Raw genomic sequence first — 115,343 nt, forward strand, 5'->3', positions numbered from 1 at the left:
AAGGGGTATGAATCTAGATACCTGAACCATCCTTCATAAGCTCTATTACAACTCTCATGGTTTCCACGAACAAAAAGGAAAGGGGATTGTAATGAAATATCCTTTGCAGGCTCAAACCAATCAGCGTACCAAGCTTTTTTATTATATCCATAAATATCGCCACACTTTTTTGTATTTCTACATTTTGTTTGTCTATAATGATAATCACCAACATGGATAATTAAATCTGTTTTATGAAGGGCGATTGAATCTAAATTTTTTTTTAAAGGCCAGCTATCTACCGAATTACATTCCTGCTGAAATAACATATTTATTCTACAACCCGTGTCACCAATAAAAGCAATTTTATTAACCTTTTCTGGTAGTATAGGAACTCGTAGATCCTCAATACTAATGTTTTTGGCACTTGTTTGTACTGTCAGTTCACAAACTGTTTCGTTATGATCACCATTGTTAATTGAGCTGCGATTCAGCATTTCTATTTCCTCGCCATCGACATAAACAATGGGACACATGTCATTGTCTGTAATTGCACGTATGCTTAATTTATTTTCTGGAATAACTTGAGACCATGTGTATAATATTTGTGCATGGACAGAATGAAAGCTGGTTATAAGAGATAGAGCTAAAAAAATAAAGATATTAGCTACATTCATTTGTATAAAAACCTAAGTTAAAAATTAGTAGTAAGGTTGTCTTAAATGATTAAAATTTATAATCACAAAATTCATAATCAAATTATACAAGTAATTTCTAAATTATTCTAGTATCAGATTGACACTCTAGATGAAAAATTCTAAAGTGATTAAATAATTTAAAATAATTATATAAGAACTAGAATATAGTGCGGTCGTGGTGGAATTGGTAGACACGCAGCGTTGAGGTCGCTGTGGCTCATAAGGCCTTGGAAGTTCAAGTCTTCTCGGCCGCACCAGTTTTTTCATAGCTGCTTAATATGGGTAAAAATGTTTATAGGAAATCAGAGTAGCAATAAGGTAGAAAGAGCTATCAGCGAAATCAGGCGCGGCCGGCCAATTGTAATATATGATAAAAGTAATTACCTATTGTTCGCTGCTGCTGAGGCTTTAGAAAGAGATTTATTTAATCAATACAAGCTTATATCAAGTAATGTATATGTTACTTTAACTTCAAGTAAGGTAAAATACATATCTCAGAATAAAGAACATAACAGCAAACGTCTGTTGGTGAATAATTTTGATGAACTGCTCCATTTAATAAACTGTTCAAAGGAAGATTGCATAAGAGAGTTGCAATGCTCAAAGACAATAGATGAATGTGCTATTGCCTTGCTTAAGTTCTCAGAATTATTGCCATACGCGTTAGTGGCTGATATGACTTTTGAGAATAACCATGAAATGCGAAATTGGTGCGAGAAAAATGACGTTATTGCACTGGACACGTCATTCATAAATAATTTTCAAGAAAATCAGGATGTATATGAAGTGTGCAAAACATCATTATTTTTAAAACAGACTCAAGAAGTAAATATCATATCTTATAGAACAGAAAGTGGTGGAAGAGAACATCATGCAATTATCATTGGCAATCCAGATAAAGATGGCGAACCATTAGTAAGAATTCATTCTTCGTGCTATACGGGTGACTTGTTAGATAGCTTATCATGCGATTGCAGAAGTCAGTTACATCAAGCAATTCAAATGATAGCTGACTCTGGAAGTGGTATTATATTGTATTTGATGCAAGATGGAAGAGGCATTGGTTTAACTAATAAGTTAAGAGCGTACAGTGTGCAAAGAGGACATAATCTTGATACTGTTGATGCAAACAGAATATTAGGTTTTGAAGATGATGAAAGGAGTTTTGCTGTTGCAGCTAAAATGCTTAATAAATTGAACATTAACAAAATCCAATTACTTACAAACAATGATAGGAAATTGTCAGAATTGGAAAGTAGTGGTATAGGAGTTACAAAGTGTCTACCACTTATTGTGGAACGTAATAAATATAACGATTCATATATGGAGACAAAGTTTGGTAAGCTAGGCCATAGATTAAGAGTTTTTTAGCTTTTTTATTGTAACTACTTTGTTAATTTGCTATGTTTATTAACATAAGTTAAGATTTTTAGGAATACTAAAATGCTAAGATTTTTTAAGCGAGAAAAAAATACTGAATCCTTAGATAAGGATATAGATTGGAATTCAAACCGCTACAGCACAATTATTGCTCAAAGGAATATTCTACTTTTATTTGCATTAATATTATTAGCAACGATCTCTATCAGCATATTAGTCATATTTAAAATTAGCACAAGTAGCACTATTGAGCCATTTGTTATAGAAATTGACAAGAAATCAGGAATAGTGCAATTGGTTGATCCTGTCACAGTAAAACAATATTCTGCAAATGAAGCGCTAAACGATTATTTTATTTCAGACTATATAAAAGCAAGGGAGGTTTTTGATCCATATCATTATAATTATAACTATTATACAAAGGTGAGGTTGTTTTCCTCACCTAATGTGTATAATGAATTTAGAAATTATGTAGGATCACAGAATATGGATGATCTTTTTAATTTGTACTCAGATACCAAAAGTGAATTTAAAATTCGCTCAATTCAAAAATTGGGTAACGATGCTCTTCAGGTGAGGTTTTTTGTGGAATTTATACGGAAAGATGGAAGTTCCACAAGAAAAAATAAGATAGTTATTATGTCATATAGATATGCATCGCTTGAAATGGATGATCAGCAAAGATATATTAACCCATTAGGATTTCAAGTTATTTCATATAGAGTAGATGATGAATATGTATAGGATATTATTAGTTTTAGCTTTACTTGTAAGTGGCAATTTAAACGCATCCATTAATTATAATGAGCCTATTTCTGTAGATAGTAGAATAAAGACTTTTGTGTATAGCCCTAATGAAGTATTTACGGTGGTTTTTAGTCAGGGTTACTATTCTTATATTGAATTTGCGGAAGGAGAAAAAGTTAAAAATATCGCTGTTGGTGATGCATCAAGTTGGAAAATTAATCCTTATGACAATAAATTGCTTATCATGCCATTTGAAGTTAGTAGTCGCACTAACATGATTATTACAACAACTAAAAAAAGAAATTACATTTTTGATTTAATCTCAAGGCCAAACTACGATAAATACCCAGATACTGATGCTAAGAAAGTGGGTCACGATTATTCTGCTGAAAAGGATATATCTTACGTAGTACGTTTTTATTATCCTCAAGAAGAAGGTGAATTTGATGTTGATTTAGATGAGGTTTCTTTACCTACTCAAATGCAATATACTACAGACAAGCCAGAAAAAATAATACAAGAAAATGATACGAAGTACAATTATACATATATTGATGAAGGTGGTAATGCGGATATAGTTCCGATTGAGCTATTTGATGATGGTTATTTAACCTATTTAAAATTTAGAAATAATAATAAAATACCTCAGATTTTTGTAGAAGAGAAGGATAAACCTTGTAAAAGGCTGTTATTTGATGATTATGTTATAATAAAAGGAGTACATAAAAAGCTATTTATGCGTTATGAAGATGGTGAAGTTGAAATTATAAATAGGTCACTTTAGCTGTGGTATATGCAATATGAATAAAGAAAGGCGTAACAATTCAGAAGATGAATCAGAAATAGAGAACAAGGTAGTAACAGTTGGCTCTAATCAAGGTCATAGGGCATTGATGGTCATTATTTTAGTGCTTCTGGTTGGTGGAGTGTATTATCTCTATTTTAGTCCTTCTCATAAAGAGGGTTCAGAAGTTATTAAAAAAGAGGAAACAAAGCAAAATGTTCAAGAATTGAAGGGAAAGTTGGAACAAGTTCCAGATAATGTAATGGTTCCTGAAAGAATAATAACTGATCCCTTACCACCCTTACCCCCTCTTCCTACACCACCAATCATACCAGAAATAAAACAAATTAGAAAAGAAGAAGAGAAACCAAAAGAAACTCCTGTGTCAAATATACCTATTTTGCCAAAGCAAAATTTTCCTTCTAGTAATGTTATGGGCAATTTACCTACCTCGTTTCCTACAATAGGGGGTGGCGGTTATCCTAGAGACAGACGTAGTGCACAAATGTTAACAATTTCAGGTGATGGTGGAGAGAATAAGGCTGCTGATGCTATTTTATCTGACACTTCAGCACAATCGAGCAAAGCTACCAGAGTAGGAAAGCTTGGTTTAATGGTTACTCAAGGTAAAATTATTGATGCTGTTCTTGAAACTGCAATAAACTCTGCTCTGCAAGGAATGCTGCGTGCTATTGTGAGTAGAGATGTTTATGCAGAAACTGGTGATACAGTTTTAATACCTAAAGGCTCAAGATTGATAGGCAATTATTCATTTGACTCGAATGTTGCTAAATCTCGTGTAAATATAAACTGGAACAGAGTGATTATGCCACATGGAATAGATATTGCCATCTCATCACTTAGTACTGACGAGCTTGGTAGAGCAGGGATAGCAGGAATAGTTGATAATAAAATAGTAAGTGCATTATTCTCTTCAGTGGCACTTGCTGGTGTTTCAATTGGTTCAGCTGTTGTAGGACAAAAGGCCTCTAATCTTATCGATGCGCTAACTGCCATGGATGCAGTGAAGTCTATTACTGCAACTGAAATAGATATTTCTTCTCTCAAAGGGGCTATTGTTGAGAGATTGGAGGATGCTATAAAAACTGAAGTTGGGAAGGTAAGAGACGAAAAATGGAAATTGGGTCTTAGGGCTATTGAAAAAATTCGGAATGCTAAAAGTGATCAGGATTTACTGAGAATAATAAAGGAAGAAATAGTAAGTGTGATAAAAAGTTCTGGAGCTAGTGGAGTTGATGCAATTACTAGTGACAATATCGGTATAACTTTAGACGATGTACGTCAACTGTTGAGGCAAACTCAGAAAAGAAGCAAATCTGTTTATGATGAAGCAATCGGGAAGTCAATCAATGATTTTTCTAAAGACATGCGAGATATAGTGGGCAGATATACAGATAAAAAACCAACTATTTATGTCGATCAAGGCACCGCATTGAAAGTATTTGTTAACCAAGATATAGTATTTCCTTCACAGGCAATATTAAATCAATGAAATGAATTATGCTGCACTTGATACATATTTGGAGCCATTACAAGGCATATTTCAAGAAGAAGGCGTAAATGAAATATCAATAAATAAGCCAAAGGAAGTATGGATTGAAAATCGCGGTGAAATAAGGTGTGAAAAATTAGAAGTATTCGATCTTAACCATTTGAAATCTCTTGGCAGACTGATTGCTCAAGCTACAGAACAAAAACTTAGCGAAGAAGCACCTTTACTTTCGGCAACATTACCAAATGGTTATCGTATACAGATAGTATTTCCACCAGCATGTGAACCTGATAAAGTAGTCATGTCGATTCGTAAGCCTTCTAGCATGCAATTAGCACTCGATGATTACGAAAAAATGGGGGCTTTTTCTGAAACTGTTACAGAAGCAACTGATAATCCAGTTGACCGTCATTTGGATTTACTGTTAAGGCAAAAAAAAATAAAAGAGTTTTTAGAATACGCTGTAATAAGTAAGAAAAATATTATAATTAGCGGTGGAACTTCCACTGGTAAAACTACTTTTACTAATGCTACTTTGCGTGCTATTCCAGATGAGGAAAGAATTATTACTGTTGAGGATGCAAGGGAAATCGTTTTGAACGATCATCCAAATAGAGTGCATCTGATTTCCTCAAAAGGAGGGCAGGGCAGAGCAAAAGTAACCACTCAAGATTTGATAGAGGCGTGCTTACGTTTAAGGCCAGACAGAATAATAGTTGGTGAGCTCCGTGGAGTGGAAGCTTTTAGTTTTCTTAGGGCGATAAATACTGGTCACCCTGGATCAATATCAACCCTTCATGCGGATAGTCCAACAATGGCCCTTGAGCAAATAAAATTGATGGTTATGCAGGCAAATCTTGGCATTCCTCCAGACCAAATTATACCATACATTAGAAATGTGATTGATATTGTTATTCAGCTAAAAAGAACCGGTAGGGGCAAAAGAAGCATTTCTGAGATATTATTTACTAGATCTGCAAGCGAAAATGCTTAAATTTATACATAAGTTAAAAAAGAGTAGTTTATGAGTAATGGAAATCACCTACGTAATATTCTTATAGGAGGTGTAGTAGCTTTTAGCGTACTTGAGTTTTGCTTCTATCTATCTGGTATATTGTTTGTTCTGTTTGCTGATGGTCCGGATGCTGTGAATTTTAAGGGAACTAATCCTAGTTTGACGCCTTTCCCTCAAGCTCTTTGGCCAACGATTTTTGAGCATATACAATATTGTTGGCACCACCCAGAGTTATATAGACTTGAGATCAAAATCACATTAATTATATCTTCTGCACTGCCTATTGTTGTTTTAATGATTATCTTATGGAATTTAAGAGAAAGGATAATTGAGTGGCGACCATTTAAAAAGAAAGAATCACTTCATGGAGACTCGCAGTGGGCATCAGAGAAAGACATACGAAAAGCAGGATTAAGAAGCAAAAAGGGATTATTGCTTGGTAAAGATAAAAGAGGATACTTTATTGCTGATGGGTTTCAGCATGCATTGTTATTTGCACCTACAGGTTCTGGTAAGGGTGTTGGCTTTGTAATTCCTAATTTATTATTTTGGACTGACTCGGTAATTGTACACGACATAAAATTAGAAAACTATGAAATAACAAGTGGTTGGCGAGAACGACAAGGACAAAAAGTATACGTATGGAATCCAGCGCAGCCAGATGGAATAAGTCACTGTTACAATCCATTACAATGGATTAGTAAAAAACCTGGGCAGATGGTTGACGATGTGCAGAAAATAGCTAACCTAATCATGCCTGAACAAGACTTTTGGCAAAATGAAGCAAGAAGCTTATTTGTTGGAGTGGTATTATACTTACTTGCTGCACCAGAGAAAGTTAAATCTTTTGGTGAAGTTGTGCGTACGATGCGTAGTGATGACGTAGTTTATAATCTTGCTGTTGCTCTTGATACAATGGGTAAAATACTACACCCTGTAGCATATATGAATATTGCAGCTTTTTTACAAAAAGCTGATAAAGAAAGGTCGGGTGTTGTATCAACTATGAACTCATCGCTTGAATTGTGGGCAAACCCATTGATTGATACTGCAACTGCGTCAAGTGATTTTAATATTTTAGATTTTAAAAAGAAGAAAACTACAGTTTATGTTGGTTTAACTCCTGACAACTTGACTAGGCTCAGGCCTTTAATGCAGGTTTTTTACCAACAGGCAACTGAGTTTTTATGTAGAAAATTGCCATCGGATGACGAGCCTTATGGCGTATTGTTTTTAATGGATGAGTTTCCTACACTTGGAAAAATGGAGCAATTTCAAACAGGTATTGCATATTTTCGTGGTTATCGAGTTAGGTTATTCTTAATTGTTCAAGATACTGAGCAGCTCAAAGGAATATACGAAGAAGCAGGAATGAACTCCTTTTTGTCAAACTCGACTTACAGAATAACTTTTGCAGCCAATAATATTGAAACAGCTAATTTAATATCGCAACTTATAGGAAACAAAACTGTACAACAAGAATCGTTGAATAAGCCTAAATTTTTAGATTTAAATCCTGCTTCAAGGTCGTTGCATATCTCTGAAACACAGAGGGCATTGCTATTGCCTCAAGAAGTTATTATGTTGCCACGCGACGATCAGATAATTTTAATAGAGTCAACTTACCCAATTAAATCAAAGAAAATTTTGTACTATAGTGATAGCACCTTCACAAAAAGACTGCTCAAGCAAACTCGTGTGCCTACACAAGAACCATATGACCCAAACAAAGTTCTTTCTGCTGCTGCGAGCAAAGATAAGGTTAATAACGAGGGGAATAATGCTCTTGAGGGGCCTAATTCAGTTGATTATCCTGCTGAAACTAAAACAGAGGATGCAGTGTATGATGAATCAGATGAATTTGCAGACGAAGATATTGATGATGAAGATATTGACGATAAGTTTGAAGATGATGATGATGGGTTTGATGACGAAGACGAGGAGGATGAATTTGAAGATGAGGATATTGACGATAAATTAAAAAATGATCAAAAATAAAGGTTAACTTTGCCTATTTTTAGCTCAGAAAAGTGCAAGTTATGCAAATAATTAGGTTTTTCATATTAAGCCATTTTTAATTAATTAGTATTAGATTAGCTATTTTAACTAGGGGAGTAGTAATGATTAGTAAAAAAACATTAGCGGTTACAGCACTTGCTTTGCTGTTGTCACAACAATCTTTTGCAAGTGAAACAGAAGGGTTTTACTTTGGCAGTGGGTATTACGGTCAATATTTAAATTACATGGGTGAGTTGAAAGCAAAAATTGGAGATACTGCTGCTACAGCTGCCGGTAATGTATCTGTAAATGACAGGAATGCTCAGAATACAGAAGGTCAATTACTAAGTAAGTATAAAGGAGATTATAACCCGCCTTTTGCTGCAAATGTAGCATTTGGTTACACAGGAGAATTGGGTAATAACAGCTACAGAGTTGAATTAGAAGGAATGTATTCTTCCGTAAAAGTGGATAATATTGGTTTAACAAGCAGCCAGATGACAATATCCTACATAAAGGATAAAGCTAAACCAGAAGAGAGATATGGAGCAATAGTCAATCATGACCAGATAGAAAACGCGTCTTTAATGGCAAATGTTTATCATCATTGGAAAAGTGACCGTTTCTCTTTTTCTCCTTACGTTGGTATTGGAGTCGGTGCAACAAGAATGACGATGTTTGAAAAATCGTCAATAAGACCTGCAGGTCAATTAAAAGCTGGCCTTGATTATCGCATAAACGAAGATGTAAATATGCATATCGGATATAGAGGTTTTGGTGCTATTGGTAGCAGTGAGCTCAAACTAGAAACCTTAAAGTTGGATACCGTAACAAAAAAAATGGCTAAACAAATAGGTAGTAATCCAGTATTTACTACCATACAGAATGGCTTTTTTCATACACACGGCATAGAGGCTGGTCTTACTTTCCACTTTGCCAGCAAAGCTTAAACATGTTGCCCTTTTAAAAAATGCATGGCTAACCAAAACCGTTCCTGTCATCCTATGGCTTGACCATAGGATCTAGTTAAATATAGATCCCAGTTTCACGCACTGGGATGACATAGGATAATATGGGATGAAGGAGATAATACAAGAAAACATTAGTTATGTTTTTTGCACAACAATGCACCTCTTCATTCCTGCCAAATCATGTACATATTCCTGAAAAGCTAATTTGTATGAGGGTATTATTTTGTCAATATCATTTTGATCTTCACCTATCTCCAATATTGCAAACCCATTTTTTTTAAGGCACTTTTTCAATATTGGAAAAATACTCAAGTAACAGTTTAAACCATCAATTCCACCATCAAGAGCAATTCTTGGTTCCTTTTGCACTTCGGCTTGCAGGTTTTTCAATTTGCTTCTTTTAATATATGGAGGATTACTGATTATAAGATCGAATGAACCTCTGCACTCTGTCCATGAGCTTGGAAATATTTTGGCTCTGCTGAGGAGATTATGTTTCTTTGTGTTCTGATAGGCAACTTTGTATGCTTCCAAGCTTTTTTCAAAACCGATCCCAACGGCATTTTCATACTCACTAAGTACGGATATCAATAAACAACCTGTGCCTGTACCAAAATCTGCAATTTTTAGTCTCTGCTCTTTATTTGGGTAATATTTTAACACCGTTGAGATTAGTGTTTCACTATCTGGTCTTGGATCCAAAACATGCTGGTTAACTATAAAATTTTTACTCCAGAATTCACGATTACCTATTATTTGCGATATTGGATATCTTTCCGCTCTTTTTTTTGTTAATTTCCAAAATAAAAGTTCTTTCTCCATCGGCACTTGATCAGCATGGTTCATAATTATGAATGATCTTTCCACTCCAAGTACGTGCTGCATGATGATTTCACAATCTAAATGTGGTGATTCAACTTTATGTGACGATAATAACTCCGATCCTTCTTGAATTAAAGTGCTGATTGTTTTCATTATTCTAAAAATGTGTTCCTTTCAGCCAAGAATAGCAATTCCAATTTAGGGTAGCTGCACTAAATCCAAGTGTCAAGCATGGGTTCTTGCATAACCTAAACAGAAAAAAGATATTATTTTAGATATAAGCTATAAATATTTAAGAAATTTACCAAATAAAAAAGAGGCAAAAGAAGCCCCATGATTGGCTAATTACCTATATTAACTTTATAAATTGGCGTTTTTTACTCTCAACACTCCAATTTAGCTACTTTTATAACAAAATTGTAAACATTAAGAAATTTACTAAGCAGAAAAAAAAGCAAAAGAAACCCCGTGGCAATTAGTGTTCACTCTCTAATCCTGCAAATTGGCGTACTATACTGTCTTAAACGACTTATAAGCGCGTTTCAGCTTATATAGGCTAAAACCTAGAAATGTTGTGAAGACATAAGGTGCACATAGTGCAAAAAATTAAAAATAAGACGCCAACCACGTTGTTTTCTTGCTGTTTAATCTGCACAGATGAAGATAACTAAATACTTTCAATTTTATGATAAGGGAGCTGGCGGAGTTTGTCAAGTAAGTTTTTTCGTTTCTATTCCCAATAAAAGTTTGTATGCAATAACACAGAAACATATGCTGCTATTCCTTCATTTCTTCCAATAGAACCTAATTTTTCTGCAGTGGTTGCTTTGATATTTACAAATTCATCATCAATTTCTAATGCTTTTGATATGAATTTCTTCATTTCTACTTTGTAAGGCGATATTTTAGGCTCCTCACAAACTATAGTAATATCTAAATTAGACACGCTGTACCCTTTTTCCTTTGCTTTTTTAGCAGCAAAGTCAAGAAAGTGAGATGAATTGCAATCTTTCCATTCAGAGGAACTAGGAGGAAAGTGCTCTCCTATGTCGCCACATCCCAGTGCTCCGAGTATTGCATCAACGATTGCATGTATTGCAACATCACCATCAGAGTGCGCTTCTATTGCCATGTTGTGTTCAATTTTCACACCGCAAATTTTTATAAAGCTCTCATCACCATTTTGAACTTTAATGAACTTATGTATATCATAACCAGTTCCGACACGAAATTTTGGCTCTTCAAAGAGAAGCTTTGCCATATTGATATCCTCTTTTGTGGTTAACTTAAAATTGCTTTTCTCACCTTTAATAATCGCAACATGTTTTTTGTGCTCTACCATTAGTGATGAATCGTCAGTAAATTCTTTGTCTGATTGATGGCACGATAATAATTCTTTGAAATTAAAAATTTGAGGAGTTTGTATGGCTCTGAGTTTTCCTCTTGAAATCGTAGATTCAACGAAATTATTACCCACCAATGACATAGTGTCTTCGACTTCTATTGCTGGTACTACTCCTGTATATTGATCATTAATCATGGACTGAGCCAAGTTATCTATCAGAACATCTGACACAAAAGGCCTACAAGCATCGTGTATAACTACAAAATCTGGGTTAACTTTTTGTAAGCTTTTAAGCCCTAGTTTAACTGAATTTTGCCTGTTTTCTCCTCCATATACAGGGCTTAGTAATTTAGTGTCTGTAATTAGTGATATAGCTTTCTCATAGAAATTTTCATGGTCTCTATTAATTGCTATTCTTATGTAATCTATATATTGGTTAGCCAGAAATCTTTTAATTGCATGAAATAAAACAGATTTACCTGCAAGTTTTGTATACTGCTTAGGAATTGTGTTACTGCATCTACTGCCTACTCCTGCTGCAACTATTAATGCTGCTATTTTGTATTTCTTAAGTCTGTTAGTGTGCATATTTATCATTTTCAGCGTAAGTGTATAGTAACAAGTTATTTACAGTTTTAAAAAAAGAGTGTATTATCTTATAAGATATAATACGATGCTAGAATGCACATTACTAAGTGTAATAAAGAAAATGAGATACACCTTATATTCTTTCATGGAATAGGGGATAATCATAAAAATGCTCAACAATGCTTACAGCATTTATGTGGCAGAAATAGGCTAAAAGCTATTGCTCATACACATAAATATCCGGCTATATTCCAAAACTACATAACTTATGCTGCAGTTAGCTTTTTGTTCCTCATGGCATCTGTATCAGTGCCCATTGCAATATTACTACTTATAAGCCCCATAACAGCTGGAGTAGTTGGTTTAGCAAGCTTAGCTGCTCTAACTTGCATTTTTTTATCCGTAATGCTTATTATTCCCTTTATAAATAGAGATCAAAGTTTGCTTAAGCCCTCGATAGAAGAAATCAATGAATTAATGGACAAGGGTGTGAGGCCTGAAAACATTATACTTTTTGTCCGTTCCTTTGGAGGAGCAGTTGCATCGGCAGTTTTGAAGCACTTTGCAGACAAAAACGTTAAACTTGGAAGTGTTATTTTTACTAGCACTTTCAGCTCTTTTCATACAGCAATAGGGCATTTTCCGATCCCTCAAGCAAAAATTTTAAGTATGTTGCCCTCATCCATTTTTAAAAAATTGCTAAAGGCTTTAGATCTAGATTTTGATTTAGTGAACGATATATGAAAGTTGCGAGATGAGGGAAAATTGAATATGCCAATAATAGTTATTAATAGCAAAAGAGATTACTTAATACCACAACCTGCACAATTGGCGCACGCAATAGAAAATGATGTATTGCTACGTGGAAAATTGATCAAGACTGTTAATTCGAAAAGGTATGAAGATGATCCACATAACGGAGTTTTATCTAGTTGGGAATTGGGTGAAAATTTGATTGACCTAATACTTAATAAAATTGATAAAACAATGAATAGATAGTATTTACAATAAACTGTATATTTTTCAGTAAATTGACTATGCTAAACGCATGCAAAAACGTCATATAACTATTTGTTTTATACAGCTTTTTATAATAGGGATGTTATTCCTGATGCGTCCTATGATTTTTCCATGTTTAATGTCGATTGTTATTGCATATTTGTTTAATCCGCTAGTAGTCAAGTTTGAAAAGTATAGAATACCGCGTTCATGTTCTGTAATTTTTATAATACTTGTTTTATTAATAGCTTTTATACTAGTTATAACATTTGTTTTACCTATTATATATGTTCAAATTACTTCAATATTAAATTTCTTAGTGAGTAAAGTGCCTTCATTAAAACTTAAAGTAATCCCCTCTGTATTAGAATTTCTTAATATAAAAATCGAGGATAGCTTATTTGATCACTTATCTAAAAATCTAGCAGAAAATTACAGCGACTATGTATCTTATTTCATAAATGCTCTTGATATTGCTAGTAACTTTATAATCCAAGTGTTAAGTTCAAGCTTTAGCTTAATTCACACGGTATCATTAATGGTGATTACTCCTGTAGTATTTTTCTATATATTACGTGATTGGCCTTTAATTATAGAAAAAGCTAATAAATTAATTCCTGTTTCTTATAGAGAAAAAGTTGCAAATTATTTTTCCAAAGTGGATTTCATCATATCTAATTATCTAAAGGGGCAGGTAAATGTATGTATTGTCATGATGGTCTTTTACTCTGTGAGCCTAAGCATAATCGGATTGAAACACTCTATTGTTATTGGAATTTTATCAGGAATATTAACGTTCATACCTTACGTAGGACCATTATTATATACCATTATTGGGTTTTTGAGCGCTATTACTCAATTTAGTGAATGGTTTGAAAGTGCTGCCGTTTTGCTATTATTTGGTGTTGGACAATTAATAGATTCAAACATATTAGTTCCTTTATTAATAGGAAAAAAAGTTCATATACATCCAGCTGTAATTATTCTGGGAATTACTATATGCGCTTCATATTTTGGATTTACAGGTATATTACTTTTTATTCCAATAATAGCAATGTTCAATGTATCAGTAGAATATGCAATCAATAAATATTTTAAAAGTGAGCTTTATAAAAACGGCTAACAGACCTTTTGCATAATCAATTTATGGTAAGAGGAGAAATGAGCCCAGAATACCTGAGATATTTGAGGAGCGTAAGTAAATTTCTGCGCAAAAATTACTACCAGAAAGAGGTTACGTAAGAGGTTTAATGTGCAATTAAATTTATTTAACAACAATCAAGCTGATTATAGTCGGCAAAATTACATCATCTTAGATGAAAATAAGCACATATATAATTCAGTAATTGAGGATTTATCTTGGAAATCTCTCATTCTTTTTGGACCTAAAAGCTCTGGTAAAACTCATCTTGCTCATATTTGGCAGTCAATAAACGATGCAATTTTTATCAATGTGAATAACTTTATAAGCGAGATTAGGTATAGCGATGCTTTTATTTTAGAAGACGTACAAAACATTAAAGATGAAGAAATGTTATTACATTGTTACAATTACATGAAAGAAAATGATAAGAAGTTGCTAATCACTTCTTCAATTTCACCAAAAAAACTTAACTTCAAACTAAGAGATTTAAGTTCTCGAATATTATCAACTATCAGCGTAAAAATTTTGCCTGCAAGCGAAGAATTATTAAGAATCATGCTAATAAAACGATTTTCAGATAAACAGTTAAAAATTGATTTAAAAGTGATTAATTATATTTTAGCAAGAATAGAACGTTCTTTCTATAGCATTGATAAAATTATAGAGAAGATAGATAATGAATCTATAGGGTCAAATGTGACCGTTCCTTTTATTAGCACTTTATTTAAAAAAGATGCCATTTGATTTCTTCTTTTGTAAAGTACTCATTTTATATATTAAAAATTTATTAACACCCATAGCACTAACGTGATTGAAATCTCTATCTGTCCATGTTAGAATTATAATAAATGTTATGTTATAATAAATATATATAGATACAGCTAAGAAGTATTCTATATTTATAGTAGAGCTCACTTTATAAGGTGTTTTTTATAGATTTGACGTTATAATTTAACTATGATAAGAGTAAGATTAAATTTTAAAAAAAGGTTAAAGCAAAGGTTTGTGATGTTCACTCTATTGATAAATGCCTTATTTGTCTCATATTTTCTCATAAGACACATAGGAAACACTTCCAATCAAATTATAGCCAAAGAAATAAATATAGGAGCTGATAATGAAAAATAAACAGTCGCAAAATAAAAAAGAAAATCTTTACATAACATATTACATAGATGCTTTGGCTTCAGAGAGGTCCGCTACACAAAATACTCTGGAAAGTTATCGTTCGGATTTACACCAGTTTGAAGAATTTTTATTAGAAAGCGGCACTACCTTGGTTGGCGTAAACAAAACCAATATTAAAGATTATGTGAAATATCTATGTACACAAAAAAAATATAAAAGTAGCTCTATATCAAGAAAAATATCCGCTATGAAAAATTTCTATAAGTGTCTATTTAATGACGGAATAATAGATTTTAATCCAGCACCGGCTAATGATGCTGAATTAAAGAATCCAAAAGTTTCTCGTCCTTTGCCTAAGTATTTAAGTGTCGAAGAAATATTTTTGCTAATGGACGCAGTGAGAAAATCAGCAAGCGAATCGAATAAAGAGATAAGCAGTAAAAGGCTATGTGCGATTTTAGATATCCTTTACTCTTCTGGAATGCGTGTTTCTGAATTAATTGATATGAAGTTATGTGAAGTGTCACATTTAATAAACAGTAATAACAAAGAATGCTATATAATAATAAAAGGAAAAAGTGGTAGAGAGAGGCAAATTCTTTTTAATGAACAAGCATTGGAGAGCCTTAGAAATTATTTATCAGTTCGTGACAATCTGATCCCTAACGAAAAGGAATCCGATTGGCTATTCCCAGGTGATAAACCTAATAAACCAATTACAAGACAGAGGGTCGGTCAATTAATGAAGGAGTTAGCAAGAAAATGCAATATTGATGAAAATAAGATCTCTCCACACGTGATTAGGCATTCTTTTGCTACCCATCTACTGGATAGCGGAGCAAATATTGTGTTGATACAGAAAGTTCTTGGCCATACTAACCTTTCTACAACACAAATATATACTCATATTGCTAACGAAAAGTTAAAGGACAAATTAGCTGATTCGCATCCTATTACTCAGATGATCAATAATTAAACTTATTGCTTTTAATTTGTAGTAAAGTTAAATTCAAATAAGTTTATGTGAGTTTGTGATTTCAAGTTTATTGTTTAATTTCTTCCTTATATTATGGGAAGTATTCTATACTTTAATTGTTCTCCCTGTAATTTTCTTTCCTGAGTATGTAATAACCATTTTCCTCGTCTGTTCGGTGAGAGTTGTATTATTCATGCTGCGTTTATTATGTGGCATTAAATATGAAGTGAGGGGAATGGAAAAAATTCCTAAGCAACCTTTTATCATTGCATCTAAACACCAATCTCCATTTGAAACATTTATTTTTATACTACTATTTAGAAAAGCGGTTTTTATTTTAAAACGTGAATTGAAATGGATTCCATTCATTGGTTTACATCTTATAGCGCTGAAAATGATTTTTATTAACCGTTCAGATGGTATCAGTTCTATACGCCATATAATTAAACTAGCAAAAATGCGTATAAAAGAAAATAGGAGCATAATAATATTTCCTGAAGGTACAAGAACGACTATAAACCAAAATATAAAATATCAACCAGGTATTGCTGCTTTATATAGCGTATTATCTGTTCCTGTGTTACCGGTTGCTTTAAACACTGGTTTGTTTTGGCCAAAAAGCATACTTTCTCTGAGAAAGAATCCCGGAAAGGCAGTAATAGAAATATTGCCCCCAATATATCCTGGGTTAAACAAAAATGAATTCTTGCAAAGTTTAGAAAAAATTATTGAAGAGAGAAGCAGTAGATTAACCATAGAAAAAACTGATATTGCAAATTAACAAAAAAACTTTATAATTAAAAAAAAAGTACAGTATTTTAGGTATTAATATATGGCAAATCATAAGAGTGCTAAAAAAATGATAAAGGTAATAGCAAAGCGCACTTTAATAAATAAGATGCGGAAAAGTAAAACTCGCACCGCTATTAGAAAATTGGTTGATATAATCAAGTCTGGCGACAAAGAAAATGTTGTTCTGGCATTTCGGAATGCTGAATCTAATTTACACAAGTGTGTGAATAAAGGTGTTATTCATAGGAATACTGCTGCGCGTAAAATAAGTCGCTTAAATGCAAAAGTAAAAGCATTGATGACCGCTTAATACGGTTAATGTAAAGTTAACTGTATTAATATATACTCTTCAGTTTGTATATTCTGTATAAAATTTAAGTAGCTTAAGTGATGGATAAAAAAGTGCTATTAGAACTAAGTAATGGATTAAAAATTGAGCTACCCATATTAAGTGGAACAATAGGTCCTGACGTGTTAAATATCAAGGATTTATATAAGACGACAGGATTATTCACTTATGATCCGGGGTTTGTTTCCACAGCTTCATGTTCTTCTTCGATTACATTTATTGATGGAGATGAAGGAGTTCTTAAATATAGGGGACATGATATAGCTGATTTGGCAGAGAATAATAGTTTTACTGCTGTGATTTATTTATTACTCTATGGTGAACTACCCAGTTCAGAGCAACACAAAAAATTTCTTCTCAAAATACAGGAATCATCCAAAGTATCAGAGCAAGTTACAAATGTAATCAAAGCATTTCCAAAAACTGCTCACCCTATGTCGATTTTAGTTGCATGTTTTGCAAATTTGTCAGCATCTTACCATGAAACACATGGCAACAATGTCAATGGTGAAGATTTAGATTTTGGAATTTCTGCAATAGCACAAGTTCCTGCAATTGTTGCAATGATTTATAGGCATATCAACAATCAGGAATTCATAAATGCTAACAATGAATTAAGTTACAGTGAAAATTTCTTAAAGATGATATTTGGCGATGCTGTTGATAATGATAAAAGCGCCCTTTTTGCAAAAGCTCTGGATAAAATATTTACTCTCCATGCTGATCATGAACAGAATGCTTCTACGGCGGCTGTCAGATTGGTGGGATCGGCTGGTTCTAATCTGTTTGCAAGCCTCTCTGTAGGAGTTGCTACACTTTGGGGACCAGCACATGGTGGAGCTAATGAAGCAGTTATAAATATGCTAAAAGAGATAGAGCAAAGTGAAGATATAGATAAATTCATCGAAAAAGCTAAAGATGATAAAGATCCATTTAAATTGATGGGATTTGGACATCGTGTTTATAAAAATTATGATCCGCGCGCGCGGATATTGAAAGACGCTTGTCATGAGGTTCTAAGTAAACTAGAACAAAATAATGAATTGCTCAAAATTGCAAAAAAACTTGAAGAAATAGCTTTAAAGGATGAATATTTTATCGTGCGTAAGTTATATCCAAATGTTGATTTTTACTCAGGTATAATAATGAATGCTATCGATATTCCCTCAAATATGTTCACGCCTATTTTTGCACTTGCAAGAACCACTGGTTGGGTTACTCAGTGGTATGAAATGATAAATGATAAAGAAACTAAGATCTGTAGACCAAGGCAACTCTATTTTGGTAAATAAATTTATTTTCACTTCATTCACAATTTTTCTTTGAGCAATTTAACTTCTAAGATCTTCAAATATTTTTTTATTACCAGAGAGCAACTGAAGATCCTACTCCAAAACTGTGCTCTATAGCTGACCCAAGCAACACGTCATACCGCGATTCATTCGCGGTATCTCATCCGCTAACAAGTAGCGGGATGACGATTGTCGGTGAACCTAAGTTACTTTAGCTACAAACGTTAAGAAATTTACCAAGTAAAAAAAAGGCAAAAGAAACCCCGAGTAGCGAGTTTGACTCTCTAATACTTTAAATTGGCGCTGTAATAATGTGCTGACGCTTAGTTTAAGCGCGATTTGGCTGAATGTAGAAAAATTTTAAAAGACATGCAGCCGCTATAATTTTATGTAATCCGCCAAAAAATACCCTAAGTTTTTTACTGAATTTTGTCATTGAGCCTGCAGGTCAAAAACAAGTTTTGAGTCATAAATACCCTTATTGTCATAATAAGGGGGGTGGCGAAGTTTGTCAAGTAAGTTTTTTCGTTTCTGCGGGCTACTTGAATAACGGCTACAATGTTTGTACAATTGTGCTTCATGCGCTGGAACCCGTTTTAGCCCTTATCTATATCTCAGTTCCACCAACAGTTATTGCGTCGACTTTGAGTGTTGGTTGACCAACTCCAACGGGCACATTTTGTCCATCTTTTGAGCATGTGCCAACACCGGGGTCCAACTTTAAGTCGTTGCCAACCATGGATACTTTTTTTAGCACTGTTGGCCCATCACCAATTAGTGTTGCTCCTTTGACTGGCTGTGTAATTTTACCATTTTCTATTAAGTAAGCTTCTGAAGATGAAAAAACAAATTTCCCTGACGTTATATCAACTTGCCCACCACCGAAATTTACTGCATACAGACCTTTCTTTACGCTAGATATTATTTCTTCCGGCGTATGTTTCCCTGGTAACATATAGGTGTTTGTCATGCGCGGCATAGTAACTTCTTTATAACTTTCTCTTCTACCATTACCAGTTGGATTCACACCCATGAGTTTAGCATTCATATGATCCTGCATGTAGCCTTTGAGAATTCCATCCTCTATCAATACATTATAACTGGGTGGAGTACCTTCATCATCTATGCTAATAGAACCACGCAAATTAGGCAGAGTTCCATCATCAACTACTGTGATGCCACTAGCTGCTACTTGTTTACCAATAGAATTTGAAAATGCTGAGACTCCTTTACGATTAAAATCGCCTTCGAGTCCATGACCCACAGCTTCATGCAACAATACTCCCGGCCAGCCCGGACCTAGAATAACTTTCATTTCTCCGGCTGGAGTTGGAATTGCTTCAAGATTTACCAGTGCTTGTTCCAAAGCCTGGTTTGCAACTTCTTTCCACTTTTTCTCAGAAATAAACTTACTATAAGAATCCCTTCCACCGTGTCCTGCGGAGCCTCTCTCGGTTCGACCATCTTTCTCTACGATGACTAACACATTAAAACGTACCAGAGGCCTGATATCGCTCAATCTGTGATCACCCTTTATTATTTGTACGACTTGCCATTCTCCACTTAGAGTTATTTTTACTTGCTTCACGCAGTTATTTTTGGACCTTACATACTCATTAACCTCATTGAGTAGTTTAATCTTTGAATTCAGATCCATTTCATTTGTAGGGTTAATCCTCGAATATAGGCTTTTTGTCTCTTCGTTTAAATTTATTGAATTTGTCTTGTTTAAAGACACTGAGCTTTTTACCATAGAAGCAGCATTACTAATTTCTTTTTCGCTAATCTCAGAAGAACAAACGAAAGATGTACTATCCTCACAAAAAGACCTTAAACCAAATCCCCTTCTGGTATTCAAATCCACGTGTTTTAATATATTGTCATCAAAAACTAGGGACTCCGACTGGCAAAATTCTAGAAACAGCTCACCACCATCGCTATTGCTCAAAGCGTTATTGACTATTTTATATACGTTATTAATATTAACATTGTTTTGAGCGAAAAATATTTGATCTAGATTTGGCATTACCTTTGAACTAAAAATTGTTTAAGTATATTATTTAACTTTAACATAGTAAACTATAAAAAGCCCGGGTGGCGGAATTGGTAGACGCGCTAGCTTCAGGTGCTAGTAACTTTTTAAGTTGTGGAAGTTCAAGTCTTCTCTCGGGCACTCTTAGCTTCCATATTGCTTGTTGAATTAATTAATGCTACAATATAACGTATTAGGTAATATTTATGCTATGTATGGTGAAAAAGATAAGTTAGCCGACAGAAAGAAGGTACGAACTTACTCGAAACGCTTAGTTATTACACTATCTACTGCTTCTTTTATTGGATATATAGCAGCATTAGCCTTTAGTATTCCTGTCTTAAGTCTGTATTTTAGTATTGCCGGCACTATATTAAGTGTACTTTCGTTTGCTTTAAATATATGGTCATTAAAGGATCATTTCCTACAGCAGAAGCAACTTGGCGTAGAAAACACTCCAGGACAAAAAAAACTAACAAAGATCTGTCTTGATATTACATCTAACGTTTCGTTTTTAATAGGAGGAATTGCATCTATATTGCCTCTCGAATCTCCTATCATTCCTTTTGTTTCTACTGCCTTTTTTATTCTAGGCTGTGCCTTTATGGCAGCTAATATCGTTCGGACTATGATTAGTAAGCCACAAATAGATAAAAATGATAATCTCAAAGCTAGTGATCACTTTAACATTCAACCCGCGATAGCTGGGCCTAATTATCATGCATCAATAAATTAACCCATTCGACTTATACAGGAATATTAGCTATATAATTCCATTGAAGGGAGCCATTCAAAAGAGCTCAACGTAATTAGCATTAAAAAAGTATAAGTGAATTTAAAGCTTAGTGGTAAATAGGGGACTGAGTATCCTCACTTCAACATCAATTACTTGAATAGTTGCTCAAGCTATCAAAATAAAAGTTTTTATTCAGTAATTTGTGTATAAAGGATATTATTTTACTGGTAGTGAAATAAATCAGAATGAAGTCTATTTTATTAACGAGGCCTTTATTGGATTCGTTCAATACAAGAAATATATTGAGAAAGTATGGATACAAAGTTTTTATAGAACCAGTATTCACAATAAAGTACTTAAATCCTGATATATCTGCGTACGAATTTGACGTTGTGATATCTACAAGTAAAAACAGTGTAAAGGCTTTTAGTCAAATATGCAAAGAGGATGACTTTCCGATTATTACAGTTGGTAATTCAACCATGCAGGCTGCAAAAAATTTGGGATTTTCTGATATAATCTCAGCAGACAGCAACGTTGATGGTCTGATATCATTCATAAAAGCTCATTATTCAAACGCAATAAAGTTCTTGTATATAAGGGGACAAGAAGTATCATGTGAACTAAAAAAGAGATTATCTGAAGAAGATTTTAATGTAAGAGAAGTTGTACTCTATAAAACAATTATAAAAAGGAGTCTAACTAATAGGTGTAAAAATTTACTGTTGGATGGTAAAATTGATAGTGTTGCTTTTTTTTCCTCACAGACAGCAAGGGTATTTTGTTCATTAGTTCTAAAAAGTGGGCTATCTCATGTGATGAATAATACAGTTGCATATACCATGAGTAAAAACATTGCTGATAGTTTAAGGTTAATCAAATGGAAAAAAATTATAACATCGAGGTTGCCTACTGGGGAGAGTTTAATTGATATAATTAATAAGGATTGTTGATGCTAAAGATTGCAACTTGGAATGTAAACTCCATACGTAAAAGAGTTAACCAACTTTGTAGTTTTATAGTTGACAGTCAGATAGATATAGTTTTGCTGCAAGAGATAAAATGTATGGAAGAGCAATTTCCTTATGTAGAGATAGAAAAGTTAGGATATGAATATGCTATCTATGGACAAGTTGCAAGAAATGGCGTTTGTGTTTTATCTAAATATCCGATACTGGAAAAATTAAAAATTGATGTTGTAGAGAGTCATCAAGAAGCACGTTATATAGAATGTGTGATAAAACACACCTATCATAAGGTAAGGGTAGGAAGTGTATACGTTCCAAATGGTCAAAGCCCAGACTCTCATATGTTTGAGTATAAACTCAAGTTTTTTGATAACCTATGTGAAAGGATGAGCACTTTGTTGAAAAATGAAGAGTTAACTATTATAGCTGGCGATTATAATGTTGCACTGGATGAAATTGATGTTTTTGATTCAAATTTATTGAATGGCCAAGTGTGCTTTCATATAAAAGAACGTGAGAAGTTAAGAGCAATCTTGAATCTTGGGTTTAAAGACACGTTTAGAATATCCCACCCCAATTTGCAACAATTCACTTGGTGGCATTATCAAGGCAATTCACTCAGAAACAATCAAGGAATGCGAATAGATTATATGCTATTATCGCCACAAGCTGTAGATAAATTGGAAACATGCTACGTAGATGATAGATTGCGTAAGCTAGAAAATCCGTCTGATCATACTCCTGTTGTATGCGTTATAGAATAATAGTAGACCTCTTACACAACTCACTTTATTGGCAAACTTAGGTAGTCTTACTTGGTTGCTGCCCTGTGGTTTTTTGCTGATCTAAAGTAACTTGTTCAAGCACAGTAGACTGCTCACTCTTTTGAGTAAGTTGCTCCTCAGTTGTTACAGCAGGTTGATTACCCTGCCCAGTTTTATTAACTTTGGATCCTAAAATTTTACTAATACCATCAAGAATTTTCCCATCCCATCCTTCTTTTTTCTTTTTATCTCGTGAATGAGGGTTATATAAAGTACCTTCTTTGTCATTTGAAAAAAGAACCTCAACTCCCCCTTTTATGGCGAATATTGTACCAATAACGGCAGCAACTATCGCGAGTGTAGTAGGACCAAAAATTAATATTGAAGCAATGGAAAAAGAAATAGGAAGAAAAATCTTACGTAAGAACGTTGTTACCATCTCTTCATCACTGAGTGGTGGTTCATCCTCTTCTTTTTTATCTTTACCTAAGAATGGTATTTTTTCTTTCACCCCATTCATAAAAGAGCTGGAAATATTTTTTTTGTCTATCTTTATTCCAAACGGACACCCAGCAAGCTTTATGAATGAATCTTTAGCTTCTATACCGCGTATATCAGCTACATATTCAGCTACTTCTTGCTTTATTTTATCATTCTTTAAATTCTCTTCACTAGCTAAATTTTTTTCTCTAATTTTTTCAAATACGGAAAGTAAAAGCTGACAAAAGTTTTCTTCACTTAGTAACTTTATATCTTCTTGATTAATATTATTGAATATATCTTCATGATTTTTTGATATAAAAGTAAAAATTTTCTTTTCATTTCCATTTTGTAATCGCTCTAATCGTTCATATAATGACTTCAGATTTTTCTGTAATTCCTGCGTTTCCTGCTCTAAAAGTTTTGCTTGCAGTTTCTCTTGTATCTTACTTATCTCCTGTTTCGTTTGCTTTTCTGGATTTTCTAAAGTATCTAAGAAAGCACGATAGATTAACTGGTGCTCCTCGTTTTTAAATTTAAAAACTTTCTCATCTTTGTTAGTTACCTGATTTGAAGGTTCCAAATTCTTTGTTTGTGGAGTTAATATTTTTGTCATAACTGAGTTACTCACATTTACTATACTTTAATTGTAGCATATTTTTCATATTAATTCAAATAATCTATACTCTTAGAATCCGCCATGTTTAAGTCATAATTAAGAGCCCAGTTGTCGCCAATTTTTATTTCTACTTCAAGTGGTATAGAAATTTCTATTGCATTTTCCATTACGTCTTTCATAAGTTTTGCTGTTTCTTGCACCTTTTCGTCCTCTACTTCAACCAGTAGTTCATCGTGAACCTGGAGGATTATTTTACCTATCTTCAGCTGATCAAAAAGCTGAATCGTCGCACGTTTTATTATATCAGCAGCAGTTCCTTGCAGTGGTGCATTTATCGCTGCCCTTTCTGCAAATTGTCTTACATAAGGAATTGTATTGTTTATGTCTCTTACAAAGCATCTTCTGCCAAATAAAGTTTCTACATAACCATGCAATCTTGCGATAGACACTGCTTTTTCCATATAGGCCTTTATTTCTGGGTAACAGGAAAAATAGTAATTAATGTATTCAGCAGCTTCCGCAATGGTAATTCCAAGCCGTTTTGCAAGGCCAAACGGGCTGATTCCATATATAATTCCAAAATTAATGGATTTTGCTTTGCGTCTTAATTGCTCATCTATTTCTTGCACTCCAAAAACTTGCCTAGCGGTGATATCGTGAATATCTTGTCCGTTTGCAAAAGCTTCTTTAAATGCTGCAACGTTTGCAACGTGTGCCAGGAGCCTCAATTCTATTTGCGAATAGTCAGCAGAGATTATCTTGCACCCTTTTGGCACAATAAATGCTTGTCTGATAAGATTTCCCTCTTCGCTTCTGATAGGAATATTCTGTAAATTAGGATTGCTGGAGCTCAGCCTTCCAGTTGCAGTTGCAGTTATTGAAAAGCTTGTGTGTATTCTATCATCGAGCGGATCAACCTGTTTTATTAATGCATCAGTGTAGGTACTCTTCAATTTACTTAAATGTCGCCAACTTGAAATTTTACCTGCAATTTCTACCCCTTCTTCTTCGAGTGCCTCTAGAACTTCATAATTGGTGCTATACGATCCAGATTTTGACTTTTTCTTTTTATTAAGCCCCATTTTATTAAATAAAACATCACTTAATTGCTTTGGCGAAGCAATATTAAATCTTTCCTCTGCTAAGTTATATATCTCATCTTCAAGCACGGCAATTACCTGCTGAAATTTATCGGACAGCTCCTGTAATTTTTGTATGTTCAGCAATATTCCATTTTTCTCCATATCAAATATTACTTTCATAAGTGGCTTATCGAAGCGCTCGTAAATTGTGAACAATTTTTCCTGAAATAACCTTTGCTTTAGCTTTTCATGAATTGCTATTAAAGTTTTTGCCGAGAAAATTTCTACATTTTCACTCAAATTATGCGCAACTATGTTTGGAATACTGTGATCATGTTTTCCTGTATCCAAGCTATACGACATTATCATCAAATCATCAACTGAATCTAGCATCTTCTCCACTGCAGGGAAGATTTTCCTCATCTCTTTAATGTTATGTATTATTTTAAGCACCCCATTTGAGAGTAAAGTTGAGTTGATTGTAATGAGTGCATTTTGTATGCTATCTTGCTCTATACAAAAAATATTACTTTCGCTATAAGATAGACTTAATACATTGTTTTCAAGGTGGTAATGAATTGCAATTTTGCCTTCATATCTACAATGCTCCAAAAATTTCTCTAACTCTTCACTACTATATTCTATTTTCTCTTTTGTGCTAGATCCATTATAGGAAAAAAGCTTTTCTATTTTACCTATTAAGGAATTGAATTCATACTTCTTTAAAAAGGATAATAGTTTTTCCATATTTGGAGGGCGAACTTCACATTTTGCAATATTATGTTGAAGGTCTACTTTTTCGCATAGTGATAAAAGTTCTCTTGAAATTAGCGCTTTTTCCTTATGTTCAGCAAGAATATTACGAATCCTCGTTTGCTCGATATTATCAATGTTCTCTATAATATTATTCAATGAATCAAATTCATCTAGTAATTTAGCTGCAGTCTTCGGACCTATTCCCGGAACGCCTGGAATGTTGTCAGATGCATCACCAGTTAGAGAAAATAAATCAAGAAGCTTATGTGACTTTACACCAAATTTTTCTATTACTTGTTTTTCATCTATGTATATATTTTTAATGGGGTCGAATATTAAAATATTGTGGTTCAAGAGTTGAAATAAATCTTTATCTGATGAAACGACTACCACTTTAAAGTCTTGGTGGTTGGCGTATTTTGCAGCTAGTGTTGCGATTATGTCATCTGCTTCATAACCTTCAATTTCTTCATAGCTGAGGTTAAAAGCTTCTACCGCTTCCCTCAGTATGGTGAACTGTGGAATTAGATCCTCAGGAGGCGTTACTCTGTTTGCTTTGTATTCAGGATATAAATTGTGCCTAAAATTCTTTTTTCCTGCATCAAGTGCTATAGTTAAGTAGTCCGAATGGGCAATGTACTTAAGAACCATATTCAGAAAGCCATATACACCACCTATTGGCATTCCTGTTGTGGTAATTAAGTGAGGTAGTACATAGTAAGCTCTGAAAAGAAAACCATAGCCATCGATGATTGTGAAAGTTTTTTCTTTCATTGTAGATATTTATGCGTGCTTTTAATGGTCCACTATTTAGCTGCGAAAATCAAGTTTTTGTTTTTCTGCTTTTGAGCATTGTAAGAGATTTTGCCGAAAATAGCATTCATGCATGGTTATACCAATTAGACTTCTTGCACAACCATATGACGAACTTTTATTGGGAATAGAAACGAAAAAACTTACTTGACAAATTTCGTCAGCCCCCTTATCATGGCATTAAGGGTATTTATGAATCAAAACTTGTTTTTGACCTGCAGGCTCAATGACAAAATTCAGTAAAAAACTTAGGGTATTTTTTGGCGGATTACATAAAATTATAGCGGCTGCATGTCTTTTAAATTTTTTCTACATTCAGCCAAATCGCGCTTATTTTAAGCGTTAGCACATTATTACAGAGCCACTTACAGTAATATAGAGTCAAAACTCGCACCACGGGGCTTCTTTTGCCTTTTTTTCCGCTTGGTAAATTTCTTAATGTTTGTAGCTAAAGCAATTTAAGAGACCGAAAATGGTGTCATTCCAGCGCGTGACGCTGGAATCTAGTCTTTATTATGCAGCCACTTATTTAAAGTTAAGTTTTCTGGATCCAAGTAGTCAGGGCACTGGGATGACAGCTACCCTGAAAACCTTCATCCCGCTACGTGTTAGCGGGATCTAGAGATACCGCGGCGGTATGATGTAGGATTGCTGTCATCCCGCTGCTTGTTAGCGGATGAGATACCGCGAATGAATCGCGGTATGACGCAGAGCTCGCGTTAGCTATACTTTTATACTCACCAACTCAGTATCCAATCTGGATCCAAGTAGTCAAGCTACTTGGATGACATCTTTCTTCTTGGTATAAATTACTTTTATATCTCAATGTTCATACAGCTATGCACGTTGCCGCATAGTGGATGAGGTGTATTACCTCTAAGAGTATGGTTTTTACATAATAATATAATATTCTGTCCATAAATCAATGTTTCAACGTACAACAAGAACATTTTCATTGTGATTAAGATTTCTAGTATGTATATTAATAAATCTTGTTCTCAACTAAGTAATGAAAGTAATAATTGTTATAATAATGTTATTGTGTAGCAGTTACACAATGGCAAGCGAGCGAATAAGTCTAGTGGATAAAAAACTATCTCAAGGATATGTAGCTCCAGTGCTTACAGAAGATAGCGTTATTTTATCAGACAAGCACGGCGCTTTATATTCCTTTGATATTGATAACTCAAAGGCTATGAATTGGAAATTACACCTCTCACATAGGAAAAAAATTGGTAACATGAGCCTATCGCATTATGAAAAAAATGTTTTCTTTATAGTGGATAACACTTTACACGCAATAGATGCAAAAACTGGCAAGATTGAGTGGGAAAAAGAATTGAGAGCTCCAGTAAGAGGGAAAGCAGCAGTAATAAATAATAAATTGGTAGTATTGACTATTGATAATTATCTGTACGTGTTTGATATAAAAGATGGCAGCTCCGTTTGGGCTTATCAAAACGGTATCAATGAGGTTCGAGGTTTGTATTCCATATCGCCAACAATTTCTAACGATAAAATAATAGCACCATTTTCAAATGGTGAGTTAATAGCTTTTAATGAAGACGGTAAAAAATTGTGGAGCCAAAAATTGGCTACAAACCTTTTGGATACACAGCTCACAGATGTAACTACTACACCGAGAGTGCTTGGCGATACTTTAATAGCTACAAACAATTCTTATATTTATGGTATTGACGTGAAATCAGGAAATATTTTGTGGTCAAAGTCACTGCAAGTAAAAAGTATATCAGACATTGAGTCATATTATAGTCCTCTTATTCCTGCAGAGAAACAAAAAGAAGGCGGAAGAATTTTTATAGTAACTGAAGATAATAAAATAATCGGCCTGGATATAAAAAATGGAGAAACAGTCTGGGCATCTGATTTAATAGAAAATACGCAATTGTTTGCTCCAATTGTGCATGCCCATACACTGTGGGTGACAAGCAATAAAGGTTCAATGCTTGCTTTTCCTGGATCTGAAAGTGCAGGAAAGGTAATCAAAGTACCTGGTAATGTGTTTCACACTCCAGTGTTTACTCACGATAAAATATATGTAACAACTGAGGGAAATGGTGTTTATTCTTTAGAAAATAGGTTTGTTCTTTATGATAGATTATGACCTGATTGTTATAGGTGGTGGTCCAGGCGGTTATAAGTGTGCTATCGCTGCTGCAAAACTTGGATTGAAAGTTGCCTGCATAGATAAAAATAGCATTTTTGGTGGTACATGCTTGCGAGTTGGGTGCATACCTTCCAAAGCACTACTTCATTCTTCCTATCAGTATGCTCACACGAAAAATGATCTGTCGAAGCTTGGCATAAAAATTAAGGATGCAAGTTTCGATTTAAAAGAAATGCTAGGCTATAAGGACGCCAGAGTTCAGGAACTTGGAAAAGGTATAGAATATCTGTTTAACCTTCACAAAATCACTAAAATCAATGGACTTGGGAAAATTACTTCTTTTGACCAAGGTAATCTTGAAGTTTCAGTTGAAGATAAGGTGCTGAAGACAAAAAATATAGTAATTACAACCGGTTCTGACGTTATTTCTTTGCCAGGAATTAATATCGATGAGAAAAGTATTATTTCATCAACTGGTGCATTGTCTTTAACTGAAGTACCAAAAAAACTTGTCGTAATCGGAGCCGGGGCAATAGGGCTTGAAATGTCTTCTGTATGGAGGAGGCTAGGGTCTGAAGTCACTGTAGTAGAATTTTTTGACAGAATCGCTGCAGCAATGGATGGAGAATTAAGTAAGTCTCTACTTTCTAGTCTACAAAAACAAGGAATAAAATTTTTACTTAGCACTAAAGTTGAGGGAATAAAACAAAGTAGTAACTCTTTGAGTGTGAAAGTTTTCTCTGTAAAAGATAATCAAACAAACACTATAGAGGCGGATAAGGTATTGGTGGCAGCAGGACGCAAACCATGTACTGATGGTCTTGGTATTGATGAAAAAATAGAAAAAGATAATCGCGGTTTCGTTCAAGTTAACAACAGATATGAAACTAATGTGAAAGGAATATTTGCTATTGGTGATGTGATTGGTGGAGCAATGCTTGCTCATAAAGCAGAGGAAGAAGGAGTGGCAGTTGCAGAGATAATAGCAGGACAGTCACCTCACGTTGATTATGAAATTATACCATCTGTCATTTACACTCACCCTGCGGTTTCTTCGATCGGTAAAGCCGAAGAGGAACTCAAAAATGCTGGCTATAAGTACAAAGTTGGTAAATGTCAATTTGCTGCAAACGGCAGAGCAAAAATCACTGATGATGCTGAAGGATTCGTGAAAGTGCTGACTTGTAGCAGAGCAGATACAATACTAGGTGTGCATATCATAGGAGCATACGCTGATACGCTAATCAACGAAGCAGGGGTTGCAATGGCATATGGCGCAGCAGCAGAGGATATATACAGAATTTGTCACTCTCATCCTGATATAAATGAAGCCTTTCGAGATGCGTGCATCGATGCTTTCTTTAAAAAATAATTGTGGACCTCGGTTCAATCATTGAAAAATGGTATGAGTGGCTGAGGTGCAACAGATCTTATTCACCAAACACTTTAGAGTCATACATGAGGGACTTGAAGAATCTTATAAGTTTCCTAAATACTCACATTGGTGGAGAAGTAAATGTCGGCACTTTGGAAAAATTGAGCGTACCTGAGTTAAGAAGTTGGCTTACCTCTCGTTATGCAAGAGGTGTGAATGCAAGATCTAACGCTCGTGCATTGTCAGTAATCAGAAATTTCTTCAAGTACATAAAAAACAACTACAATATAGACAATGAAGCTGTATTTTCCTTATCAAGGCCAATTCAGAGAAGAACTCTGCCCAAAGCATTATCAATACCTGATATAAAAACTTTGGTGAAAGAAATGAAATTATCTGACTTGAGCGAACCTTGGGTGGTCAAAAGAGAAATTGCAATTATCGTCCTGCTATATGGTACAGGCTTAAGAATCAGTGAAGCGTTGAACCTTGGGGTTAGTGATATTAACAATGAAAGTTTAATAGTAACAGGTAAGGGAGATAAACAAAGGCAGGTATTCATTCTTCCGGTAGTAAAAAAGTGTATACAGGAATATGTAAAAGCCTGTCCTTATCTTGGCATTAATAATGAAACACAATATCTTTTTTTGGGAGTAAGAGGAAAAAAATTGGGAAGAACTTATGTGGCTAATCGTTTGCAGAAAATAAGGAGAATATTAAATCTGCCAGAAATCTTATCTCCACATGCATTCCGTCATAGTTTTGCTACTCATTTGCTTCAGGAAGATATTGACATAAGATCAATACAACAACTGCTTGGCCACTCAAGCCTGGAAACCACCCAGGTTTACACTCACCTCAATTATCAAGATGTTTTTAACATGTACAAAAATTTTCAGCAGGGCCTGGAGAAGAAATCAAAACCCTTGTAACTTGAGGATTGTCGGTGGTACCACCAGGTCCTATATCTCGTTTACCCGCTTTACATAAATAACATCATACTAAAAGAAAAACCAATGCACCTGCAGCAAGATAAGCACCTATTACTGGATAATCGTATGAAACTGCTAAACATGCACCAACAGTCAATGCTCCAGATAATATAAAAAATGCATAAGCATAGTTGCTTTGTTTTTTACCAGGAGAAATTGCTTGTGAGGATTTTTCGTTTTTATTACTCAGACTTTTAGTACGGAGCAGTCTATTTTCTGATGAAAGCCTATCTCTTTCTTCTCTTACTTGTGCTAAATCTCTTTCTTCTCTTACTTGTGCTAAATCTCTTTCTTCTCTTACTTGTGCTAAATCTCTTTCTAATTGTAAAATTCTGCTAGTTTCGCTCGTTTTTTCACGCACAATCCTATCCAGCTCTTGCTCTTTCTCTACAAATTGAGCTTTTGTTTTTTCAAGTTCATCTCTAAGGTTTTCGAGCTGCTGCAACTCTTTAGCAATGAATTCGTCGTTTATTTCTGGTTGAACATTATGTGTATCCGCTACAGGTTGCTCTGCACTTGTAGGGAATTTTTCATTTAGATAATTTTTAATGGACTCAGTTAGCTCACTAGCACCTCTCAATGCAGCAGTAACAATTGCACGATTTATGAAACAATTATCCTCTATTAATTTTTTTACATCATCTAAATCTTTTCTATTAATAGTATTAGTTAATCGCTCTGTAATAGCTTGTTCAATTATTTTCTTCAACCGTGAATTTTGCTCTATAGCTCGTATTGGCTTTATTTGAATAAAATCTAGGTCTTTATGTTTTAAAAGTTTAGTCAATACTTCTTCGTTTTCTTGTGTTATTCCTTGTAAACATGATTTGATAATTAAGCTAAGTGGTGTTTCTATTTCTCCATTTTGGTTTCTTTTCCAGCAATTAGGGTTAGGCTCTTGATCCAATAACATTTGTGTTACCCACATGCTTGAAGAATCTAAAAAAGACTCTAAAAATGCTTTTCCTCTTTGGGCTTCCATTATTTCCATTGTAAGATGCGAAAAGTCCCTTTTTTGTATTTGCCCTATTTTTTCAATATATTCTTTAGGAGTGTCACTTTTGTTTCTCCCATAATAATTTCTAATGTCTAGATCTAATTTAGGATGTCTAAGTAACATCCGTATAAAATTCTTATTTTCCATGCGAAAGGCTAGATGTAGAGCTATATTACGTTCTTTAGTTTCTTGAGCATTAATATTTTAACTTTGATGTTGTAAAAGCAATATCATCATTTTTAAGCATATAGGGCTGTTATCACCATTCACGATAATAGTCATTAGTGGTGTATATCCCGCATCAAATGCATTAACATTCGCACCTTCTGCTATAGCTTGTTTAAAAACTTCTAGGTTTTTATTATCAATAGCTTTAAATAACTGTTTTGTTGATTCACTTAGCTGTCTTGAAGTTGTCGGATTTCGAGCTTGCGATGCCGTATTATCACCACCTCCATAAGCTCCATAATATGCTACACCGTTTCCATAATGCATACTAAACCCTCTTTATTAATGATTTACTAACATAATTATGGAGAAAAAAGGAAAATTGCAAGCAATTTATTCAAAATCCTAGAATTAACTACGACTCTAAAAACTTCTCTGCATCAAGTGCAGCCATGCACCCTGTTCCTGCTGCAACTACTGCTTGGCGATACACCTTATCTTGAACATCACCTGCAGCAAACACCCCTGCTTTACTAGTTAAAGTTGTTCCAGGTTTCGTAATTATATAACCCTGCTCATCCATTTCAACAAAACCTTTAAAAATACCAGTATTTGGTGCGTGCCCGATTGCAATGAACACTCCATCGACTTTCAATTCTTGAACTTCCGTTGATTTAATTATAATACCAGTAACTTTTTTCGGATTTTCTTCTCCAAGAATCTGCTCTACGGTATGGTTCCACATTACTTTTATTTTATCATTTTTAAAGAGCCTATCTTGCATTACCTTTTCCGCTCTCAATTTATCACGCCTGTGTATTAATATCACTTCTTTGGCAAATCGAGTTAAAAATATTGCTTCTTCAACAGCGGTATTTCCACCACCAATCACGGCTACAACTTTATTCCTAAAAAATGCACCATCACAAGTTGCACAAGCCGAAACTCCGTAACCTTGAAATTCCTTTTCACTCTCCAAACCAAGCCACTTCGCTTGCGCACCAGATGCAATTATAATTGCATCTGAATAGTAGTCATTAGTATTACCAGAAGATCTAAACCTATACTCATTAGAATCCTCAAGTTGTTCAACGCTTTTTATCTCATCATCTATTATTTTTGCTCCAACCTGTTCTGCATGCAACCTCATTTGCTCCATTAGTTCTGGACCCTGTATTGAAACAAAACCAGGATAGTTTTCAACATCTGTAGTAATTGTAAGCTGACCACCAGGCTGCATTCCCGTTACTACAATTGGCTCTAAGTTTGCACGTGCTGAATATATAGCAGCAGCATAACCCGCTGCTCCAGATCCAATAATAAGAACTTTTGTACTAAATCTATAATTCTTCACTGTATGAGTTTAGATAATCAGCTACTCCTTCATCGCTTGCCTGCATTGCTGGCTTACCTTTCTTCCACCCTGCTGGACATACTTCACCATGCTCCTCATTATGTTTAATTGCATCAATGATTCTAACGAATTCATCGATATTACGCCCTAAAGGCAAATCGTTTATCGATTGATGACGTACAATAAATTTATCATCAATAACAACAGTTGCTCTCAGCGCAATTGAGTCATCATATAAGACCCCATAGTCTCTTGATATAGACTTTTTGATATCAGACACTAAAGTGTAGCTAACCTCTCCAATACCACCATCATTAACTGGAGTGTTTCGCCATTTATAATGTGAAAATTTTGAATCTACACTTATTCCTATCACTTCAATACCACGCTTTGCAAACTCATTTATTCTATTATTGAGCGATATCAATTCAGTTGGGCAAACAAAAGTAAAATCAAGTGGATAGAAAAAAAGGACAGCATACTTATTTTTTATGTGCTTACTCAGACAGAAATCATCAACAATTTCTCCGTCAGAGAGAACAGCTGAAGCAGTAAAATCGATAGCAGATTTTGTTACAAGATTCATAATTGACCTATTCTTTTAAAACAACTCTAATTTTACACTTGATGAACTTATATGCAAGTTTTCTTTAGTTTTAGCCCTATAAAAACTTCCTAAAATAGCTCTTCTTTTTTACCGATAAGATACAATCTAGTTTCACTTTATGACGGTGTCATCCCAGCGCCCCTATGATGTCATTCCAGTCTGGGATCCAGGAAAGTTTGCTTGCTCACAAGCAAACTAGCATAGAAAGTGGTTACAACATTTCCGATGGATTATATGGGAAACTGGATTCCAGACTGGAATGACACCCTACTTAACCGTCATACCCGATTCATTCGCGGTATCTCTTAGCATAGATCCCGCTAACACGTAGCGGGATACTTGACCTTTACAGGGATGACGGTTGTCGTTTAGCTATAAATATTTAAGAAACTTACCAAACGAAAAAAAAGCAAAAGAAACCCCGTAGTGCGAGTTTTGACCCTATAATAATTTAAATTGGCGCTGTAATAATGTGCTAACGCTTAAAATAAGCGCGATTTGGCTGAATGTAGAAAAAATTTAAAAGACATGCAGCCGCTATAATTTTATGTAATCCGCCAAAAAATACCCTAAGTTTTTTACTGAATTTTGTCATTGAGCCTGCAGGTCAAAAACAATGAGTCATAAATACCCTTAGTACTACAATAAGGGGCCTGGCGGAGTTTGTCAAGTAAGTTTTGCATTTCTGTGAGCTACCTGCTAACCGACAGCTAACATTAACTACCAATATCGTATCTGAAGAAGCCCCCTGGCCATTCTAAAAAATTTAATGCTGAGTACACCTTACTTTTGGCTTCCTCTATAGTGCTCCCTTCTGCTACTATATTTAGCACTCTTCCGCCATCTGAAACCCAATTACCACTCTCATCTAATTTAGTACCAGCGTGAAATACCAATATACCAGGAATGCTTTCAATTTTATCTAATCCCTTAATTACTTCTCCCTTTTGATAATCACCCGGATAGCCTTTACTTGCAACAACTACACAAACTGTAGATTTGTTGTTAAGTTCCACCATTTTGACATTTAACTTTCCTTCTGCAACTGACAACATCAATTTTAACAAATCGCAATTTGAATCAAATCTAGGTAATATAGATTGCGTTTCTGGATCACCGAATCTAACGTTATACTCGAGAAGTTTTGGGCCATCTCTGCAAATCATTAAACCAGCAAAGAGTACTCCCTTATAAGGCGTACCCATGTTAACCAATGCTTGAGCTGTAGGGTATATTATTTTTTGGATGATTTTTTGCTCCATGTCCTTACTTATAATTGAAGGTGATGAGTACGATCCCATACCTCCAGTATTTTGGCCTTCATTATTTTCATTCACTCTCTTATAATCTTTTGCGCACCCAAGAGTTACTACTTTCAGCCCATCAACAAGAGCAAAAAAGCTTACTTCTTCTCCAATTAAAAATTCTTCTATGATTATTTCTTCACCTGATTCACCAAATTCTTTCTCCACTAGCATTGAATCTATTGCTGAAAAAGCTTCGTTTTCTGCGCAACATATCATCACGCCTTTCCCTGCCGCAATTCCATTTGCTTTCACTACAAGTGGAAACTTTATTTTATTGCTACGTACAAAATCTTTAGCTAATCCTTCATCAACAAAACACTCGTACTTGGCAGTTGGTATGCCATATCGCTTGCATAGTCCTTTGGTGAAAGACTTTGATCCCTCAAGTTTTGCAGTTGCTTGACTCGGAGCAAAAACATTTATTCCCTCTGCAACTAAATCATCAGCAAGCCCATCAATTATTGGTTGTTCTGGACCAATAACAACCAACTCTATATTTTCTCTCTTGCAAAATTGTGTAACATCCACTGAATTTTGAATATTTACATCCACAAGAGTCCTAAGATCTTTCATAGCTTGGCGACCAGGAGTTACATATAACTCAGTCAAGATAGGAGATTTTTTTAGAGCCCAAAGTAGAGCGTGCTCACGTCCACCAGAACCTATAACCAGAACCTTCATCTTTATTTCCTCGCTTTTCTATATGTCGAAATTATTATTTGCTTATAACAGTATCATTACTCATGTATTTTTGCAACACGTTTGGTATTGCAATCGACCCGTCAGAATTTTGATAATTCTCCATTATGGCAACAATCGTTCTTCCTATAGCTAAAGCTGAGCCGTTTAAAGTGTGAACATATTTTTTTATCTTTTTATCAGTTTCTGAAGAGTATTTAGCGTTCATCCTTCTTGCTTGAAATGCACCACAATTTGAGCAGCTTGATATTTCTCTATATTTATTTTGCTCAGGTAAACATACCTCTATATCATAAGTCCTTTGTGCAGCAAAACCCATATCACCACTACACAGTAGCATTACTCTATACGGTAATTCTAGTTTTTTTAATATCTCTTCAACAACATTCGTCATGCGCTCAAGTTCATCATTTGATTGGTCTTCAGTTGTAATACTCACCAACTCCACTTTACCAAATTGGTGTTGCCTTATCATGCCTCTCGTGTCTCGCCCTGCGCTGCCTGCTTCTTTACGAAAACACTCTGAATACGCAGTAAAACGAATAGGCAGTTCTTTTTCCTCTACTATTTTATCAGCAACCAAATTTGTTAAAAACACTTCACTTGTGGGAATCAACCTCAATTCGTCAGTAGTTAAATACGAATCGTCAGAAAATTTCGGTAGCTGACCAACATTATACATAGCTTCGTTTTTCACCAAAGCTGGGTGGTACACCTCAGTATAGCCAAATTCATTAACATGCATTTCAAGCATAAAATTTATTAGCGCTCGTCCAAGCTTAGCTAACTGTCCTTTTAATATCGCAAATCTTGATCCGGAAATTTTCGCCGCTTGTTCGAAGTCCATTAAACCTAATTTTTCTCCGAGTTCATAATGAGATTCTGGTACAAAATCAAACTGTCTTTTTCCTCCATATCTTCTCACCTCTAAATTAGAGTTCTCATCTGCGCCTATTGGCACATCTTGCGCAGGAATATTCGGCAAGTTAGATAAAACATTCACTAACTTATCCTTTTCTGCTTGTTCCTTTAAGCTAATTGCCTCTATCTCATTCGTGATGTCTTTTGACAACTCTATTTGCTCTTCACAAGGGCTCTTGCTCATTTTAAGCTTCTTTATTTCCTCTGTGATTTCATTGCGCTGCCTATTTAAATCTTGCAATTTAGTGGTTAATGACCTTTTCTCGTGATCAATTTCTAATACCTCTTTTGCAGTAAACTCTCTTATCCCCCTGCTTTTCATTGCCTTTTCAAATCCTTCAGGGTTTTTGCGTATATATTCTATATCGTGCATATATTGTGCTATTACTAACATTATTACTGTACTTCAAAAGCTCTTAATATTCAATATTTTCTCATACTACTAAAATTATTATGGTTGATTTTTTTTGTTAGAATTTGTTAAAATTTAATTAACTTAGCGTTCATAGGATATAGTATGTCGGGCATCATAAAAAAATATAATCAATTTAAAGAGAGCACTTACTTTGCTGGTGGAAAATTCGTTATCTACGCTACTTGTGTATGCCTAGCAGCCACATTTGCTGTTGGCTATTTGGGGTTGATAATAGGATTCCCTCTATTGACCTTTCCACTTGCTATGCTCATCTCTAACCCCGTAGTTTGGGTTTTAATGGGAATAATTCTTACAGTAGCATACAAAATGGTTGTTGAACCTTTATTTTACTTAGCAAAGAACTATATTAATGGAAAAGGAGCAGGTCAAGGTGAGCAAAAAACTCAAGATGGAGATAGTGGTATTGTACCAGGCAGTGAACCCGATTCAGGGAACAGTAGTCGTAGAAGCTCTTTGGATAGTGGTTTGGGTGGTAAAGAGTTTCATGAAAATTTGGACACTCTTGTGCATCAAACAAATAGAAAGAATTACGCTTACTGGTTGCAGCAACATGATATTGCTAATATTGCAAGAATTAAATATAAGTATTCAGAAGGTTTTACGGATGGTGTATTCTTCTGTATTCCTAGTAATCTTGAAACCTTGAGTGAAAGGTTGAGAGAATATAAAAATAAAGCAGAACGAGAGAGTTCGAAAAGGATATTTACTTCAGTTATTAATTTGGGTGGTAATCATTGGGTAACGCTAGTTGTTGCATATAACTCGGATAATAAACAATTTAGAGCTTATTATTGCGATTCTTTTAGCACTAATTTATCAAGTCCTGGTAGTAAACGTAGTAGCATAAAACTTGCAAATGAAATTAAAGACAAGTTATTTGCACCTCTTACTAACCAAGCCAGTGAGTTAAATGTACAAGAAAAAAAAGAAATGGGTCAAGATGTCCAAAAAAACAGCACAAACGTGTCGGGACAAGAAAAATGAATTAATTAATGTCCCAATAAATACTGATAATATAGTGAGCGCACTGGAAGCAGTTTTGGAAATAGAGAACTGTAATATAAGAAGCTCCTGAGCCAAACAACAAAGCGATGGACATAATTGTGGAATATTTGCATTGGAAAACGCTCATAGGATTACGCAAATGCTCAACGAAGGTAAATCATTTGATGAAATTGACGCAGAGTTATCGGAATACAAGCCTAATCCAGAACAATTGCAAAAGAAAAGAAGAGAGTTTATAAAAGCGCTTATGGAAGATGAAAAATGGAAGGAAGATCTAGAAAAAGGGCTTTTATGCGATCTTCCACCAGGAACGGACACCTCTCTTACCTCAAGGGTGCAGAATACAGCTCAGGTTGCTATATAGTTTACAATGAAGGATTACCATTAACCTTATGCCCCTCCAAATAGGAAGTTTGACGATTGATTCTTCAGTTATTTTAGCTCCAATGTCAGGGGTAACTGATTATCCGTTTAGAAGTATTGTAAAGAAGCTAGGTGCAAGTTTGTTAGTTTCAGAAATGATTGCAAGCAGAGCCATGATTATGCAAACTCGCCAGAGTCTGCAAAAAGCAAAAGTCGATGAATTAACTGCTGTGCAGCTTGCTGGATGCGAGCCGGATGTAATGGCAGAGGCTGCAAAGCTCAATGAGGATATGGGTGCAAAAATAATAGATATAAATTTCGGTTGTCCTGTTAAAAAAGTTGTAAACGGTTATGCAGGATCAGCACTAATGCGCGATGAGAAAAAAGCCGCTGAGATAATTGAGGCCGTGGTCAAAGCAGTGAATGTGCCAGTTACGGTGAAAATGCGCACTGGATGGAACGATGAAAATCGCAATGCACCGAGGCTTGCGAAAATTGCCGAAGACTTAGGAGCAAAAATGATCACTGTGCATGGAAGAACGAGGGCACAGCTCTATAACGGCCAAGCAGATTGGAAATTCGTTAGAAATGTTAAAGAGCAAGTGAAAATTCCAGTTATAGTAAATGGCGATATTAAAAATTTAAATGATATTCAGAATGCTCTCAAAGAATCTGGAGCAGACGGAGTGATGATAGGTCGTGGTGCCTACGGTAAACCTTGGCTGATTAATCAAGCAATGAACTTTCTCAGTGGAAGTGAAACTTCTGAGCCAACAGATTCAGAGAGATTAAGCATCATACTCGAGCATTACGACAATATTCTTGAGTACTATGGAAATGACACAGGAATAAAGATGGCCTGCAAACACATAGGTTGGTACAGTAGCGGGCTTCAAAGCTCATCTGAATTTCGCATGAGAGTAAATAACATGACAGATAGCACAGAAGTGAAAGAAAATATTATTGGCTTTTTTGGTCAAGAGACACACTAGCTGTACTCAATTCGACTGATCATATGCCACTATGCTCTCTTCCTCACCAGAGTGTAAATGACAATTATTATCCATAAACCATTTCTCGTCATAAGTTTCAATATCAAAATATTTTTCATATTTATCTATATTATCACAAAGTGAAAGTGCTCTGATCTTATTCATAATCAAACCTGTACCAGCAGGAATTAATCTTCCTACTATAACATTTTCTTTTAATCCACTTAAAGGATCACTCTTCCCGCAGAATGCTGCTTCTGTAAGTACTTTTGTTGTCTCTTGGAAAGAAGCAGCAGAAATAAAGGAGCTAGTTTCAAGACTTGCCCTAGTAATCCCCTGCAGAATAGGAAGATAATGAGCAGGCCGTTTGCCAGAGTTACTCATAGCATCATTTTCCCTATCAACTTCCAGCTTGTCAATGCTTTCGCCAACCAAGTACATAGTATCACCAGGATCAGTAATTTCCACTTTTTGTAGCATTTGTTTTAAGATCACCTCTAAATGCTTGTTGTCTATACGAACACCCTGCAATCTATAAACTTGCTGTATTTCAGAAATCATATAGTGCGCTAAAGCTTCTAACCCAAGCACACGTAAAATATCATGGAGATCAGGGTCACCATCCATCAATAGATCACCTTTACGTACAAAATCACCTTCATTGACTATTACATGCTTACTTCTTGATACCAAATATTCAACTGGAGAAATTTGTTCATCTACAGGTTTAATTAATATACTGCGTTTTCCTCTACGGTCTTTTTCAGAAAACGCTACATAGCCATCTATCTCACTAACAATAGCATGCTCTTTAGGACGACGTGCTTCAAATAACTCTATAACCCTCGGTAAACCACCAGTAATATCACGAGTTTTAACTGACTCTCTTGGTGTTCTTGTAATAACATCACCTGCATGAACCTTCTGGCCATTTTGTACATTGAGCACTGCACCAATTGGTATAAAATAACATGCTTCAACGCCACTTGCGAGTGTCATTACTTCACCATTATCGTCAAGCAGCACAATACGAGGACGTAAACTAGCTCCACCAGAATGCAATTTCCAGTCTTTTACTACTTTGCTTGATATTCCTGTAGATTCATCCATCACTTCAGTGATCGAAATTCCATCTTTTAAGTCCTGATAAGACACTGTACCAGTCTTCTCCGTGATAATAGGCAATGTATAAGGATCCCATTCCGCAACTTTATCGCCAATTTTTACTGACCCACTCTGATCCACATAAAGTTTAGCACCGTAAGGTACACTATGCTTCAACTTCTCACTACCAAGGCTATCAACCAACACGACTTCACAGGAACGGCTTATCACAATTTTATTTCCGTTTCTATCTATAATTATATTACTATTGTTTAACTTTATTTTAGCACTAATAGAAGCTATAATATTTGAGGATTCAACGCCTCTAGTCATTACCCCACCTATATGGAAAGTACGCATCGTTAACTGAGTACCTGGCTCTCCAACAGATTGAGCAGCTATAACACCAACTGCTTCACCTATTGAAACAATTTTACCAGTTGCAAGGTCTCTTCCATAACACAAAGAACACACACCAGGACTTATTTCACAAGTTAAAGGCGATCTAATTTTTACAGCATCAAGACCTGCAATGCTGATTTGCTTTACTTTATCCTCATCAATTAATTCCCCTGTTTTTACTAATAATTCTTTTGTCACTGGGTTATATATACCATTTGCAGATGTTCTACCCAGCACAACACTCTCTAGAGATGCAACTATAGTACTTCCTTCAACTGTAGCTCTCACAACAAGACCATTTTTTGTTTTACAGTCATGCTTTGTAACTATGCAATTTTGAGACACATCAACTAAACGACGAGTTAAGTATCCAGAGTTTGCAGTTTTAAGCGCAGTGTCAGCTAAACCTTTACGCGCACCGTGAGTAGAATTAAAGTATTCAAATACGTTCAATCCTTCACGGAAATTAGAAATTATAGGTGTTTCTATAATCTCACCAGAAGGTTTGGTCATGAGCCCTCGCATTCCTGCTAGCTGTTTCATCTGTGAAGTAGAACCCCTTGCACCAGAGTTAACCATCATATACACTGAGTTGTACTTACTATTTCCATCATATATAGATATTGCTTTTAACATATCATTAGCTATCATATCCGTACACTTAGACCATTCATCTATAACCTTGTTATACCTCTCACTTCTAGTTATTAGCCCATCTTGATATTGCATAGAGAATTTCTTAATTTCACCCCTCGCGTGATCAACATGTGTAGCTTTAGTTTCAGGTATAACCAGATCACAACGACCAAAAGAAACACCAGAAAATGTGGCATACTCAAAGCCAAGTACCATTAATTTATCAGAAAATGCCACTGTAGCACTTTGACCACAGTTACGATATACTAAATCAACTATACTAGTTATTTCCTTGACTGTTAATATCTGATTTATTAGATCGAAGCCTAGATTCTCATGCTTAGGAAAAATTTGCCATAATATTAAACGGCCAGGAGTTGTACAAAAAGTTTTATAGTGAGTTTCACCGCTGCTATTAATATACTCCATCCTATACTTTATACTAGAATGAATATGTAAAGTACCATCACTCAAAGAATGCTCAACTTCACAAAAAGCACCAAAAGATGGTAAATTATCTTCCTTAGGTTCTTGTAAAGTCAGATAATATATACCAAGTACTATATCTTTACTAGGAACTATAATCGGTCTGCCATTAGAAGGACTTAAAACGTTATTAGTGGACATCATCAACACCCTAGCTTCAAGCTGAGCTTCCAATGAAATTGGCACATGCACTGCCATTTGGTCACCATCAAAATCAGCATTAAACGCCGTACAGACAAGCGGATGAAGCTGTATTGCTTTGCCTTCAATAAGGATTGGCTCAAAAGCCTGAATACCAAGTCTATGTAGCGTAGGCGCTCTATTCAACAAAACAGGATGCTCTTTTATTACCTCTTCAAGCATATCCCAAACTTCTGGTTTTTCTGCTCTTATCAACTTACTAGCAAACTTAATAGTTGGAGCCATACCATACATCTTAAGCTTTGAGTAAACAAAAGGTTTGAATAGTTCAAGAGCCATTCTTTTTGGTAATCCACACTGATTTAGTTTCAAAGTTGGACCAACAACTATTACAGAACGTCCAGAGTAGTCTACCCTTTTTCCTAAGAGGTTCTGGCGAAAACGACCCTGTTTTCCTTTTAACATATCACTAATGGACTTTTTATATCCAACAGCACCAGCTTTGTTTACCAAAGTATTACGACGACTATTATCAAAAAGAGAATCAACTGCTTCTTGTAACATCCTTTTTTCATTACGAATCATAATCTCAGGAGGATTTAAGCTCAACAATTTCTTCAACCTGTTATTTCTATTAATAATAGTCCTATAATGATGATTCAGATCAGAAACTGCAGGACGACCACTTTCAAGCGATACCAAAGGACGCAAATCAGGTGGTAAAATAGGTATAGTTGTAAGTATCATCCACTCAGGCCTATTTCCAGATTTAATGAAGTTTTCAATAATACGCAATCTCTTTATAATTTTCTTTCTTCTTATCTCAGAAGCAACAGACTCTAATTCTAGTCTTAAATCCTTCCTAATTTCATGTAAATCAAGGCGCGTTAGCAACTCTCTTATAGCTTCAACACCTTGCATAGCTACAAAACTATCGATCCCATAGCTATCTTTAGCTTCATTATAAGCTTTTTCACTAATAATCTCACCTTTTTCAAAAGGCGAAACAAGAGGATCTATCACGATATAATTATCGCTATATAAAATATTCTCAATATCTCTGAGAGACATATCCAATAATGCTCCAATTCTTGAAGGAAGCGATTTCAAAAACCATATATGAGCAACAGGAGATGCAAGCTCTATATGACCCATCCTTTCTCTTCTTACTTTAGAAGATGTAACTTCTACTCCGCATTTTTCACATATGCGACCTCTGTGTCTTCTTTTTTTGTATTTTCCACATAAACATTCATCGTCATTGACAGGGCCAAAAACCTTAGGGCAAAATAATCCACCTTTCTCAACTTTGAACGTACGATAATTTGCAGTTGAAACATCTTCTATCTCACCACAAGATATACGCTTAATACTTTCAGGGCTAGCAATCGATATGCTAACCTCATTAAAAGGTTGTGCAATGTTAGTGTGAGATATATCTTCAATCACTACATCATTTTGCTTTAAATCTACATTTAAACATAAAGAACGTAGTTCTTTTATCATCACATTAAAGGATTCAGGAATTCCACATTCAAAATTACTGTCACCTTTTATTATCGATTCGTAAATCTTAACTCTACCATTAATATCATCAGACTTCACAGTTAACATTTCCTGCAAAGTATAAGCAGCACCATAGGCTTGTAATGCCCAACATTCCATTTCACCAAAACGCTGACCACCAAAATGAGATTTTCCTCCTAGAGGTTGTTGAGTAACCAAACTATAAGGCCCTACTGAACGCGCATGAATTTTACCATCAACCAAGTGGTGCAACTTAAGCATGTACATGTAACCAACTGTAACCTTGCGGTCGAATTTTTCACCACTGCAACCGTCATATAATACAGCTTGTCCAGAGTTATCCAAACCAGCAAGTTCAAATAATTTTGCTATTTGTTCATCTTTTGGACCTTCAAATACAGGTGCAGCAACAGGAACGCCATCACATAATTTACGTGCAAATTCAATGAGATTATTATCACTAATATTACGAATATCATTACAGATAGATACGTTACTACCATAGCTATAAACCTCAATCAGGAAATTACGTAAATTGCTGTATGAACTTTTACAAGAGTTCAAATAGTTCTCTACTAACGCATTCAACTCGTCATTTAGTGGATTTTTATTAGGTGTATTTAAAACAGAAGCCATTATTTCATCATCATCAATATTTTCAATTTTTTTATTGTCAAGGTATGCTACTGCAAATTGTGTAAAATTATTATCGTTAAGGGACCTAATTCCCTTGCAAAAAGCACTTTTGATTTTATTGATCTCATCGAGAATATTACTTACCCTTTCCCCTAATTTTCTACAAGCCCAACCTACATGCGTTTCCAGTATTTGCCCTACATTCATTCGTGAAGGAACACCAAGAGGGTTAAGAATAATATCAACAGGAGTACCATCTTCCAAATAAGGCATATCTTCCACTGGCACAACTCGAGAGATCACACCTTTATTCCCATGTCTACCAGCCATTTTATCCCCTGGTTGCAGACTATGTTTCACAGCAATGAAAACTTTTACTGATATCGACACACCTTGAGGCAGGTCATAACCTTCATGTAATTTTTCTACTTTTCGCTTAAACTGTGCTATTGCATGTGATACTTTTTCATCAAAATCTTTTTTTAAGCTCTTAACTTGCTCAGAAATGGATTGGTTTTTTAATCCTATACCCCACCATTGCTCACGTTCAATAGAGTCAAATTTTTCTCGATCTTGAGAACCAGAATTAATAAGAAGTTTCTTCAGTTCATCATAGAAATATTCACTAGTAACATTGATTATATAATCTCGCTCTTCCTCAAAGTCATTTACCTCTTTTTGTTTGATGAGTAATGCCCTTTCATTTTCTTCAACCCCTCTGCGTGTAAAGACTTGTACATCAATTACTGTCCCTTCAACATCTGGAGATGTATATAAAGAGGAATCCGCACAATCGAATGACTTTTCACCAAAAATTGTCATTAATAACTTCGTTTCAGGAGGCAATGAAAGAGAAGGTTTAGGTGTAACTTTACCTACCAGAATATATCCTGGACCAACTCTTGTACCAATTTTCACTATACCACTATCATCTAAGTGATATAGATTTTCTTCATTAACACCAGGTATAGCACGAGTTATTTTTTCTGATCCTAAAGGGGTATCATGTACAACACAGTCAAATTCTTCTATATGAATAGAAGTAAAGAGATCTTTTTTAACAACTTCACTAGAAATAATAATAGAGTCTTCAAAATTATAACCTTGCCAAGACATAAAAGCGACTAGCAAATTTTTACCAAGCGCCAACTCACCACTGTTAATTGCAGGACCATCAGCTATTACATCGCCCTTTTTAACATAATCACCTACGCACACTAGCGGTCTTTGATTAATACAAGTATTATGGTTAGAACGCTGAAATTTCCTTAGATGATAAATATCTACGTCCAAGTAGTTAACCCTTTCTTTATCAAAAGCACGTATAACTATAGAGTTACTATCAGAACTATCAACTATGCCATCGCGTTTTGCTAAAACTACAGCACCAGAGCCAGAAGCTACAAAAGACTCCATACCAGTAGCAACCAGAGGAGCGGTAGGCTTCAATAAAGGTACGGCCTGACGTTGCATATTTGAGCCCATTAATGCTCTATTAGCATCATCATTTTCTAAAAATGGAATCAAGGAAGCCGCAACTGATATTACCTGCTTAGGAGATACGTCAATGTAACTCACCTGATCACTACTTACCATAATGAAACTACTAGCATATCTACAGTATAGCATATCATCAACAAAGCAATTATTTTCATCGAGCTTTGCGCTGGTATCAGCTATATAATATAAACCTTCATCTATGGCAGACAGATACTCAATTTGATCAGTAACAACCCTATTAACTACTTTTCTATAAGGACTTTCAATGAAACCATATTTATTAATACGCGCGTATATAGCTAAACTGTTGATTAACCCTATATTTTGCCCTTCAGGAGTCTCAATAGGGCAAATTCTTCCATAATGAGTTGGATGAACATCACGCACTTCAAATCCTGCCCGTTCTCTTGTTAAACCGCCAGGACCTAACGCGGACAACCTTCTTTTATGTGTTATTTCAGATAACGGATTAGTCTGATCCATAAATTGAGATAATTGAGAAGAATTGAAGAAATCTCTTAAGACATTAGTTAACACTTTTGGATTAATAAAATCAGATGGAGAAACTTTATCTAAACTAGAAGTGGACATAGAATCAACTATTGCGCGTTCCAATTTCAACAACCCAGTTCTAAATTGATTTTCTATAAACTCTCCAACTGATCTTACTCTTCTGTTTCCTAAATGATCAATATCATCTACAGATCCTTGACCGTCACGTAACAATACTATTTTTTTTACAATTTCAATAATATCTTCATACGTTAAAACAGTTAAATCCTCATCATAATTTAATCCAAGGTAAGAGTTAAGCTTCAACCTACCAATGTTAGACAAATCATAATATTCCGGACTGAAGAAAAGATTACGGAAAAACTCCTCTACTATCTCTAAAACAGGAACTTCACCAGGACGCAAAACTCTATATATTTCATATAGCGCATCCTGATAAGACATGTTTTCGTCTAAGAAAAGCGTATTTAATATATAAGGTCCAACAGATACATTATCTATGTTCAATACTGATATTTCATCCATAGACAATAACTCAAGCTTCTTTATGTCTTCCAGCTTTATAGATTCACCAGCAGATAAAATTTTCGTAGAGCTAGCACTATCCATTAAATCTTCTGCGAGGAATAAACCACATATAGAATTAAAAGGAACCAGATACTCTTTCAATTCATTATCATATAGCTTTTTAGCTAGTCTTGAGGTGATACGAACGTTAGCTTTAAGCAGCACATTACCTTCAATATCCATTAAGTCGAAAGGCAACCTCACTCCTTTAAATTTATCAGGAACAAAAGGCACTTTCCAACCATCTTTATGTTTTACATACTTTATTTTCTCATAAAATCTATCGAGTATATCATTATTTGATAGACCTAACGCCTTTAACAAAACTGAGATTGGCAATTTTCTTTTTCTATCAATACGAAAATACAAATGGTCTTTAACATCAAATTCAATATCAAGCCAAGAACCCCTATAAGGAATAATTCTAGCAGAATAGATCAATTTACCAGAATTGTAAGTTTTTCCCTTATCGCTATCAAAAAATACACCAGGAGACCTATGCATTTGTGAGACAATAACTTTTTCTACACCATTAATGATGAAAGTGCCCTTATCAGTCATCATAGGCAACCCACAAAAGTGGACTTCCTGCTCTTCTATAGATTTTACAACGGTTGCAAGTTTAGAATCATCTCCACTCTCTTTAATCGATTTATATTCATCAAGAGAAATACCATCCTGCATAACAACAAGACGTATAGAAGCAATAACCTGAGCAGAAAAAGTTACACCACGCTTTATACACTCAGATTCATCATACTTAGGATCATCTACCCTACAACTTATAAACTCAATAGTAGCCCTACGCAAAGGATCATTTATTGGAAAGATTGTATGAAAGATAACTTCAAGTCTTTCATTACCCTTATTCTTAGGAGCAAATGAATCATACGATTCTTTTTGAACCTTAACCAAATCCAATAAAGAATCTTTTAAATCAATCGACCTAGAATAAGAAACTCTAGGAACAAAAGCATCAGAAGCGTACATATAAGAAGAATCAACCATTAAAATACCCCAAACTAATTAAAAGAGCTATATCAATATAAAATTAATACATTAAATATTATTCAAGCTCCACTTTAGTTGCTCCTGCTTCAATAAGTTTTTGCTTGATTTTTTCTGCTTCGTCTTTAGGAACATTAGCAGTTAAATCTTTAGGTAAAGATTCAACCAACTCTTTTGCTTCTTTTAAACCCAATGTAGAATTAACTTCTCTCACAGCTTTAATAACTCCTATTTTTTTATTCGCATCAATTTCTTTAATCACAACTTTATACTCAGCTTTTTCTTGAGCAGCAGGAGCAGCAGCATTATCACTAATAGGCGCCCCAGCACCAACAGCCCCACCAAGAAAAGAACCAGCAGGCACCCCTATTTTCTCTTCTAGAACTTTTACAAGTTCAGAAGCCTCTAATAGGTTTAAAGATAATATTTTATCAACCAAATCACTTGTTACATTACTCATAATTACCACCTTACTTAACAACAAATTTATTTTTTAGAACTATAATAATCCAAAACTCTCATAAGCCTCATAGAAGATGAATTAATAGACAACGCCAATCGAGCAGGAATATCATAAGATATTAAACGCATAATTTTAACACGCAACTCATCCAAAGAAGGCAACTTAGCTAGTTTATTAACATCTTCCACTGTTAATAATTCATTTATATGAGCTGCGCAAATCACAGACATTTTTTCTTTGTTAGCATTAATAAAATCAACTATTAACTTTGTAGCTTCTACTATGCCACTAGAGTATATAATAGCAACAGAACCAGAAAATTTGCCTGATAAATAAGAAAATTTACCAGTCCTTTCCAAAGCCAAGCGCGCTAGAGTGTTTTTAACTACTAATACCCCACCTGCTATAGACTTCAGGCTATTCCTCAGAGTTAATGAATCATTAGCATTTATAGATTTAAAATTTACTAATATCAAGAAATCATTATTTACAAATACGTTTATTGTGCTCTGTATAAATTCATCCTTATTTTTACGCTTCACGGTATCACTCCCTTAAATTATATCTTCCACTTTGCTTATCTTATAAGCTTCACCCATAGTTGAATTTAAAAAAACACCCTTAAAGTAAATTCCTTTCGCAGAAATAGGTTTATTATCTTTAATTACTTTAAGAAAGGCTTTTAAATTTTCTAGCAAGTCATCAATATCAAATTTAATATTTCCTAATTTACCATGAATAACACTATTTTTATCTGTTCTAAATTTTATCTGACCAGACTTAATGGTTTTAATAGCTTCTGCAATGTTAGAAGTCACAGTACCAAATTTAGGGTTAGGCATCAGCCCTTTAGCACCCAATACTTTTGCAATAGGAGTGATTTTTGCCATAAAATCAGGAGTAATAATGCACCAATCAACATCTAATTTTCTACCCTTTTTTATTTCTTCAACTAAATCCTCTCCTCCTGCAATATCAGCACCAGCTTTTTCAGCTTCTAATAAATGTTTATCTTGAGCGAAAACAGCTACTTTAATATTCTTCCCGATACCTTTAGGCAAAACTACTGTACCACGCACCTGCTCTTCAGATTTACGTGAATCTACGCCTAAATTGACTGCAATATCAACTGATTCATTAAATTTTGCTGAAGCAGACTCAATAATCTTCTTCAAACACTGCTTAGGATTATCATTATATGTATTCATTTACCTAACCTTCCACAACTTCTATACCCATAGATTTTGCAGTGCCTACAACCATTTTCACTGCTGAATCTTCATTATCCACTTTCATATCAACCATCTTGCACTTTGCCACTTTAATTATAGCAGACATAGGTAATTTAGCCACTAATTCTTTACCAGGATTACCAGAACTTTTACTTAATTTAGCCTCCTGCTTAAGTAAATAAGCCACAGGTGGACCGCTGACAGTAAAATCATGAGAGCGATCATCCTTTATGGAAATTCGCACTGTTACTAAATCGCCTACTTTATAATTAGCGTTAGCAGCGCTAGTAACTTTATTAAAAGCTTCACAAAACTTAGGAACAGGTATACCACGTGGACCAAGTACTGAAGCAATTTTCGGTCCTGGAATTGCTTTCCCAGCTTCCATAAGTAAGTTAATCTTAGCAACTATAACACTCATAATTAATCCTCTATTTTCTCTACTTGAGCCAGATCAAGCTCTATTATTGTCGGCTTACCTAAAATTGATATTTCCACATTAATAATTTTTTTCTCATCGTTTACCATATTTACCTTACCAGTAAAATTTTGAAAAAGACCATCATTAATTTTCACTTTTTCACCTTTTTCATAACCATAACCTAACTTCTTTGTCTCTTGAGCATTATAAAGTGCATTACACATTGAGTGAATCTCATCGTCCAAAATCACCTTTGGAATATTACCATTTTTCAAAAACCCATAAACCTTAAGAGATTTTGGTATATTATTGATAAAATTCAATACTTCATCGCATAAATTCACGTATAAAAAGACATAACCAGGAAAGCATTTCCTTCGTGTAGCAATTTTCTTAGATTTCAACTCTACTTCACTTAGCTCTTCATATGGAATAAAAACTTCCTTAAAGTAACCATTAACACTCAATCTCATAGAATTTTCCAATATATGTTGGCGCACTTTCTCTTCACAATTGGAAGCAACTCTCAAGATATACCATTTATATCTATTAAATTCTTTACACTTTAAACTTATCTTATCATCTGAAATCATCTCAAAATCACCAGATTCGCCACTGCAGAATCCAGGCGTTTGATTCAAAATATTTTTGCTTTCATCACATAGATGCATATATACATACACTTCACATAACTCTTTTATATCAGACTTTGAATTACATACCGTTTGATAAGGAATAAACACTTCCTTAAAATAAACAGCATTACTTACCAATTCGCGTATATTTTGCTCATATCCATAATCAACTCTAATGATATACCATTTATATTCACATTCCATAAATAATTCCAAATAAAGCCTTAATTACGTAAAGAGACATAAAATCCACAAAACAGAAGAAAATCGAAAAGCATAATATAACAATCATCACAACAAATAGAGATGACAACACCTCCTGTTTCTTTACCCAAGCAATTCTTCGTATTTGTTGCTTTATATCATAGAAAAAAACACACAAACTTTTTAACATTTTCACCACAACATTAATGCAGGAGCGATAGGAATTGAACCTACAACCTCTGGTTTTGGAGACCAGCGCTCTACCAATTGAGCTACACTCCTATAACTCAAACTCTCACTCCAAAATTTCAGAAACAACACCAGAACCAACAGTTCTACCGCCTTCTCTTATCGCAAAACGCAATCCCTTATCCATTGCTATCGGTACTTGCAATTCTACTTCTACACTCACATTATCTCCTGGCATTACCATCTCCTTCCCATCTAGCAATTTTATGCTCCCAGTTACATCCGTTGTCCTTAAATAAAACTGTGGCTGGTAATTTGCAAAAAATGGTGTATGCCTTCCTCCTTCCTCTTTCTTTAATATATAAACCTCCGCCCTAAACTTTCTATGCGGCGTTATCGTCCCCGGTTTTGCTAATACTTGCCCTCTCTCTACTTCTTCTCTTTTTGTTCCTCTTAACAATATTCCTACATTGAGTCCTGCACTCCCCTTATCCAGCAACTTCTTAAACATTTCCACACCTGTGCATATCGTCTTTTGCGTCGCTTTCAGACCTATTATCTCTATCTCTTCTCCCGTCTTTATCTCTCCCTTCTCTATCCTTCCTGTTACCACCGTTCCTCGCCCCGATATCGAAAATACATCCTCGATTGGCAATAAAAATGGTAAATCCACAGGCCTTGGTGGAACCGCCACATACTCATCTAACTTTTCCATCAATTTATCTATTGATTTCTTTCCATATTCGCTACTGTCATCCTCCAGCGCTTTCAATGCAGACCCCACTACCACAGGCACTTCATTCCCTGGAAATCCGTATTTATTCAGCAATTCCCTCACTTCCATTTCCACCAAATCTATCATATCAGCATCAGCAACATCAGCTTTATTTATATACACCACGATATATCCAACACCTACCTGCTTCGCTAGCAATATATGCTCTCTCGTTTGTGGCATTGGCCCATCAACCCCGGACACTACCAATATCGCCGCATCCATCTGGGCTGCACCTACTATCATGTTCTTTACATAGTCAGCATGTCCAGGACAATCAACGTGTGCATAATGCCTTTTTTCCGTCTGATACTCAACATGCGCTGTTGCTATCGTTATCCCCCTTTTCCTTTCTTCTGGCGCCTTATCTATCTGATCGTACGCTACAAAATTTCCATAATGCTTTGTTATCGCCGCTGTTAACGTTGTCTTCCCATGATCCACATGTCCTATTGTTCCCACATTTACATGCGGCTTTCCAAATGCTTCCACTACTGCTGTCATAATTATTACCCTTAATTATACTTTAACTTTAACTCATCAACCACATATTGTGGTACTTGTTCATAATAAGAAAAATGCATACTATACTGAGCTCTTCCCTGAGATATAGAACGCAAAACATTTATATAACCAAACATATTCGCAAGAGGTACGAAAGCAAGAATTATAGTGCTACTATTATGCGTTTCCATACTTGAAACTTGCCCCCTTCTGCTATTTACATCGCCCATGATATCGCCCATATACTCTTCAGGCGTAATGATTTCAACTTTCATTATAGGTTCTAACATTTTTGGACCAGCTTTGTTTGCCATCTCTTTAAAAGCACCTTTAGCAGCAAGTTCAAAAGCTAAAGGACTAGAATCAACTTCATGGAAAGCACCATCAATAAGGGTAGCCTTAAAATCAATAACCGGAAAACCAGAGATCATGCCTCCTTCTTTTATCAACTCTAAACCATTTTGTACACCAGGAATATATTCTTTTGGAATTGCACCACCTACAATTTTACTTTCAAATTGAAACCCAGAACCAGGCTCAAGAGGTTCAAATATAATCTTTACTTTTGCAAATTGGCCAGCACCGCCGGACTGTTTTTTATGAGTATAATCAATTTCAACAGATTTAGTGATAGTTTCACGATATGCAACTTGAGGCGCACCGACGTTAGCTTCAACGTTAAACTCGCGCTTCATTCTATCAACAATAATCTCAAGATGCAGCTCACCCATGCCTTTCAATATAGTCTGTCCACTCTCCGCATTTACTGACATTCTTAAAGAAGGATCTTCTGCAACCAATCTATTTAAAGCAACACCTAATTTTTCCTGATCTGAAGTAGTTTTAGGTTCCACAGCAATTTCAATAACAGGCTCAGGAAATTCCATACGCTCTAATAATATAGGAAAATCAGGTGAACATAAAGTGTCACCAGTAATTGTTCTCTTTAATCCAACTAAGGCAACTATATCGCCAACTTTAGCTTCGTTTATATCTTCTCTGTTATTTGCATGCATAAGCAGCATTCTGCCAATTCCTTCAGTCTCATTTTTTCCCGCATTTAACACAGCGGATTTGGATTTTAACTTACCGGAATAAATACGAATAAACGTCAAGCTGCCTACAAACTTATCCGTCATCACTTTAAACGCAAGAGCAACGAATTTCTCTTTTTCTGAAGGTTTGATCTCAATTTTCTTTTCTGAATCTTTAGGATCAGTTCCAACAATTACATCAACATCAATAGGAGAAGGTAAAAAGTCAACCACACCATCTAAAAGTGGTTGTACGCCTTTATTTTTAAAAGCTGATCCACATAATACAGGAACAAATTTTCCTTTGATGGTTCCATTTCTCACGCATTTTTTCAGTAAATCTACTGGCAGATCATTAGACTCAAAGTAAGTATTCATCGCTTCATCATCCATCTCAGCTGCAGCATCTAATAAAAGATTTCGATATTCTTGAGCCTTGTCAAGCAAATCAGAAGGAATATCTTCATAAGAAAATTTAGCACCCAACGTTTCTTCTTGCCATATAATGGCTTTCATAGAAATAAGGTCAATTATACCTTTGAAATCTTTCTCACTTCCTATTGGCAACTGAATGACTAAAGGTGCTGCACCAAGCTTCGTCTTTATCATATCAACACATCGATAAAAATTTGCCCCTATTCTATCCATCTTATTAACAAAGCAGATACGAGGAACGCTATATTTATCAGCTTGACGCCAAACTGTTTCAGATTGAGGTTCAACTCCAGCAACTCCATCAAATACAGCAACTGCACCATCCAAAACCCTTAAAGATCTCTCAACTTCAATAGTGAAATCAACGTGACCTGGAGTGTCTATTATATTGACCCTATGATCATTCCAAAAACATGTTGTTGCAGCAGATGTGATTGTAATACCACGCTCTTTTTCCTGCTCCATCCAATCCATAGAAGCTGCCCCATCATGCACTTCACCAATTCTATTTTGCTTACCAGTATAAAATAAAATACGCTCTGTTGTGGTAGTCTTACCAGCATCTATGTGAGCCATTATTCCTATATTTCTGTATTTAGATATCCCAATTTCCATATCACAATTAATTAGCTAACATTAAAAACGAAGATGAGAAAATGCCTTATTAGCCTCAGCCATTTTATATTTTTCTTCGCACATCTTAAACGCACCACCGCGTTTATTATAAGCATCCAGTATTTCAGATTGCAAACAATCAACAGTGGTTTTTCCACTCTTTTTTCGAGCAGCAGAAGTTGCTTTAGCAATCCACCTTAACGCTAAAGAAATCGCTCTATCTTGTCGAACTTCAACAGGCACTTGATAAGTTGCACCACCAATGCGTCGAGAACGCACTTCTATAGAAGGAGTAACATTTCCTACCGCTGTTTCAAAAATTGATAACCCACCTTCGCCTATTTTCTTTTCAGCTAAAGACAAAGCGTCATAGATAATCTTTTCTGCAGTAGATTTTTTACCACATTTCATGATTGTATTAATGAAACGCATCAGCAAAACACTGCCATAACGCGAATCAGGACTTATTTCTCTTTTTTTTGCTTTATTCCGACGAGCCATAAATTTTAACCAGATTTCTTTACACCATATTTTGAACGAGCTTTCTTTCGATTTTGCACGCCACGCAGATCAAGGGCACCTCTTATTATGTGATAACGCACACCTGGCAAATCTTTAACCCGCCCACCACGTATCAAAACAACAGAATGCTCTTGTAAATTATGACCTTCACCAGGTATATAAGCTGTCACTTCACCATACCCACTAATTTTTACTCTGGCTACTTTACGGAGTGCTGAGTTAGGCTTCCTAGGGGTTGTAGTATACACCTTAGTGCAAACACCCCTCCTTTGAGGGTTGCTTTCTCCCAAAGCTGGTACCTTTTTCTTATGGGTCAATCCTAATCTACCCTTACGTATTAATTGATTTATCGTAGGCATATGTTATAAACTCAAGCTCATTAAAATAACTAAGTTTTTAGTTATAAAATAATAAACCTCAATAGTCAATATAAAAATAAACATTACTACTCTAATAATTAAGCTCAACTGCTTTGAAAGCCATCAATAGACTTCTTGCACTACCTCCCAAGCCACAATTGTCATTCAGTAGAAACGAAAAACTTCCTTGACAAACTCCTCCAGCCCCCTTATTATGACAACAAGGGTATTTATGAATCAAAACTTGTTTTTGACCTGCAGGCTCAATGACAAAATTCAGTAAAAAACTTAGGGTATTTTTTGGCGGATTACATAAAATTATAGCGGCTGCATGTCTTTTAAATTTTTTCTACATTCAGCCAAATCGCGCTTATTTTAAGCGTTAGCACATTATTATAGCGCTAGTTTAAATTATTATAGGGTTAAAACTCGCACCACGGGGTTTCTTTTGCTTTTTTTTCGTTTGGTAAGTTTCTTAAATATTTATAGCTAAACGACAACCGTCATCCCTGTAAAGGTCAAGTATCCCGCTACGTGTTAGCGGGATCTATGCTAAGAGATACCGCGAATGAATCGCGGTATGACGTAGGGGTTGCCAAGAACTTGTCATTCCAGTGCTTGACACTGGAATAGGTGTGTGTATTTGTGAAAAAAATCTCCATGAAATTTGTGAAGCAATGTGTTGGGACTAGTGCGATTCGAACGCACGACCTTCGGATTAGGAGTCCAACGCTCTATCCTGCTGAGCTATAGTCCCGTGTTTCCTACCATTTATGTAAAGTTATAGCAAAAAATCCTTCTCTTTTCTAGATTTCTTGCATAACCAATTTATGACGACAAGAAACATTTCTGTACTTCTTGAGTATAATGCTATTATATTTAATAACATGGTTTAAGTAAGATTAATGCTAGTTAACAACATTGGTTATTTCTATAATAATCAAGACGACTTTGCTTTAAGCAATATAAACATTAAAGTAAAAAAAGGAAGTGTTGTATGTTTATTGGGGCATTCTGGCTGTGGCAAGTCAACAATTTTGAAATTAATTGCAGGGATAGAAAATCCAAAATCTGGAACTATTTTTATAAATGATAGGTTAGTTGCAAGCAATAAGGCATCAGTCGCTATAGAGCATAGAAATATCGGATTGATTTTTCAGCATTCTGCATTATTTCCTCACAAAACAGTAGTAGAAAATATAACCTTTGCTATCCGCAGCTCTTCCAAGAGAGAAAAGCACCTAACTGCATTGGAAATCTTGAAGTTACTCAATATAGAAAAATATGAGAATATGTACCCTAACGCCTTATCTGGAGGACAGCAACAATTAGTTGCAATAGCAAGAGTGATGGCACAAAACCCTGATGTTGTGTTGTTAGATGAACCATTTTCTAATTTGGACATACTGCTCAAGTGCCGAATAAGACAACATATATTGTCCCTTTTTAGAAGTAAAAATATCCCTGTGCTGATGGTAACTCATGACCCGCAAGAAGCATTGAAAGTTGCAGATTTTATCTACGTAATGAAAAATGGTAAAATTATTCAATCAGGAGTTTCTAGCGATATATACCATAGGCCTAAAGATGATACGCTAGCAAAGTTTTTTAGTGAGCTCTCCTCTACTCTATAGTTAAGCGAAAAGTTTCCACTTATTCGCTGCAAGAAAACAATCTAGTTTGGAATTGTTATAAAATAATTAAAAAACCTTGATTTATAATTAAATAAAGGTGATATAATCTATGTGTTACTTGACTTCAGTCAAGTTTTAATATTTAAAGGTCAATATTTTAAATGGAGGTGAAAATGAGTTTAGGACCATGGCAATTGTTTCTAGTTTTAATAATAATTTTAGTTCTGTTTGGTGCAGGCAGATTACCGCAAGTTATGGGTGATTTAGGAAAAGGCATCAAAAACCTTAAACAGGAGCTTAAGGACTCAGAAAAATTATCCTCTAATGAACCAGATCGTTAGCGTCCTCATACTTCGTGACATGCACCTTAGTGCATGTCATCTGTTTAAAAACTTAGTCAGGTTAAAAAATGAAAGAGATGAAGTGTTGGTATGAAATAAATAACAAATATTGAAATACAGCAACAACTATGTTAGCTTAGGAGGAATATTTTATTAAAGGATAATTGTGCAAAAAAGTGAGAAACTAACTAAAGATAAAAAACTAGCTTCTGATATTCTAAAAGAGGTTGCAGATACCAATAACAATGATAGCGATAAAGTAACTTTGTTTGACATTAAAACAGCTTTGCATGAGCGCGGTTTTGGTATTTTAATAATCATCTTCTCCTTGCCGCTATCGGTGCCTATACCGGTTCCACCTGGTTATACAACTATTCTTTCTATACCTTTAATCTTATTCTCACTGCAGCTTCTATTTGGATTTGATTCTCCTTGGATGCCTCATTGGTTGGAAAGAAGGTCTTTTCAGCGTTCAACACTAGCTCTTGTGGTAGAGAAAACTTCCCCTGTATTAGAAAAAATAGAAAAATTCATGAAGCCAAGACTGTCTTTCATTTTCTATGGGCCTGGTGAGAAGATTCTGGCTTTTATGATGTTGCTTTGTGCAATAATAATAGCTCTTCCATTACCTTTTACTCACTTCCTTCCTGCAATTGGCACAACTCTTATTTCACTTGGTATTATGAGTAAAGACGGGTTTCTATCCATATTGGGAGTTTTAGTGTCATTGTGTGCGTTGTTGCTTACTCTTGTTGTAATAGTCAAAGGACCACAACTTATAACCGGAGCACTTTCTCTTCTTAAAAGCTTTACAACACTTTAACAAAAGAATGAAGTACTAGCGCGTAATGAGTAATGCATATTGAAATAAAACAATAATTGTGTTAAGAATTATTTTTATCAAGGGTTTTTCGTGTCAAAAAATGATAAGTTGACTAAAAGTGATAAACTAGCTTCTGATATTCTAAAAGAGGTTGCAGATACCAATAACAATGATAGCGATAAAGTAACTTTGTTCGATATTAAAACAGCTTTGCATGAGCGCGGTTTTGGTATTTTAATAATCATCTTCTCCTTGCCACTATCGGTGCCTATACCGATTCCACCTGGTTATACAACTATTCTTTCTATACCTTTAATCTTATTCTCACTGCAGCTTCTATTTGGATTTGATTCTCCTTGGATGCCCAGTTGGCTAGAAAGAAGATCTTTTCAGCGTTCAACACTAGCTCTTGTGGTGGAAAAAACTTCTCCAGCATTAAAAAAAATAGAAAAGTTCATGAAACCAAGAATGTCTTTTATTTTCTATGGGCCTGGCGAAAAAATTTTAGCTTTTGTAATGTTGCTTTGTGCATTATCAATAGCTCTTCCATTACCTCTTACCAACTTTATTCCTGCAATTGGTACGACTCTCATTTCACTTGGTATTATGAGTAAAGATGGGTTTCTATCCATATTGGGAGTTTTAATATCATTGTGCGGACTATTGCTTACTCTTGTTGTAGTAGTCAAAGGGCCACAACTTATCATTGGGGCATTTTCTTTTCTCAAAAGCTTCGTATATGGTTAGGCTTTACAACACCTTAACAAAAAAAAAGGAACTTTTTACACCAATCGATAAAGATCATGTGAAAATGTATGTTTGCGGACCAACAGTATATGACACAGCACATATAGGCAATGCACGTTCTGTTGTTGTGTATGATGTGTTATTTCAGCTACTTAAGTTTTGTTATGGCAAAGTTACCTATGTGCGTAACATAACCGACATTGATGATAAGATAATTAATGCAGCAAGCGAGAAAAATAGCAACATAGAAAGTATAACCACATATTACATTAAAGCTTTTCATGATGATATGGAAAGCATAAATTGTAAAGAGCCAACACACGAGCCAAAAGCAACGGAAAACGTAGATTATATTATAGAATTAATTGAACATTTACTGCAATCAGGCCACGCTTACGAATCTGACAAACACGTGTATTTTAATATAGAATCTTACCATGAATATGGTGCTTTATCAGGAAAAAAAACTGATGAATTGGTTCCAGGTAGCAGAGTTGAAGTTAATGAAAATAAAAAGCACCCTGGAGATTTTGTACTGTGGAAGCCTGCAAGTGATATTGACTACAAACTTTCAAGTTATTGGGATAGCCCATGGGGAGAGGGCAGGCCTGGATGGCATATAGAATGCTCAGCAATGTCATATGCTTATCTTGGCAAAGATTTTGATATTCATGGTGGCGGCATAGATTTACAATTTCCTCACCATGAAAATGAAATTGCACAGAGTAAGTCTGCATTTGCTGGATCAATGTTTGCAAAATACTGGATACATAACGGCTTTCTTACAGTAAATGAAGAAAAAATGAGCAAGTCCTTATTTAATATAGTCAAAGTAAGAGATTTGCTAGATAGTGGAATAAAGGGTGAAGTAATACGCTATGCACTGCTCAAAACTCACTACAGAAAACCACTTGATTGGACAGAAAACGTTATTTCTGATGCACAGGAAACCTTAAATAAATTTTATCGGTTATTACGTGGCTTAGATACAACGAATATTGATGAAAGTAACGCAGAGATTTCTAAAGATTTTATAGACGCTTTAAAAAACGACTTAAACATTCCTGAAGCTCTAGCTATACTGCATGAAATGGCTGCAAAAATCAACAAAATGAGTAATGAAAGTGAAAAGCTTAAATTAACTGAGAGTTTTGTTAAGAGTGCCAGATTTATTGGTCTTCTTGAGTCAAGTTATCAAGAGTGGTTTGCTGTGGATGTAAATCATCAAGAAATAGAAAGGTTGATAGACTTAAGAAAAATTGCAAAAAAAAATAAAAATTACGATACTGCAGACAAAATAAGGGATCAGTTGAAACAAAGGGGGGTTACAATTTCTGACAATGAAGATGGTACAACAACCTGGTAAACTCATATGGAAAATTACTTCCTGTTATTCACAGATAGTCTAGTATCGTCGCTCATCTTACCCATACGTCAAGGTTTTGTGTTCAATACCATGCTTTATTTCAGGTCGTATTACACTCCACTACTTATGTTATTTTTTGGAGTACTAGGATCAAGTCTTGGTGGAATAGTTAATTGGTACTTAGGTAGAATAACAATCTCTATACGAAAATCATACCACAAATTAGAAAACGAATATACAATGCCAAAAGTTGCAAAAAATTTGCTAATTTTTGCAACTTTATTACTTTCATGGGTGCCAGCACTTGGAAGTGTGATTCAAATTTTATCAGGTTATTTCAAGTTAAACCTTTATATCCTTACCCCTTTAATCATTCTATCTAATTTCTTCTATTTGTTATATCTAATACTTACTTTTGGAGTATAACAGCTATAGTACTGCAGCTATTAAAGCCCACTTCTGTCATCCTATGGCCTGACAGAGGCTGAGCTATAAATTAAATGCAAAATTTCAATAGTCACGGGATGCACCATGAGCTAAAAGTAACTTTATTTGAAAAAATTTCTCTTATACAAATATCATCAGGAGCAAGGTAGGACATTTGTAATTTTCCAAATTACAAATGTTGTTTTAGTATAACAGTCACTTTTATATTTGGATTCAAAGTCAAGCAGTTTCTCTGCTTCTTCTTCATATTCTTTCAGGTAGTCACTAACACTAATTTTTTTCTTACTTCTACGGCTTAGTACAATATTGCTTTCGTTTATATATTTTACTGCTTGCCCCAAAGCTAATGGAAAATACTGCAATTCTTTTGTTAGTTTTTTTATTTCTTCATCTTGTAAATTATTTCTTATATTCAAAGCCTTCTTCACAAACCTCAAAGCTTCTGTTTCAGTAAACTCATCTAATTGTATTACTTGTATCTTACCTTCCTCTTCTCCTACTTTCCAATCTTTACTACGAGAAGTAATTAATACGCAAGGCTTGTTATAGTCCTGGCCTAAAGAGAATGGCAAAAACTTACTAATATCCTCATATCCCTCAGCATTATCAAAAATGAACAGGCTTTTCCTTCCCCTTCTTGCAAAGAAAGCATATATTTCTTTAACAATAGTTTCTATCGTCTTGTCATTTCCGTACTTATCCTGGGGAGGAATACCTAGTTTATCATCCTCAGCTAACTTCAGAAAAGAATTCTTCATAATTCCAAAGTTTTCAGCGTTTACCCATACAACATTGCCATCATAATCTTTTCTATATTCATAAGCGTATTTCCTAGCTAACTCACTTTTTCCTATTCCTCCAAGACCACCGATAACAACCATTTGTGATATTGCCGTTAGTTTGCCAGTACTTTCATGCAATTTGCCATATATTTCTTGCAATTCGCTGTCCCTCCCAACAAACATCTCAACTGGATATACCATATTAAACTGAATAGGCTTCTCTATCTGCTTGTTATTCTGTGTTGTTGCAACTGCATGTATTTTATGCAGTGTTTTACTATCCTTACGCTGTTGTTTTGCTATTTTACCTATTTCTTTATTCCCTTTCTCTACTTCTTGTCTTATCTCACTTAAAGTACTAGCACACATCTCTACTTTTCGGAAAAGCTCTTCGCCTTCTTTATGTGAAAGGAAACGTCCTTCTCTATCCTTCATCCAACTCCACATTTTCATAAAAAGCGCGTTGTAAGCAGTTTCGTCATTACCAAAGTAGTTGAACTTTTCGATTAATTTGTTACTTATCTCATTTTTGATTAATCCTTCCAGTTCAGCATGGTTAGGTAAATTAACTGCAAACACCAATTTATCTAGAAATTCCTCTATTTTCTTATTTATTTCTCCATCGCTAACTTGTCCACCTACCTCACCCTTTATAAAATCCATATTCTCCTGCAAGTGTGAGATAATACTATTATCAAATTTATATCTTACACTACTGCCTATATTCAGAAACTCATCTTCTGTGTTCATTCTTGTAAATGAAATTCCCTTATCTGCTAGACTTTCAAAGTCAAAACCGACATTTGTGGCAATAACAAAATCTTCTATTTCACCCTCGAACTTTCCTCTACTTTTGATTTTTAAATAAGCAACAAGATATTTTACTAAGCTGAATTCACTACTTTTTCGCCATGTTAATAAGTCACCTATGCTGATTTTTCTGTGTCCATCTTGCTTGTGCTTGATTTGTATGAATCTATGTGTTATTCTTCTGTTTTGTTCATACCGAAGAACAATATCACCAAAACCTTCAGCTAACTCCATTTCCGTAGCCAAGAGGAAAGGACACTTTTTATCCATCGCACGTTCGAGAAAGAATATGAGCCACAATTTTTGATAGGTAATACCATGGTAAAAGCGTTTTACCTCTCCAGCAGGATAACCTTCGGGCACCTTATCTAACTTTTCACTCAAAATTGAATTCACCGCATCGGGGCTGGCTTTTCCCTTAGTAAGTTTCATAACTTCGCCAACAAAGAATCCGTATAATCTTGTTTTACCGCTTTTGTATTCTTGAACTTTATCTTGGTTGCTATTGATGATTGTGTCGATAATTTCCGATATTTGACCTCTGTCGGTTATTTGCTTTAGGTCCTGCTCTTCTATGATGAGAGATGCAGGTTTGCCAGTTTCAAACATACTATCGAATACTTGTTTGCCAAGTTTAGCAGAGATTGTTCCATCAACGATAAAATCTAAGAGTTCGGACAAAGCATTTGCTTTGATTGGAGAGTCAGCAATATCAATATTTGCTTTATTTAAACGACCGAAAAGCTCTACAGTTAACCAGGTGACCGCGAGCTTTGAATAATGTTTTTTTATCAATTCCTCAAAGTAATCAGCAATCGCCTTATCGGAAGTAATGACATTTGCATCGTATTCGTTGATACCTAATTTTTCAATGTATCGCAGCTTTTTTTGATCTGGCAATTCGGGCAAAGATGATTGAATTAAATCAATCTTCTCCTGGCTTACCTCAACTGGTAACAAGTCAGGCTCAGGGAAATACCTGTAGTCGCTTGCATCCTCTTTATTCCGCATCACTTTTGTTTTTCCCGAAGCAACATCAAACAATAAGGTATCTTGACTTATTTCTTCTCCACTTTCTAAAATTTCAATTTGTCTTTGTATTTCATAGTCTATAGCTTGCACAATATAACGTATCGAGTTCAGATTTTTTATTTCACAACGAGTGCCAAATGTACTACTGCCTTTTAGGCGAACAGAAACATTTGCATCACAACGAAGTGATCCCTTTTCCATATCACCATCACATGAACCAATGTAACGCAAAATCTGCCTCAATTTTTTCATGTATTCTGCAGCTTCTGCAGATGACCTAAGATCTGGCTCTGAAACAATTTCCATTAAAGCAACCCCTGCACGATTTAAATCCACATAAGTTTTGCTTTCCTCATGAACGCTCTTTCCTGCATCTTGCTCTAAATGAATTCTCGCAATTCTTATTTCCTTTTCATTGTCGTTGATAAATACTCTACCATTTTTAACTATTGGCTCAAAAAACTGGGTTATCTGGTAACCTTGCGGTAAATCAGGATAAAAATAATTTTTCCGATCAAAGTAAGAACACTTATTAATTTCTGCAGAAAGTGCAAGACCGGTGCGTATTGCTTGCTCTATGCAGTAATAATTTAGTATTGGCAGCGTACCTGGCATTGCCGCATCAACTAGAGAAACTTGAGTGTTATGCTCAGCGCCAAACTCCGTTGATGAGTTAGAAAATAGCTTCGTATTAGAAGAAACTTGAGCGTGCACCTCAAGCCCAATTACCGCTTCCCAATCCTCTTTCGTCATATATTTTATTTAAATGATAATCTTAATATTCTGCAAAATTAACACAAAAAGTCAAAACAAAACCCACATTTTTATTTTTTGTCTTAACTTTTTAACCTATAGTAATTAAAATATGACCTTACCCAGAAAAAGTGAAGAGAAAGAAAAGGCGTTTTTTTATAATAAAAATGTTTTTTCAAAAGGAGTAGTAATGACAAAAAGAAGAGAATATACAGTTGAGTTTTAATTAGAAGTTGTGTATTAAACAGCGTAGACATTCTGCTATTAATTATTGCATTCCTGAGCAATTTGATTCATTATTCTTTTTGTAAAAAATTTTCTTGACTTTCTCTCTACTTTTTCTGGTAAGGTCACTTTAAAGGAAGTCTAATAGATGCTACATAGAAATCCAGATGAGTTTCTAAAGTCTATTCCAAAAGATAAGCGCATAATGTCCCTTGACATGGGAGAAAAGCAAATAGGCATAGCATTTAGCGATAAAACACAGCTTATAGCCACAGCTCATAGTGTATATTATAGGAAAAATATGAGCAAAGATTTAGGTTATCTGCATAGAATATTCAAAGAAAATGAAGCTGGATCAATGGTAATAGGACTACCATTAAGAATGGACGAGCAAGAAACTAAATGGTGTAAAACCATAATCCAATTCGCAAATAAAATAATAAAAAAATATAAAGTACATATATACTTACAAGACGAAAGCTTCTCAACATCTATCGCAACTCATACACTAAAAATCACTGGAATATCAATCACAAAATCGAAAAAAATAGATGATAAAATCTCCGCATGTATTATTTTGCAACGAACGTTAGACAAGATAAATACAATCAAATAGTTTTTTCAGATCTGGAAATTTTCAAACTGAATCTCATATAAAAGTTACTAAACAAAACAAGAACCTTTCGTATAAGCATGACAAATTGCTACAGCAAGAGCATCAGCAGCATGGTGACATTTTATACTCAAATTTTTAACTATTTGCTTCACCATAAATATAATCTGATCCTTATCAGCATGGCCATTTCCGGTAATGCTTTTTTTTACATAGTTTGCATCATATTCATTCATAGTTAGCTTTGTTATTTTTAACGCTAAAATTACAACCCCTCTTGCATATCCTAAAGTTAGTGAAGATTTAGGATTTTTATTAACAAAAATTTTTTCTACTGCAGCTTCATTCGGAGAATATTGAAATATTACTTTCTTTAATTGTTCAAAAATTATATGTAAGCGTTCACCTGTACCCAATTTACCATCAGTTGATATGGTACCGCCGCCCAAAAATTCAATATTATTTTTCTCGTTCAGGCTTATAATGGCCCAACCAGTCTTGCTTATCCCTGGATCTAGACCTATTATTTTAACCACTTAATAAACGCTTAACCAATAGACAAACAAAAATAAAAACATCCAGACTACATCTACAAAGTGCCAATACCAGGAGGCAAACTCAAAGCACAAATGGTCCTGAGGTGTAAACTGGCCTTTCCGCGCTCTAAATAAACACACTGATAAAAATATTATTCCTATTATAACGTGTGCGCAGTGAAAACCGGTAATCATATAAAAATTGGATATATAAATAAGCTTTTCTCCTGTTTCTTGTAGAGAAAAACTCGCTTCATGATACTCTATTGCTTGCACTATTATAAAAAAAAAACCAAGCAATATAGTTATGGACAGCATTTTAATCATGCTCTTTTTATCATTTTCAAGTAAAGAGTGATTTGCCCAAGTAATTGTTGTACCAGAAAGCAATAATATTAATGTATTCATGAATGGTAGTGACCACGGATCAGGTGGCAAAATTCCCTCAGGGGGCCATTCAACTTTTTTTGCAGGAGAAAACGCCTCAAATAAAAAAACTGGATCAAGCCAGGCTTTAAAGAATGAACAAAAGAACACTATAAAAAATACGACCTCCGAGAGAATAAATAAGTACATTGCAAATTTGAGTCCATGTTTTACAATGGTAGTATGACATTTATCATAAATGGCCTCCCTTATTACATCTCTCCACCAATAGAACAGCATTCCTGATACTGCGGAGATTCCCAGAACTAAACAAAACATTCCGAAAATTTGTTTATGAAGCGCGCCAACTAATCCAAGTGCAAGAATAAGAATTGCTGCTGATATAGCAATTGGCCAAGGACTTGGGTCCACTAAATGAAAATCATGTTCTTTACTTTTCATAGCATTTTAAAAAATACTTACTAAGGATACAAATTAGCTTAAAATTGTCAATGTTCCTTAGGAAATTGATTGAATCTTGAAAAATTATATGCACCGTTCAAAAAATCTAATACAAATTGTGCAGTTATTCTAAATAACTCAAGCATTTTGCTCTTTTCATTTTCTCTTGCTCTGCTGCAATATCCATCAATAATATTTTCCAAAATAATGCATCCAGACTTTACTGAATCACTGTAACAAAAATAAAACCAATCCCTATATCTATTATTTTTTTTGAATCTATTTTTCATGCTATCAACGACAGTCTTGTATATAAACATGCAAGAATACAAAACCGTCATAGCCTCATAGGTATTACTATACGAGATGGATAAAAGAAAATTAGTGAAATTAAAACACTCAAGAGATTTCTTTCCACGACTTATACTGTACATAGTAAAGTAGTAGTCATATAGCACTCTATTAACAGTCACTGCTCTTTGGGCTACTTCAGTAAGCGAGATAATACTACTATAATCTTCCATTCTGGATGCAGTAATTAAGGTGGTACGAATATAATCACCTAAGAGCAACGTCTTTTGTTGACCATAGAATTTGAAGTTCTCTATATTTAGGGTGTTATTCGCCAACTTAACATTAAAAGGATGCTCAATTATATCCTTTAAAAGATTTGACCCGTAACAGCTCCTAATTATGCCACTGAACACTGTAGTTACCGATAAAGATCAAGTCAACGTAAATAATCCGCTGCTAATATTCTTTGCTAGATATATTAGAGTAATACATCTCATCCCAGAATATTACCTCAAGTTCTAATCCGTTACGAAAAAACTCGAGCATCTTTTTCTTCTTCTTATTACTAGATTCTCTATACAGCTTATTCACAATCTCAGTTATAGCATCAGCTGTGTTATCCACTATATTAGTATTATAGAGATAAATCCATTTTTTATACTTATTGCTTGAAGGAATGCTATCTTTTACCGTATGTTGAAAGGTGATCTGACACATACCAAAACATGGATAAGAAGCTGCTAAGCCTTCAGCTACTGAATTATGGTATGCAGCACGCATGAAGAAATCAATAAAGGCAGAACTAGATTTCGATCTTTTGTGATTATCGGATGAGTTACATTCTGTAAACTGCTCCTCACATAGACTTCGCATACTGAATATTTTACGAGCTATAAAGGTTAATTTATCCATTGTTTCAATATCATTAGCTCTAGCTGCAATAATTAAAAAAGCACGAGTGCAATCCACTAAGCATAAAAAAGTCTGTTGAACGTAGAACTTGAACTTCTTATAACTTAATTTGCCATTCATCAATTCAACATAAAAAGGATGTTCTTCTATTCTATCAATAAGATCAGATGATTCTTTTATAGCTATGCTACAGAATTCTTCTTCTATTCCGTTATACATTTTATGAGCCTCACAATAAAAACTGAATATAATAATTATCACTAATATAGTATAATTATTATGAAAAAGTAATTATACTTCAACAATAAGCTAGTATATAAATATGAGGCTGTAAATCAAAAATTTTAGCAATCTAAAGAAATTTTACTATTACCTTCTATATTGAATTCTCTACAAAGATCAGCAGACAAGTTCATGCTTTCCCAAGAAAATCCACCGTCATTTTCTGACTCTTTACCAAAATGTCCATAACAGGCTGTACATTTATATATAGGGCGATTAAGCGATAAATGCTTGATTATGCCTTTTGTTGATAAATCTATACTATTCTCGATAAACTCTTTAATTACTCTTTCCTCCACCGCATTCGTACCAAATGTATCAATATAGAATGAAGTAGGTTTTGATACACCAATTGCATAAGAAAGCTGCACAAGACAACGTTCAGCTAAACCTGCAAAGACAATATTTTTAGCAAGGTATCTTGCCATATAAGCTGCGGATCTATCAACTTTGGTTGCATCTTTTCCGGAAAATGCCCCTCCACCGTGTGGAATATAACCTCCATAGGTATCAACCATAATTTTTCGTCCGGTTAATCCACAATCACTAACCGGTCCACCAATAACAAATCTACCAGATGGATTGACTAAGAGATTTTCCTCAGGACATATCCACCCTTTAGGTAAAGATGAAACTATGTAAGGATAAATTATTTCTTTTACTTTTGATTGATCCAAATCCTCAGGGTGCTGTATTGAGACAATGATACTTTCAGCACGTACCGGGAGGTTATTCTCATATGCCAAAGTGATTTGTGATTTTGCATCCGGACCAAGCTTTGCTTCTTTAACTGTGCTCATGATATTTTTCAGAATCGAGTGTGCATAAAAAATGGGTGCTGGCATAAGGTTTTCTGTCTCTGTTGTTGCATAGCCATACATTATGCCCTGATCGCCAGCACCTTGATCCAACCCTATTGCAATGTCATTTGATTGCTCATGCAGCAGTATATTTACCTTCACTTTTCTCCAGTGGAAAGCATCATGCTCATAACCAATATCTTTTATTGTGTTCCGTACAATACTTTCAATCCTGCTATTTTTGATGTTAGGTCCGAATACTTCCCCAGCTATAATAACGTTATCTTTGGTGACTAAAGTCTCTATTGCAGCTCGCGCAAAAGGATCAGTGAAAAGGTATTCATCAAGTATTGCATCTGAAATTTGATCTGCTACTTTATCTGGATGACCAGCCGCCACTGACTCACTGGTTACTAAATTTTTATATAAACTCATGCTTTAGGTTTCTGCTTATACAATACCAAAACCGCTATAAAAAACACAGTTAGTAATTACTAAATGGTGGGCCTGGGAAGAGTTGAACCTCCGACCTCACGCTTATCAGGCGTGCGCTCTAACCACCTGAGCTACAGACCCCTGATTTATTCAAGCTGAAGCTTTCATATTATCTGTAGGCAAGATATCAATAAAAGTCTTTTTATTTGCTGACCTTCTAAAGCTGACCCAGCCTTCTACTTTGGCAAAAATCGTATGATCTTTACCTATACCAACATTCTTCCCAGGATGGAATTTTGTGCCTCTTTGGCGCACAATTATGTTACCAGGAATAACCTTCCCATTCTTCTTTATTCCTAACCTACGACCTGCTGAATCTCTACCATTACAGGAACTACCACCTGATTTTTTAGTTGCCATATCTTACCTCTTACTTTTGAAGATTAATTTCATTGATACGAAGAACAGTTATATACTGCCTATGACCAGTCTTTCTACGGTAATTTTTTCTTCTTTTCTTCTTAAAGATTATAATTTTTTCTCCTCTACACTGCTCCAATACTTCAGCTTTAACAGTAGCATTAGATGAATAAGATAAGCCATTATTTGAAATACAAATCACCTTATTGATTTCTACCTCTTTTTTTTCTTCAACTTCTAACTTCTCTACTTTTATTATACTGCCTTCTTTTACTAAATATTGTTTTCCACCAGTCTCAATTACTGCAAACATGATAAATATAAATTATTGTTATTAACTTTAATCGTAAACGATGTCATATATGCTGTCAATATAAATAAAAAACATGACTTAATGCTCCTTCTGAGCTACTTAAATACTTCTATCTTTTTTCACCTTGTTATCTGCTTTTTCTCAGACAATAATTAATTCTCAAAAAATCTTGTTTTGAACAGAAGCAAAACTTGATCATTTTTGATCTCCCTCACTTTGCGTTTGCGGTATGTCTCTAATTAAAACTCCATAATATGGCTTATTAATTATCTAGCAAAAATTCAGCTTCAATTTGAAAAAAGTACAACCTGTTGCTATTCAGCTGGGGTTTTATAAGTTATAATTTATTCCAAGCTCAAATCCATGATTATAATCTTCAAATGCTTTCAATAGACTATAACCAGCAAAAGCACTTGTCCTTGAAGAAAGCGGAAGATCCAGACCAGAGCTTATTTTATATGAGAAACCAAATTCTAACTTACTCAAATCGATAGCAGCACCTATACTAACATTGACATACGGAGTGATATCCGTGTTTGTAAACTCGTAATGATAACGTAAATTTGCTAAAATTCCTCCTTGCAGTCTATATTTAAAAATATTTGCAACTGAAATCATAGGCTCAACTGAAATTTTTACGCTGTTTGTGTAGTGATAACCGATACTATGACTAAAATTGCCAGAACTGTATGAAGAAGTATAGATCCTATCTCTAAAACTCCAAAACATGGTACTGACAAAGAAACAGCAGGCAATATAGCTACTAAGGTAAGTAATTTTTTCATTTTTACCCTCCAAATATTGATATACGCATGTATACAAATATAAGCATTAAGAATAATATAATTACAGCGAATTACTTTATTCTCTTAATCACCTGCTTTTCTCTTGCTATTGCAAGGCTTTTTTCTGGTACATCTTCCACTATAACACTACCTGCCGCAATTACAGAGTCATCATGAACATTAAGCGGTGCAATGAGTGAGCTATTGGCACCAATAAAGCAATTGCTTCCTATGTTCGTTTTATGTTTCTTTTTCCCATCATAATTACAAACAATAGTACCTGCTCCTATATTACTCCTCTGCCCTACTTTAGCATTTCCTATATAACTTAAGTGTTTTATTCTAGTGTTTTGACCAACTTCACTTGTTTTCACTTCCACAAAATTTCCTATTTTTGCCTTATTACCAATTGTTGTGTTTCCGCGTATTCTGGTAAATGGACCGACCTCAGCATTACTTTTAATTAAGCAGTTTTTTAAATGCGAAAATGGCAGTATTTTCGCACCAGACTCTATTTTCACTCCAGTACCGAAAAAAACATATGGGTAAATAACTGAATCTCTGGCAATTTGCGTATCAAGAGAAAAGAAAACAGTCTCTGGAGCAACAAGCGTTACTCCAGAGTTGGTAAAAAATTTTCTTTTGTTTTCTTGAAAGTAAAATTCAGCTTTTATAATGTCATTTCTGTTATTTATTCCCGTTGCCTCTTCTCCACCAGTAATAACGTAACCGACATTTAAATTACTCTTCACTGCAATGGAAACTATATCGGTCAAATAATATTCATGAGTTGAGCTATTGCACTCTATTTTCTCCACCAATTCACGTAAATTCTTTGCACATGCAACCATTATTCCAGCATTTGCAAGAAACTCTTCATGATTATTTTTATCACTCTTTGCTTCTACGATTTCTCTTAAGGAACCATTCTCAATAATTAACCTACCGTATTCTTTATTGCTTGTCCTAAAACCTAGGCAAACTAGAGCCTTGCCTTCTAAGCAACTAACCATTTTAGTTATTGTGCTGCTTTTTATGAGTGGGGTATCTCCATACTGCACAATAATTATGCTCGAATCTGGCAATTCTTTCAGGTTTCTCATCGCAGTTTTGACTGCATCTCCCGTACCAAGTGTTAATTCTTGTGTAATTAACTGTATATCCTTAAAGCACTTTAGTCTTTCAGTTAAAGGCAGATCAACTACAACAGCAATATTTTCAGGATTTAACTGTTTTGCATTGTAAATGACATGCTGGAGCATGGAAAAACTGCCTATTTTGTGTAGGACCTTAGGCAAATCTGAATTCATCCGCCTGCCATGCCCTGCAGCAAGTATAACGAACGTATGAGTTTTACTTATCACTTATCTTAAAGATGAAAAATGAAAACCGTAATGATCAAGCCAGCTGATTTTGTTGTCATAAAAGCTCCTTAAGTCGCTAATTTGATATTTTAGCATTGCAAGCCTTTCTATACCAATGCCAAACGCAAAACCGCTGTATTTAGTGTGATCTATTCCAACATTTTGAAATACATTTGGATGCGTCATACCGCATCCCAGTACTTCTATCCATTTACTACCTTTATAACTTATGTCCACTTCTGCAGAAGGCTCGGTAAAAGGGAAAAAACTATTACGAAAACGTATCTTCAGCCCTTTATCTCCAAAAAACTTATTAAGGAAGTGATGAATAGTAAATTTTAACTGGCCCATATTGACATTCTCATTGACATATAGCCCCTCTATTTGATGGAACATAGGGGTGTGAGTTGCATCAAAGTCGTTTCTGTATACTCTACCAGGAGATACGATTTTAATCGGAAAAGTTTTCGCTTTTTCCATAGTTCTGATCTCCACAGATGAGGTATGAGTGCGCAGCACCATTCTTTTGTCGTTTATTTTATTCTTTAAGTAGAAGGTATCTTGCTCCTCCCGCGCAGGGTGGTGACTTGGAGTATTCAGTGCATCAAATACATGAAATTCATCTTCAATGTCAGGGCCATCAACTGCTTTAAAACCCATATGTGCAAAAATAAGCTTTACTTCATTTAGAACCTTACTGAGTGGATGGACCTTGCCCATTTTGTCTGGTCTAACGGGCAACGTGATATCAACCGCCTCGTTCTGCAATTTAAAGTTAACTTCTTCGGCTTTTAGTGCATTTTCCTTATTCATTATAAGCTGATCTAGCTTATTACGTAAAACGTTGATAACTTCGCCTAAATTGCGCTTTTTTCCTGCGTCTTCTATCTCTTTTAAGTTGTCAAAATAAGCTTTAATTACACCCTTTTTTCCCAAATATGATAGCCTGACTTTTTCTAAATCTTGTAAAGAAGAAGCATTCTCAATTTCAGAGACCGCTTTATCTTCAAGTGAAGGTATTTCATTCAGTAGCTCTTTATTCATCTTAGAAACGCTGGCTTAAACTTTAATTATAGTAAAATCTTGAATAGCATCAACAATCTAAAAACTGTCCCATTTTAATTATTAATTTATCGACCAATTAGTTTTTTTATTTACCTTTGCGTTGATGAATTTGCTGTATCAACCATGCACAACAGTGACACTGAAACTGATAATAAGTACAAAATAGAGGATTTACCTAAGTTCTTTAAGGAAAGATCCAAAAACATAAGTAAAGCATTTTCTAGCAAAATAATTAAGATCAGTACCATTCGCTCGAGAAGTATTGAAAGTAATATACAAGAATTTTCATTTGAGCTAACAGCAACAGGTAAAGACACCTTTAATACAAGACCATTTCAAATAAAATCTTTAATTGATTTTTTTAAAATCTGCCTTTCTCGGGAAAAAAATTTTACAGTCAACATAAAAGTACCAAAAGAAAGCAGTGAATTATATAATAACTACTGTAAAACTAATAGTGATAAAACTGTAGAAGAATTCGTAAATAATGCTCCGCCTCAAATCCTTCTGCAAGGAATAACAATCATACTACAAACAAATGTTAAAGACATTAATTTAGATAATTTGCACCAAATAAGGTCATTTTTAAATGAAAAGCTAAAACATGCAGAAAAAACTGAAAATGAGGAACAGAGTCAAGTTACACTACAAGTAAAAGAAGCAGAAAATAAAGACAGACAAGAACAGAGTGAAACTAAGCAAAAAAACGCACAAAATAGACAAATTGTACCATTTACAGGCTCGTTTGGCTTTAACGTAGCAAGCAAAGTAAATTGTAAAGCTCCAGTGGTTACTGCTGCAATAAAAGCTAATATACCAAAATATAGAATCTTCCTTCCCTTATCCAATTTTTTTAATGATGTAATAAGGTTATCCCTTTTAAGAACACCAAAGCCTTCTATACAGAGCAACAATATACCATTTGGTGTCATTCCAGCGCTTGACGCTGGAATCCAGAAAAAAAAAGAAAAATGGACTCCAGTGTCAGCTACTTGGATGACAAGTAGTATAGGAAATCCAATACCTCAAGAAGCAGAACAGAATGTAGGTCAAACTACTTCGCACACAGAGTATTTTAAGGCTAACAGAAAAAAGAAGTCAAAAAAGCAGACCAAAGAACTATCAGAGAAAGAAAAACAATTAGCCATAAAACAAGCACAAAATGATGCTAGAGTAGCTATGTTAGATAACCAGATTGAGCGCAGGGGAAAAAAATTCGATGAAATATTTATTGAAGTGATGAATGGATACAAAAATCAAGATCCAGAAACATTTCGCAATGTTTTTAACTCAATATTCAATATTGTTTATTTTCAGGATAAACAATTACATGAAATATTAGAGTCAGGTGAGATATCAGAAGTATTAGAAATACTAGGAATACCACAACCAGCTGGCAAGTCTTCTTTTTCAAAAGAGTATTTACATAAGCAAGTATATAAAAAAAAAGAGCAATTGCTCAAATTAGTTTCAGGTGTTTATATACAACAACCTCCTACGCAACATGAAAATACTCCTCATAAATCTACAAACCCTTTACCAATAAATAAATCTAAAGATCCTTTACCAGCAACAAATGAAGCTAAAACTCTACCAACTACTAACATTACACTCAAATCACCGTTAAAAACTGTATTTTCCTCAAAAAAGGCTTATTTTTGTCTATTTATAATAGTAGCATCTGCATCAACACTTTGCTTATGGCATTTTCCATTAGGAAAAGTGTCAATGTTAAAAGGATTAGTGCCACCAGAAAAAAGAGAAAATATTGGGTTAGCATTGAACATAGGGTTACCAACATTGATTACATTATGTGTTTTGAGTTTAGCTTACTTTATATATTCTGAATATTCTATAGAATCTGTTAAGCAAGTAAGTGAAAACGATTCCCTTTCTCGCGCCTATAGCTAGTGCAGGCTCAGTTTTCCTACGTCATACCGCCGCGGATAGATCCCGCTAACAAGCAGCGGGATGACAGCAGTCCTACGTCATACCGTCACGGTATCTCACATAGATCCCACTAACAAGCAGCGGAATGACGAATTTGTCGTTTTTTAAATCGTCGGTAAACCAGAATTACTTTAGCTATAACAAAATAGAAGTAAGTTGTTGTAAAAAATTTTTCATGGTAAAATTATTTATTTTCACTATATGTTTAAAGGAATTATCACGGATATCGGGACTATAACTGATACTACCACTCACTCCAACTCTGATCAAATTTTCCATATCAAAACACAAAATTTACCCTCTATAAACAAAGGAGATTCAATAGCTTGCTCTGGTGTATGTTTAACTGTTGTGAACATACTGAACGATGTATTAACAGTTCAAGTGTCTCAAGAAACTATGAAGGTTGCTAACTTAAATACGTGGAGAATAGGAAAAAAAATAAACCTAGAACAAGCAATGCGGCTAAGCGACAGAATCGATGGCCACCTAGTTCAGGGTCATGTTGATGGGATAGTAAAAATTTTAACAATCGAACGAAATTTAGATTCTCATGAAATCAAACTATCGTGCCCACAAGAATTAATTAAATTTGTTGCAAAAAAAGGCTCCGTTATACTAAATGGGGTTTCCCTCACAGTGAATTCAGTTATTAATCAGGAATTTATAGTAAATATAATTCCCTATACATGGGAAAATACAACTTTTCAGTACAACAAAATAAATGATTATCTGAATTTAGAAATTGACATTATCGCTAGGTATTTAGATCAATTGATGCAGCATAAATACAATTAATTTTACAACCTTGTTATTTACAACTATTATATCTTGAAAACCATATAGATATAAAATATGCTTTTCGATAGTCTAATTATCTTCATTGTTGTTCTATGCGTAATAATCTCGGTAACTAGAGGTTTTATAAAAGAGCTATGCGCACTAATGTTTCTATTTTTATCAATTTTTCTGACAGCTAATCACTATGATTTTTTCACTCCAAATTATAGTAAATATTTTGATTCTAAAGTTATACTAAACATACTTTCTACAATCTCTGTATTTATTATACTTAATCTTATATTCATGATAATAAACAACTGGCTAATGTACATATTATCACCCATAAGGTTGGGGTTTATCGATAGAGTTACTGGAATCTTTCTCGGAGTGCTTAAAGGAATATTGCTCTCTTATGTATTATTTTTTGCTGTGCACTTATATTGCTACACAGTATATGACAAAAAAGAATATGGCAAAAAAGAGGAACATTCTGAAATAAAAGCAGAAGACATATTGCCTAATTGGATAATAAATTCACACTCTTATCAGGCTTTATTTGTGACAGCAGAAGAAGTAATTGACATATATGTACCAGAGTTGTTGATACTAAAAATAAAAGAGATCGTTGGAGAAATGGTTGATCAAGAAAAACCCAAAAACAATAAAAAAGAAGAGTAAATATTTATTTATAAATATGTTCATTGGGAGTATTCAAAAAGCCATATTTGTCAGGTTAAGAGCACTCCTCTCTTATAATTCACGTATTTAAGAATGACTTCTGCTAAACCTTTACTAATTCCATGTACGTTTTGAATTTCAGCCAGAGAAGCTTTGCTTATATTTTTCACTGAACCAAAATAAGACATCAACGCCTTTTTCCTTTTGTTGCCAATGCCGGGTATTTTGCTTAATTGTGAAACTATAAACTGTTTATCGCGTTTTTTTCTATGTGAAGTTATCGCAAAACGGTGGGCTTCATTACGCAGCAATTGTAAGTAAAGCATGACTTTGCTGTCATTTGCCAGACTGAATTCTTCCCTGCCCAGCATATAAAATGTTTCATTTCCTGCGTTACGATCAGGACCTTTTGCCATACAAGCAAAAGGAGCGTTTATATTCAATACTTCCAGTACATTCTGTACTATGGAAACATGTCCTGGTCCACCATCAATCAGTAAAAAATCAGGTATTATGCCTTTTATATTGCCGGAGAAACGTCTGGTTAGCACTTCCCTCATCATTTTATAGTCATCGCCTGAAAATTTTTCCTTTATAGTAAATTTTCTGTACTCACTTTTTAAAAAACCCTCCTGCCCTGCAACAACCATTACACCAATTTGTTGATTTCCAAATATATGGCTATTGTCATAAACCTCAATACGCTTTGGAATGTTTGGTAACAAGAAGATTTTGCTAAGCTCCTCAAGCTTTTCTAGGTTATTTCTATAATCGATAAGCTTCTGCTCTAAGCTATGCTGAGAGTTATCATAAACAAATTTCAATAAATCACGCTCTTTTTTATTCTTTGCATGCAGAACTTTTACTGGCTTTTGAGCAACCTTATATAGTGCTTGTTCTATAATTTCCTTATCCACAATAGAATCTGGAACGTAAATTTGTATTGGAGGTATGTTAGCTGAATTATAAAAATTGACCAAAAAGGTGGATAAAATTTCATCATTTGAGTGATCACCACAGTTCTCGGCAAAGTAAGGAGTGCTACCGTAGTTGTCTTTATTTCTGAACGATAACACACTAATACATGCTAGATCCTCTTCACGTACAATACTGAAGAAATCTGCATCTTTTTCAAAAGAAAAATCCGTGTGCTGTATTTGAATTTGCTCAAGAAACTTTACCCGATCTCTATATATAGCAGCAAGCTCATAGTTTTCTTCACTGCTGCACTTTCTCATTGTGAAAAGTAACTGTTCTTTCACTTCCTTATTTCTTCCAAGCAATGTATTTCGTGCCTGTTTTACTGATTGGCAGTAGTCGTCTTTTATGATTTTGTTTATGCATGGCGCTGAGCAGCGCTTAATTTGATATTCAATACATGGTCTTTTTGTTGAGGAAAAGTATTGATCTGAACATACTCTTAGGAGAAAAGCTTTTTGCAATGACAATATAGTTTGCTTAACAGCAGCGGCAGATGTAAAGGGACCATAATAATGAAACTCATTCTTCTTAAATTTGCCTCTATATTTTGCTATTCTTGGATAATCGTGCTTGGAAATTGTTATATAAGGATAAAATTTTCCATCCTTGAGCACAATATTATAAAGTGGTTTCAATGATTTTATTAACTGTGCTTCAAGAAGCAGTGCTTCGATTTCATTCTCAGTGATGAATATTTCAACCTTAACAACCTGTGAGAGCATAACTCTAATTCGTTCAGAAAGGTTTTCGAATTGAAGGTAGTCAGATAATCTCGATTTCAAGTTTTTTGCTTTACCAATGTATAAAACTTTATCCTTATCTCCAATCATCTTATACACACCACAAGACTGCGGAGATAATTTTATCTGTTCTTTATATTGCTTGAACATTTATCCATTACTTGACTTGTATGAGGTTAAAATCTGCTACTAAATGAAAGATGGAAACAACACTTGCAAGCAAAGACAATCTATTTCTCCTTAGCTTATCAGAATCGCAGTTGATCTTTACACTATCCATAAATTTATTGATAAATGGAGTAAGGCAAGTAAGCTTATCAAGCGCTGCATTAAAGTGGTTATTTTTTATCGCTTGTTTTATGTTTTTACAAGCAGTTATAGCACAATTTGATAGCGCAATTTCTTCATTTTCAATCAAAAATCTCTTACCGTAAGATGCACTATAAGTAGTGCCATCACTTTTCCTTACTTTGCTCATCATGTTACTGACTCTTTTGTAAGTGCTTAGAATCTGTTCACCTTCTGGCGTACTAAGATAACGATCCAATATAACAGTTTGCTTTTCTGCTGTCAGCAGATCATTAATATCGATTTTATATAGTATTGAATCTACGACATCTTGCCTTATATCTCTATTTTTTAAAATAACCTTGAATCTTTCTAAGCAGAATCTAAATACTAGTTCTGAAATTTGTTTTCTATTTGGCTTATCAACTGACGTTGTATTTTCATTAAATAGAAGCCTTGAATATAAAGATACTGACTTATCTATTAATAGCCTAATTGGAATATGCAAATTATTTTCAAGTATTGTTCTAATTATACCAATTGTCATTCTCCGCAAACCAAACTGATCATACGAACCAGAGATTTTCTCACCTGCTGCAATTAAACCAACTAAGCTATCCACTTTGTCTGCAATTGACATAGCAATTGCTGAAGGGGATTTAGGACACTCCTGCTCTGGCCCGATTGGCTTATAGTGTTCAGTTATAGCTTCCACTATTTCTCTATCTTCTTGAAAATAAGAAGCATAATATCCACCCATTACTCCTTGTAATTCTGGAAACTCTCTTACTATCGATGTTGCCAAATCAGCTTTTGCCAAATATGCAGCACGTTCAACTTTTATCAGCGAAGCATGTGGAATAAATATAGCTATATACTTTGACAGAGCCGTAATACGATTCACCTTTTCCCCCACGCTGCCAAGAAAAGCATGAAATAATATCGAACCCAATTTTTTGACATAATGATCCAGATCTTCCTTTTTGTCCTGAGATATCAAAAATTGTGCATCAGCAAGACGTGCTTCTAATATTCTTTCGTGTCCTTTAACAACTTCACCATTGTTGACGTTGACAACAGTGACAAAGTGTGAAATTCTCTTTCCATTACTTAAAGCAAGGTATTTTTGCTGCGTATTAATTATACTAAGAATTACTTCCTTCGGTAATCCAAATGACTTTTCTTGATTCACTTCACCAAACAGTACGATTGGCCACTCTATAAGCCCTGTCAATTCATTTAGTAAATAATCATTTTTCTCAAGTTGTAAATTCTGCTCTTTTGTGAATTTATTAATCTGATCTAGTATAAATTGCTTTCTTTTGTCCAGCTGGAGAATTATGCTGTTTTTTTCTAGCAATTCAAAATAGTCTTTAGGTGCTTTAATAGTTAACGTCGCATCACTTGAGAGAAATCGATGGCCATATGTTGTGTTAGATGCTGTGATCCCTGCAAAAGACACAGGTATTATTTCGTCATTAAAAATGCATAAAATGTTTTTAATTGGCCTAACCCACCTTTCTTTTCCTTCGCCCCATCTCATGCTCTTCAACCAAGAAAAGTTTTTGAGCATTTCCTCCAGTTGATTTTTGAGGAATTCTCTGATGTTAAATGAGCAGCTTTCTCTTTTAATGAAGTAAAAATCCTCATTATTTACTTTTCGAACGAGCAAATCTTCTTCATTTTTCTGATATTTTCTTAAAAAACCTTCGATAGCACTTTTTGGTGCGTTAATGTTTGGTCCCTTAACTTCGTTATTGGAATCCTTTAGCTCCAAAGCATTTATGTTGTCAACAAATAGGGTAATGCGACGTGCCGTTACAAAAACCTCCATTGATGTAAATTTTACATTATTTTTGTTAAAAACATTGGCAATACAGCTCTTAACTTGAGTTGCAGCTACATTCTGCATTCTCGATGGTATTTCTTCTGAAAGGCACTCAAATAACAACTGCAACGACATACGCTATTTACTCATGTACAATTCGCAACATTTTTTTGTCAGCTCTCTAACTCTACCAATATGCGCTGTACGTTCATTGACACCAAGCACACCTCTTGCATCAAGCAGATTAAGTAGGTGACTAGTTTTAATACATTGGTCATAAGCTGCCATTGGTAGCTCCTTTTCAATAAGGAACTTACATAATTTTTCCGTATCTTCAAATTGCTGCTGTACCACTTTAGTATCATAATAATCTAACGCTAGATAAGAAAATTCATATTCTCTTTGTTTAAAAATATCTCCGTAAGTTACACCGTTATCGTTCCAAGTTATATCGTAAACATTATCTACACCTTGTATGCACATTGCTAAACGTTCCAACCCATATGCCACCTCACCAGGAATCATCTTGCAGTCAATCCCTCCAACTTGCTGTATATAAGTAAGCTGTGTTACTTCCATTCCATTGCATGTAACTTCCCATCCAAGTCCTGATGCACCAACACTTGGGTTTTCCCAATCATCTTCAACAAACTTAATATCATATTTTTCTGTAGATATGCCAAGAGCTTTTAAGCTATCTAAATAGACGTTTTGTAAATTATTACCAGATGGCTTTATTATAACTTGATATTGGTGATGTTGATACAAGCGATTAGGATTATCACTATAGCGTCCATCTGCTGGCCTAATTACTGGTTGTAGATATGCAATTTTTGTCGGTTTTATATCAATTGCAGACATAATTGTTGCAGGATGTAATGTACCAGCACCAACTTCAGATGTGTATGGGTGAAGTATAACGCACCCTTCACCAGCCCAAAAATCTTGCAACTCTTTTATTATACTTTGTAAATTCACACAAATTGCACACTTTTTATACTAAATATATAAATAAATAAGTACTATTCAATATTTATTTTTTTTGCAGCACTATGTAAATAATCACCTAAAACTGCTGAACTTTCCCTCACATACTGAATTATGCTTTTATTTAGGACAATTGCATCATGCATAGTTAAATCGCAGAATATAAATGCTGTTAAATACAGTAAAATCACCGCATAAAATGTGTGAAAAATCCCCTCAAATGTAATTGACATTGCATTATTATAGCTGAGTTGTATTGAACTTATTGGCCATGGTTTTATTACTTCTACGAAATTAAAAAATATGTAAGGTATCATAAGAAAAAAGAAAAAGTGCATAAAATCATTAAACCAAAATGGGCATTGAAACATCTGCTTACATATATTCCCATAGAGTTTACTTACAGTATAATAAATTGACATTATTGCTGGCATTGAAAGTGCTACAGTCAATATTTGCCCTGACGCTATTTGTATTACTATTTCTTTACCACTGTTTGCTGAAGGGTCCTGAGCATGAAAAATAAATATTCCAATTAATTGTATTACTAACATAACTATTGCCAATTTTGTAAAAACAGCAGCTACAACTATTCCTGAATTTGGCATTTTATATAGTAAATATTCGTCTCCATATGTAAAAATCAATATAACATCGACAATAAATAATATTAAAAAAGAAGACCAATAGTTCTGCCAACCTGGTAAATATCCTATTCCCAAAAAAGAGCTTACTGTTTTGGCAGGAAAAACCTTACCTAGCATCTTTCCCAAAAATTCAAAAAAAATCCCCATGCTCTAAGTAACACTTGGTTTATATTATTTATAATACTGTATTGTAACGGACTTATCAATAACTTAAAACATGTATTGGAAAATTTTAGGTAATATGCAGCAACAGTAGAAGAACATGCGCCAAAAATTTAGTAATTTTATAGGGCTTGTGCACTTAAATTTTTTGCAATATCAAGTGCAGCGTAAGTGAATATTGCACTTGCACCCGCACGTTTGAAACCAATCAAAGATTCATAAATCACCTTGTCATAATCTAGCCAGCCATTATTTGCAGCAGCTTTTATCATTGCGTACTCACCGCTTACTTGGTAAGCAAAAATCGGAAAATTAAACTTATCACTTGCTGTTTTGATAATATCCAAATATGGCATACCTGGTTTAATCATAATAAAATCTGCACCTTCATTTATATCCATTTCAATTTCGCACATTGCTTCGTGCGCATTTTTATAATCCATTTGATAAACACTTTTGTCTATAGAATGTGATAGCCCACATGAACCAACGACTTGCCTGAATGGAGCATAGAAGTTAGAGCAATATTTCACCGCATAAGATAATATTAATACGTCTTGAAAGTTATTATCATCTAATGATTTTCTGATTCTTCCTATTCTACCATCCATCATATCAGAAGGAGCAACTATATCACATCCTGCCTTCGTTAAAGTAAGTGCTTGCTTACACAGTACTGATATAGTTTTATCGTTTTCTACATCCATCTGATTATCTTTTAAAATGCCGTCATGGCCATGAATAGTGTATGGATCCAGTGCAACGTCTGCAATAATACCAATTTCAGGTACCTTTAATTTTACAGCACGGATTGCTTTGCAGATTAAGTTGTCAGAATTATATGCTCCCTCAGCGTTTTCAGATTTTAGTTTACTATCAACTACAGGAAAAATTGCAACAGCATTAATTCCTAAATCTTTAGCTTCCTTAACTATAGACACTAATCCATCTATTGAATAACACTTTACGCCTAGTAAGCCAGAAATTGGTTCAGTTGTTTCTTCTCTGTCGTGAACAAACAGAGGAAGAACCAGATCATTTACTGATAGACTATTTTCACTTGTTAAATTGCGAACCCATTTGCTCGAGCGCCTGCGCCTTAATCTTGTATTTGGAAAATTAAACATTGGACCCAGGTAAATTCCCAGTAAAGAGCAACACTCCTGAAATGAGTACCACCCAAAGCACCGATATTGGCAGAAACACTTTCCAACCAAGACGCATTAGCTGATCATATCGATAACGAGGTGTTGTTGCTCTAATCCAAATAAATACGAACAAAAGTATAACTATCTTCAAAACGAACCAAATCAAACCTGGAATTTTGTAAAGTAAACTGAACTCCAGCGGCGGATACCATCCTCCTAGAAAGAATATCGTCATCATAGCACTTGCTAGAATCATATTTGCATATTCTCCAAGAAAAAAGAGGGCAAAAGGCATGGATGAATATTCAACGTTATATCCAGAGACAAGCTCTGCTTCAGCTTCTGGTAAATCAAATGGGTGACGATTAGTTTCTGCAAGCAAAGAAATAAAAAATATTATTCCTATAGGCATTAGTAGCAAATCAACCCAAAATGGCATGTTGTGTTTCGCTACTACCATCTCTCCAAGGTTCAACGTACCAGTTGTAACAACAACTGTAGCAACTATTAAGCCTATTGAAACTTCATATGAAATCATCTGAGCAGCCGACCGTATAGCGCCAAGAAATGCATAATTAGAATTGCTTGACCAGCCTGCAATAATTACGCCGTATACTCCCAGCGACGATATAGCTAGCACATAAAGCACTCCAACATTAATATTTGCTATAACCTTAGGAATCACTACTTGCTGGCCATTTTCTACAATTACTTCAGCACCAAACGGTATAACTGCCCAGGCAATTAATGCCAAGATAAAGGTAAGCATTGGAGCCATAATGAACAGTATGGTGCTCGCTCTAAATGGTATTATCGGCTCTTTAATCAGTAGCTTAATAGCATCTGCAAATGGCTGCAATAGCCCAAAAGGTCCAACTACACTTGGGCCGTGTCTCAGTTGAATTGCACCAATAACCTTACGCTCAAAGTATACCAAGTACGCAACTGAAAGTAGTAGCGGTACTAAAATAAATAAAATATTAACTAGCGTGTTCATAAAAAGCTTTAGTACAATCTGCCATTGTTTTTGAAGCGCGACTTATTGAATCCGTCATATAAAAATTACACTCCTTTAAAGTGAAAGGTGTATTACTTAAGCTTATCCCATCATTGCTAATTGGCACCCATGTGTTTTTTACCACTTGATCGGCATTTCTAAACTGTGGACCGATAGTATCTAATTTTTTTCTCACATCAAATAAACTATCATACGGTAAAGAAAGGTCTAAATATTGTGAAAGATTTTTAATAATCAACCAATCCTCCTTTGCTTCACCTGGAGGAAATACAGCTAAATTTGTTCTTTGCACTCGACCTTCAGTATTTACATAAGTTGCATATTTTTCTATATATGCAGCACCAGGCAAGATAACATCTGCCACATGTGCACCCTTATCACCGTGATGACCTTGATAAATTACAAATGTATTTTCTAATTTTGATGTATCAATTTCATCTGCACCAAGAAGATAAATGACTTCTATCTCGCCACCTTCTGTATGCTCCAGTATTTGATTAGTGTCTTTTCCACCTTTTTCAGGAACAAACCCAACGTCCAGACCACCAACTCTTGCTGCAGCTTTATGCAGCATATTAAAGCCATTCCAGTCGTCTCTGACCATGTTAAATTTTTCTGCAATTTTGCCAGCTAGAATGAGAATTGATTCAGAATCATCTCTTATTAATGCATCTTGACCAATGATCAGCGTAGGGTTTTGGGCGGCTACCAGCAGCTCACAGAACTTATGATTTCCATTTGCTATTTTACTCAAAACATCAGGATTATCGCCCAATTTCTCAACATGATACAAATATTCAATGTTAGGACCAACACTTGCAATAGGAAAGTTGCCCTGTAAATATCTCTTTCTCAATCTTACATTAATGATCGGTGCTTCTATCCTTGGATTTGTATTTATAAGCAGACACAAATCTGCATTCTCTATACCCTGGGTAGTGGTATTGAACACATAAGATCCGCGATTACTTGGTATAAGCTTTGCACCATCTTGCCTGCAGTCTATATTCCCCGAGCCGAGCTTCTGCATCACTTCTTTGAGTAGAAGCATAGACTCACAATCTGCTAAATCACCTGCAATTGCAGCTATTTTATTTGATTTTGTATTCTTTAATTTCTTTGCAGCAATAGTTAATGCTTCATTCCAATCAACCGGGCCTAATTTACCATCTCTTTTTACATAAGGTTGATCAAGACGCTGAACTTTTAGTCCATCATAGGCAAAGCGGGTTTTATCTGATATCCATTCTTCATTTACCTCTTCGCTCAGTCTTGGTAATATTCGCATAACTTCCAGGCCACGATAATCAACTCTAATGCTACTTCCCACAGCATCTAGCACATCTATAGTCTCACAATGTGATAGCTCCCATGGACGCGCTGTAAAGGAGTAAGGCTTTGAAGTTAAAGCCCCTACCGGGCAGAGATCTATGATATTTCCAGATAATTCAGAACTAATATGCCTTTTTATGTAAGTGCTAATCTCTACATTTTCTCCCCTTCCGATTCCTCCAAGTTCATTTGTACCTGCAACATCAGACAAAAATCTAACACACCGAGTGCAATGAATGCATCGATTCATCGCAGTCTCAATCAGTGGTCCGAAGTGTTTTTTTGGCACAGCCCTCTTATGCTCATCAAGTCTGCTGGTTCCTTTCCCATAAGCCATCGTGATATCTTGCAAATCGCATTCACCACCTTGATCGCAAATTGGGCAATCAAGCGGGTGGTTAATTAGCAAAAACTCAAGCACACCTTCACGTGCTTTTTTAACCTTAGGGGTATCAGTGTGAATAACCATCCCTTCTGCAACTGGCATTGCACAAGAGGCTACTGGTTTTGGAGGCCCACCCTCAACTTCAACCAAACACATTCTGCAGTTACCAGCAATTGCTAAACGCTCATGATAACAAAAACGTGGAATTTCAACGCCCACGACTTCACAAGCTTGAATTATAGTGAGCCCATGCTCTACTTCACATTCCTTAGAATTAATAGTAACTTTAACCACAACTATTATACAGCTTCCCACTTTATAGGATTGCCGCTTACCTCATCTTCAACCAGATTGCCGTTGTCATATTGAGCAGACATATAATTCATGCGCGAGTCACGATCTATATATCTAACAGGTTTTACCGGTTTATCTTTATACATTTTTTGCTCGGCCTTCTTACGCTGAGTAGGGTTATTTTTACTAGCTGTCTTTGCTTTCCCACCTACTGCCATATAAACTCCTAAAAACTTTTCATTCTATTTTAACACTTAAGTATATAGCGTCAATATTTAATAACTTTAAAATTTCAATAGATCTCTTATTATAATCATTGTTTGAATAAAAAGTTACTCCTTGATATCATTCCAGTGTTTGACCAGAAAAAAAGAAATGTGCATCAGCTACTTTCATGACACTACTTGCTGCGCCTCGAAAATAAACGTTTATGTAGCTGTGAGTCAAGCCATAAATCCAGTATAAAGACCTTTAATCATTGGCTTCGTAGTACTTTTTAACCAACTTATTAAGTAACCTTACACCAAAACCTACTGCTCCTCTTGGACAAATGTCAGTACCTTTTTCGTGCCAAGCAGTGCCTGCGATATCTAAATGTGCCCAGCAAGTTTCATTCACAAAACGCTGTAAAAACTGTGCAGCCATTATGCTATCTCCACCAGAGCCTGCAGGAGCGATGTTTTGAACATCAGCAATCGGTGAATCAATAATTTTGTCATAAGTTTCATTCATAGGAAAACGCCATAACTTCTCACTTACTTCATTTCCTGCATCAATCAGACGGTTTGCTAATTCATCATTATTTGAAAAAAGACCAGCATATTCGTTATTTCCAAGTGCAACCACTATAGCACCAGTTAAAGTTGCAAGATCAATCATAAATTTTGGTGAGAATCTGTCTTGCGTATACCATAAAGCATCTGCAAGTATGAGCCTTCCTTCTGCATCGGTGTTCAACACTTCTATCGTCTGTCCAGACATTGAAGTTACTACATCACTCGGCCTTTGAGCATTACCACCCACTGCATTCTCTGCAAGTGCAACCACGCCGATTGCATTTACTTTTGCTTTTCGTCCTGCTAAAACATGCATCACCCCAACTACAGCAGCAGAGCCTGCCATGTCATATTTCATCGACTCCATACCACGTGAAGGTTTGAGTGATACTCCACCAGTGTCAAACGTTATACCTTTACCAACAAAAGCTATTGGCTTTTGTTCTTTAGAAGCCCCATTCCATTTTATCACTACTAATTTTGGTTCTTTACTACTTCCTTGTGCGACTCCAAGCAAGGCTCCCATTTTTTTCTCTTCCATCTGCTTTTTATCAAGCACTTTGATTTCAAGGCCAAGCTTAGTAAGCTCTTTTTTTATATGATCAGCATAGGATTCTGGATATAGAATGTTAGGAGGTTCTGTTATAAAAGAGCGCGCAAGGAATATACTCTTACCTTCTTGCCTTGAGTGCTCAAATGATCTTTCAGCATTACTTAATTGCTCATCTTTTACTAATACGGTAATTTCCTCTACCTCTGTAATTTTCTCATCCTTTTTAGTTTTATACTTATCAAACTTAAAACTACGCAGAAACGCACCATATGCAACATTTGCTGCACTACCTTCGATTAAAATCGCTGCTTTCTTAATTTTTAATCTGCTTAGCTCACAATATATTTTACCACCAATATTTAATTCTTTATTTTCATTCCATTCATCCTTCTTACCAAGTCCAACAACTACAACGTTTTTTCCTTCTGGTAAAATGGTAGAAGAAAATTCACCAAAGCTTCCATTAAAATCGCTAAATTGCTTTATATTATCTATGATCTGTTTTCCTTGCAAAACTCCGCCATCATTTACGGTTTCGTTGTCCTCAAATAAACCCATTACTATTGTTTTAAAATCGGGCGAAATTTTAGAAATTGTTATTTTCATTGCTGGCATCTCCGTTGCAAATAATTGTAAACTGTACATAAAACATAGCAAAAACATCAGTAAGATATTTTTCATATACATCCTAAGTACAATAACATTCAAGTTTACTATGGACTACCTTACATGCAAGGGTTTTTATCTTTTATTAGAGAACTTATTATATCCACCCAAGGTAATGTTAAACGTATAGGTTTTTATGACCTGATCACTGTAAGTAAATGGTGTTATGAGAAGGCTTGCAAGCCCATTACTAACAAAATCTCCAAGAACAGGATCAGCACAATTATTGCAATTATGGTCAGCAAAAAACATTTGCGTTGTGAATTCTGGAAAATCTGGATGTTGAACTAGAAAGTTAATATGTGGAGCTCTATCACCAATTTTACCAGGTGCTATCGTAATAAAGTTATAATAGCCAAGATTATTCACTACAAACCTTCCTGATCCAGCAAAATTCGGATCGAGTTGATTATCCTCTATACTCTCATTGTAATGGTTCACGCCGCGTGAATTCGCGTGCCATATAGAAACTACAGCATTTTGTATTGGTAAACAGTTTATATCAGTAATTCTACCCACTATGTGTATTAATTCTCCTGTTGCACTATTTGGAGAACCAGGTTTCCTTCTTAAATTGTTTGAAGAGCTAAAATTTTTTGGCCTTGCATCAAGGTCATATATTTCTGGAGTTTCAATGCAGTTGAGCAAAATAGGATCAGCTGCAAATAGTGGCGAACTGAATACCGTTTGTACTAAAAGCGCTAATAAGATATTTTTCACATTCATTTCATTTATAATGCTTTTATTTAGATTATAGCAGCTTTTTTCTTTTGTTTAAAGATAAGACTTCCTTTGGAGCCGCTTTATTTCAGTGCATGAGCTGGTCCTTTTCGGATCTTAGCGCTGTGTACATAACTGCACGAACGTCTAGCTTAGAGGTAAGATAGGAGAAAAATTAGGGCCCGCAAATTAATCCAAACACATAAGTGTAGTGTTACCACCGAATGCTGTAGTGTTAACACTTACAACTTTTTCTGTAGAAAAACGCTGTAAATAATGAGGACCACCAGCTTTTGGCCCAGTGCCAGATAGTCCTCTACCACCAAATGGTTGTATCCCAACTGCTGCACCTATCTGGTTACGGTTGATGTAGACATTTCCAACTGATATTTTTTTGCTTATTAAATCGATCTGATTTTGTATACGGCTCTGCAAAGAAAATGTAAGCCCATATCCTGTATTGTTTATATCACTTATAACTTCATTTAATTGTGACTTGTTAAAACGTATGATATGCAAAATAGGACCAAATACTTCTTGCTTTAATTGCGAAATTTTTTGTATCTCATAAATATATGGAGGAAAGAAATAACCATTATGAGAATTTGTATCCATGGGTACTTTAAATAACAGATTTGAATCTTCGTCCTCTGACATTTTTTGCGTATGTTGAGTTAGCATATCGATAGATGCTTTGTCAATTATTGGACCAATATCAGTACTAAGTTGTATTGGGTCACCAATCTTGAGTTCTTGCGCTGCACCACATATCATTTTTATCTGCTTCTCTGCTATGTCCTCTTGAATAAACAGCACTCTAAGTGCAGAACAGCGTTGGCCGGCACTGCGAAACGCAGAAAGTACAACATCTGTAGTCACTTGCTCTAAGAGAGCGGAGCTATCAATAATCATAGCATTAAGCCCTCCTGTTTCAGCAATAAGCGGTACAATAGTACCATCCCTATCCGCAAGCATTTTATTAATTATTTGAGCAGTTTGTGTTGAGCCAGTAAAAGCTACTCCAGCAATTCTATTATCTGGAACTAATATTTTGCCTAAATATCCACCATCCCCAGGAATGAGGTGTAACACATTTTTTGGTATCCCAGCTTCATGTAGTATCTTAACAGCTTCGTAGGCAATAATCGGCGTTTGCTCTGCCGGTTTTGCCAGCACCGCATTACCTGCTGCAAGTGCAGCTGAAACCTGCCCAATGAAGATAGCAAGTGGAAAATTCCATGGTGATATACACAGGAAAACTCCTCTGCCTTCAAAAAAGATGAAGTTATCTTCACCCGTTGGACCTGGCAATTTTTTCCAGTCGCTCAGTTCATTTTTTGCTATCGTTGCGTAGTAACGTAAGAAATCCACTGCCTCTCTTACTTCCGCTATTGCATCAGATAAAATTTTTCCTGCTTCTACGATCAGAATGTAAATCAACTCTTTCATCCTTTCTTCAAGCAAATCTGCAGCTTTTTCAAGGCATTTAGCGCGCTTTTCTGCTGAAACATTCTGCCATTCAGTAAAAGCATTATGTGCTATTTCAAGAGCGTTTAAAACTTGAGCACTTGTTGTATTTGACACTTCTCCAATTACATTTTCTAAATGTGCAGGATTCACCACTTCAGTAAATTTGGCATCATCAAAAAGTGACTGTCCGTCAATTATCGGCCCAACTTGCCATTTTTTTTCACTAAAGCTCTTTATATCATCTGCAAATTGTGAGACTATCACCGAGTCACTAATATCCATTCCCAAAGAATTTTTTCTTTCTGGTCCCAAAATATCTTGTGGTAACGGAATGCCTGGATGAGGTTCATAATTAAAATTTATAGCTTTTTCCAGTGGATCTGAAATTAACTCATCAATTTTAACGTTAGAATCATTTATTTGATTAACAAATGAACTATTAGCTCCATTTTCAAGAAGGCATCTTATAAGATAAGGCAACAAGTCACTATGTTCCCCAACGGGTGCGTAGACACGACAGCTAACATTTGTTGCAAGCTCTGACATTGCATAATCATATAAGTCTTTTGCCATTCCATGTAAGCGTTGAAATTCAAATCCAGGGTGGTTTTTATCAGCAAGTTCCATGATAGAAGCAAAAGTATAGGCGTTATGAGTTCCAAAGCATGGGTAAAAGCTGTTTGGTTTACTCAAAAGTTTCTGTGCGCACGCAAGGTAAGATACGTCAGTATAGCTTTTTCTTGTAAATACTGAGTAATCATTTAATCCTAATTCTTGCGTACGCTTGATTTCTGAATCCCAATATGCACCTTTTACAAGTCTGACCATAATTTTATGATTTGATCGAATAGCAACATCCTCTACAAAGTCAAGAACAGACAAAGCACGTTTTTGATATGCTTGTACAGCCAAGCCAAGCCCTTCCCACTCAGAAAGTGATTCATCAAGCCGTAATTGTTCAAACAAGATTAAGGACATTTCAAGCCTTTCTGTTTCTTCTGCATCTATGCATAATGAAATGTTGTATTTTTTTGCTTCATGACAAAGCTCTAGCAGTTTAGCTCTCAACTCTTCAGCTATATTATCGAATTGACCAAATTCATAACGTGGATGTAACGCAGACAATTTGATTGAAATTCCATGCGATTTAAAACAATCATTTATTTCAGTGGATTCACCTATAGCTTTTATTGAGTGCATGTATGAATTAAAATACTCTTCTGCATCTTCAGCTGTGTGAGCAGCTTTGCCAAGCATATCAAAAGAGTATAAAAACTTACTATTATCATCTAGTTTTGCATACCTTAAAGCTTCTTCTATGGTTTCTCCAACAACAAAATGATTACCAAGCATAGACATTGCTTGTTTTACTGCTTTGCGAATGATCGGTTCTCCTAAATTCTTAAGTAACTTAGAAATTGCGTAATAGAACTTCGAATCGCCTTCATTATCTCTCAATATACTGCTACCTATCATCAAGCTCCATGTGGAAGCATTGACAAACAACGAAGAAGAGTGCCCTAAATATTTATTCCATTCCTGATTGGCAATTTTATCTTTGATTATTTCGTCTATTGTATAATCATCTGGTATTCTAAGTAGCGATTCAGCAAGGCACATCAATGCTATTCCTTCATCATTGGAAAGCGAGTATTGCTGCATGAAGGAATCTACAATACTTAATTTATTGTGTTTGATTTTTTCAATAACTTGTTTTGCAATATTATAAATTCTACTTTTTGAATCAGCTGAAAGCTCTGCTTTTTCTACAAGATAACGTATATAACTCTTTTCATCAGTACGATAAAATCCTTGTAAACGTTTTCTCAATTCGTTAGGTTCTTGTATAGAGGTAATCATAATTATCTATAAAACACCTTTACTATATGTAAGGTAAAATTATATCATAACTTCGCGTAGAATAAATTATTATTTATAAAAGAGCCAGGGCTGGCTAAAAGAAGTCTAGTACTTACTTAACTTTACTAAGTCAAGAGAAGTATGTAGCTCAATACTCCACCATCAATCAAGTATTTAACCTCAGTTGCAGTTTGTACACAGCATTTGAGTTGAATTGATTGTTCAGAACTATCCTTTCTTTTGATGATACATTCTAAATTTCCACTTGGCACTATTTCACCTTTTATGCTTATTATCTCACTACCATCAAATATCTTTCTGGTTATTCCATTTTGGAATATAAGTGGAAGAACACCCATGCCGACCAAGTTGGACCTATGTATACGCTCAAAGCTTTCTGCAATTACAACTTTAATCCCCAAGAATAAAGTACCTTTTGCTGCCCAATCCCTACTTGAACCTGTGCCATACTCCTTTCCTGCCACAATGATGAGAGGAACATTACTTTCTTTGTAGCGCATTGCTGCATCAAAAATCGACATAGTTTCTTGAGAAGGAATATATTTTGTATAGCCGCCTTCGATGCTTACCATTTCATTTTTTATTCTAATGTTAGCAAAAGTTCCACGCATCATTACATTGTGGTTACCACGACGAGATCCATACGAATTAAAGTCCTGTGGCTCAATTCCAAGATTTTTTAAATATATACCTGCAGGACTACTTGAGGCAATATTTCCAGCAGGGGAAATGTGATCAGTGGTTACGCTATCGCCAAACATTGCCAATATTTGTGCACCTTTTATATCGATTGTTTTATCTTTATTATTTTTAGGTGATAAATTATCAAAATAGGGCGGATCTTGTATGTAAGTGCTGTTTGCATCCCAATTATAGATTTCACTTTTTTCACACTTTATCTTTCGCCAATGTTCATCACCAGAAAAAACATCCTTATACTTTTGTATAAACATCTCACGTGTTACCACATTTTTAACACAATCTTCGATTTTATTGTTTGTTGGCCATATATCTTTGAGATAGACATCATTTCCATTCTTATCTTTGCATATTGAATCTTTTGTCAAATCAGTTTGCACAGTACCAGCAAGTGCATATGCAACAACAAGTGGCGGAGATGCCAAGTAATTAGCTTTGACTAACGGATGAATTCTTCCTTCAAAGTTACGATTACCAGATAAAACTGCAGCAACAGTTAAATTTTTGTTTTTAATGCCATCTTCTATATCTTTATTAAGTGGACCAGAATTCCCAATGCAAGTTGTGCAACCATATCCAACTAGATTAAAACCCAAAGCATTTAGATCTACCTGCAATCCAGACTTTTCTAAATATTCTGTTACAACTTGTGACCCTGGAGCAAGAGAAGTTTTAACCCAAGGCTTTGATTTTAATCCAAGTTTAATTGCATTACGAGCTACAAGACCTGCAGCAATCATTACACTTGGATTTGAGGTGTTAGTGCAGCTTGTTATTGCTGCAATAACTACACTTCCATCTTGAAGATTATCACTTTCCTTTGATTCGTTAACTGAAAATGATTTAGAAAAAGACTCTGCCACTTGTGAAAGAAAAACCTTATCTTGTGGTCTTTTGGGACCAGCCATTACTGGCTTCACGCTTGATAAATCAAGCTCTAGTGTGTCAAAAAATGCTAACTCATTATTGCCACGCCACAATCCTTGCTCTTTCGCATAAGCCTCAACTAGCTTTTCTGGCCTTCCGGTTAAGCTTAAATAATCTAGCGTTTTCTGATCAATTGGAAAAAATCCACAAGTTGCGCCATACTCTGGGGCCATGTTTGCTATAGTTGCCCTATCTGCCAAAGATAAATAATCTAAACCATCACCATAAAATTCTACAAACTTACCAACAACACCCTTTGTTCTTAGGATATTGGTAACCGTCAGCACTAAATCAGTCGCAGTTACTCCTTCCGGCAGTCTGCCAATTAATTTAAATCCAACTACTTCTGGAATCACCATACTAATTGGTTGACCAAGCATCACAGACTCAGCTTCTATGCCTCCAACACCCCAACCAAGGACTGATAACCCGTTAACCATCGTAGTATGGCTATCCGTACCAACCAAAGTATCAGGATACAAAACCCCATCCTTATTACATACAACTTGCGCTAAATACTCAAGATTCACTTGGTGGCAAATTCCAGTACCTGGCGGTACTACTCTAAAATTTGTGAAGGATGATTCTCCCCACTTTAAGAATTGATATCTCTCCAAATTTCTTTTTACTTCTAGCTCAACATTCTTACTGAATGCAGAAACACTTCCATAACTATCTACTTGAACAGAATGGTCGATCACAAGATCAACGGGCACAGACGGATTTATGCTGCTTGGATCGCCTCCATTTTTCTTGACATAACTCCGCATAGAAGCTAAATCGACGACAGCAGGAACCCCTGTAAAATCTTGCATCAACACCCTTGCTGGCTTGTAGCTAATTTCATGATTAGCGTGTTTATTAACGCAACTTGCTAGTATTTTTATATCATCCAGCTTTATGTTTACTCCATCTTCATTGCGCAATAAATTTTCAAGCAGAACCTTAAGTGAGCAGGGCAATTTAGTTACATCTATTCCTAAAAATTCACTAACACTACTTAGGCTAAAATAGTTGTATGACTTCCCGTCAATGTTTAAAGTCGTTTTTGCGTTTAAAGAATTATTCATCAGGTTACATCATATTAGTTAAAATTGGAATTACTACCGTTACTTCTTTGTTGTTGACTTTGCTGCTCGTACATAGTTTCAAAATCTATAGGATCTAGCATTAGTGGGGGAAATCCACCACTGCTTGTAACTCTTGCAATTATTTCTCTTGCAAAAGGGAAAAGAAAAGTAGGTCCGCCAATAAACAAAGCTTGTCTTACCTCTTCCTCACTCAACTCTTTAAAATTTTCTATTGAAAAAATGCCACAATATTTTGTCTCACAAATGAAAGCTACGCCATCTTTTATACCTTCATCTTTTATCGTTGCTCTGACTTCTATATGTAAAGTAATTTCATGGAAAGATTTTTCTTCATTTACTCCTTCTTTGTTTTCCATTCCTTCTAATTTCGCTGAATTGATATTAACCATTACATTAATATCGGGAGCTTTATTTGAAGAAAGGAATGGCGAATTCGGATTCTCAAACGATAGATCTTTAACATATTGACCGTGAATTCTCATTTTTTGTTGTGGCATTTCTTACGTCTCCTTTAATTAAGTTGAGATATTTAATACTTTCTTATATAATATATTCATTTACAAACGAATAGCAAACCTGATTATAAGTTGATATGAAAAACATATTTTCATTAATAATTAATAATGTTCGGATACTTTATATGCCAAGGAGTTGAGTTACTATGATAGAGCTTGTAATATATGCTTTATTAGCGGCGTTCATTTTTTCACGTTTGTATAATTCTTTAGGAAGGTCAGCCAATCTCAACCTAAAAAAGCTAACTAATGTATTGGATGTAAGTCGAAGTAAAGAAGATGTAGTAGAAAACATTGAGAGTTATATTGATAGCAATGATGAAAATTCAATAAAAGTTACTTATGAACAAATATTAAAAAAAAACAAAGATTTTTCTATTTCCCACTTTATAGAAGGTTCAAGCATAGCTTTTGAATTAATAATAAAGTATTTCAATCAAGGAAATTTGTCTCAGTTAAAACCACTTCTCGATAAAGACTTATATGATAATTTTGCAGAGAAGATAAAACATCGTAAAGAGGTGCACGAGTCTATAATTGTTTCTATCGTTTCACAAAAGATTTTAGAAATAAAGCTAGTAAAAAACACAGTGTTTATTGCAGTATATTTCCTTTCAGAGCAAATTAACTTCGTTAAGAACAATGAAGGAGATATCATATCAGGTAGCACATCCACCATTAATAAAGTTGAGGATGTATGGCAATTCAAAAAAAATGTTAATTCATCAGACCCAAGCTGGTTGCTTATTTCTATTAACTATAAAAAGACAAATAACGATAAGACAAATGACAAGTAAGATTAGTTTTATTTAGAGTTAACCATGGAAAGCAAGCTACGCGAAATAGTACTTGACACTGAAACGACAGGTCTTGACACTGGATCTGGTCATCGAATTATTGAAATAGGGTGTGTGGAATTAATTAATCGTATTCCAACAGGTAAAGTATTCCATCGGTACCTTAACCCAGAAAGAGATATACCTTATCACTCGTTTAAGATTCACGGTGTTAGTGAAGAATTTTTAGAAGATAAACCATTATTCTCAGATGTTGCACTTGAATTTCTTGACTTTATATCTAATGATATTTTGGTAATTCACAACGCTGAATTCGATGTTAAGTTCCTTAACATGGAGTTAAGCAAGCTGAATGCTGGGTTAATTTCCTCAGATAGAGTGCTAGATACATTACCTCTTGCGAGGAAAAAATTCGTAGGATCACCTGCTTCTTTGAATGCATTATGTAAGCGTTTTGATATATCGCTAGAGAATAGAGAATTGCACGGAGCACTAGTTGATGCTCAATTGCTTGCAAAGGTATATGTTGAACTTACAGGAGGGTTACAAACCTTTCTGTTTGATAATGAATGCAATCAGGACAGTAACTCTACATTCGTTCAGCATAAAGTGCATAATCTAACTCCCAGAGAACATTCACCAAATAGTGAAGAAATTGATGAACATAAGAAACTGTTAGACAAAATTAACAATACACTTTGGGATAAATATATTGAATAGGTTAACCAATAAAGATACAATTTGATTTTACTGAGAGCATTCTAATGGTAAGGTTTATAAGATTGTTATCTAATGTGCTAGCAGCATTAGCAGTTGTTTTTTTAGGTTATTGTTATTTCACTAAAAAAGGCATATTTGCCCCGGCAGCGATTCACAACGCGGAAGTTAAGATAGGCGGAGATTTTTCTTTAATTAATCAGGACGGACAGATTCTGCGCAGTAGTGATTTTAAAGATAAATACATGATGATTTTCTTTGGATTTTCCTCATGTAAAAGAATTTGTCCTATGAACCTTGGGATAATTTCAGAAACACTTGCAAAGTTAGATGAGAAAACTACCAACAAGCTACAAACATTCTTCATCACAGTTGATCCTGAGCGCGATAGCACGGAAAGACTTAAAGAATTTCAGCAGCAATTTGACCATAGAATACAAATGTTAAATGGTGAAAGAGAAAAAATAGACGAAGTAGTTGCGAAATATAAAGTATATGCAAGCAAAGTAGACGGAGAAGAAGAAATCAACCATTCTTCGATAATATATCTTATTGGCCCTGGAGGAAAATATGTTACACACTTTGCAGCTGATTTAAATTCAGACGAAAGTCAATCTGATAAGATTTTGGCTGAGATAAGAAAATACGTAAACTGAATTATAGATTTTTCTGTTAATTAGTCGAGCACGCAACTGCATGAGCATTATAATTTAATCTCCACCGTGAAGACGCATTGGAATGACACTATTTGCTGTCTTCAAAAATAAGCATTCGTAAAGTTGTGCTTTTAACATGGGTTATCAGTTTAAAAATGTTGCTAACTAGTATATCTGAATGTAACATCAATTAACGTGTATAAATGAAGCAATCTAATGGAAAATAGTTATAATGCCGATGCAATAAAAATCTTAAGGGGTCTTGATGCTGTAAGGAAACGTCCAGGTATGTACATTGGTGACACTGACGATGGATCTGGCTTGCACCACATGGTATATGAGGTTGTTGACAACGCAATAGATGAATCTTTAGCTGGATATTGTGATAAAATTGAAGTTAGCATAAATAAAGATGGTTCAGTATCTGTAACTGATAATGGTCGTGGCATTCCAACTGACCTTCATGAAGAAGAAGGAATATCAGCAGCAGAGGTAATAATGACTCAACTCCATGCTGGTGGTAAATTTGACAGTAATACCTATAAAGTTTCTGGGGGATTACATGGTGTTGGAATCTCAGTTGTGAATGCATTATCAAGCTGGTTGGAATTAACTATTTGGCGCAATAAGAAAGAATACTTTATGCGCTTTGAAGATGGTGAGTCTATTGAACCTTTAAAGGTAGTCAACGAAAATACAAACAAAAGAGGAACTAAAGTCACGTTCATGCCATCAACAGAGACTTTTAATGGCATTAATTTCAGTTACTCAACGCTTGAAAGTCGTATAAGAGAATTAGCATTTTTAAATTCAAATATCGACATTACTTTACGTGATCTGCGCAATGAACCATATACAGAATCTCATTTCAATCAGAGCAATCAATCTAAAGACAATTTTGGTACAGCGAATTTTGTGCGGTACTTAGATAGGAATAAGACACATGTAACTAAAATTGCCACTATGAAAGGAGATGCAGAAGATCTTGGCATCAGCTTGGAAATATCGATGGAATGGAATGATTCCTACTATGAACATATGTTATGCTTCACGAATAATATAAGGCAACGAGATGGTGGTACGCATTTGGCAGGATTTAGATCCGCTTTAACCAGATGTATCAATAACTATGCAACTAATGAAGGGTTTTTAAAGAAAGCAAAAGTAAATTTAACTGGAGAGGACGTTAGAGAAGGTTTAACTTGTGTTTTATCTCTCAAGATGCCTGATCCTAAGTTTTCTTCACAAACAAAAGATAAACTAGTTAGTTCTGAAGCGCGTACAGTTGTGGAGAGCATAGTTTCTGATAAATTGAGCACAATCCTTGAAACTGATCCCAAATTGGCAGCAAGTATAGTAGAAAGAGCGATCAGATCAGCAAAAGGAAGAGAAGCCGCAAGAAAAGCACGAGAGTTAGTTAAAAGCAAAAACAATATTGATATTGCAACTCTGCCAGGAAAGCTTGCTGATTGCCAGGAAAAAGCCCCTGAGTTATCGGAATTATTTATAGTAGAGGGTAATTCAGCAGGTGGTACTGCAAAGCAGGGGCGTAATCGTAAAACACAAGCAGTGCTTGCCTTAAGAGGAAAAATTCTAAACGTAGAACGTGTAAGTTTAGATCGTATTTTTTCATCTGCAGAAATAGGCTCTTTAATTACTGCAATTGGTGCTGGAATAGGGAGTGAACACTTCAATATTGAAAAAGCTAGATATCATAAAATTATCATCATGACAGATGCAGATGTTGATGGTTCACATATAAGAACTTTGATTCTAACTTTCTTTTTTAGACATATGCGTGAAGTTATTGAAAAAGGCTACTTATACATAGCACAGCCACCCCTTTATAAAGTTACAAAGAATGCTAAAGACACTTATATTAAAGATGACGAAACTTTTGAAGAGTATATAATAAACTCAGCAGTTAAAAGATTAACACTAAGTGGTACAGCTACAGAATTTAACGACTTGCGCCTTATTTTGAATAAATGCGTTAGCATTTCTAATATTAGCAAAAATTATGATAGAGAAATACCACAAAATCTCTTAGAGTCATTGCTAATTTTAAGCAAAAAGAATGCTCTATCATCGGCTGATGAGATATTAAAGTATTTAAAATTAATGTACAGTGAATATACTTGGGAAGTAGAAATAAAGGATGAAGAAAAAGAAATTCACATCTCTAAATTATTTCAAGGATTGGCAGACAAATATATATTTGCACTTAGTATGCTTGAAGGCAAAGATATGCAAAACATATTAAGTTTGCTTGATGGTATAAGTAATTTATTTAATGGTGATTCATTTTTAAAGTCACAAGAAACTGAAATAAAAATCACTTCTCCAAGTATGCTTGCAAAAATAATAATGGACTATGGTAAAAAAGGTTTAACTCTGCAGAGATTTAAAGGTCTTGGTGAAATGAATGCTGATCAGCTATGGGATACTACGTTAAATCCTGAGGCTAGAACTTTATTGAAGGTTGAAATAAAAGATTGTGAAGAAGCTGATTCCATATTTTCAATATTAATGGGTGATATAGTTGAACCACGCCGTGACTTTATTAATAGCAATGCACTCAACGTGCATGATGTTGATATTTGAACTTTTAGCAAAATGTACGAACGTTACGGGTTTAAGCAAAAACTGTGTCATTCAAGTAGCTGACACTTGGATCTAGATTGGATACTGAGTTGGTGAGTATAAAAGTATAGCTTCTACATCATACCGCGATTCATTCGCGGTATCTCAGCCGCTAACAAGTAGCGGGATGACGAGGTTATCGTCATGCCGCCACGAACCGTCATACCGCGATTCATTCACGGTATCTCATCCGCTAACAAGTAGCGGGATGACGGTTGTCATGGTGTCATGAAAGTAGCTGACACTGGTTTCCATCCAAGAGGGTGTCATCTCAGTGCCCTGACTACTTGGATCCAGAAAACTTAACTCTACACCAAGTAAATGTACAATAAGAACTAGATTCCAGACTGGAATAACATCATAGGGGCACTGGGATGACAAAAAAAGGAGCGCTGACCATTTTCGGTCTCTTAAGTTACTTTAGCCATAAATACTTAAGAAATTTACCAAATAAAAAAAAGGCAAAGAACTCCCGTGGTGCGAGTTTTGACCCTCTGATAATTTAAACTGGCGCTGTAATAATGTGCTAACGCTTAAAATAAGCGCGATTTGGCTGAATGTAGAAAAAATTTAAAAGACATGCAGCCGCTATAATTTTATGTAATCCGCCAAAAAATACCCTAAATTTTTTACTGAATTTTGTCATTGAGCCTGCAGGTCAAAAACAAGTTTTGAGTTATAAATACCCTTATTGTCATAACAAGGGGGCTGGCGGAGTTTGTCAAGTAAGTTTTTTCGTTTCTATGTTGTCAGCTACCTGAATATTGATCATACGGGTTCCATCTGTTATATATAATCTTTTTGAATACGAAGAAAACTGATGAATGAGTATGATATTACGGTTATAGGTAGCGGTCCTGGTGGTTATATAGCAGCAATTAGGGGGGCACAGCTTGGGTTTAAAACTGCAATTGTAGAAAAAGAAAAAAATTTAGGCGGTATATGCTTAAATTGGGGATGTATACCAACAAAATCACTACTTAGAGCATCTGAGATTTATAGGCTAATAAAAAGATCAAAAGAGTTTGGTATAGAAGTAAAGGGAGCGAGTTTTGATATACAATCAATAGTGAAATACTCAAGAAACGTTGTTGATAAATTGTCAAGCGGTGTTGCATATTTGATGAAAAAAAATAACATCAAAGTTCATCAAGGCTTTGGTAAACTTGCAGGCAATAGTACTATAAAAGTTGCTGGCGATAAGGAAGAACAAGAAATTGTTTCCAAACATATCATTTTAGCAACAGGAGTGAGGGCACGGAATCTGCCTGAAATAGAGGCAGATGGAGATTTAATATGGAATGCGCAGCACGCTATGACTCCAGAGAGATTACCAAAATCACTACTAATCATAGGGTCTGGTGCAATTGGAATAGAATTTGCAAGTTTTTATAGTACTTTGGGGGTTGATGTAACAATCATAGAGATAAAGAGCACTATTTTGCCGCTGGAGGATAAAGACATTTCAGGCCTAGCAGAAGAAATATTCACAAAACAGGGGATAAAAATATATACAAACAGTAGCGTAAAAGCTCTTACTAAAAGTAAAGACTCTGCTCAAGTGCTACTAAGTAGTGGCGAGAGCAAAGAATTTGATAGGGTGATTGTTGCGGTTGGAATTCAAGCAAATATTGAAAATATAGGTTTAGAAAATACAAAAATTAAATTAAGCTCTTCTGGTTTTATTGAAATGAATGAATGGTATGAAACTAGTGAATCAAATGTGTATGCAATAGGTGATGTAGCTGGCCCACCATGTTTAGCACATAAAGCGAGCCATGAAGCTTTGATCTGCGTTGAAAAGATTGCTGGTAAAAGTGCTCATGCGTTAAAAAAAGAATGCATACCGAATTGCACTTATTCTCATCCACAAATAGCGAGCATCGGCCTTACTGAGGAACAGGCAATAAAAGGTGGGTATGATGTAAAAATAGGAAAATTTCACTCTAACTTTAATGGTAAGTCTATTGCACTCAGTGAAACTGAAGGGTTAGTGAAAACAATTATAGACAAAAAGACAGGCGAACTTCTGGGTAGCCACATGATAGGTGCAGAAGTAACGGAGTTAATTAGCAATTTTGCTCTTGCAAAGCAACTAGAAGGAACAGACTTCGACATAAAATCTACGATTTTTCCTCATCCAACCATTTCAGAGATGATACACGAATCAGTGCTTGCTGCAGATGATGAGTCGTTAAACAGTTGAACTAACGTTCCATCGTTTTAGAGTTGTCAATGTCTTGGGTAGTAGTTTGATTAGGCACTTTAATTTTAATAGATTGATTACCACCAGCATCAGAATTCTGTAACTCTTCTTTCAATCCCTTAGCTGCTTCTTTGACTTCAAGCTTTGCCTTTGGATGAAGATCTTCTGGGCCTTTTCCTTTAGTATCCAAACCTTGTTGTAGATTAGTGCTTTTCATTTTATTATGCTGCTCGTGTTCAGGTAGGTCAACAACCGAATTGAAAAGAATTTTTATTATATTTTTTAGCAGTTCTAAAAAACCTCCGCTTCTGCCTTCTCTTTGTTCTTGAGATTTATTTTTCTCATTAGGTTCTTTTTTGCTATTAGTTTCAGGCATTTTTAACTCAACTATCATAAAGCTTAATAAAATTCTACGTGCAAATTATTAAATAACAGTTAACAATCTAGGATTCATTATTTACAGATGGATATTATTTTAACAACAGGTGGCACAGGTGGGCATATCTTTCCGGCCATAGCCTTAGCAAAAGCACTAAAGACACAAGGATACAATTGCATATTATTCACTGATAAAAAAACAAATAAAAATATCGACATAGAAAGCTATATTTTACCATTACGTAGACCAAGCGGCAACAAATTTAAGTTTTTCCTTTTATTAATGTATAGTTGTGTGCTAGCAATATATAAAATCAGAAAATTGAAGCCAAGATTAGTAATTGGTTTTGGTAGCTATGCTTCTTTTCCAACTCTTCTTGCAGCAAGGGTTCTTTCTATACCTATAATTTTACATGAACAAAATACAGTTTTAGGAAGAGTAAATAGATTCTTTTTCAAGAGTGCAAAATTAATTGCAACCAGCTTTCCGGAGACTAAATATGCAGAAGGTAATAAATGTATTTTTACAGGAAATTTTATTGATATAAAAGCACAGAGCCATTCTAGCACTGAGAAAGCCCTAAACATATTAGTCATAGCAGGTAGCCAAGGTGCAAATTTTTTTGATGATGTAGTAAGCAGCGTAATTTGTAATTTGCCTATTAAAATGAAAAAGAAAATTAGAGTGACGCAGCAATGTACGAAGAAAAATGTAAACAAGGTCAAGAGTCTATACAAAAGTGAAAAGATCGATTGTGAATTGAGTGAATTTTTTGATGATATGGAAAATAGATTGGCCAATGCTCACTTGGTAATTAGCAGAGCAGGAGCAACTTCAATAGCAGAGATCACTCTTGCTAGGCGCGCTGCTATATACATTCCTTACCCTGACTCAAAAGATAATCACCAATTTTATAACGCAAAATATATTGAAGATTCGGGAGCAGCTGTAATAGTTGAGCAGAATAGTGAAGCAAAAAAAAATCTAACAGAGGTACTATTTGATCTATTAAATAATTCTCAAAAATTGCGTGATATGACCAATAATACAAAAAAAACAGGGATAAAGAATGGGACTACTGAGTTTGTTAAGGTAATTGTTCACAGGTTTAGTTGATGGCTGCTTGCTTTTTCTTCAAACACATCCCAAAGGTCTTTTTCTAGCGATATATTATATAATTTATTGATATAAACCACTCCCGTGGGTGAAGTTGTGTTAATTTCGAGCAGGAAGTCATCTATAATATCAATACCAACAAATATTAGCCCCCTTTTCTTTAATTCAGGACCAATTTTGTTACATATTTCATTGTCTCTATCGTTCATTTGAGCGGGCTCAAAACTTGCTCCAAGTCGCATGTTTGTTCTGATCTCTCCACTGATTTTTGGAACTCGTTTCATTACTCCAATTGGTTGACCATAAAGTAGCAATATTCTTTTATCTTTATCTATGTTTTTACAAAATGATTGCGCAATTACAGGACATTCATATTTTGCTATCATGAGATCCACTACCACTTGAATGCTGTTTTCATCTCGTATTCTTATTACATCGTTTCCTCCATAACTATACAACGGCTTCAGAATAATATCTTGATAGTTGTAGTAGAAATCTCTAATCATCGATATATTTTCAGTGATCAAAGTCGGCGGAATTAGCTCTGGAAATAATGAAGTTATCAATTTTTCAGGACAATTTCTTATTTCTGTTGGATTGTTAATTACCAATGCGCTGGTTTTTTCTAAGATATAGGTTGTTGTAATGTAGCGCATATCAAAGGGTGGATCCTGTCTGATAAATATGATGTCCATTTCATTCAAGTTGATTGCTACATCTTCTTTAGAGATAAAACTAAAATCATCAACGCTGACTTTCTGAGCAAGAGCAATTGGATGGTTTAGCTTTAGTGCTAAATTGTTAGGAGCATAGACAAAAACTTCGTGCTTCCTCCTTTGTGCTTCCTTTATTAGCACGAATGTAGTGTCAGTTTCAAAATTTATATTTTCATCCATCTGAAAGGCAACTTTCATTTATGTTCTCTACCTATTGTCACAACTGTACAAATGTTATAATTTGAAGGCGATTTTTGCCTAATGGCGTAATTTACTGTACTTATATCGTACATAACTTACAACTTGTTTTACTCCCTTTACTTTTCTTGCAATTGATATTACAGCTTTTAATTCCGCTTTATTTTGGGCTATACCCATCAAATAAACAACTCTATCAACCGTATTAACGCTATAATTAATTGATTTAATATTTCTTTTCCCCAGAAGTCTTGTTCTTATTGCCGCTGTTATCATGCCATCTACAGTAGTGTCTAGCATGGAAGCCATTTGAATTGGTATTACTCTTATTTCATTTATCACTTCTTTAATTTCTTTTTGCTGCCAAGCTATTTTTTCTGCTGTAAGTTGTTTTTCAGGAGTGTCAACACTTCCAATGAGCAATACTCTTCCTTCAATTACTTTAACTTTTATGGATGAAAATAGCCCGTGTTTTAAGAGCCCCTTATTAATTCTGATGACCATAGTCGTATCATCAATGATATTTCCCAAGGATTTGTCCTGCATTGTTATTGCTGTTGCTGTCGCTGTAGCCACCACACCACCTATTATAAGGGTTGTGCAACCACTTTGTGTAATCAAAAAAATTGCAAGTAAGAAGCTTGTTATTAATCTCATTATTGATTTTCAGGATTTAGAGCTTTCATTAAGAAATGTTAATAAGCTTTTTTGATTGTGTAAATACTATAAATTAAGTAAGACTTTAAACCTTGAATATTTTTAATGGAATACCTATAATAGGGTACTGAAAATTTCTTGCGGATATGGCGGAATTGGTAGACGTGCCAGGTTTAGGTCCTGGTGAGCTTGCTCGTGGGGGTTCAAGTCCCTCTATCCGCACTTTAAAGTCATGTAACTTAGGTTTTAAGGGAAAATTTATAATCACTGAATACACTTTTGTTTGTATAAAAACCTGTTCTTAAGGATTGTGTTTAACTTAAATTCTGGTAAAATGACTCTATTAAGATATGAATTAAAATGTTAATAAACGAATTATGATGTCTAATAATATACCTCAAAATACAGTCGAAGTAAGTAGCGTATATACCTACAAAGAGCTTAGTATAGATAAACTAAAGTATGAGTATGAAATCACAGTTGGTAGTGATTATATAAAACAAAAGGTAAATTCCAGGTTGCAAGAGATAGCAGAAAATGCAAAATCACCTGGATTTAGGGCTGGAAAGATGCCCTATGACCTTGTTGTTGCAAATTATAAAAACGAAGCTTTGGAATATGTGATAAATAATACAATTGATTATTGCTCAAGTGATTTGATGAAAAAAATTGAAGTCAAGTCTCACATTTATCCTAAGGTTGATGTTATATCATTACCAGATCTGGGCAAAGAAAATGAGGAGGGCAATTTTGTATACAAGCTATCTTTTGAGTCGATGCCTGAAGTACCGATGATAGATCTTGACAAAATAAACTTAAAGAAAATTGAAGCAAAGATTGAAGAAGAAGATATAAAAGAATTTATTGATTCTATTAAAACAAAGTTCCCCAATTTCGCCTCTGTTGATGATGCTTCTTATCAAGCGAAAGATGGGGATAAATTGATAATTGATTTTGAAGGGCGGATTAGGAATAAGCTCTTTCAGGGTGGAAGTAGCAAAAATTTTGCCGTTAATTTAGGGTCTGGCACATTTATTAATGGTTTTGAAGATCAATTAACTGGTATGAAAAAGGGAGAAACAAAGGACTTTAAGTTGCAATTTCCTGAAAATTACCAAGCCATTTCCCTTGCAGGACAGGAAGCTGATTTTTCTGTGCGAGTTAATGAGATTCAAATTGCCAAAGATTTTGAAAATGATGATGAAATAGCTAGGAGTATTGGTTTTAAAGATTATTCTTTGCTAATAAGTCATGCAAAAAAAATGATTGGTGATCAGTGCACCGAAATGAGAAATCTCTTAATTAAAAAGGAGCTATTTGATTATTTGGATGCTAATTATAGTTTTGATTTACCCACAGACATAGTAAAACAGGAGCAACAAAGAATGGAAGGAGAACTGGGTGCTCAAAATGATTCTTGTAAAGAAGCTGAAAAACGTGTAAAGCTTGCTATGTTATTTATGAAATTTAGTGCAGAAAATAAAATATCATTAACTCAAAATGATGTTTTGAATGTTATTGTAAATCAATATGTCAGTAAGGATGTACCGTTTGACAGAGTACTTAAGCATTTTGAATCAAATAAACAATTTCAAGAATTAGTTAGAGGGCAAGCGCTTGAGTATAAAGTGACAGATTATATAATAGAAAAAGTTAGTAAAGAAGAGCAGATTATTTCTGTGAAAGAATTAAAGGAATTGTTTGGTAATATTTAATAGGAAAAGGTATGACTCTTATACCAATTGTAGTTGAACAAACTAGTCGCGGTGAGCGCGCTTATGACATATATTCAAGACTAGTGAAAGAAAGAATAATTTTCGTAACAGGTCCTATTGAGGACAACATGGCCAGTGTAATAGTAGCACAGCTTTTATTTTTAGAATCGGAAAATCCCGATAGAGACATTTGTATGTACATCAACTCACCAGGTGGTGTTGTAACTGCTGGTTTGTCGATCTACGATACAATGCAGTATATAAACCCAGACGTTTCAACTTTATGTATAGGTCAAGCTGCGTCTATGGGTTCCTTATTGCTTGCATCTGGTACAAAAGGTAAGCGCTACTCTCTACCTCATTCAAGAATTATGATACATCAGCCATCTGGTGGTTATCATGGTCAAGCAACTGATATAGAAATACATGCTAATGAAATTTTGCGAGTTAAGAAAAAACTAAATCAAATTTATGAAAAACATACTGGAAATTCACTGAAGAAAATTGAAGGAATGATGGAAAGAGATAAATTCATGGATCCTGAAGAAGCAAGGAAAATTGGCTTAATTGACAGGGTGATAGCTGAGCGTACAGATATTGAAATTGAAAATATTAAAGTTAAACAAAAGGTGGGTTAATGGATAACAATAATGATTTAAACTACTGTTCTTTTTGCAACAAGGCGCAAGATGAAGTAGATAAATTGATTACTAACTCCTCGGATGGTTTAAAGGTGTTTATTTGTAATGAGTGCATAGAATTATCCCATAAAGCAATAAGTCAAAAGAAAGATAGATCTTTTAATTCAGATCGTATATCTGATATGAAGCTATTACTAAAGAAACCTGAGGATATAAAAAATTTTCTCAGCAAGCATGTTGTAGGTCAAGAACACGCGCAACACGTTTTATCTGTAGCTATGTATAACCATTGTCAATCCATGGTACAATTTCATGCTATAAGTGATATTGAAATCGAGAAGTCAAATATAATGCTTATTGGTCCCACTGGTTCTGGTAAGACTTTGCTAGCCAAAACACTTGCTAAAGTTTCAGATGTGCCATTTGCTATGGCTGATGCGACAACTTTAACTGAGGCAGGTTATGTGGGTGATGATGTAGAAAGCGTGTTGTCGCGTTTATTACAAGCTGCAAATTATGACGTTGCAAAAGCACAGCGTGGTATAGTGTTTATAGATGAAATAGACAAGATTACAAGAAAATCTGAAAGCACTTCAATAACCCGTGACGTTTCAGGTGAAGGGGTCCAGCAAGCTCTGCTTAAGATTATGGAGGGTACAGTTGCTTATGTTCCGCCACAAGGAGGGCGAAAACACCCACAACAAGAGTTTATACAAGTGGATACTAGTAACATACTATTTATTTGTGGAGGAGCTTTTGAAGGCCTCGATAAGATTATTGAAGCGAGAAAAAAGGGAACGTCAGTTGGCTTTGGAGCAGATATAAGTCAGTCTAAAGAGCAAAAGAAAAAGAATGCTTTACATGATGTTCAACCTGAAGATTTAATCAAATTCGGTTTAATACCCGAATTTGTAGGGCGGGTTCCAATAACTGCTGTTTTAGATGAGTTGGATCATGAAGATTTAATACATGTGTTGACAGAGCCAAGGAATGCACTAATAAAACAGTACAAAGCATTGCTTGCGTTTAGCAAAGTAAACCTTGAGTTTTCAGATGAAGCAATATCAGCTATTGCTAAAAAGGCTATAAGCTATAAAACAGGTGCAAGAATGTTACGTGCTATCTTGGAGTCACTTTTGCTTGACGTTATGTATACAGCTGGAAACGGAGATTTTGAAGGTAGCACTATAGTAATCACTAAGAAAATGGTAGAATTAGGAAAAGCAACGGTTAATCATAATAATAATGGCAATGTTATAACGGTTAATGATTAATTTGAGGCATATATTATGAACATTGAACGTGCTGTGAGCTCTAGTTTTACTGCATTGCCAGTATTACCTTTAAGAGATGTAGTAATTTTTCCAAATATAATGGTGCCTTTATTCATAGGCAGAGAAAAATCTGTTAATGCACTAGAATATGCAACAAGTAGTAGTAGTCACCAGAATGAGATTTTTCTTGTAGCACAGAAAGATGGCTCTGTTGATAGTCCGGAGCCAGAAGATCTTTATGAAGTAGGTGTGTTAGCAAACATTATACAACCATTAATAAAATTGCCTGACAATGCAGTAAAAGTTATAATCCGGGGGATAAGAAGGGGAAGAGTTGTAGAATATATTAGCTCTCATACTTTATTACAAGCCAGGGTAGAGTTAGACAATCATTATAAAGAAGATGAAGACAATATTGATTTAGAAGCTTTAAGGCGATCTGTTATAGACGCGTTCGATAGCTGGTGTAAGCTAAACAAGAAAAATCAGCCTGAAGTTGCCATTAACCCCATTGATCAAATCAAAGAAGTTGATCAACTTGTAGACACGGTAGCTTCACATTTAAATATAAAAGTATCGGATAAACAAAGCATACTTGAGGCTTATGACCCAAAAGAGCGTTTAAAAAAAGCTTTTGCTTTTATTGAGGGAGAAATAAGTATTTTGAACGCACAAAACCGTTTATATAAGACAATTAAATCGCAAGTTGAAAGCACTCAGAAAGTTTACTACCTTAACGAGCAATTGAAAGCTATACAGAAAGAATTAGACGAATTTGAGAATGGTGATGAAGGGAATATACTCAATGAATTTGAAAAAAAGATAAATGAAACAAAGCTTTCTCAGGAAGCAAGAGAGAAAGCTATAACTGATTTGAAGAGATACAAGAAAATGAATCCCATTTCTCCTGAAGCTACAGTTATATCTAGTTACTTGCATTGGTTACTTGATTTGCCGTGGGGAAAGTACAAAGATGCAAAAATTAACTTAAATGCAGCTAAGAAAATCTTAGATGAAAATCATTATGGCATAGAGAAAGTAAAAGATAGGATAATAGAATTTTTAGCAGTATTAAAAAGAGTAAAAGAGATAAAAGGTCCTATACTTTGCTTGGTTGGACCGCCAGGTGTTGGTAAAACTTCTTTAGCTAAGTCTATGGCAGGAGCAGTAGGAAGAGATTTTGTTCGCATAGCTCTTGGTGGTGTGCGTGATGAGTCCGAGATACGAGGGCATAGGAAAACTTATATTGGCTCAATGCCTGGTAAAATTATTCAACATATGAAAAAAGCTAATTCATGCAACCCGCTTTTTCTGCTTGATGAAATAGATAAGATGGGTTCTGATTCGCGTGGCGATCCTGCATCTGCATTACTTGAGGTTTTAGATACTGAGCACAATAAACACTTTACGGATCATTACTTGGAAGTTGAGTTTGATCTTTCAAGTGTAATGTTTGTAGCTACGGCAAACAGCTTAAATTTGCCACATCCTTTGCGTGATAGGATGGAAATTATACAATTGTCCGGGTATACTGAAGATGAAAAAATCAGTATTGCTACACACCACCTTATTCCGAAGTTAAAGAAGGAGCATGGTTTGTATCAGAAGGAATGGGACATAACTAATGAGGCGTTATACAAGTTGATACGTTTATATACACGTGAAAGTGGTGTGCGGAGTATGGAAAGGGAGCTTGCAAAGCTCATGAGAAAGGCAGTTAAAGAAATATTGACTGATAAAAATAAGAAAATATCCTTAGGGGTTGACAATTTACAAGATTATTTAGGGGTACGTAAATATACCTTTGGTATTGCAGAAAATGAGAGTTTAGTGGGAGTAGTAACTGGGCTTGCCTATACTGAAACAGGTGGTGATATTTTGATGATAGAATCAGTCCTAATTCCGGGCAAGGGAGAAATAAAATACACAGGAAAGCTTGGAGAGGTTATGCAAGAATCTATAAAAGCTGCGTATAGTTATATTCGATCAAATTGTTTGTTTTTTGGTATAAAGCCTGAAAAATTCCAAAATAATGATATACATTTGCATGTACCTGAGGGTGCTGTACCAAAAGATGGCCCTTCTGCTGGCGGCGCGGTATGTACGTCTATTGTTTCTCTTATGACAAATATACCAGTTAACAAAAATGTTGCTATGACAGGCGAAGTGACATTGCGTGGTAGAGTTTTAGCTATTGGGGGCTTGAGAGAAAAGTTACTTGCAGCGCTCAGAGGATCAATCAAAACTGTGATTATACCAAGTGAAAATGAGAAAGATATGCAAGAGATTCCTGCAAGCATCAAAGAGGGGATCAACGTAGTTTTTGCTAAGAATATTGATGAAGTTATGAAAGTTGCTTTAATGCACCCTACTACTCCAATTGATGGTGATGATAATCAAAATAGTGTACCTTCCTCTATAGAAAATAAAGATGATACTTTTCCTATGTCGGAAACATTGAAGCATTAGATTAAGAAGATATTATACAATCTCCATTTCTCTTTTGTCCGGCAAAAATCCACTAACTTGTGCATTCCATAAGGATATGAACTGCTTTGCTGTGATATTATTCATCAATGCCAATTAATTTGAAAAATTTATAGCGCTTTATATTATAATACTTTATCAATCAAAAATAAAAAGAGAAAATGACCATGCTCAACATACAAAATAACGCTACACTTTGCAAACAGTGGATATTCTTAGCAGTATGTGCCCTTGCTTGCTCTGGATTGTTGTCAATAATTGTTATTTTTTTACGATTGCCTTTTATCTCCTCTCTCGTTCCTTCTGCACAATATATCTTTGATAATGCGCTGGTGATACACGTGAATTTGTCAATTTTGGTGTGGATGTGCTCTATAATATCTCTGCTTTTTATTATAAACCTACAAAATACCAATAATTGGTTTAACTTTTCATGGGTTCTATCAACCCTTTCGATGCTGCTGATGTTTATATCCGCATTCGTTCCAAACACTGAAGTTATCAAAAGTAACTATATTCCCTTGTTACAAAACAAATTATTCTTATTTGGTCTTGGTTTGTTTACCACCAGTATATTAGTAAATGCAATGCTAGCATACACATCAAAAAAAGAGGTTTCATTTCTCTCTGTGGGGCAAGTTGGGCTGGTTATTACACTTGTTTCGTCATTTCTTTGCTTTGTTTTAGCATATCAAAATATGCCTCCAGGTCTATATCACTCAGATAAGAATTTGTTTTACGAATATCTCTTTTGGGGAGGCGGACATTTATTGCAGTTTGCTTTTACTCAAGGAATGTTTTTAGTGTATTTAATAATCAGTGATGTTAGTTTAGCTTCAAGCAATAAAATTACTATTTTACCGCTGTTTATAAACACGATTTTGGCTATAGGTGCACCGTTTGTATATTTTGTTTATCCAATTGATAGCGCCAAGTTAATACAGTTTTTTACTTGGCATATGAGAATTGCTGGAGCAGTTTTGCCGTGCTTTTTGATAATATTAATGTGCTGTAACATCAGGACTTTTACTAATGATAAAAGCAACTATTTATTACATTCATTTTTATTGTTCATTTATGGAAATGTGCTTGGAGTGCTGACTATTGAAGGAAATGTCACCATTCCCGCTCATTATCATGGTTCTGTAGTTGGGATCACTATAGCTTTTATGAATTTCATTTATTGGCTGTTACCTAAATTAAACTTTAAAGAGGTAAAAAGTTCCATGGTAAGATTACAGATTTATGCGTACAGTGTGGGGCATTTTCTCCATATTAATGGACTTGTATGGCTTGGTGGATATGGTGCCTTAAGAAAAGTTGCAGATCTGCCAAGTATTTCATCAATGTTGGCACGTGCTTGTTTTATTGCGGGTGGAGCTATATCAGTTATTGGTGGAATGTTGTTCGTAATAATTGTGCTTTTACATCTGTTAAAAGGCAAAGCGCGTACCAACTAACCCATAGAAACGAAAAAACTTACTTGACAAACTCCGCCAGGCCCCTTATTATGACAATAAGGGTATTTATGACTCAAAACTTGTTTTTGACCTGCAGGCTCAATGACAAAATTCAGTAAAAAACTTAGGGTATTTTTTGGCGGATTACATAAAATTATAGCGGCTGCATGTCTTTTAAATTTTTTCTACATTCAGCCAAATCGCGCTTATTTTAAGCGTTAGCACATTATTACAGCGCCAGTTTAAATTATTATAGGGTCAAAACTCGCACCACGGGGCTTCTTTTGCCTTTTTTTCGTTTGGTAAATTTCTTAATGTTTGTAGCTAAAGCAATTTAAGAGACCGAAAATGGTGTCATTCCAGCGCGTGACGCTGGAATCTAGTCTTTATTATGCAGCCACTTATTTAAAGTTAAGTTTTCTGGATCCAAGTAGTCAGGGCACTGGGATGACAGCTACCCTGACAACCTTCATCCCGCTACGTGTTAGTGGATGAGATACCGCGAATGAATCGCGGTATGACGGTCTGCGGCGGAATGACGATAACCTCGTCATCCTGCTACGTGTTAGCGCCATGGCGGTACGACGTCTTAGCTATAGTTAACAATAGAAGCAAAACTCATCCTTTTGAAAGAGGAGGAGATTTTTCTGGATCCTCAGCGGGGATTGATTTTGGATCTGATAATTCTGTATTTACCTTGATTGGCTCTAATGGAGTTTTCTGCTCTTCCGGTTTATCGTCTGGAATTGGAACAGGCCAATCCATAATGTTTTGCGGTATAACTTCTGCTTCTTTAGCTTCTTTTTGACCTGTTGAAGATGGTGTATCAACTCCTGCATTTTTAGTAACTTCTTGTTTTAGTTGTTTATTTTCTTCTTGTAATTGCTTTAAATTTTTCTTTAACTCGTCAATCTCTCTTATTTTTTGTTTTAATTGTTCAGATATAGTTAGTTTGTCTCTAGTCAATTTTTTGTTTTCTTGTCTTAACCCACTAGCTATTCTGCTTGAGTTGTTGTTTACAGCTTGTGTAACTTGGTCTTGCTGCTGCATGCTTGTTCCTCTACTTTCATATTCAACTTCAGTTTGAGTTGCCTGACCTTTTTCCTGCTGTAATATGTTCTGCAGTTGCTCTAGACTCTCTTTGACAGATGCCAGCTCTTCCTGTGTACACGTTAACATCCCTTCCTTTTCCTTAAGTTGATATTGAAGTTTTTCTATTTCCCCCTTCGTATTTTCTTCGCTTAGCTCATCTGCAAGTGATCTTCCGGGTTCAAGTTGTCGAATTTCCCTCTCTAAATCTTCCTTTTCTCTCTGTAATTCATTTAATTCTTTAGACAATTGGTTCGCCGTTTCAGCCAATGTATTGTTTTCCTTTTTTGTTTCCATCAACTGTTCTGCCAACTGCTTTTCATGATCATCCTTTAAATCTTCCACTATTTTCTTCAGGTCATTCTCCAAATTTGCATTCTTTTCCTCTGGTACAGTTAAATTAGCTTCACTTTGCTTCAATTTCTTCTGTAGTTCTTTGTTTAT

At 35.0% G+C, this 115,343-nt stretch carries 96 protein-coding genes, 6 tRNA genes and 1 pseudogene (2 of these 103 cut by a window edge); 48 read left to right on the forward strand and 55 right to left on the reverse strand.

Annotated features, from left to right (window positions below):
* Positions 1–656, reverse strand: partial view of a metallophosphoesterase family protein gene (locus AAGD91_RS00585; RefSeq protein WP_341821102.1) — the 5' portion only. 610 nt of this gene lie to the left of the window's left edge; only the first 656 of its 1,266 coding nucleotides appear in the window; its start codon is at positions 654–656; its stop codon lies beyond the left edge, outside the window.
* Positions 657–846: 190 nt separating this feature from the next.
* Here AAGD91_RS00585 and AAGD91_RS00590 point away from each other — a divergent pair.
* From AAGD91_RS00590 to AAGD91_RS00625, 8 genes are all read left to right on the forward strand, one after another.
* A tRNA-Leu gene (locus tag AAGD91_RS00590) sits at positions 847–934 on the forward strand.
* Between the two features lie 31 nt (positions 935–965).
* Positions 966–2,048 (forward strand): GTP cyclohydrolase II, encoded by a 1,083-nt coding sequence (locus AAGD91_RS00595; protein ID WP_253309361.1) that lies wholly within the window; start codon positions 966–968, stop codon positions 2,046–2,048.
* 72 nt (positions 2,049–2,120) lie between these two features.
* Positions 2,121–2,801 carry a type IV secretion system protein gene (locus tag AAGD91_RS00600; RefSeq protein ID WP_341821103.1) on the forward strand — a complete coding sequence of 227 codons (681 nt, stop codon included), beginning with the start codon at positions 2,121–2,123 and terminating at the stop codon, positions 2,799–2,801.
* A complete protein-coding gene (gene virB9, locus AAGD91_RS00605) occupies positions 2,788–3,588 on the forward strand; it encodes a P-type conjugative transfer protein VirB9 (protein WP_341821473.1) in 801 nt (266 codons plus the stop codon). Before AAGD91_RS00600 ends, virB9 begins: the two co-directional genes overlap by 14 nt.
* 16 nt (positions 3,589–3,604) lie before the next feature.
* The gene (locus AAGD91_RS00610; RefSeq protein WP_341821104.1) at positions 3,605–5,101 is read left to right on the forward strand and encodes a TrbI/VirB10 family protein; all 1,497 of its coding nucleotides are present in this window, start codon (positions 3,605–3,607) and stop codon (positions 5,099–5,101) included.
* Position 5,102: 1 nt separating this feature from the next.
* Entirely contained in the window at positions 5,103–6,095 is a 993-nt protein-coding gene (gene virB11, locus AAGD91_RS00615) for a P-type DNA transfer ATPase VirB11 (protein ID WP_341821105.1), read from the forward strand.
* Between the two features lie 30 nt (positions 6,096–6,125).
* Complete coding sequence (locus tag AAGD91_RS00620) at positions 6,126–8,114, forward strand: type IV secretory system conjugative DNA transfer family protein (RefSeq protein WP_341821106.1); 1,989 nt, start codon at positions 6,126–6,128, stop codon at positions 8,112–8,114.
* A gap of 122 nt (positions 8,115–8,236) precedes the next feature.
* Positions 8,237–9,064 carry a P44/Msp2 family outer membrane protein gene (locus AAGD91_RS00625; protein ID WP_341821107.1) on the forward strand — a complete coding sequence of 276 codons (828 nt, stop codon included), beginning with the start codon at positions 8,237–8,239 and terminating at the stop codon, positions 9,062–9,064.
* A gap of 156 nt (positions 9,065–9,220) precedes the next feature.
* Here the strand turns inward: AAGD91_RS00625 and prmC are convergent, their stop codons facing one another.
* Positions 9,221–10,060 carry a peptide chain release factor N(5)-glutamine methyltransferase gene (prmC, locus tag AAGD91_RS00630; protein WP_341821108.1) on the reverse strand — a complete coding sequence of 280 codons (840 nt, stop codon included), beginning with the start codon at positions 10,058–10,060 and terminating at the stop codon, positions 9,221–9,223.
* Positions 10,061–10,637: 577 nt separating this feature from the next.
* Positions 10,638–11,849, reverse strand: a complete 1,212-nt coding sequence (gene ispD, locus AAGD91_RS00635) for a 2-C-methyl-D-erythritol 4-phosphate cytidylyltransferase (RefSeq protein ID WP_341821109.1) — start codon at positions 11,847–11,849, stop codon at positions 10,638–10,640.
* Positions 11,850–11,933: 84 nt separating this feature from the next.
* Between ispD and AAGD91_RS00640 the strand changes: the two genes are divergently transcribed.
* The 8 genes from AAGD91_RS00640 to AAGD91_RS00675 all read left to right on the forward strand — a co-directional run bounded on the left by AAGD91_RS00640 (position 11,934) and on the right by AAGD91_RS00675 (position 18,520).
* The gene (locus AAGD91_RS00640; RefSeq protein WP_341821110.1) at positions 11,934–12,584 is read left to right on the forward strand and encodes an alpha/beta hydrolase; all 651 of its coding nucleotides are present in this window, start codon (positions 11,934–11,936) and stop codon (positions 12,582–12,584) included.
* 27 nt (positions 12,585–12,611) lie between these two features.
* Entirely contained in the window at positions 12,612–12,839 is a 228-nt protein-coding gene (locus AAGD91_RS00645; protein WP_341821112.1) for a hypothetical protein, read from the forward strand.
* Positions 12,840–12,888: 49 nt separating this feature from the next.
* The gene (locus AAGD91_RS00650) at positions 12,889–13,962 is read left to right on the forward strand and encodes an AI-2E family transporter (RefSeq protein ID WP_341821113.1); all 1,074 of its coding nucleotides are present in this window, start codon (positions 12,889–12,891) and stop codon (positions 13,960–13,962) included.
* A gap of 129 nt (positions 13,963–14,091) precedes the next feature.
* The gene (locus AAGD91_RS00655; protein ID WP_341821114.1) at positions 14,092–14,727 is read left to right on the forward strand and encodes a DnaA ATPase domain-containing protein; all 636 of its coding nucleotides are present in this window, start codon (positions 14,092–14,094) and stop codon (positions 14,725–14,727) included.
* 373 nt (positions 14,728–15,100) lie between these two features.
* Positions 15,101–16,087: a tyrosine recombinase gene (locus AAGD91_RS00660; protein WP_341821115.1), complete on the forward strand. Its 987-nt coding sequence runs from the start codon at positions 15,101–15,103 to the stop codon at positions 16,085–16,087.
* Positions 16,088–16,142: 55 nt separating this feature from the next.
* Positions 16,143–16,868: a lysophospholipid acyltransferase family protein gene (locus AAGD91_RS00665; RefSeq protein WP_341821116.1), complete on the forward strand. Its 726-nt coding sequence runs from the start codon at positions 16,143–16,145 to the stop codon at positions 16,866–16,868.
* A gap of 51 nt (positions 16,869–16,919) precedes the next feature.
* Positions 16,920–17,189: a 30S ribosomal protein S20 gene (rpsT, locus tag AAGD91_RS00670; protein ID WP_006279236.1), complete on the forward strand. Its 270-nt coding sequence runs from the start codon at positions 16,920–16,922 to the stop codon at positions 17,187–17,189.
* A gap of 80 nt (positions 17,190–17,269) precedes the next feature.
* Positions 17,270–18,520, forward strand: a complete 1,251-nt coding sequence (locus AAGD91_RS00675) for a citrate synthase (protein WP_341821474.1) — start codon at positions 17,270–17,272, stop codon at positions 18,518–18,520.
* 607 nt (positions 18,521–19,127) lie between these two features.
* Here the strand turns inward: AAGD91_RS00675 and tldD are convergent.
* Complete coding sequence (gene tldD, locus AAGD91_RS00680; protein ID WP_341821117.1) at positions 19,128–20,546, reverse strand: metalloprotease TldD; 1,419 nt, start codon at positions 20,544–20,546, stop codon at positions 19,128–19,130.
* A 62-nt stretch (positions 20,547–20,608) separates the two neighbouring features.
* Between tldD and AAGD91_RS00685 the strand changes: the two genes are divergently transcribed.
* The 4 genes from AAGD91_RS00685 (at position 20,609) to AAGD91_RS00700 (ending at position 23,020) form a co-directional block, all read left to right on the forward strand.
* Positions 20,609–20,693 (forward strand) — tRNA-Leu (locus AAGD91_RS00685).
* Positions 20,694–20,763: 70 nt separating this feature from the next.
* A complete protein-coding gene (locus AAGD91_RS00690) occupies positions 20,764–21,288 on the forward strand; it encodes a hypothetical protein (RefSeq protein ID WP_341821475.1) in 525 nt (174 codons plus the stop codon).
* A gap of 245 nt (positions 21,289–21,533) precedes the next feature.
* Complete coding sequence (locus AAGD91_RS00695; protein ID WP_341821118.1) at positions 21,534–22,241, forward strand: uroporphyrinogen-III synthase; 708 nt, start codon at positions 21,534–21,536, stop codon at positions 22,239–22,241.
* A complete protein-coding gene (locus tag AAGD91_RS00700; protein ID WP_341821119.1) occupies positions 22,241–23,020 on the forward strand; it encodes an exodeoxyribonuclease III in 780 nt (259 codons plus the stop codon). Before AAGD91_RS00695 ends, AAGD91_RS00700 begins: the two co-directional genes overlap by 1 nt.
* Before the next feature lie 37 nt (positions 23,021–23,057).
* Here the strand turns inward: AAGD91_RS00700 and AAGD91_RS00705 are convergent, their stop codons facing one another.
* Positions 23,058–24,116, reverse strand: coding sequence for a hypothetical protein (locus AAGD91_RS00705; RefSeq protein WP_341821120.1), 1,059 nt, complete (start codon positions 24,114–24,116; stop codon positions 23,058–23,060).
* Positions 24,117–24,166: 50 nt separating this feature from the next.
* On the reverse strand, positions 24,167–26,731 hold the full coding sequence (gene polA, locus AAGD91_RS00710) for a DNA polymerase I (protein WP_341821121.1): 2,565 nt from the start codon (positions 26,729–26,731) through the stop codon (positions 24,167–24,169).
* Positions 26,732–27,779: 1,048 nt separating this feature from the next.
* On the opposite strand from polA, the gene AAGD91_RS00715 reads away from it, so the two are divergent.
* Genes AAGD91_RS00715 through AAGD91_RS00725 form a run of 3 tightly spaced genes read left to right on the forward strand, consistent with a single transcriptional unit; the run spans position 27,780 to position 31,205 of the window.
* Positions 27,780–28,895, forward strand: coding sequence for a PQQ-binding-like beta-propeller repeat protein (locus AAGD91_RS00715; protein WP_341821122.1), 1,116 nt, complete (start codon positions 27,780–27,782; stop codon positions 28,893–28,895).
* A complete protein-coding gene (lpdA, locus tag AAGD91_RS00720; RefSeq protein WP_341821123.1) occupies positions 28,882–30,270 on the forward strand; it encodes a dihydrolipoyl dehydrogenase in 1,389 nt (462 codons plus the stop codon). The genes AAGD91_RS00715 and lpdA (AAGD91_RS00720) overlap by 14 nt, the downstream gene beginning before the upstream one ends.
* A 2-nt stretch (positions 30,271–30,272) precedes the next feature.
* Complete coding sequence (locus tag AAGD91_RS00725; protein ID WP_341821124.1) at positions 30,273–31,205, forward strand: tyrosine recombinase XerC; 933 nt, start codon at positions 30,273–30,275, stop codon at positions 31,203–31,205.
* A 64-nt stretch (positions 31,206–31,269) separates the two neighbouring features.
* Here AAGD91_RS00725 and AAGD91_RS00730 read toward each other — a convergent pair whose 3' ends face one another.
* The 6 genes from AAGD91_RS00730 to serS form a co-directional block, all read right to left on the reverse strand.
* Entirely contained in the window at positions 31,270–32,385 is a 1,116-nt protein-coding gene (locus AAGD91_RS00730; RefSeq protein ID WP_341821125.1) for a hypothetical protein, read from the reverse strand.
* A gap of 81 nt (positions 32,386–32,466) precedes the next feature.
* Positions 32,467–32,757 (reverse strand): ankyrin repeat domain-containing protein, encoded by a 291-nt coding sequence (locus AAGD91_RS00735; protein WP_341821126.1) that lies wholly within the window; start codon positions 32,755–32,757, stop codon positions 32,467–32,469.
* An 88-nt stretch (positions 32,758–32,845) separates the two neighbouring features.
* Positions 32,846–33,784 (reverse strand): thioredoxin-disulfide reductase, encoded by a 939-nt coding sequence (gene trxB, locus AAGD91_RS00740; protein WP_341821127.1) that lies wholly within the window; start codon positions 33,782–33,784, stop codon positions 32,846–32,848.
* Positions 33,771–34,370 (reverse strand): peroxiredoxin, encoded by a 600-nt coding sequence (locus tag AAGD91_RS00745; protein ID WP_341821128.1) that lies wholly within the window; start codon positions 34,368–34,370, stop codon positions 33,771–33,773. Before AAGD91_RS00745 ends, trxB begins: the two co-directional genes overlap by 14 nt.
* Positions 34,371–35,107: 737 nt before the next feature.
* Complete coding sequence (gene purD, locus AAGD91_RS00750) at positions 35,108–36,379, reverse strand: phosphoribosylamine--glycine ligase (RefSeq protein ID WP_341821129.1); 1,272 nt, start codon at positions 36,377–36,379, stop codon at positions 35,108–35,110.
* Positions 36,380–36,413: 34 nt separating this feature from the next.
* Positions 36,414–37,691: a serine--tRNA ligase gene (gene serS, locus AAGD91_RS00755; RefSeq protein WP_341821130.1), complete on the reverse strand. Its 1,278-nt coding sequence runs from the start codon at positions 37,689–37,691 to the stop codon at positions 36,414–36,416.
* A gap of 144 nt (positions 37,692–37,835) precedes the next feature.
* On the opposite strand from serS, the gene AAGD91_RS00760 reads away from it, so the two are divergent.
* From AAGD91_RS00760 to dusB, 3 genes are all read left to right on the forward strand, one after another.
* Positions 37,836–38,738 (forward strand): hypothetical protein, encoded by a 903-nt coding sequence (locus tag AAGD91_RS00760; protein WP_341821131.1) that lies wholly within the window; start codon positions 37,836–37,838, stop codon positions 38,736–38,738.
* A gap of 160 nt (positions 38,739–38,898) precedes the next feature.
* The gene (locus AAGD91_RS00765) at positions 38,899–39,123 is read left to right on the forward strand and encodes a hypothetical protein (RefSeq protein ID WP_341821132.1); all 225 of its coding nucleotides are present in this window, start codon (positions 38,899–38,901) and stop codon (positions 39,121–39,123) included.
* A 28-nt stretch (positions 39,124–39,151) separates the two neighbouring features.
* The gene (gene dusB / locus AAGD91_RS00770) at positions 39,152–40,114 is read left to right on the forward strand and encodes a tRNA dihydrouridine synthase DusB (RefSeq protein WP_341821133.1); all 963 of its coding nucleotides are present in this window, start codon (positions 39,152–39,154) and stop codon (positions 40,112–40,114) included.
* Between the two features lie 6 nt (positions 40,115–40,120).
* Here the strand turns inward: dusB and AAGD91_RS00775 are convergent, their stop codons facing one another.
* The 13 genes from AAGD91_RS00775 to AAGD91_RS00835 all read right to left on the reverse strand — a co-directional run bounded on the left by AAGD91_RS00775 (position 40,121) and on the right by AAGD91_RS00835 (position 56,779).
* Positions 40,121–48,634 carry a DNA-directed RNA polymerase subunit beta/beta' gene (locus AAGD91_RS00775; RefSeq protein WP_341821134.1) on the reverse strand — a complete coding sequence of 2,838 codons (8,514 nt, stop codon included), beginning with the start codon at positions 48,632–48,634 and terminating at the stop codon, positions 40,121–40,123.
* A 58-nt stretch (positions 48,635–48,692) separates the two neighbouring features.
* Entirely contained in the window at positions 48,693–49,094 is a 402-nt protein-coding gene (gene rplL / locus AAGD91_RS00780; RefSeq protein ID WP_341821135.1) for a 50S ribosomal protein L7/L12, read from the reverse strand.
* 26 nt (positions 49,095–49,120) lie between these two features.
* A complete protein-coding gene (gene rplJ, locus AAGD91_RS00785) occupies positions 49,121–49,639 on the reverse strand; it encodes a 50S ribosomal protein L10 (protein WP_341821136.1) in 519 nt (172 codons plus the stop codon).
* A 12-nt stretch (positions 49,640–49,651) separates the two neighbouring features.
* The gene (gene rplA, locus AAGD91_RS00790; protein ID WP_341821137.1) at positions 49,652–50,305 is read right to left on the reverse strand and encodes a 50S ribosomal protein L1; all 654 of its coding nucleotides are present in this window, start codon (positions 50,303–50,305) and stop codon (positions 49,652–49,654) included.
* A gap of 4 nt (positions 50,306–50,309) precedes the next feature.
* Positions 50,310–50,750 carry a 50S ribosomal protein L11 gene (locus AAGD91_RS00795; RefSeq protein WP_253307298.1) on the reverse strand — a complete coding sequence of 147 codons (441 nt, stop codon included), beginning with the start codon at positions 50,748–50,750 and terminating at the stop codon, positions 50,310–50,312.
* Between the two features lie 2 nt (positions 50,751–50,752).
* Positions 50,753–51,589, reverse strand: a complete 837-nt coding sequence (gene nusG, locus AAGD91_RS00800) for a transcription termination/antitermination protein NusG (RefSeq protein WP_341821476.1) — start codon at positions 51,587–51,589, stop codon at positions 50,753–50,755.
* The gene (secE, locus tag AAGD91_RS00805) at positions 51,579–51,779 is read right to left on the reverse strand and encodes a preprotein translocase subunit SecE (RefSeq protein ID WP_341821138.1); all 201 of its coding nucleotides are present in this window, start codon (positions 51,777–51,779) and stop codon (positions 51,579–51,581) included. Before secE ends, nusG begins: the two co-directional genes overlap by 11 nt.
* A 19-nt stretch (positions 51,780–51,798) precedes the next feature.
* Positions 51,799–51,871, reverse strand: a tRNA-Trp gene (locus tag AAGD91_RS00810).
* A 13-nt stretch (positions 51,872–51,884) separates the two neighbouring features.
* A complete protein-coding gene (tuf, locus tag AAGD91_RS00815; protein ID WP_341820594.1) occupies positions 51,885–53,057 on the reverse strand; it encodes an elongation factor Tu in 1,173 nt (390 codons plus the stop codon).
* Positions 53,058–53,068: 11 nt separating this feature from the next.
* Positions 53,069–55,141: an elongation factor G gene (gene fusA, locus AAGD91_RS00820; RefSeq protein WP_253307295.1), complete on the reverse strand. Its 2,073-nt coding sequence runs from the start codon at positions 55,139–55,141 to the stop codon at positions 53,069–53,071.
* A 21-nt stretch (positions 55,142–55,162) separates the two neighbouring features.
* A complete protein-coding gene (gene rpsG / locus AAGD91_RS00825; protein WP_253307294.1) occupies positions 55,163–55,642 on the reverse strand; it encodes a 30S ribosomal protein S7 in 480 nt (159 codons plus the stop codon).
* A 5-nt stretch (positions 55,643–55,647) separates the two neighbouring features.
* Entirely contained in the window at positions 55,648–56,022 is a 375-nt protein-coding gene (gene rpsL, locus AAGD91_RS00830) for a 30S ribosomal protein S12 (protein WP_006279787.1), read from the reverse strand.
* A 683-nt stretch (positions 56,023–56,705) separates the two neighbouring features.
* A tRNA-Arg gene (locus AAGD91_RS00835) sits at positions 56,706–56,779 on the reverse strand.
* A gap of 148 nt (positions 56,780–56,927) precedes the next feature.
* On the opposite strand from AAGD91_RS00835, the gene AAGD91_RS00840 reads away from it, so the two are divergent.
* From AAGD91_RS00840 to AAGD91_RS00865, 6 genes are all read left to right on the forward strand, one after another.
* On the forward strand, positions 56,928–57,656 hold the full coding sequence (locus AAGD91_RS00840; protein WP_341821139.1) for an ABC transporter ATP-binding protein: 729 nt from the start codon (positions 56,928–56,930) through the stop codon (positions 57,654–57,656).
* Positions 57,657–57,829: 173 nt separating this feature from the next.
* Positions 57,830–57,997, forward strand: coding sequence for a twin-arginine translocase TatA/TatE family subunit (locus AAGD91_RS00845; protein ID WP_006013840.1), 168 nt, complete (start codon positions 57,830–57,832; stop codon positions 57,995–57,997).
* A gap of 166 nt (positions 57,998–58,163) precedes the next feature.
* The gene (locus AAGD91_RS00850) at positions 58,164–58,820 is read left to right on the forward strand and encodes an exopolysaccharide biosynthesis protein (protein WP_265033541.1); all 657 of its coding nucleotides are present in this window, start codon (positions 58,164–58,166) and stop codon (positions 58,818–58,820) included.
* Positions 58,821–58,910: 90 nt separating this feature from the next.
* Entirely contained in the window at positions 58,911–59,567 is a 657-nt protein-coding gene (locus AAGD91_RS00855) for an exopolysaccharide biosynthesis protein (protein ID WP_341821141.1), read from the forward strand.
* Entirely contained in the window at positions 59,560–60,933 is a 1,374-nt protein-coding gene (gene cysS / locus AAGD91_RS00860) for a cysteine--tRNA ligase (RefSeq protein WP_341821142.1), read from the forward strand. The genes AAGD91_RS00855 and cysS overlap by 8 nt, the downstream gene beginning before the upstream one ends.
* A gap of 6 nt (positions 60,934–60,939) precedes the next feature.
* Positions 60,940–61,359, forward strand: coding sequence for a DedA family protein (locus AAGD91_RS00865; protein ID WP_341821143.1), 420 nt, complete (start codon positions 60,940–60,942; stop codon positions 61,357–61,359).
* Positions 61,360–61,514: 155 nt separating this feature from the next.
* Here AAGD91_RS00865 and AAGD91_RS00870 read toward each other — a convergent pair whose 3' ends face one another.
* Positions 61,515–63,242, reverse strand: coding sequence for an NB-ARC domain-containing protein (locus AAGD91_RS00870; protein ID WP_341821477.1), 1,728 nt, complete (start codon positions 63,240–63,242; stop codon positions 61,515–61,517).
* Positions 63,243–63,341: 99 nt separating this feature from the next.
* Positions 63,342–64,757, reverse strand: a pseudogene (gatB, locus tag AAGD91_RS00875) (Asp-tRNA(Asn)/Glu-tRNA(Gln) amidotransferase subunit GatB); the annotation flags it as partial.
* 373 nt (positions 64,758–65,130) lie between these two features.
* On the opposite strand from gatB, the gene ruvX reads away from it, so the two are divergent.
* Positions 65,131–65,598, forward strand: a complete 468-nt coding sequence (gene ruvX, locus AAGD91_RS00880) for a Holliday junction resolvase RuvX (protein WP_341821145.1) — start codon at positions 65,131–65,133, stop codon at positions 65,596–65,598.
* A gap of 47 nt (positions 65,599–65,645) precedes the next feature.
* Here ruvX and ruvC read toward each other — a convergent pair whose 3' ends face one another.
* The 11 genes from ruvC to pheS form a co-directional block, all read right to left on the reverse strand.
* A complete protein-coding gene (gene ruvC / locus AAGD91_RS00885) occupies positions 65,646–66,131 on the reverse strand; it encodes a crossover junction endodeoxyribonuclease RuvC (protein ID WP_341821146.1) in 486 nt (161 codons plus the stop codon).
* The gene (locus AAGD91_RS00890) at positions 66,132–66,959 is read right to left on the reverse strand and encodes a cytochrome c oxidase subunit 3 (RefSeq protein ID WP_341821147.1); all 828 of its coding nucleotides are present in this window, start codon (positions 66,957–66,959) and stop codon (positions 66,132–66,134) included. It abuts the gene before it with no gap.
* Positions 66,960–67,006: 47 nt separating this feature from the next.
* Positions 67,007–67,588, reverse strand: coding sequence for a TenA family transcriptional regulator (locus AAGD91_RS00895; protein ID WP_341821148.1), 582 nt, complete (start codon positions 67,586–67,588; stop codon positions 67,007–67,009).
* 121 nt (positions 67,589–67,709) lie between these two features.
* On the reverse strand, positions 67,710–68,384 hold the full coding sequence (locus AAGD91_RS00900) for a TenA family protein (protein ID WP_341821149.1): 675 nt from the start codon (positions 68,382–68,384) through the stop codon (positions 67,710–67,712).
* Between the two features lie 125 nt (positions 68,385–68,509).
* Positions 68,510–69,682, reverse strand: coding sequence for a methionine adenosyltransferase (metK, locus tag AAGD91_RS00905; RefSeq protein ID WP_341821150.1), 1,173 nt, complete (start codon positions 69,680–69,682; stop codon positions 68,510–68,512).
* 64 nt (positions 69,683–69,746) lie between these two features.
* Positions 69,747–69,823, reverse strand: a tRNA-Ile gene (locus AAGD91_RS00910).
* A 9-nt stretch (positions 69,824–69,832) separates the two neighbouring features.
* Positions 69,833–70,102 carry a 50S ribosomal protein L27 gene (rpmA, locus tag AAGD91_RS00915; RefSeq protein WP_096617064.1) on the reverse strand — a complete coding sequence of 90 codons (270 nt, stop codon included), beginning with the start codon at positions 70,100–70,102 and terminating at the stop codon, positions 69,833–69,835.
* Between the two features lie 10 nt (positions 70,103–70,112).
* Complete coding sequence (rplU, locus tag AAGD91_RS00920) at positions 70,113–70,415, reverse strand: 50S ribosomal protein L21 (protein WP_096617066.1); 303 nt, start codon at positions 70,413–70,415, stop codon at positions 70,113–70,115.
* Positions 70,416–70,745: 330 nt separating this feature from the next.
* Positions 70,746–71,144, reverse strand: a complete 399-nt coding sequence (locus AAGD91_RS00925; protein WP_341821151.1) for a hypothetical protein — start codon at positions 71,142–71,144, stop codon at positions 70,746–70,748.
* 127 nt (positions 71,145–71,271) lie between these two features.
* The gene (gene glmU, locus AAGD91_RS00930; protein ID WP_341821152.1) at positions 71,272–72,564 is read right to left on the reverse strand and encodes a bifunctional UDP-N-acetylglucosamine diphosphorylase/glucosamine-1-phosphate N-acetyltransferase GlmU; all 1,293 of its coding nucleotides are present in this window, start codon (positions 72,562–72,564) and stop codon (positions 71,272–71,274) included.
* Entirely contained in the window at positions 72,565–73,608 is a 1,044-nt protein-coding gene (gene pheS / locus AAGD91_RS00935) for a phenylalanine--tRNA ligase subunit alpha (RefSeq protein WP_341821153.1), read from the reverse strand.
* 144 nt (positions 73,609–73,752) lie between these two features.
* On the opposite strand from pheS, the gene AAGD91_RS00940 reads away from it, so the two are divergent.
* From AAGD91_RS00940 to AAGD91_RS00950, 3 genes are all read left to right on the forward strand, one after another.
* Positions 73,753–75,540: a hypothetical protein gene (locus tag AAGD91_RS00940; RefSeq protein ID WP_341821154.1), complete on the forward strand. Its 1,788-nt coding sequence runs from the start codon at positions 73,753–73,755 to the stop codon at positions 75,538–75,540.
* A gap of 240 nt (positions 75,541–75,780) precedes the next feature.
* Positions 75,781–76,377 (forward strand): riboflavin synthase, encoded by a 597-nt coding sequence (locus AAGD91_RS00945; RefSeq protein ID WP_341821155.1) that lies wholly within the window; start codon positions 75,781–75,783, stop codon positions 76,375–76,377.
* 57 nt (positions 76,378–76,434) lie between these two features.
* The gene (locus AAGD91_RS00950) at positions 76,435–77,040 is read left to right on the forward strand and encodes a CvpA family protein (RefSeq protein WP_341821157.1); all 606 of its coding nucleotides are present in this window, start codon (positions 76,435–76,437) and stop codon (positions 77,038–77,040) included.
* Positions 77,041–77,090: 50 nt separating this feature from the next.
* Here the strand turns inward: AAGD91_RS00950 and uvrC are convergent, their stop codons facing one another.
* The 13 genes from uvrC to secB form a co-directional block, all read right to left on the reverse strand.
* Positions 77,091–78,911, reverse strand: coding sequence for an excinuclease ABC subunit UvrC (uvrC, locus tag AAGD91_RS00955; protein WP_341821158.1), 1,821 nt, complete (start codon positions 78,909–78,911; stop codon positions 77,091–77,093).
* Positions 78,912–78,918: 7 nt separating this feature from the next.
* Positions 78,919–81,012, reverse strand: a complete 2,094-nt coding sequence (gene glyS / locus AAGD91_RS00960; protein ID WP_341821159.1) for a glycine--tRNA ligase subunit beta — start codon at positions 81,010–81,012, stop codon at positions 78,919–78,921.
* Positions 81,013–81,015: 3 nt separating this feature from the next.
* The gene (locus tag AAGD91_RS00965) at positions 81,016–81,855 is read right to left on the reverse strand and encodes a glycine--tRNA ligase subunit alpha (protein ID WP_341821160.1); all 840 of its coding nucleotides are present in this window, start codon (positions 81,853–81,855) and stop codon (positions 81,016–81,018) included.
* Positions 81,856–81,899: 44 nt separating this feature from the next.
* Positions 81,900–82,658 (reverse strand): phosphatidylglycerophosphatase, encoded by a 759-nt coding sequence (locus tag AAGD91_RS00970; RefSeq protein WP_341821161.1) that lies wholly within the window; start codon positions 82,656–82,658, stop codon positions 81,900–81,902.
* A 137-nt stretch (positions 82,659–82,795) separates the two neighbouring features.
* Positions 82,796–83,800, reverse strand: a complete 1,005-nt coding sequence (hemB, locus tag AAGD91_RS00975) for a porphobilinogen synthase (RefSeq protein ID WP_341821162.1) — start codon at positions 83,798–83,800, stop codon at positions 82,796–82,798.
* A complete protein-coding gene (gene nuoH / locus AAGD91_RS00980) occupies positions 83,793–84,818 on the reverse strand; it encodes an NADH-quinone oxidoreductase subunit NuoH (RefSeq protein WP_341821163.1) in 1,026 nt (341 codons plus the stop codon). Before nuoH ends, hemB begins: the two co-directional genes overlap by 8 nt.
* Positions 84,802–86,871: an NADH-quinone oxidoreductase subunit NuoG gene (nuoG, locus tag AAGD91_RS00985; protein ID WP_341821164.1), complete on the reverse strand. Its 2,070-nt coding sequence runs from the start codon at positions 86,869–86,871 to the stop codon at positions 84,802–84,804. The genes nuoH and nuoG overlap by 17 nt, the downstream gene beginning before the upstream one ends.
* Positions 86,856–87,068, reverse strand: a complete 213-nt coding sequence (locus AAGD91_RS00990; protein ID WP_006015760.1) for a hypothetical protein — start codon at positions 87,066–87,068, stop codon at positions 86,856–86,858. Before AAGD91_RS00990 ends, nuoG begins: the two co-directional genes overlap by 16 nt.
* A 253-nt stretch (positions 87,069–87,321) precedes the next feature.
* Positions 87,322–88,824: a leucyl aminopeptidase gene (locus AAGD91_RS00995; RefSeq protein WP_341821165.1), complete on the reverse strand. Its 1,503-nt coding sequence runs from the start codon at positions 88,822–88,824 to the stop codon at positions 87,322–87,324.
* Between the two features lie 96 nt (positions 88,825–88,920).
* A complete protein-coding gene (locus tag AAGD91_RS01000) occupies positions 88,921–89,571 on the reverse strand; it encodes a protocatechuate 3,4-dioxygenase (protein WP_341821166.1) in 651 nt (216 codons plus the stop codon).
* 183 nt (positions 89,572–89,754) lie between these two features.
* A complete protein-coding gene (putA, locus tag AAGD91_RS01005) occupies positions 89,755–92,895 on the reverse strand; it encodes a bifunctional proline dehydrogenase/L-glutamate gamma-semialdehyde dehydrogenase PutA (RefSeq protein ID WP_341821167.1) in 3,141 nt (1,046 codons plus the stop codon).
* Positions 92,896–93,020: 125 nt separating this feature from the next.
* A complete protein-coding gene (gene acnA / locus AAGD91_RS01010; RefSeq protein WP_341821168.1) occupies positions 93,021–95,612 on the reverse strand; it encodes an aconitate hydratase AcnA in 2,592 nt (863 codons plus the stop codon).
* A gap of 14 nt (positions 95,613–95,626) precedes the next feature.
* On the reverse strand, positions 95,627–96,130 hold the full coding sequence (gene secB / locus AAGD91_RS01015; protein ID WP_253309505.1) for a protein-export chaperone SecB: 504 nt from the start codon (positions 96,128–96,130) through the stop codon (positions 95,627–95,629).
* 164 nt (positions 96,131–96,294) lie between these two features.
* On the opposite strand from secB, the gene AAGD91_RS01020 reads away from it, so the two are divergent.
* The 5 genes from AAGD91_RS01020 (at position 96,295) to lpdA (AAGD91_RS01040) (ending at position 103,167) form a co-directional block, all read left to right on the forward strand.
* Positions 96,295–96,945, forward strand: a complete 651-nt coding sequence (locus AAGD91_RS01020) for a Tim44/TimA family putative adaptor protein (RefSeq protein WP_341821169.1) — start codon at positions 96,295–96,297, stop codon at positions 96,943–96,945.
* A 24-nt stretch (positions 96,946–96,969) separates the two neighbouring features.
* Positions 96,970–97,665 (forward strand): DNA polymerase III subunit epsilon, encoded by a 696-nt coding sequence (gene dnaQ / locus AAGD91_RS01025; protein ID WP_341821171.1) that lies wholly within the window; start codon positions 96,970–96,972, stop codon positions 97,663–97,665.
* 44 nt (positions 97,666–97,709) lie between these two features.
* The gene (locus AAGD91_RS01030; RefSeq protein ID WP_341821172.1) at positions 97,710–98,318 is read left to right on the forward strand and encodes an SCO family protein; all 609 of its coding nucleotides are present in this window, start codon (positions 97,710–97,712) and stop codon (positions 98,316–98,318) included.
* 216 nt (positions 98,319–98,534) lie between these two features.
* Complete coding sequence (gene gyrB, locus AAGD91_RS01035) at positions 98,535–100,922, forward strand: DNA topoisomerase (ATP-hydrolyzing) subunit B (protein WP_341821173.1); 2,388 nt, start codon at positions 98,535–98,537, stop codon at positions 100,920–100,922.
* 859 nt (positions 100,923–101,781) lie between these two features.
* Entirely contained in the window at positions 101,782–103,167 is a 1,386-nt protein-coding gene (gene lpdA, locus AAGD91_RS01040; RefSeq protein WP_341821174.1) for a dihydrolipoyl dehydrogenase, read from the forward strand.
* 1 nt (position 103,168) lies between these two features.
* Here the strand turns inward: lpdA (AAGD91_RS01040) and AAGD91_RS01045 are convergent, their stop codons facing one another.
* On the reverse strand, positions 103,169–103,561 hold the full coding sequence (locus AAGD91_RS01045) for a hypothetical protein (RefSeq protein ID WP_265032844.1): 393 nt from the start codon (positions 103,559–103,561) through the stop codon (positions 103,169–103,171).
* Positions 103,562–103,630: 69 nt separating this feature from the next.
* On the opposite strand from AAGD91_RS01045, the gene murG reads away from it, so the two are divergent.
* Positions 103,631–104,662 carry an undecaprenyldiphospho-muramoylpentapeptide beta-N-acetylglucosaminyltransferase gene (gene murG / locus AAGD91_RS01050; protein WP_341821175.1) on the forward strand — a complete coding sequence of 344 codons (1,032 nt, stop codon included), beginning with the start codon at positions 103,631–103,633 and terminating at the stop codon, positions 104,660–104,662.
* On the opposite strand, the gene gshB is transcribed toward murG, so the two are convergent.
* Both gshB and AAGD91_RS01060 read right to left on the reverse strand, forming a co-directional pair.
* On the reverse strand, positions 104,647–105,576 hold the full coding sequence (gshB, locus tag AAGD91_RS01055; protein WP_341821176.1) for a glutathione synthase: 930 nt from the start codon (positions 105,574–105,576) through the stop codon (positions 104,647–104,649). The genes murG and gshB overlap by 16 nt on opposite strands.
* A gap of 60 nt (positions 105,577–105,636) precedes the next feature.
* Positions 105,637–106,233, reverse strand: coding sequence for a BON domain-containing protein (locus AAGD91_RS01060; RefSeq protein ID WP_341821178.1), 597 nt, complete (start codon positions 106,231–106,233; stop codon positions 105,637–105,639).
* A 140-nt stretch (positions 106,234–106,373) separates the two neighbouring features.
* On the opposite strand from AAGD91_RS01060, the gene AAGD91_RS01065 reads away from it, so the two are divergent.
* From AAGD91_RS01065 to AAGD91_RS01090, 6 genes are all read left to right on the forward strand, one after another.
* Positions 106,374–106,455, forward strand: a tRNA-Leu gene (locus AAGD91_RS01065).
* A 158-nt stretch (positions 106,456–106,613) separates the two neighbouring features.
* On the forward strand, positions 106,614–107,948 hold the full coding sequence (gene tig / locus AAGD91_RS01070) for a trigger factor (RefSeq protein WP_264688507.1): 1,335 nt from the start codon (positions 106,614–106,616) through the stop codon (positions 107,946–107,948).
* An 11-nt stretch (positions 107,949–107,959) separates the two neighbouring features.
* Positions 107,960–108,586 (forward strand): ATP-dependent Clp endopeptidase proteolytic subunit ClpP, encoded by a 627-nt coding sequence (gene clpP / locus AAGD91_RS01075; RefSeq protein WP_341821180.1) that lies wholly within the window; start codon positions 107,960–107,962, stop codon positions 108,584–108,586.
* Positions 108,586–109,863, forward strand: a complete 1,278-nt coding sequence (clpX, locus tag AAGD91_RS01080) for an ATP-dependent Clp protease ATP-binding subunit ClpX (RefSeq protein WP_341821181.1) — start codon at positions 108,586–108,588, stop codon at positions 109,861–109,863. Before clpP ends, clpX begins: the two co-directional genes overlap by 1 nt.
* Positions 109,864–109,878: 15 nt before the next feature.
* The gene (gene lon, locus AAGD91_RS01085; protein ID WP_341821182.1) at positions 109,879–112,332 is read left to right on the forward strand and encodes an endopeptidase La; all 2,454 of its coding nucleotides are present in this window, start codon (positions 109,879–109,881) and stop codon (positions 112,330–112,332) included.
* Positions 112,333–112,517: 185 nt separating this feature from the next.
* A complete protein-coding gene (locus AAGD91_RS01090) occupies positions 112,518–113,810 on the forward strand; it encodes a cbb3-type cytochrome c oxidase subunit I (RefSeq protein ID WP_341821183.1) in 1,293 nt (430 codons plus the stop codon).
* Positions 113,811–114,428: 618 nt separating this feature from the next.
* Here AAGD91_RS01090 and AAGD91_RS01095 read toward each other — a convergent pair.
* Positions 114,429–115,343: the 3' end of a hypothetical protein gene (locus tag AAGD91_RS01095; RefSeq protein WP_341821184.1), read on the reverse strand. 1,419 nt of this gene lie beyond the right edge of the window; only the last 915 of its 2,334 coding nucleotides appear in the window; the start codon falls outside the window, past its right edge; it ends in the stop codon at positions 114,429–114,431.

Origin of the sequence: Wolbachia endosymbiont (group A) of Myopa testacea (genome assembly GCF_964027115.1) — a bacterium.
GTDB lineage: Bacteria > Pseudomonadota > Alphaproteobacteria > Rickettsiales > Anaplasmataceae > Wolbachia.

Excerpts from the sequence above, each read along its gene's own strand:
- AAGD91_RS00595 (WP_253309361.1), top strand. The coding sequence starts at position 966 with ATGTTTATAGGAAATCAGAGTAGCAATAAGGTAGAAAGAGCTATCAGC.
- AAGD91_RS00600 (WP_341821103.1), top strand. The coding sequence starts at position 2,121 with ATGCTAAGATTTTTTAAGCGAGAAAAAAATACTGAATCCTTAGATAAG.
- virB9 (WP_341821473.1), top strand. The coding sequence starts at position 2,788 with ATGAATATGTATAGGATATTATTAGTTTTAGCTTTACTTGTAAGTGGC.
- AAGD91_RS00610 (WP_341821104.1), top strand. The coding sequence starts at position 3,605 with ATGAATAAAGAAAGGCGTAACAATTCAGAAGATGAATCAGAAATAGAG.
- virB11 (WP_341821105.1), top strand. The coding sequence starts at position 5,103 with ATGAATTATGCTGCACTTGATACATATTTGGAGCCATTACAAGGCATA.
- AAGD91_RS00620 (WP_341821106.1), top strand. The coding sequence starts at position 6,126 with ATGAGTAATGGAAATCACCTACGTAATATTCTTATAGGAGGTGTAGTA.
- AAGD91_RS00625 (WP_341821107.1), top strand. The coding sequence starts at position 8,237 with ATGATTAGTAAAAAAACATTAGCGGTTACAGCACTTGCTTTGCTGTTG.
- prmC (WP_341821108.1), bottom strand. The coding sequence starts at position 10,060 with ATGAAAACAATCAGCACTTTAATTCAAGAAGGATCGGAGTTATTATCG.
- ispD (WP_341821109.1), bottom strand. The coding sequence starts at position 11,849 with ATGATAAATATGCACACTAACAGACTTAAGAAATACAAAATAGCAGCA.
- AAGD91_RS00640 (WP_341821110.1), top strand. The coding sequence starts at position 11,934 with ATGCACATTACTAAGTGTAATAAAGAAAATGAGATACACCTTATATTC.
- AAGD91_RS00645 (WP_341821112.1), top strand. The coding sequence starts at position 12,612 with ATGCCAATAATAGTTATTAATAGCAAAAGAGATTACTTAATACCACAA.
- AAGD91_RS00650 (WP_341821113.1), top strand. The coding sequence starts at position 12,889 with ATGCAAAAACGTCATATAACTATTTGTTTTATACAGCTTTTTATAATA.
- AAGD91_RS00660 (WP_341821115.1), top strand. The coding sequence starts at position 15,101 with ATGAAAAATAAACAGTCGCAAAATAAAAAAGAAAATCTTTACATAACA.
- rpsT (WP_006279236.1), top strand. The coding sequence starts at position 16,920 with ATGGCAAATCATAAGAGTGCTAAAAAAATGATAAAGGTAATAGCAAAG.
- AAGD91_RS00675 (WP_341821474.1), top strand. The coding sequence starts at position 17,270 with ATGGATAAAAAAGTGCTATTAGAACTAAGTAATGGATTAAAAATTGAG.
- tldD (WP_341821117.1), bottom strand. The coding sequence starts at position 20,546 with ATGCCAAATCTAGATCAAATATTTTTCGCTCAAAACAATGTTAATATT.
- AAGD91_RS00690 (WP_341821475.1), top strand. The coding sequence starts at position 20,764 with ATGTATGGTGAAAAAGATAAGTTAGCCGACAGAAAGAAGGTACGAACT.
- AAGD91_RS00695 (WP_341821118.1), top strand. The coding sequence starts at position 21,534 with ATGAAGTCTATTTTATTAACGAGGCCTTTATTGGATTCGTTCAATACA.
- AAGD91_RS00700 (WP_341821119.1), top strand. The coding sequence starts at position 22,241 with ATGCTAAAGATTGCAACTTGGAATGTAAACTCCATACGTAAAAGAGTT.
- AAGD91_RS00705 (WP_341821120.1), bottom strand. The coding sequence starts at position 24,116 with ATGACAAAAATATTAACTCCACAAACAAAGAATTTGGAACCTTCAAAT.
- polA (WP_341821121.1), bottom strand. The coding sequence starts at position 26,731 with ATGAAAGAAAAAACTTTCACAATCATCGATGGCTATGGTTTTCTTTTC.
- AAGD91_RS00715 (WP_341821122.1), top strand. The coding sequence starts at position 27,780 with ATGAAAGTAATAATTGTTATAATAATGTTATTGTGTAGCAGTTACACA.
- lpdA (WP_341821123.1), top strand. The coding sequence starts at position 28,882 with ATGATAGATTATGACCTGATTGTTATAGGTGGTGGTCCAGGCGGTTAT.
- AAGD91_RS00730 (WP_341821125.1), bottom strand. The coding sequence starts at position 32,385 with ATGTTACTTAGACATCCTAAATTAGATCTAGACATTAGAAATTATTAT.
- AAGD91_RS00735 (WP_341821126.1), bottom strand. The coding sequence starts at position 32,757 with ATGCATTATGGAAACGGTGTAGCATATTATGGAGCTTATGGAGGTGGT.
- AAGD91_RS00745 (WP_341821128.1), bottom strand. The coding sequence starts at position 34,370 with ATGAATCTTGTAACAAAATCTGCTATCGATTTTACTGCTTCAGCTGTT.
- purD (WP_341821129.1), bottom strand. The coding sequence starts at position 36,379 with ATGAAGGTTCTGGTTATAGGTTCTGGTGGACGTGAGCACGCTCTACTT.
- serS (WP_341821130.1), bottom strand. The coding sequence starts at position 37,691 with ATGCACGATATAGAATATATACGCAAAAACCCTGAAGGATTTGAAAAG.
- AAGD91_RS00760 (WP_341821131.1), top strand. The coding sequence starts at position 37,836 with ATGTCGGGCATCATAAAAAAATATAATCAATTTAAAGAGAGCACTTAC.
- AAGD91_RS00765 (WP_341821132.1), top strand. The coding sequence starts at position 38,899 with ATGCTCAACGAAGGTAAATCATTTGATGAAATTGACGCAGAGTTATCG.
- dusB (WP_341821133.1), top strand. The coding sequence starts at position 39,152 with ATGCCCCTCCAAATAGGAAGTTTGACGATTGATTCTTCAGTTATTTTA.
- AAGD91_RS00775 (WP_341821134.1), bottom strand. The coding sequence starts at position 48,634 with ATGGTTGATTCTTCTTATATGTACGCTTCTGATGCTTTTGTTCCTAGA.
- rplL (WP_341821135.1), bottom strand. The coding sequence starts at position 49,094 with ATGAGTAATGTAACAAGTGATTTGGTTGATAAAATATTATCTTTAAAC.
- rplA (WP_341821137.1), bottom strand. The coding sequence starts at position 50,305 with ATGAATACATATAATGATAATCCTAAGCAGTGTTTGAAGAAGATTATT.
- AAGD91_RS00795 (WP_253307298.1), bottom strand. The coding sequence starts at position 50,750 with ATGAGTGTTATAGTTGCTAAGATTAACTTACTTATGGAAGCTGGGAAA.
- nusG (WP_341821476.1), bottom strand. The coding sequence starts at position 51,589 with ATGGAATGTGAATATAAATGGTATATCATTAGAGTTGATTATGGATAT.
- secE (WP_341821138.1), bottom strand. The coding sequence starts at position 51,779 with ATGTTAAAAAGTTTGTGTGTTTTTTTCTATGATATAAAGCAACAAATA.
- tuf (WP_341820594.1), bottom strand. The coding sequence starts at position 53,057 with ATGACAGCAGTAGTGGAAGCATTTGGAAAGCCGCATGTAAATGTGGGA.
- fusA (WP_253307295.1), bottom strand. The coding sequence starts at position 55,141 with ATGGAAATTGGGATATCTAAATACAGAAATATAGGAATAATGGCTCAC.
- rpsG (WP_253307294.1), bottom strand. The coding sequence starts at position 55,642 with ATGGCTCGTCGGAATAAAGCAAAAAAAAGAGAAATAAGTCCTGATTCG.
- rpsL (WP_006279787.1), bottom strand. The coding sequence starts at position 56,022 with ATGCCTACGATAAATCAATTAATACGTAAGGGTAGATTAGGATTGACC.
- AAGD91_RS00840 (WP_341821139.1), top strand. The coding sequence starts at position 56,928 with ATGCTAGTTAACAACATTGGTTATTTCTATAATAATCAAGACGACTTT.
- AAGD91_RS00845 (WP_006013840.1), top strand. The coding sequence starts at position 57,830 with ATGAGTTTAGGACCATGGCAATTGTTTCTAGTTTTAATAATAATTTTA.
- cysS (WP_341821142.1), top strand. The coding sequence starts at position 59,560 with ATGGTTAGGCTTTACAACACCTTAACAAAAAAAAAGGAACTTTTTACA.
- AAGD91_RS00865 (WP_341821143.1), top strand. The coding sequence starts at position 60,940 with ATGGAAAATTACTTCCTGTTATTCACAGATAGTCTAGTATCGTCGCTC.
- AAGD91_RS00870 (WP_341821477.1), bottom strand. The coding sequence starts at position 63,242 with ATGGATAAAAAGTGTCCTTTCCTCTTGGCTACGGAAATGGAGTTAGCT.
- ruvX (WP_341821145.1), top strand. The coding sequence starts at position 65,131 with ATGCTACATAGAAATCCAGATGAGTTTCTAAAGTCTATTCCAAAAGAT.
- AAGD91_RS00890 (WP_341821147.1), bottom strand. The coding sequence starts at position 66,959 with ATGAAAAGTAAAGAACATGATTTTCATTTAGTGGACCCAAGTCCTTGG.
- AAGD91_RS00900 (WP_341821149.1), bottom strand. The coding sequence starts at position 68,384 with ATGTATAACGGAATAGAAGAAGAATTCTGTAGCATAGCTATAAAAGAA.
- metK (WP_341821150.1), bottom strand. The coding sequence starts at position 69,682 with ATGAGTTTATATAAAAATTTAGTAACCAGTGAGTCAGTGGCGGCTGGT.
- rpmA (WP_096617064.1), bottom strand. The coding sequence starts at position 70,102 with ATGGCAACTAAAAAATCAGGTGGTAGTTCCTGTAATGGTAGAGATTCA.
- rplU (WP_096617066.1), bottom strand. The coding sequence starts at position 70,415 with ATGTTTGCAGTAATTGAGACTGGTGGAAAACAATATTTAGTAAAAGAA.
- AAGD91_RS00925 (WP_341821151.1), bottom strand. The coding sequence starts at position 71,144 with ATGTTTTGGAGTTTTAGAGATAGGATCTATACTTCTTCATACAGTTCT.
- pheS (WP_341821153.1), bottom strand. The coding sequence starts at position 73,608 with ATGAATAAAGAGCTACTGAATGAAATACCTTCACTTGAAGATAAAGCG.
- AAGD91_RS00940 (WP_341821154.1), top strand. The coding sequence starts at position 73,753 with ATGCACAACAGTGACACTGAAACTGATAATAAGTACAAAATAGAGGAT.
- AAGD91_RS00945 (WP_341821155.1), top strand. The coding sequence starts at position 75,781 with ATGTTTAAAGGAATTATCACGGATATCGGGACTATAACTGATACTACC.
- AAGD91_RS00950 (WP_341821157.1), top strand. The coding sequence starts at position 76,435 with ATGCTTTTCGATAGTCTAATTATCTTCATTGTTGTTCTATGCGTAATA.
- uvrC (WP_341821158.1), bottom strand. The coding sequence starts at position 78,911 with ATGTTCAAGCAATATAAAGAACAGATAAAATTATCTCCGCAGTCTTGT.
- glyS (WP_341821159.1), bottom strand. The coding sequence starts at position 81,012 with ATGTCGTTGCAGTTGTTATTTGAGTGCCTTTCAGAAGAAATACCATCG.
- AAGD91_RS00970 (WP_341821161.1), bottom strand. The coding sequence starts at position 82,658 with ATGGGGATTTTTTTTGAATTTTTGGGAAAGATGCTAGGTAAGGTTTTT.
- hemB (WP_341821162.1), bottom strand. The coding sequence starts at position 83,800 with ATGTTTAATTTTCCAAATACAAGATTAAGGCGCAGGCGCTCGAGCAAA.
- nuoH (WP_341821163.1), bottom strand. The coding sequence starts at position 84,818 with ATGAACACGCTAGTTAATATTTTATTTATTTTAGTACCGCTACTACTT.
- AAGD91_RS00990 (WP_006015760.1), bottom strand. The coding sequence starts at position 87,068 with ATGGCAGTAGGTGGGAAAGCAAAGACAGCTAGTAAAAATAACCCTACT.
- AAGD91_RS00995 (WP_341821165.1), bottom strand. The coding sequence starts at position 88,824 with ATGTACAGTTTACAATTATTTGCAACGGAGATGCCAGCAATGAAAATA.
- AAGD91_RS01000 (WP_341821166.1), bottom strand. The coding sequence starts at position 89,571 with ATGAATGTGAAAAATATCTTATTAGCGCTTTTAGTACAAACGGTATTC.
- putA (WP_341821167.1), bottom strand. The coding sequence starts at position 92,895 with ATGATTACCTCTATACAAGAACCTAACGAATTGAGAAAACGTTTACAA.
- acnA (WP_341821168.1), bottom strand. The coding sequence starts at position 95,612 with ATGAATAATTCTTTAAACGCAAAAACGACTTTAAACATTGACGGGAAG.
- secB (WP_253309505.1), bottom strand. The coding sequence starts at position 96,130 with ATGCCACAACAAAAAATGAGAATTCACGGTCAATATGTTAAAGATCTA.
- AAGD91_RS01020 (WP_341821169.1), top strand. The coding sequence starts at position 96,295 with ATGATAGAGCTTGTAATATATGCTTTATTAGCGGCGTTCATTTTTTCA.
- dnaQ (WP_341821171.1), top strand. The coding sequence starts at position 96,970 with ATGGAAAGCAAGCTACGCGAAATAGTACTTGACACTGAAACGACAGGT.
- AAGD91_RS01030 (WP_341821172.1), top strand. The coding sequence starts at position 97,710 with ATGGTAAGGTTTATAAGATTGTTATCTAATGTGCTAGCAGCATTAGCA.
- gyrB (WP_341821173.1), top strand. The coding sequence starts at position 98,535 with ATGGAAAATAGTTATAATGCCGATGCAATAAAAATCTTAAGGGGTCTT.
- lpdA (WP_341821174.1), top strand. The coding sequence starts at position 101,782 with ATGAATGAGTATGATATTACGGTTATAGGTAGCGGTCCTGGTGGTTAT.
- AAGD91_RS01045 (WP_265032844.1), bottom strand. The coding sequence starts at position 103,561 with ATGATAGTTGAGTTAAAAATGCCTGAAACTAATAGCAAAAAAGAACCT.
- murG (WP_341821175.1), top strand. The coding sequence starts at position 103,631 with ATGGATATTATTTTAACAACAGGTGGCACAGGTGGGCATATCTTTCCG.
- gshB (WP_341821176.1), bottom strand. The coding sequence starts at position 105,576 with ATGAAAGTTGCCTTTCAGATGGATGAAAATATAAATTTTGAAACTGAC.
- AAGD91_RS01060 (WP_341821178.1), bottom strand. The coding sequence starts at position 106,233 with ATGAGATTAATAACAAGCTTCTTACTTGCAATTTTTTTGATTACACAA.
- tig (WP_264688507.1), top strand. The coding sequence starts at position 106,614 with ATGTCTAATAATATACCTCAAAATACAGTCGAAGTAAGTAGCGTATAT.
- clpP (WP_341821180.1), top strand. The coding sequence starts at position 107,960 with ATGACTCTTATACCAATTGTAGTTGAACAAACTAGTCGCGGTGAGCGC.
- clpX (WP_341821181.1), top strand. The coding sequence starts at position 108,586 with ATGGATAACAATAATGATTTAAACTACTGTTCTTTTTGCAACAAGGCG.
- lon (WP_341821182.1), top strand. The coding sequence starts at position 109,879 with ATGAACATTGAACGTGCTGTGAGCTCTAGTTTTACTGCATTGCCAGTA.
- AAGD91_RS01090 (WP_341821183.1), top strand. The coding sequence starts at position 112,518 with ATGCTCAACATACAAAATAACGCTACACTTTGCAAACAGTGGATATTC.